A 115,343-nucleotide genomic window follows, 5' to 3' on the forward strand; every position below is an offset into this window, starting at 1 on the left:
CTCGCGGTCTTGAAGCAGTCGATGGTGTGGTCGAGCCACTCGCCCGAGCGCGACCCGCCACCCCGCAGCCGGGCGAGCTGCCCGTCGGAGGAGTCCAGCACGTAGCCCGCGGCCAGCAGCACCGCGACCAGGATCCCGGTCCACCAGCGCGGCTCGACCAGCGCGAGCACGGCCAGCCCGGCCGCCGAGAGCGTCGCGCTCACCGCCGTCACCTGGTTGGGGCTCGCACCGAGGGTGTGCGCGGCCGCGGCGACGACCCGGCCGGCGGGCCGGTTGACGAGCCGCGAGTAGGCCGCGGTGTTGAGCGACGGCTTCTGCGCCCGAGCCAGCGCGTCCAGATGTGCACGGAACCCGCTGGGGGCGCGTTCGGCGCCGGTGGCGGCCATGCTCGATCCTGCTTTGCTCAAACGTGGGGGAAGGACATCGGGACCCTAGATGACCCTCGCTCGCTCCGGGTCGCCGCGGCCGCCCGCTCCCCAGATCTGGGTAGGACTTTCTCAGGACCTTCGGCCCGGGCCCTCGGCGTGGCATACCGTTGCCCATCATGCGTTTGTTGGTCGCCCACCCGTCGCCGGACGTCTACGGCTCCGATCTTCAGCTGGTCGAGACGGTGCGTGGGCTGCACCAGGCGGGACAGCGGGTCACCGTCGTCGTACCCGCGCACGGACCGCTCCTCCCGCTGCTCGAGGCCGCCGGCGCCCGCGTCGAGGTGATGACGTTCCCGGTGCTGCGCAAGGCCTACCTCAGCCCCACCGGCTTGCTCCGGCTCGCCGCGGCGCTGACGGTCTTCTGGGTCCGCGCGGCGCGGCTGTGGCGACGGGCCCGGCCGAGCCGCCTGCTGGTCAACACCGTGACGATCCCGTGGTGGATCGTCGTCGCGCGCGTGGCCCGCGTCCCGGTGGTCTGCCACGTGCACGAGGCCGAGGACGACCAGCCCCGGCCGGTACGCCTCGCCCTGACCGCTCCGCTCCTGCTGGCCACCCGCGTGGTGGCCAACTCGAAGGCGTCGCGCGATGTTCTCGTGCGCACGGTGAAGGCCCTGGCGCGGCGTACGACCGTGGTCTACAACGGGGTGCCGGGTCCGGAGTCCGTGGCGGCGGCCCGCACCCGGACCCCGGAGGGATCGCTGAGGCTGGTGCTGGTCGGTCGGCTCTCCCCGCGCAAGGGGACCGACGTGGCCCTCGAGGCGCTCGCCGAGGTGCGCCGGCGGGGGATCGACGCACGGCTGCGGGTATGCGGGTCGGTGTTCGCGGGCTATGAGTGGTTCGAGCAGGAGCTCCGCGACCGCGCCGCCGCCGCCGACCTGGCCGGCAGCGTCGACTTCCTGGGCTACGTCGCCGAGCCCGCGGTCGAGTTCGAGCAGGCCGACGTCGTGCTGGTGCCCTCGCGCGTCGAGCCGTTCGGCAACGTCGCGGTCGAGGCGCTGCTCGCCGAGCGGCCGCTGATCGCGAGCCGCGTGCAGGGCCTGGCCGAGATCGTGACCGACACCGAGACCGGTCTCCTGGTGACCCCCGGCGACGCGCACGACCTCGCCGACGCGATCCAGCGGCTCGCCGCCGACCCGGCCCTCGCCGCCGACCTCGCCTCCGCCGGGCGGAAGGACGCCGAGGAGCGCTTCGGTGCCGAGCGCTACCGCGACGAGATCGCCGCCGAGGTCCTCGGGTGAGCGTTGACGAGGACGTCGAGCACAACCGGCTCGGCAGGAGAGCCGCCCGCGGCGGGATGGTGGTGCTCGGCGGCCAGGGCGTACGCATCCTGGTCCAGGTCGCCTCGGTCGCGGTGCTCTCGCGGCTGCTCACGCCGCGCGACTACGGCCTGGTCGCGATGGTGCTGGCGGTCGTCGCGGTCGCCGAGATCTTCCGTGACTTCGGGCTCTCCACCGCCGCGGTCCAGGCCAAGACGCTCAGTCGGGCGCAGCAGTCGAACCTGTGGTGGCTCAACACCGCCCTCGGTCTCGGCCTCGCGCTAGCCGCCGTCGCGGCCGCCCCACTCATCGCCGCCCTCTACGACGAGCCAGCCCTGACCGCCCTGACCGCCGCGATGGCGGGGATGTTCGTCCTCAACGGCATGGCCGCGCAGTATCGCGCGGACCTCACCCGTCGACTGCTCTTCACCCGGCTGGCCGTCGCCTCCTGCCTGGCGCCGCTGCTGGCCCTGGCGGTCGCGGCGTATGCAGCGGCCAACGGTGCCGGCTACTGGGCCCTCGCCGTCCAGCAGCTCGTGCAGGCCGCGGTCGGCCTGGTGGCCGCCGGCGTGTTCGCCGGCTGGCTGCCCGGCCGTCCGCGCCGCGGCGTCGAGATGAGTGGATTCCTGCGTTTCGGCTGGTCGCTGGCGGGTACGCAGCTGATCAACTACGCCGCCAGCAACGTCGACTCGGTCCTCATCGGCACCCGCCTGGGTGCCCACGAGCTGGGCACCTACAACCGCGCCTGGCAGCTGCTGATGAACCCGCTGGTCCAGCTGCGCGGCCCCACCACGACGGTCGCGCTGCCGGTGCTGAGCCGGATCCGCGACAACCCGGCGCTGACCCAGCGGTTCGTGCAGCGCGGCCAGGTCGCGCTCGGCTACAGCCTGGGCGCCGGGCTCGGCCTGCTCGCCGGCGCGGCAGCACCGGTCTGCGCCCTCTTCCTCGGCCCGGGCTGGGACGTCGCCGGCATCTTCGCCCTGCTCGCCTGCGCGGGCCTGTTCCAGACGCTCGCCTACGTCGGCTACTGGGTCTATCTCGCCCACGGCCTGACCACCGAGCTGCGCCACTACACCCTGGTCGCGTCGGCCCTGAAGGTCCTCTGCGTGCTCGTCGGAGTGCGCTACGGGGTCACCGGCGTCGCGGTCGGCTACGCGGCCGCCCACCTGCTGGAGTGGCCGCTGTCGCTGTGGTGGATCTCCCGACGCACCCGGCTCCGGGTCGGCCCGCTCTACCTCGGTGCCGCGCGCATCCTGCTGGTCGCCGGGGCGGTCGCCGCGGCGGCGTACGCCACCGCCCAGGCCCTCCACGGGCAGCCTCCCGGGGTGACGGTGCCGGTCTGCGTGGTGGCGGGAGCCGCGGCGTACGCGCTCCTTCTGCTCGTCCCGCCGATCCGCCACGACGTGATGTCGCTGGTGGTGACGGTGCGCGGCGCGATCGGTCCCCGCCTGCCCGGGTCGGGCTTCAGCCGCGGCTGAGCGCCACCGGGCGTCCGCTGTCGTCCCAGACGTTGCCGGAGTGGGTGACCTTCGTGGTCGACGGGTGGATGATCGCGCAGCCGTCGATCCGCTGGTCGCTGAGGAAGCGGTTGTCGCGGATCACCAGGCCGTCGACCGGGCCTCGGCCCTTCTCGGCGATGTTGACGGTGCAGCCGCCCCCGCCGAGGAGGTTGTCGCGGATCGTGACCCCGTTGACGTCACTGATGCTCTGGGTGATCTGCACGCCGGCGTTGTAGGCGCCGGTGAAGCGGTTGCCAGCGATGGTGATGTTGCCGCCACCGATGATCTGGATCGAGTCGTCGTGGGAGGCACCGTCCTGGTACGGGTCGTTCTCGAAGTGGTAGTTGTCGTGAAACCAGTTGTCACGGACCGTCACGTTGCTGCCGGTGATGTGGACCTGGTCGGTGACGTGGTGGATCTCGGAGCTCTGGAGCGTGAAGTCGTGGCCGACCACGCCGTTGACACCCGGCGCGGCGTTCTCGGCCAGCACCTCGACGTTGCTGACCAGCATCCCCGCGCCGCTGTCGTTGTTGTTGGAGATCCCGGCGGTCTCCGAGCCGGTCGGCACGATCACCCGGGTGTTGCGGATCGTCACGTTCGGCGCTTCGACGTTGATCCGGCCGTGCACCTCCAGGCCGTCGACCACCTTCCCCGCCGTCCGGATGACCAGGTCGCCACGGTGGACACGCAGCTTCTTCTTCGGAGGTATGCCGGTGTCGCCCGACCCCGGGTGGTCCTGTGCCGGCGGCGAGGCCAGCGGATCCGCCTCGACCGGCTCGGACGAGCCCGGGCGGTCCCCGGAGCGGTTCGGCTCCGCCGCCTCGGTCGACCGCTTCTTCGGGGCCGCCGACGGGCTGGGGATGCGCGTGGAGGAGGCGGAGGGGGAGACCGACGCAGACGGGGAGAGGGTCACCGGCCCGCCGAAGTCGTCGGGCGGCAGCTCGCCGTAGTTCCTCTCGGCACGCGGCGCGCGATCCTCGGGGGAACCTGCGGTCAACGCGTAGGTCGAACCCAGCGCGACCGCGGTGACGACCGCGGAGATGCCGAGGAGGATCGTGGACGGGACAGCCAAAGACGTACGCCTTCCTGTGGACTGTGCAGCCTGACGTAGCGCGAGTCTGCACTCTCCGCTCACGGTATGCGAGCGCTGGACGCCAGCGTGAACAGACATACCTGATCCAGGGGATAGGCGGAGATGACCGGTGCGCGGCTTCCGCGCTCGAACGCGTTCTCTGACCGCGTCAGGCCGCGGCACGGACTGCCACAGAATGGTAACGGAAAGCGAATTCACCAGATGGGGTGATGCCCTAGGGGGTTAGCGTCTGCTTCCGCTGAACCGGCTCGGGACCGGAGAAGCAGATGTTCGCTGTCCGATCGCCACTTGGAGGCTTCCGGAATGTCCCGGGTTCTCGGTTTCGTCTTGTCGTCTTTCCATCGCACAACTGCTGGCACATTGGTGCTGGCGCTGGTTGCCGGGCTGTTCGCCCTGGTGGCGGCCCTCGCGCCGACATCGGCTCAGGCGAGTCCCAAGTCGCCGCGGGGCCTGGCCGCGGACTCGATCGCGCAGGCGATGGCGCTCGCGGCCAAGTCTGGCGAACCTGCCACGGTCGACTCGTTGACGACCGAGAACACGGTGGTGACGGCGACGCCCGAAGGACCGCTGCGGGCGGTGGTGTCGTTGGAGCCCGTGAGGGTTCGCGAGGGCGGCGATGTCGATGGCGACTGGGTCGACATCGACACCGACCTTGTTGATGGCTCCGATGGGATGTTGAAGGCGGCATCGGTCAACGGCGCAGTCGTCGTGTCTGATGGGGGCTCGAAGGGGTCGGTTGTTGCGTCGTACACCCCGTTCCAGACACCGGGCTCTGAGCGCGATGCTGCGGCGTACGAGTTGCTCGCGCCCTTTGACCTTCCGAAGCCGTCGGTGGATGGCTCAACCGCCACTTATGTCGACGTGATCCCCGGCGTCGACATGGTCGTCGAGGCGAAGTCAGCCGGATTCTCGTACTTCTTTGTGGTGAACACCCGTGCGGCGGCGCAATCGCCGAAGTTGGCCGAGCTGCGGATTCCGTTGCGACTGAATGGTTTGAGGCCGAAGGCGTCGGCTGGTGGCACGGCGTTTGTAGACGCTGATGGTCGTCGGCTGGTGTGGTCGGGCACGCCGATGATGTGGGATGCGGCTGGTGGTGAGGTCGCGCCAGAGTCGGGCGAGGAGGCCATGGATGGTCCGGCTCCGTCTGATCAGGTCGCTGTGTTCGATGCGGTGGCGTCGGCCACCGAGATGGTCCTCAAGCCGAACATGTCGTTGCTGGCCTCGAAGGAAACTACGTTGCCGGTGGTCATCGACCCGGCTTCGTCCCAGCCGACACGGAATGGGTGGACCGCTGTGTGGTCCAACTACCCTACGAAGTCGTTCTGGCAGACCGAGCATTCCCTAGGAGCCGGGTATGAGGGTTGGGAGCAGAACAAAAAGGTCCGCTCCTATTTCCGTTTCCCGATCACTTCCGCGCTGAAGGGAACCCGTGTCCTGTCGGCAGCGATGAACGTGAAGCAGGTCCACGCGGCGCAGTGCGCGGAGCACCCGACCGATGTGTACCGCACAGATCCGATCGGCACCGCGACGACGTGGGATCGGCAGCCTGCACGTGGTGCACTGCAGGACACACGGTATTCCTATGCCGGGTGTGGGTCCGGTTCGAACTGGGTCGGCTGGAACGTGAAGTACGGGATGCAGAACATCGCGGACCAGGGCGTTTCGTCGGGCACGTTCATGATTCGGGGGAGGGACGAGTCGAACAAGTACGCGTGGAAGCAGTTCGACGATGACGGCGCACACCTCGAGATCAGCTATATGCCGTATCCGAACACGTCCACGAACTACCTGAAGGACTCTTCGGGATCCGTGGCGTGTGGCAGCTCGACAGATCCGGCGATCGTGACCTCGACCGACATCCAGTTGGGTGCGAAGGTGTCGATCCGGTCGGCTACTGACAAGCTGTACGGAGCATTCCGAATCGAGAACACCAGCACTGGCGGCACGGCATCTCAGGTCGCTTCCACGGGTAAGGAATCGGGCGAGATCTCGTGGGTTGCGAGGACGGTGTCGAACGGGAACAAGTACCGGATCTACTCGCGTGCCCGGGTCTACTTGAATTCCGCGAAGTCGTCGTACCTGGAGTCGAAGTCGACGGCCGGATGGTGTTACTTCAGGGTGGATACCTCGGCGCCGAAAGCACCGACTCTGACGAGCAGCAACTTCCCTGAGTGCGCCGCTGAGGCGGCACCATCCACGTGTCCGCATACCGGCACTCGTGTGGGGGGCACGGGCACGTTCACGGTCGATGCGCCCGATTCTGATGTTGTGAAGTACCAGTGGTGGGTCGTCGGGCCGGCATCGGGTGAGCCGACGTCCAAGACGACGGTCACCACCACAGGCGGTGCCGCGAAGACGTTCTCGTTTACGCCGAAGAAGACGGGCTTGCGAAAGATCCAGGCCCAGGCGTTTGATGAGGCTGGCTTTGGTGGCGCGGCGAGAACGTATGAGTTCTACGTCGCAGCGAATGCGCCGGTAGCGGACTGGACCTTCGACAACGAGGCTGCGCGCGGAGCGAACACGGGTCGTGATCCATCGACCGGGACGTTGGCGTTGGGTGGCGCGACGATCAGCAATCTGGGCCGCGCCGATGACGGACTCAGGTTCGCTGGTGGCGCGCCGGCGACGACGACGGTCACTGGTGTGAGCACCACGCAGGACTTCTCGGTTGCAGCGTGGGTTCGCGTGTCGACGTCCGAGTCAGCGACGCTGGTTGCGGGCAAGTCCGCAACAGGGGACGCGTTCGAACTCGGCTTCGACTCCGGTTCACGGAAGTGGGTGGCGGGCCGGCGCGGCAGCACCGAGACGCGGTACGCGTCCTCGAGCGCAGTCGCGGATGTCGGCCAATGGGCACATCTGGCGGCGACCTATCAGGCTTCGACGAAGACCGTGACTCTGTACGTCAACGGAGTGAAGAACGGCACGGTCGTATATACAACAGCCGCAGAGGCTGTCACCGGCTGGCAGTTGGGCTGCGGTAACTCGGCGCTCTCCGCGCCTGGGTGCGCGAACGGGATGGTGGACCAGGTCGGGATCTGGGATATCGCGATCAGCGCCCCCGATGTGGAGGCGCGGCTCAAGCTCGATTCCGAGACGCGTGAGCAGACTTCGACCGCAGCGGACTGGGACATGGCCGCTGACACCTCAGCTTCAGGCGTGATCACGGACCGTTCCTTCGGGGCCAAGCTCTCGGTTTCTGGCGCGGGATCCTCCTATCTGGCTGGTGCGCTCGATGGTGCCGTGACGGTTCCGGCCTTGACATTGCCTGGTGAGCCAGGACAGCAGGTCAAGATGTCCTGGTCGCCGGTGGCGTCCTCGACGTCGTTCACCGTGGGCGCGTTGGTGCGGATCCCCGATCCCAGTCATGCGGCTGTGATCGCTCAGCAGGCGAGTGCGAATACTGCGGCCTGGACGCTGGGATATCGACCAACTGACGACGGAGTCATGCAGTTCTACTTCCGGATGGCTGCCTCTGATTCGGCTTCGGCTGGCGTATCCGAGGTCAGGTTGAACGTAGACTCGCTCAATGACTTCAACTCGGTGACCGGGGTCTACGACGCGACGAACAACGTCATCAAGCTCTATCTCAACGGTCAGGCGTTTGCCGATGATGACGGCAGCGAATTCTCGCCGCGAGCCGAGGATGCGTTCACGACTCCGTGGCAGGCCCGGGGTGCGTTCAGCCTCGGGAACGGCACCGTCAATCAGTCCTTGGGAGGAACCCAGGCACCGTTCGAGGGTGATATCGCCCGGATCAAGCTGTTCGCCGGTGCACTGACTGCCGATGCTATCGAGAAGGGCGAGGATGGAGTCACGCCTCCCTTTGAGGCCCCGGTCATCCCGCCGCTCGATACCGCGAAGGTCCTCGATGTCGACTTCGCTGACGGTGTGATCAACGAGCGAGTTGCAGGCTTGGCAGCACGGATCTCGGGGGCGCCGGGCTTCGGCGCCGACGGGACGGTGTCCGCCGCGGGACCGACTGGTGTGATGCAGGTTGATGGTGTCAGTGACGCGATCTCTTTCGCGGTTGACCCCTGGGCGCAGATGACTACCGGGTTCACGCTGGAGTGCGTCTTCAAGATCGAGACGTCCCTGCCAGTCTCCAGCGAGCGGGACCTCTGCTCGAACAAGGAAACTGGCGGGTTCGGGATCTATGCCCAGGGCTCCGAACTGCGCACCAGTGCCTATATCGGTGGCGCTTACCAGATCGTGTCCACGCCTGCAGAGTCCGACCGCTGGTATCACGCCCTGTCAGTGTGGGACGGCACGACCTTGGCGTTCTATGTCAACGGGGTCCGGGTCGGAGAGACGGCTGCGGGGGGTGCCCTGGGCGCGCCGGCCACGACGGCTAGAAGCTTCGTGATCGGCGGCGACTCCGCCCCCAACAACGCTGTTCAGTTCCCGTCCCCACCGGCTTCCTTTGCGCACGTGGCGGTGTACTCACGGGGTGTGTCGGCGTCGGAGGCGACCACGATGGCTGCGAGCTGGAAGACTCCGCCTCCGGCTGATGCGGTGGTGGCTCCGCTCGAGGCGACCAAGAAGCTCGACGTCGACTTTGCTGGAAGCGTTCCGAACGAACGCGCTCAGTCACTAGAGCCAAGGACCTCGGGCTCCCCTGCCTACTGGACTGATGAGACGATCTCTTCCGAGGGACCGACGCAGGTGATGCGGGTTGATGGTGTCGATGATGCGGTTTCCTTCGCGGATGACCCGTGGCCTGCTCTGGCGGGTGGGTTCACCTTTGAGTGTGTCTTCCGGATCGAGACGACGTTGCCGGTCAGCAGTCAGCGTGACTTGTGCTCGAGCAAGGAGAACGGTGGGTTCGCGATCTCTCTCGAGGGCTCTGAGATCCGCGCGGCGGCGCATATTGGTGGCGCGTATCGCAGGGCGGCGGCGCCGGCGGATGCTCCGGCTGTTTCGAATCGCTGGTATCACGTGGCTTCGGTGTGGGACGGCACCACGCTGGCGCTGTATATCAATGGGACCAGGGTCTCGGAGACCGCAGCGACGGGACCGTTGACACCGCCTTCCGAGGTGGCGCGGAAGATCATGATCGGTGGCGACCCGGGTGCTACGGGAGGGGTTTCCTTCCCTGCGCCGCCGTCCTCGTTTGCTCACGCAGGTTTGTATGCGCGTGCTGCTTCGGCTACCGAGGTCGCTGAGCTTGCGGGGAAGTGGGCGACGCCGGATGCTCCGGTCGTTCCTCCGCTCGAGACCACGGTGAAGCTTGATGTCGACTTCGCTGGCGATACGCCGAACGAGCACGCTCAGGGTCTATCGGCTCAGGTCTGGGGTGCGCCCACGTATTGGACCGATGACCAGGTTGCGGTTGGTGGTCCGACGCGGGTGATGCGGGTAGATGGTGTCGATGATGCGGTTTCCTTCGCGGATGACCCGTGGCCTGCACTGACGGGCGGATTCACTTTCGAGTGTGTCTTCCGGATTGAGACGACCTTGCCGGTGGCCAGCGAGCGTGACCTGTGCTCGAGCAAAGAGTCCGGAGGGTTCGCGATCTATGTCGAAGGCTCGGAGATCCGCACGAAGGCGCATATCGGTAACAACTATCGAGTGGCCTCGACTCCAACGGACGTGCAGGTCGCCTCGAACCAGTGGTACCACGTCGCATCCGTCTGGGATGGCACCAACTTGGCGTTGTACATCAACGGCACCCGGGTTGCCGAGACTGCGGCCGCAGGCCCATTGCAGGCACCGGTCGAGGTCGCGCGGCACATCATGATCGGTGGAGACTCCGGCTCAAGCCCAGGTGTCCACTCCCCGGCGCCACCGTCGTCATTCGCTCACACAGGTGTGTATGCGCGTGCTGCCTCGGCAACTGAGGTCGCGAAGATCGCGGGGAAGTGGCACACTCCGGACACTCCGGTCATTCCTCCGCTCGAGACCACGATGAAGCTCGATGTTGACTTCGCGGGTGATGCCCCGAATGAGCATGCCCAAGATCTGCCGGCTCGGGTCTGGGGTGTGCCCTCGTATTGGACCGATGACCAGGTTGCTTCGGGTGGCCCGGCGCGGGTGATGCGAGTCGACGGTGTCGATGACGGGGTCTCCTTCGACGATGACCCATGGCCTGACCTAGCGGGCGGATTCACGTTCGAATGTGTCTTTCGCATCGAATCCACTCTGCCGGTGGCCAGCGAGCGTGATCTGTGCTCGAGTAAGGAAGCTGGTGGTTTCGCGATCTATGTCGACGGATCCGATCTCCGCGCAAAGGCGCATATCGGTGGCACTTATCGTGTGGTCTCTACCCCAGCGGATGCTCCCGCTGTCTCGAACCGCTGGTATCACATCGCGGCGGTGTGGGACGGCACCACGCTGATTCTTTATGTCAACGGAACCCGAGTCGCGGAGACCCCGGCGGCTGGCTCGTTGACGCCACCGGTCGAGGCCGCACGGAGGATCATGATTGGCGGTGACTCCGGCCTCAGCGATGGTGTCCACTTTCCCGCGCCGCCGTCTTCCTTCGCCCACGTCGCCGTCTACGCCCGTGGAGCAACCGCGCAGGAAGCAGCAGAAATGGCAGAGAGATGGAACACCACCTCTCCAGCCGCGCCAAACCAGGAAGGCACCGGCTAACCCGGACTGCGCTGGGTCTCTCGCGGTGGTTCTTCGTCCTCGTGACCAGGAAGCACCACGAGACCCAGCCCTGAAACCAGTCCGGATTGCGTTCGCGCACCACCTCGCTTCCTCTTTTCTGCTCGCCCTGGCTTGATCTCGGAAGGACCCCACACATGACACTCAGCAACAGTTCTAGCGGTAGTCAGCCAGCAACCCAACGACCAGGGATCAGTCGCCGCGTGGGCGACTTGCTGACGCGCCGTCTCGGTCGCGGCAAGACATGGCGGCGTGGTGGTGTCGGCCTCGCGATCACGGGCCTCGCCGCAAGCCTGTGCGTCACGTTGACCCTGCCTGCGGCTGCGGTCCCGGCAGGATTCGACAAGCCGAGGCAAGAGGAAACCAAGCCGGTCAAGGTCACCGACCACCAGCCGGCAAAGATCGCCCGTCTGACCAAGAAGCAACAAGCAGACATCGATCGCGCCAAGGCCGCCGGGAAAGAGAAGGCCACCTGGCCGGCAGAGGGATCCGCCAAGCTCACCGCTCCGGCCGCAATGGCCTCCGGCAACGCCACCAATTCCGTCTCAGCAGACCTGGGCCCGGTGGACGTCTCCGCTGGACCTGAGTGGACCGACCTGGAAACCGAGGTTGTCGGTCACGCCGAGTCAATGAAGGCAGGGACCGATGGCGTAGCGGTTCGCCTCGCCCCTACGACGACTCAACAGCAGGACGCCCAGGCAGTCGCCGCATCTGCGGACAAGGCGAACAAGAAGTCGAGGAAGGTTGCTCCGGTTGAGGTGCGGTTGGACTACACCTCGATCGAGGCCGCCCACGGCGCCGACTGGGCCGGCCGTGTCTCCCCGAGGCTCTATCCCGAGTGTGTGCTGACCACCCCGGAGAAGCAGGCCTGCCAGGACTTCACCACCCTCGACACCGATCGCGACACCACGAACAAGTCCATCACCGCAGACGTCCCGCAGACCGACCTCGCCGACGCTGGAGTGGTGCTCTTCGCGGCGACGAGTGCATCATCCACCGGCACTGGTGACTTCGGCGCGACCCCGCTCGCGGCGTCCTCGTCCTGGTCGGTCGGAGGTTCATCGGGTGGGTTCTCTTGGTCTCACCCGTTCACGTTGACGGCACCTGCAGCAGGGTCGGCTCCTTCGCTGGCGGTGGAGTACTCCTCCCAGACGGTTGATGGGATGACGTCGACCACCAACAACCAGTCCTCGGTGCTGGGGGAGGGCTTCGACCTGTCCCAGGCCTTCATCGAGCGCTCCTACCAGGTGTGCGACACGGACGGCCGCGACGGCAAGGCCGACATGTGTTGGAAGAGCGACAACGCCACCCTCGCCATGGCAGGCGCCGGTGGGGAGTTAGTCAAGGCTGGCGACGGCACGTGGAGGCTCGCCAACGATGACGGCACTCGGGTCCGGCGCATTGCGACCGCTGCGGACTCCACGAACACGCGGGTGGAGAGCAACGCCACGTTGGCCGCGGCAAACCCCGACAACAACAACGAATACTGGGAAGTCACGCGCCCCGACGGCACTCGGCTCTACTTCGGTCGCTCCCGGGTTCCTGGTCAAACCGAGCCGACGAACTCGGTGTGGACGACGCCGGTCTACGGCAACAACGATGGTGAGCCCTGCTATGACGCCTCGACGGGCTCCGAGAGCTTCTGTGCGAAGCAGGCTTGGCGGTGGAACCTCGACTACGTCGTCGACACCTCCGGCAACGGCACCGCCTACCGGTACGCCGAAGACATCAACCACTACCGCCGCAACAACACGACTCCGACCGAGTACACCCGAGGCGGGCGCCTGATCCAGGTCGACTACGGCCTCCGCAACGGCGCCGACGGCGGCACTACCAACGACACGCCGCCTTACCGAGTTGCCGTCAACTACGCCACCCGCTGCCTTGCGGCAACCGGGTGTGAGACCTACACGAAGTCGAACTGGCCCGACACCCCCTTTGACCAGCTCTGCGCTGCTGGCGAGGAGTGCACCGGGAAGGTGTCGCCCACGTACTTCACGCGCCACCGGTTGAACACCGTCACCGCACAGACTCGCGTCGGGGGCGCCTACACGCCGGTGGATGAGTGGGCATTCGACTACACCTGGGTCAACCCCGACAACCAGCAGGAAAGCGTGCTGTGGCTGAGCAAGATCACCCGCACCGGCAAGGCAGGCGACGGGGCTGACATCACGCTCCCGTCGACAACGTTCAGTTGGTCCAATCACGACAACCGTGTCAACACCGCGGGTGACGGGATCTCCCCGCTCACCCGTTATCGACTGCAGGGCATCACCACGGAGACCGGCGCCCACACCTCGGTGTTCTACAGCGACCCAAACTGCACCCCAGGTGATCTCCCCGCAGCAGCCGAGTCGAACACCCGGCGTTGCTACCCGGTGAAGTGGACGCCTGAAGGCGTGACCCAGGAGCGCACCGACTGGTTCCACAAGTACGTCGTGACTCAGGTCGACCAGATCGACCGCACCGGCGACGGCGACCCGATCACCACCTTCTACGACTACGAAGGTGGGGCCGCTTGGGCCTACAACGACTCCCGGCTCGTCCCGGAGAAGTACCGCACCTGGTCACAGTGGCGGGGTTACAAGACAGTCCGGACCACGACAGGCGACCCGGACATCACGGCCACCCGAACCCAATCGCTCGCAACGTATTTCCAAGGTATGGATGGCGACCGCGCCAACGCTGATGGGGGTACCAAGAACGTCACAGTCTCCGACTCCACAGGCGCCTCCCATGCCGACAACAACCACCTGGCCGGGACCGCCCTCGAGACCAAGACGCTGACTGGCCCTGGCGGCACGGTTCACACGAGCACGATCAACCAGCCCTGGGTCCATGTCACTGCCGGCAGCGGCCTGAACTCGGCTGCTTTCACGGGCACGGAAACGACCCTGACGAAGCAGGCGTCATCGGCTGGGGGTTACCGCACTCGTCAGATCGACTACAGTCACGACACCACCACCGGTGTCGTCACCCGAGTCTCTGACCTCGGCGATACCGCCGTCTCGACCGATCAGACCTGCACTGCGACCGAGTACGTCGGCACCAGAACCATCGACGCGGCTTGGATGGTCGGATTTGCGTCTCGCCAGGTCACTTCCAAGGGTGCCTGTGGTGCGACTGCTCTGGACCCATCCGAGACGAACACGATCTCTCACACCCGCACCCGCTACGACGGGGGCACCCAAGGTCAGGCCCCTACTAAGGGCCTGCCGACCGAGACCGACCGTGTGAAATCGTTCAACACCACTCCGGCCCCGGTCTTCCAGACCACCGCGACCAGCACCTTCGACGAGTACGGACGTCAAGTCAGCGTGAAGGTTCCAGCTGGCAACGGCTCGACCAGCACCGACACTACTGTCTACACCCACACCGCTGACGGCACGCTTGCGAGCGTCGCGCAGACGCAGGATTCGACCGGGAAGGCGTTCAAGACAACCACGTCCTACGAGCCCGAGCGTTCGATGGCGCTGAAGATCACCGACCCGAACAGCAAGAACACCTCCGCTGGCTACGACGCCCTCGGGCGGACGGTCTCGTTGTGGAAGACCAACCGGTCCGCCTCTGCCACGCCGTCGGTGAAGTACAGCTACAAGATCAGCCCCACCGAACCGATCGCGGTCACCACCAGCACGTTGAACCGGCTCGGGGACGGCTACCGGGTCAGCACCGAGATCTACGACTCTCTCCTCCGCCCTCGCCAGACCCAGACCGCGTCACCCGGCGGTCGCTTGATCACCGGCGTCCTCTACGACGCACTTGGCAACGCCGATCGGTCCTATGACCGCCTCTTCACCACCGGCGCGCCCACCGACACCATGGCCGACGTCCTCCTTGGGACAGCCTCACACTCAGTCAAGACCAGCTTCGACGGCCTTGCCCGGCCGACCAAGGTGACCGAATACAGCCACACGGACGAGCTCTGGTCCACCAACCTCACCTACGCCGGTGCAGACAAGGCAACTGTCGACCCGCCTCAAGGGGCGCCCTCGACGACCGGATACACCGATATCCGAGGTCAGCAGATCAAGCACGTCGAGCACGGCTCCACCGATGCCCGGGACCTGACCACTACCTACGACTTTGACCTGGCCGGTCAGATGGTTGCCATGCACTCACCCGCGGGCGAGTTCGAGTGGGACTACGACCTCAGGGGCCGCAAGATCACCCAGACCGATCCCGAGGCCGGCACCACCAGGTTCACCTACACCGAGAACGACCTCGTCGCCTCGACCACCGACGCTCGCGGCAGAGCAACCTCTACGGTCTACGACCAGCTCAACCGGTCCACCGCCCACTACGACGGCACCACCGCCGACGCGACGAAGATGCTGACGTCGTGGACCTACGACACCCCGATGAAGGGCCTCCCGAGCTCGACCAGTCGCTATGTGGGTGGCCAGAGCGGCGCGAAGTTCACTCACACCATCGCGGGTTACAACACCGCCTACAACGTCTCGTCCGAAAATTTCACGATCACCGGCGCCGCCACCGGCGACGAGGCCCTCACGAGCCTTGACAACGGACTCCCCGCATCACTGGTGCATCAGGTCCAGTACAACGTCGACCAGTCGGTCTCGATCGATTACACCCCTGGCGTCACCGTCGGCACCACCAGCGTGCTCGCCAAGGAGAACGTCGACTACACCTACGACGACCTCGGCAACCCGATCACGATGGGTGGCACGAACTGGATCGTCCAGGACATCGACTACGACGGATGGAACCAGCCTTCGGTCGTTCACCTCGGCCAGGGCCCTGCCCAGTCGCTCTACCTGTCCAACGACTACCAGGAAGCCACTGGTCGGCTGACCCGAACGCTCGCAACCACGAGCCTGTCCGAAACCGTCGTCTCGGACCATCATTACACCTACGACGCGGCCGGTAACCCTCTCAAGGACGAAGACCGCGCCAACGGGGATGCTCAGTGCTACACCTATGACGACCACCAGCGGCTCAGCGCGGCGTGGACGCCTGCTGACGCGAACTGTGGGACCGACGCTGCCACGGCGCTGCTCGGAGGCCCCTCGCCCTACCGGCAGTCGTGGACCTACACGAACAGCGGTCTGCGCAAGACCCAGACCAGCTACCTGCCTGCGGTGGGGACGACCACTCCGGCCAGTGAGGTGACCGACACCTACAGCTACCCGGCAGCAAGATCTGCGCACGCGAATTTCGCGACCGAGGTCACCCGCACCAACACCGCCACCGGCGAGGCGATCGAAACCAGTTCCTACGGCGTCGACGATGCGGGCAACACGGTGACGCGCCCCGGCGCTGCTGCCGGGACCACCCAGGATCTGACGTGGAACAGCGAAGGCGATCTCGCCTCCCTCACGGTCAAGGGTGAGGGCGCGGACAAGGCGACGACGTACGTCTACGGAGCCGACGGCACCCTGCTGGTCAAGGACTCGCCCTCGGAGAAGAGCCTGATGGTCTTCGGGCTCGAGATCACGGTCGACAAGACAGCCAGTCCGTGGGTCTCTTCGGCAGCGCGTCACTACGACACCCCGGTCGGACAGGTTGCAGTTCGTCACAGCGACGGGAGCCTGGACTTCCAGATTCCCGACGCTCACGGCACTGCTCAGACCAGTCTCGACGCCGCCAGCCTGACCGCGACGCGGCGCTACCAGACCCCGTACGGTGAGGACCGAGCCACGATCACCGGTGCTAGCCCGGATGAGGAGACCGACGCCTGGCCGACCAGTCGTGGGTTCTTGAATATGCAGGTCGACGATGACACCGGGTTGACCTCGGTCGGCGCGCGGCAGTACGACGCCAGCATCGGCCGCTTCATCTCGGTCGATCCGCTGCTGGATACCGATGACGCGTCCCAGGCGTTGGGGTACGTGTACGCGAATAACAACCCGTTGACATGGTCCGACCCGACCGGGCTTGCGCCTCGGTGTGCATCAGATGCCGGCGGTGGGGCTGGGTCGTGTGGGTACGACGGAACCCAGGTCACCTGGTACGACAGCGATGACGACGGCGATTATCACAACACTCCAGGAACCGCAGGCCGAGACACCGACCCGGATGGCGCGAAAGGCACCAAGGGTGGGACTAAGAACGTCGCCGGCGAGCAGACAGGCCCGACCCGCGAAGAGTTGGAAGCTGCCGAAGAAGCACAGGCGACCCTGAACCGTTCCGTCGGAGAGGTCGCGCTCAAGGTCGGCTGGGAGGTCCTGAAGGACTTCATCGGCTACAACGACCTGGTCTCGTGTCTAGACAAGGACTACAAGGCCTGTGTCGGTCTGGTGCTCGGGAGTATCCCGTGGGGCAAGGCTTTCAAGGCTGGTAAGGCGCTCTACAAGATCGGGAAGGCCGCTGCCGAATTCATCGGTGAGCAGAAGGCTGCCCGCAAACTCCTGGCAACTTTCAAGAAGAAGCAGACATCATGCGCTTGGGGTGGGCCGAGAAGTTTCGCCGGAGACACATTGGTGTTGATGGCGGACGGGACCAAGAAGCCAATCAGCGAGATCAGACCAGGTGATTGGGTTTGGGCAGCCGATCCTGCTAGCGGCGCCTCCGGTCGGCGCCAAGTGCTATTCGCGTGGCGTCATGCCGACGACTTGCATCCTTTGGTAGTTGGTGGCAAGCGGATCGTAACGACCGAAGACCATCCGTTCTGGTCCGTGACCGATCGGGCGTGGGAGCGAGCCGACGAACTCTCCGTGGGCGAGCGGGTTCTCACAGCAGCAGGGCGCACTCGCGCCGTCACGACTGCCGTCACTAGTGACGGTTGGGTTGGTTGGGCATACAACCTTACGGTCGATGATCTCCACACCTACCACGTCGGCGAAGCCGCAGTCCTCGTGCACAACGCTCGTGGGGGTGGACAACGTCCCGATCCCGCCGCAACGGGCCCGCACACAACGTTTGTGCGGCACGGTGGGACGGGACAGATCAAGAAGTACGCTGAATGGGCACCTCAGTCGAACCCACGAAATCCTGCGCCGTTCGAACTGGTCAAGCGGTTCGATCTCGAAGGGCCCGCACACCGCAACTCGGATGGGTCTATTATCGAAACTCCTCATATCAATGCGCCGAACGGAGGAGATGCACGTGTCCCCGAAGATTGGGAGAAGCCGCTCGGATGCCCGTGATGAGTCGGCCGGCTTCAGATTCATAATCGGATGGTACGCCGATCAATGCGACGGTGAATGGGAGCACGAGTTCGGCGTCAAGATCGAGACCATCGACAATCCGGGGTGGAGCGTGACGATTGATCTCGTCGACACCGAGGCGCACGGTTCCTTGCTCGAATTCTCCACAATGGAACTGCCGGGTAGGGGGTGGATTGGCGCGATGAGCGATGGAGAGCGATTCATTGCATCGGGCAGCCCAGGGGCCGCTTCCGAAATCGATCAAGCCTTCGAAGATTTCATCGCTGGACGGGCTTTGCCCTCGGTTCTTGGACACGGTGGTTGATCGCGCTGTGGATGGCAGCGATGCGGCATAGCTGGTCTCATAGTCCTTCGGGACGGGAAACGGGACCGGAGTGGCGTTGCATGGGTCGTAGCGGGTGAGCCACTTGAAGACTTGGCGTCGGCAGGAGAGCGCGTCGGCCAGGTGGTCGGGGCTGACCCTGGGTCTTGCACGCGGAAAGTCGGTGGGTGGCAAGAAGTCACCAATTCTGAGGAACGAAGCCACGACTGGTGAGCGGATCACGGCGGGCGTACGCGACACTCGCGTGTCGCGGCCGAAGTGGCCGCCTTGTGCAGGGATGGATGATGACGCGGATTCACGAGTGGCGTCTGCTGGCGGCCGGGGCGGTCGCAGCTGTTCTCGGGGTGAGCAGCCTGGTCATGTCGGGAGGGGCGACGGCGGACACGGCTCCGGTCGACCCGGAGCTGCCGGAGACGGTCTCGGCCGACGTACTTCCGACGGTGCAGATCGACGGGGTCGCCTGGAAGCAGGTGATCGTCGGCGACACCGTCTACGTCGGGGGCAGCTTCACCTCCGCGCGTCCGGCTGGTGCCGCGGCCGGCACCGACGAGACGCCGCGGTCGAACCTGCTGGCCTACCGGCTCTCCACCGGTGAGCTGATCGGCAGCTTCGCGCCGACGCTCAACGGCCAGGTCAAGGACATGGCGCTCTCGCCCGACAAGTCCCTGCTCTACCTCGCCGGCAGCTTCACCCAAGTCAACGGCGTCAACCGCTACCGCGGCGCGGCGATCAACCTGGCCACCGGCGCCCTCACGAGCTTCCGGCCGATCTTCAACTCCGCCACCTATGCCGTCGCGGCGACCGCCGACGCCGTCTTCTACGGCGGCGCGTTCACGTCCGCCGACAACACGGCGCGCACGAAGGTCGCCGCGGTCCGGCCGAACGACACCGGCACCCAGCTGCTGTCCATGAACCCGACGGTCTCCAACGGGTCGGTGCAGGACCTGGTGGTCTCGCCCGACGGCGCCGACATCGTGATCGGCGGCAACTTCACCCGCGTCAACGGCCTCTCCAACCCCGGCTACGGCCTGGCCCGGATCAAGGTCGCCACCGGCGCCTCGATGTCGCTGCCGGTCAACTCCGAGGTCCGCAACGGTGGCACCAACTCCGCGATCCTCTCCCTGGAGACCGACGGCACCAGCTTCTACGGCACCGGCTACCACTACGGCAGCGGCGGCAACGTCGAAGGCTCCTTCAAGGCCGACTGGGCAGCGGGCAAGCTGACCTGGCTCGAGGACTGCCACGGTGACACCTACGCGGTCTGGCCGACGGCCGAGGCCGTCTACCAGGCCAGCCACAAGCACTACTGCGGCAACTCCGGTGGCTTCCCGGAGACCAGCCCGCGCAGCTTCCAGCACTCCACGGCGGTCACCCAGGGCGTACGCGGCACCAACACCCGCGACATCTACGGCTACCCCGACCACCCCGGCACCCCGCGCCCGGAGTTCCTGGAGTGGTACCCGAAGTGGACCCCCGGCACCTTCACCGGCGCCAACCAGGCGCCCTGGACGGTGACGGCCAACGACGACTACGTCGTCTACGGGGGCGAGTTCCTCAAGGTCAACGGCGTCGCCCAGCAGGGGCTGGTGCGCTTCGCAGTCAAGACGATCGCGCCCAACGCCGTCGGTCCGGATCTGTCCGGTGCCCAGTTCGGGCTCACCGCGACCTCGCCGGCCGACGGCGAGGTGCGGCTGACCTGGCCCGGCAACGCCGACAAGGACAACGCGACCGTGACCTACAAGGTCTACCGGGGCTCGACCGCCTCCGCCCCGATCCACACGAAGGCCGTCACCGCGGCGTTCTGGAAGCAGACCACGCAGAGTTTCCTCGACACGCAGGCGCCGCCGGGCACCAGCCAGAGCTACCGGGTCGTCGCCGAGGACGCCTTCGGCAACCAGTCGCCCACCGAGTGGATCACCGTCGACGTCGCCGGCGAGCCGGTGCCTCCCGCCGAGGGCATCGTCGCCGCCGACAGCTTCGAGCGGGCCGAGTCCAGCGGCTGGGGCACCGCCGACACCGGCGGCGCCTGGACCCGCAGCACCGGCACCGTGGGCAACTTCTCGGTCTCCGAGGGCCGCGGCTGGCACGCCGTCACCGCCGGCGGGACCACGGAGTCGCGGCTCGGCGAGATCTCGGCGACCGATGTCGACGCCACCGTCAGCGTCGGGGTCTCCCGGCTCCCCGACGCGGGCTACGTCTGGTCGATCCTCGGCGCCCGGGTCTCCGGCACCGACCACTACGCCTCGCGGCTCCGGTTCAACCCGGACGGCACCGTCGGCCTCCATCTCGTCCGCAGCGGCACCCCGGTCGTCGGCGCCAACGCCGTCCCCGGCCTCAGCGTCGCACCCGGTGACCGGCTGAAAGTCCGTCTCCAGGTCACCGGCGCCGCGCCGGCGACCGTGCGCACCAAGGTGTGGCCGGCCGGCTCCGCGGAGCCGTCGGGCTGGACGTACGAGCTCTCCGACTCGACCGCGGCCAACCAGGTCGCCGGCGGAGTGATGCTGCGCGGCTTCGGCTCCTCGACGATCGGCACCACGCCGGTCCGGGTCGGCTACGACGATCTGAAGGTGATCGAGCCGTAAGCCTCGCTCCGCACGTACCCGATCTTGGGGAGTAGGCGTGCGGATCCCCCCCGCGGGCGTCGGACATGGGCTTGAATGCAACGTCTTTGAACAGATGTCTTTGTCCGACCCCGCCCGCGGAAGATCCCCCATGCTCAGTCAAGTCCCGCGTTCGAGGATGTACGTCGCGGCGGCTGTCGCTGCCGTCGTCCTCGTGAGCGTCGCGGTCGTGCTCATCGTGCGCAGCTCCTCCGGCCCGGCCACCGCCGGGTCGGACTCGACGGTGGCCGCCGCACCTTCTCCGACGGCGACCCCGTCGCAGAAGGAGTCCTCCTCGTCCTCCGACTCGGACGACGAAGACGCGGAAGGATCGTCGGACGGCGACCGCGCCCTCGGGCTGAAGGCCGTCGCGACCACCTCCCCGGGCGTGACCGCCCGGCTGGCCCGGATCGACTCCGTCCAGGCCACCGCGAGCCTGCCCGGTGAGATCGGCGGTCCGGCGCTCGCGATCACCGTGAAGGTGAAGAACCAGACCGGGAAGAAGGTCGACCTGGCGCTCGGTGTGGTCAACGCCTACTACGGTCCGGAGCGCACCCCGGCGGTGAGCGTCGCCTCCGACGGCGAGGTGCCGTTCCCGGCCTCGGTCGCCGACGGTGAGTCGGCCAAGGGCGTCTACATCTTCCAGATCCCCGAGCAAGCCCGTCCCGTACGCGTCGAGCTCGATCTGGGCAACGGCGCCGACGTGGTGGTCTTCAAGGGCCGACCCCAGCGATAACCCTCCCCCACGATGAGAGATGTGATGAAGCCGATCCTGGCTGTGCTGGTGCTCGTGGCAACGAGCCTGACCCTGGCGACCTCCGCGACCTCCGCCTCCGCGGACACCGCGCCGACCGACACCGACCTCCCCACGACGGTCGCCGCCGACGTACTTCCCACCGTGCAGATCGACGGCGTCGCCTGGAAGCAGGTGATCGTCGGTGACATCGTCTACGTGGGCGGCAGCTTCACCTCCGCCCGCCCGGCGGGTGCCGCGGCCGGCACCAGCGAGACGGCCCGGTCCAACATGCTGGCCTACCGGCTCTCGACCGGGAAGCTGATCACCACCTTCGCGCCGAAGTTCAACGGCCAGGTCAAGGACCTGGCGCTCTCGCCCGACAAGAAGCTGCTCTACGTCGCGGGCGGCTTCACCCAGGTCGACGGTGTCAACCGCTACCGGGGCGCCGCGATCGACCTCGCGACCGGCAAGGCGACGAGCTTCCGGCCGATCTTCAACTCGACCACCAACGCGGTCGCGGCCACCTCCAGCGCGGTCTTCTACGGCGGCGTGTTCACCTCCGCCGACAACACGGCGCGGACGAAGGTGGCCGCGGTCAAGCCCAGCGACACCGGCACCGGCCTGCTGCCGATGAACCCGAAGGTCGCCGGCGGCAACGTCAACGACATCGTGGTCTCCTCCGACGGCACCAAGATCGTGATCGGCGGGGCGTTCACCAGCGTCAACGGCTCCTCGAAGCCGGGCTACGGCCTGGCCCGGCTCGAGGTCTCCTCGGGCAGCTCGCTGGCGCTGCCGGTCAACGACGAGGTCCGCAACGGCGGCACCGAGGCGGCGATCCTCTCGCTCGAGTCCGACGGCACCAGCTTCTACGGCACCGGCTACGACTACGGCAGCGGCGGCAACTCCGAAGGTACGTTCAAGGCCGACTGGGCCACCGGCAAGCTGACCTGGCTCGAGGACTGCCACGGCGACACCTACGGCGTCTGGCCGACCACGGACGTCGTCTACCACGCCAGCCACAAGCACGGCTGCGACACCTCCGGTGGCTTCCCGGAGACCAAGCCGCGGGCCTGGTACCACTCGACTGCCACCACCCAGGACGTACGCGGCACCAACGTCGCCGATGACAAGTACGGCTACCCCGACCACCCCGGCACCCCGCGACCGGAGTTCCTGGAGTGGTATCCCAAGTGGACCAACGGCACCTACACCAGCGCCAAGCAGTCGACCTGGACCGTGACCGCCAACGCCAGCTACGTCCTGTACGGCGGTGAGTTCCTCAAGGTCAACGGTGTCGCGCAGCAGGGTCTGGTGCGGTTCGCCGTCAAGGACGTCGCTCCCAACAAGGTCGGTCCGACGCTGAAGGGCGCGAAGTGGACGCTGACCGGCTCCTCGCCGTCGGCGGGCAAGGCCACCCTGAAGTGGCCCGGCAACCCCGACAAGGACAACGCGACGGTGACCTACAAGCTCTACCGCGGCTCGATCGACTCCACGCCGATCAAGACCGTGAAGGTCTCGGCCCCGTTCTGGAAGCACACCGCGATGACCTTCACCGACACCGGCCGCACCAGCGGCTCGGCGCAGAAGTACAAGGTCGAGGCCGTCGACCCGCTCGGCAACATCTCTCGGTCCGACTGGGTCACGGTCACCATCAAGTGATCTGGGTCTGCATGCTCACCTATCGGCGCCCCGAGGGGTTGGCCGAGGCGATCGGCATGCTCCGAGCCCAGCTCGATCAGGTACCTGACGCTGGGCTGCTCATCGTCGACAACGACGAGCAGCCCAGCGCTGCCTCCGCGGTGGCGGAGGCGGCGGCGGGGGACGTACGCGTCCGGTATGTGCACGAGCCGGCCCCTGGCATCGCCGCCGCCCGCAACCGGGCGCTGGACGAGGCCGGGCCCGAGGCGGTCGTGGTCTTCATCGACGACGACGAACAGCCCTCGGAGAAGTGGCTGGCGACGCTGCTCGCGTGCCGGGAGGAGACCGGCGCTGCGGCCGTGGCCGGACGGGTGGTCTCCCACTTCGTCGTGGAGCCGGACCCATGGACCACAGCGACCGGCGTCTTCCAGCGGCCGCGGTATTCCACGGGAGACCTGGTGACCGCCGCCGCGACCAACAACCTTCTCCTCGACATGGCCCAGGTAGGCGCGCTCCGATTCGACCTCGGCTTCGGCCTCTCCGGGGGCTCCGACACCGTCTTCACCCGCGCTCTCGTTGCCGCCGGACGAAGAATCGTGTGGTGCGATGAGGCGACGGTCTACGATCTGGTCCCCGCCGACCGCGCGACCCGAGACTGGGTGCTCGCTCGTGCCTCTCGCGTTGGCAACTCCGACTCACGGGTGCAGGTCTATCTCGCCCCGCCCGGCAGACGCGGCTTGACGCGAGTCCGGGAAACGATGCGTGGTGTCGCTCGGGTCGTGTGGGGAGGAGTGCGCCTGCTTCTAGGGCGTCTGAGCGGATCCGTTGCCCACGATGCCCGAGGGACTCGGTTGGTGGTCCGCGGGGTCGGCATGGTTCGCGGTGCCTGGGGGTCACATGTCAGCGAGTACCTCCGCGGGTAGCTCTCTTGGTCATTGACCCTTGGGTACGTCGCTGATCACATACTTCTGCTTTGCACCGGTGTAGGGGAGCGAGTCGACGTACTCGATCGTGATGGGAACCTCGTTGTCGATGCGATTCCGCAGGATGTCGACGTTCCGCTCCACATGAGATCGGGCGTCCGGGATCTGCCCCTCCACCACGCGGACGGTGACCGAGTAGTCCGCGTGCTGGTGGACCTGCATCTGGCGCACGGCCTCCGGAACATCGCTGAACATCGCCATGATCCGGTGGCCGAGCGTGCGGCCGCTCGGCGTGTAGAGCAGGTCCGTGACGCGACCCTCTGGCTGAGCCATGAGCGGAAGGCTGATGCCGCATGGACAGGGCCGATCGAGCAGCCTGCCTCGATCACCGATCCGATAGCGGATGATCGGGAACACCCGGTTACTGAGATCGGTGAGGACGAGCTCACCTGTCTCGCCTGCGGGAAGCACCTGCCCGTGCTCATCGACGACCTCGATGAGCCGGGCGTCGGCGAAGACGTGTAGCCCGTTGCGCTCGCTGCACTCGCCTGCCATCCAGCCGAGTTCTGAGCCTCGATACTCGTCGTGCACAGGTACGCCGAAGACCGACTCGAGGCGAGCACGGGAGGTGGGATCCAACGGGCCGGCAGTGGTCGCGATCGCGCGCAGCGATGGCAGCCGCAGACCCTCGGCTTCGACGAAGTCAGCGAAGGCGACGGTCGACCCCACGTACCCCTCGAGCAGCGCTGGCCGTGTCTTCACGAGCTCGGCATGGAACTGTCGCATCGACTCCGAGCTCATCAGGCCAGCGTCTGCGTAACGCTGCCTCGAGGGCCACCACGCGAGGTCGTTCTTGAGCGTGTCGAAGCGGCCAAAACCCCACCGGGCAATCCTCGCGAGGTTGTCCCAGGGCTGAACGCCCCACCAGGTGTACATGCGCCAAGCAAGTGCCAGCGTCGGCACCCGGGCGTCATGCTTCGCCTGGAGAGGCTCGCCGGTGCTTCCGCCGGTGAGCGCAGGGCGCGAGTTCCGAGGCGTGGCCTCGGACGAGGTGACGGCGTCGGCGTGCTCTTTGAGCATCCTTCTGTTCAGCAGCGGCAGTCGGGCCCAGTCGTCCGGCGTCAGTGCTCGACTCGGGTCGATGCCAGCGTCGGCGAAGTGCTTGGCATAGAAGGCCGTCTGGCTCCGGGCGAACTCGGCGATCGCAACGGCCCTGGTGCGCTGCAGTTCGGCGAGTGCTGCTGGTTCGAGCTCCTGATTGCGCAGCAACTCCCTGTAGAGGCGGCCCGAGTCGCGCCGGACGGTGTGCAGCTTCAGGTTGAAGGAGGTCTCGGACAGAGTCATGACGGCGTCCTCGGGGCTAGGTTCTCGGGAGGGAGGAGAGTGGCCGGTCGCGAACTGCGCTTGGCGGTCCAGCGTGCGATCGGGAAGTCGAAGATGCCGCGGACGCGGCCGGTGATCTGCCTGTCGAGAGCCAGCGCGAGCAGGATCGCGATGAATGACAGCAGCGGCACCGCCACCAGCCCGGTTCCCGGCGGCCAGACGATGTTGCGCCCGGTGAGCACGGCCGCGGTGGCGGTGATCGGGAAGGCGTGGACGACGTAGATCGGCAGCGTGCGGGTGCCGAGGTGGCGTACGAAGCCGAGAGCCGGGACCTGGGAGATCATCACCCCTAGCCCGCAGCCGGCGGCGACCGCGAGCAGGCCCAGCATCGGCCGCACGAAGATGATCCGGTCGTCGGAGACGTAGAGGAAGAACCCCAAGAGCAGGGCGTACGTCACCCCCGCCCCGATCACGTGAGCTGCGCGCATCCTCGGGACGACCGAGCGCACCGCGGGGGCCGCGCGGGAGGCCAGCACGAAGAAGAACCAGTAGCGGAACGTCTTGTCCCAGGGGACGTCGCCGGTGGAGACCAGCCCGGCGGCGAAGACCGCGGAGACGGTCAGCGCGGTCCCGACTACAAGCCATGCGGGGAGCCGGCGGGTCAGCCATGCGGCGAGCGTGAACAGGCACAGCGAGTAGAGGAACCAGAGGTAGACGTTGGGCTCGACCAGCACCCGGGCGACCGCCGCGACTCCACCCGGTGGTGAGTGTGGCAGGAGCGTGCGGAAGGCGCCGAGCAGCAGGCACCACAGCAGGTAGAGGTAGATCAGGTTCAGGCACCGGGTGCGCAGCACCTCCCGCAGCGGGCGGGCGAGCAGCGAGGGCGCGAGGAGGCCGGAGAGGAAGAAGAACAGCGGCATCCGGAACGTGTCGAGGGTGTAGGCCAATCGAGACCAGGGGCCGGCGAGGCCGACCAGGTCGAGGTTGATCACGGCGTGGAAGAGCACCACCAGGATGATCGCCAGGCCGCGTGCGGAGTCGATCCAGGCCTCACGCACGCTGCGGACCTCCGGCGAGGTAGCGGCGGCGGGCGCGCTGGCCACGACGGCCGTGCCGCCGCGATGGTCTCGGCGGTGGCTTCCGCGTCGGTGGGGCCGTGACGGCCTCCTTGCGCGGCAACAGGAACACCCCGAGCGCCAGTACGAGCGGCGGCAGCGAGCTGATGATCGGGCCGAAGAAGAGGTTCCAGCCCAGCTGCAGGGCGAGGAAGATCCCGAGCGCGGCGCCGGTACGGTGGGCCATGCTGCGGCCCAGATAGCTGGTGGCGAGCCAGAGCAGCCAACCAGCGAGGACCAGCCCGGCGAGACCGAACCAGATCCACAGGTCGCCGATGAGCGAGTGGACCTCGATCCGGGTGCCGAACATGTAGTGCTCGACGTAGCCGTTGTCGGGGTCGTACCCCAGGCGGGACATGCCCTGCTTGGCCGCCTGCATGTCGCTCGGTGTGGCCATGGTGCCGGCGCCGTAGCCGAACGGCTCGTGGATCATCAGGGCCACGGTGGCCCCGATCTCGGGCCGGCCGCCGAGGATGAGTGAGCCGGCGGTCTGGGTCTGCTCGACGGTGCGCTCCTGGGCCGAGGCGCCGAGATAGCCGTCCAGGGCGGCCTCCTCGAGCGACTTGTAGATGCCCAGCCCGAGAGCGCCGACCAACACCACGGAGAGCACCGCGGAGGTGGTCCGCTTCGCCGTCCTCGGCCGGTGCTGCCAGATCAGCAGCACCGCGGTCATGAGCAGGAACGCGCTCATCGACCTGGCCCCGGACAGCGCCCCGACCACGCTGAGCGTCCCGATCACGACAAGCTCGGCCAAGAGCTGTTTCCGGGGCCGCCGCTTGATCAGCTGGCACGCCCCCAGGAGCAGCATCGTCGCCGGGATCGAGAACCCGAACCGCCACGGTTCTTCGGCGAACTGCGGCCTCAACGTCACGGTCAAGAACGAGCCGACGGCGTAGAGGCACACCACGGCCCCCGGCGACAGCACCCGCTGCGCCCACAACAACGCTCCCACGCACAGCACCGCCGAGATCACCGGCAGCAGCTCGGTCAGCAACCCTGCCTCGGTCGGCGGATGCGTCGCCGAGCGCCACGTCGACAGCGCCAGCGTGGAGACGAGACAGGCAAGAAGAAGTACGCCACCCAGGATCACACCGCGATAGCGGCGAGCCTCCCGGATCCAGATCGGTGCCAGAGCCGCGCCGATCAGTCCGCCGGCGGTCAGCCCGCTGACCAGGGTGTAGTTCGTCCCGGCCAGGACCGCCGCCGCCCCGGCCAGCAGCCCGGTCAGCACCTCCCAGCCGGTGCGGTCGGCGCGTACGTTCCGCTTCGCAGACTCTGCGCGGACCGCCGTCACGACGGCCATGCTCAGGCTCCGGCAGCGGGGTGGTGGTGCTGCCGTGCCGGGGGACGTACGAGACCGGCGAGGAGGCGGGCGAACCAGCCCTGCTCCGGCTGGCCATAGTAGGTGTGCGCGGCGGTGTCGCGGACCTGGTTGGCGACGATGCCGAGGCAGCGGGCGTCGACGGTCTCGAGGCTGTCGATGGCCTCCAGCACCTGCGGGCGGTGGATCGTACGGCAGTTGGCGACCACCAGCGCACCGTCGGTGAGCCGGGACAGGATCGCGCCATCGGCCACCGGGAGCAGCGGCGGCGAGTCGAGGATGACCACGTCGTAGCTCGCGAGCGCCTCCGCGAGCAGGTCGGCCATCCGCGGCGAGCCGATCAGCTGCGCGGGGTTGGGCGGGATCTCCCCCATGGTGAGCACGTGCAGGTTGGCATCGCCCCAGACCTGGACGACGTCGTCGAGCTCGGCCTTCCCGATCAGCACCGTCGTCAGCCCGGCCGCACCCTCCAGGCCGCAGTAGTCGGCGACGGCGGGGCGGCGCATGTCGGCGTCGACCAGCAGTACGCGCTGGCCCTGCTCCGCGATCGCCAGGGCGAGGTTGATCGAGGTGGTCGACTTGCCCTCGCCACCGATCGAGGAGGTCACGACGATCGAGCGGACCGGCGAGGAGGCGTCGAGGAACTGCAGGTTGGTCTGCAGCCTGCGGTAGGCCTCGGCGGCGACGTTGTGCGGGTCGATGGCGGTCACCGCGCCACGTGAGCGCCGGCCGCGGCGCCGAGGGATCGCCCCCAGGAGCCCGACGTCGGTGAGCTGCTCGAGCTCGGCAGCGGTCCTGACCCGGGTGTCGAGGAGCGCGCGAACCACGGCGATCGCGACGCCGAGCCCGAAGCCGCCGGCGAAACCGACCAGAGCGGCCAGTCGCGTACGCGGTGCGAACGCCTCCTGCGGCGGGTCGGCACGGGCGACCACGGTGACCTCGACCGCGGACTTCTTGTTGGAGCTGGGGGAGAGGTTGGTGATCGTGGTGGTGAGCTCGTCGGCGACCGAGTTGGCGAGGTCGGAGGCGCCGGTGCTCGTGGTGGCCACCGCGTCGATCTCGATGATCACGGTGTCGAGCGGGTTCTCCGCGGTGATCTCCTCGGCCAGCGCCTTGGGCGTGGTGTCGAGGTCGAGGTCGTAGATGACCTGGTCGAGCACCACCGGCATCGTGGCCAGCTTGGCGTAGGACTGGACGATGTCCTGGGTGAACGTCGAGCCCTGGACCAGCTCCTGGGTCGTCGCGCCACGCGCGATCGAGACGAAGACGGTGCTCTGGGCGCGGTACTGCGGCGGGCTCGCGTGCGCCTGCGCGAAGGCCGCGCCGGCGCCGATGATGGCGAGCACCGCGACGATGTACCAGCGCTTTCGCAGGGCAGCGACATAGTCGCGCAGGTCCAACAGGTCACTCCGTCCGATGTTTGTGCCAGGCTGCTCGTCCGTGGCTCATCCGCCGTCAGGGCAGGTCCACGGGGCCATCGCACATCCTCACCCGGATGAGGGGATGACGGGCCGGGTGTTCGGTCCGTTCCCCCAAATGGGGGATTGATCTGCCATCGGTTTCGGAAGCCGCACGTCGACTGCGTAATGTTTGTCTGTCACGTTCGGGGGGTTGGCCGCGTGGATGTGAGGTCCCGCGATCGAGAATCGTCAGGCAACTGTTCGAAGGTAGGCAGGGATGGACACCGCGACGATCCTGGTCGTCTGCAGCGGGAACGTACGACGTTCGCCGGCGATCGAGGCGATGCTGCGTGAGGGCGTCGGCCAGATCGGTGGGCTCGCCCGCCACGGCATCACGGTGATCTCGGCCGGCAGCGAGGCGCTCGAGGGCTACGACATGGACCCGATGATCGCCTCCGAGGTCGCCCTCGCCGGGGTCCGGCTGACCAGGCACCAGGCCTACCCGCTCGACGTCGACGACATCGAGAGCGCCGACCTGATCATCACCGCCGAACGCTCCCACCGCAGCGAGGTCGCCCGGCTGGTGCCCGCCGCGGTCAAGCGCACCTTCACGCTGGTCGAGATCGCCGCGCTCGGAGAGCTGCTCGGGCGCACGGCCCTGGGCGGCCCCGCGGGTTCGGAGGCGGATGCGGCCACCCGGGTGCGTACGCTCGTCCAGCTCGCGCCGCTGGAGAGAGCCCGACGCCGGGTCCGGCGGCCGGCCGACGACGACCTCCTCGACCTGCGGAAGCGGTCCCCGCGCGAGGCCCGGCGGCTGGTGACCGAGGCCCGCGGCCACGTCGAGGCGCTGCTGCACGTGCTCGAGCCGAGCCTGTCGCTGGTCGCCAAGCCCCAGCGCCCCGCCCCCGCCGTCCCCGCGCCGGCAGCCCCTGCCGACGCCACCCAGCCCCGGTCTACGCACTCCACCCGGTCGGCGGGTTGACCGCGGTTGGTTGACTGCGGCCGGTTTGCTGTGCTCCATTTGAGGGCAAGTTAGGGTTGCCTATATGAGTCGTCCCGCGAAGCCTGAGACCATCCTCGTCGTCACCGCCACCGAGCGGCTGAGCCCGACGATGATCCGGGTGAGCTTCCGCTCCGAGGACCTGAGCGCCTTCTCCTCGAGCGTCTTCACCGACCGCTACGTGAAGCTCGTCTTCCCGCAGGACGACGGCGAGGTCGTCCGGACCTACACCGCTGTGAACCCCTCGGTCGAGGACGGCACCCTCGACATCGACTTCGTCGTCCACGGCACCGAGGGGTACGCCGGCCCCTGGGCCGCCGCGGCCCGGCCCGGCGACACCCTGGCGGCTCGCGGCCCCGGCGGAGCCTACGCGCCCGATCCCGAGGCCGACTGGCACCTGATCGCCGGTGACGAGACCGCCCTGCCCGCCATCCGCGCAGCGCTGGCCGCCCTGCCCGCCGACGCCCGCGGCTACGCCGTCATCGACGTCCCGGCACTCGGCCACGAGCAGCACCTCGACCACCCCGAGGGCATCGAGGTGACCTGGCTGGTCACCGGCGGCCACACCCACCACGCCGCCGAGGACGCCGAGGGTCATGAGCAGCCCCTGGTCACCGCCATCCGCGACCTGAAGTGGCTCGACGGCCGCGTCCACGTCTTCGTCCACGGCGAGGCCGCGGTCACCATGCACGGCATCCGCCCCTACCTCCTCAAGGAGCGTGGCGTCCCGAAGGCCGACGTCTCCATCTCCGGCTACTGGCGCCGCGGCCGCACCGAGGAGACCTTCCGTGAGTGGAAGCGCGAGCTCGCCGAGGCCGAGTCCGCCTGACCCGACCAGCGGTGCCGGGCGTCAGGTGCCGTTCTCGCTGAAGTGCTGGTAGTCCTTGAGCGAGTTCCAGTCGCCGCCCCACTCCCAGCCGATGTCGGCGAAGGCCTGGACGACCACGTCGCCGCGGTGGATCATCCCGGGCGCCTGGCGGGACCGGTCCAGGTACCAGCGGGCGAGCTCGGGGATGACGCGGTCGCCCTTGACGTACGGGTTCTGGAAGGTGTTGAGGTCGATCGCCAGGCCGTAGGCGTGCTGGGAGAACGAGGTCTGGCCGACCGAGGGGCGGCAGACGAAGCCGCCGGTGCCGTTGCCGTCGCCGGTCGGTGGCGCGTCCAGGGCGGCCTTCGTGGTGATGTCCATCTGCTCGAGCGGGAACCTCGCCTCGTAGAGCTTCCGGAAGACGCCGACGACGTCCTCGGCGACGCGGGCGTTGATCAGCATCTCGCCGGTGTGGCGGGCGCCGTCGAAGCCCCAGAACGTCATCCGCACCCAGGCCAGCTCCTGGCGCGAGACCGGGCACCCCGGCACCCACGTCGAGCGCGCGATCACCTCGTCCGGGGCGACGTCGACCTCGGCGGCGAAGCCGTCGCCGGGAAGCATCGGCAGCATGTCCGGCAGCGTCCACGCCCGGTTGCGCAGCTCCGGCGGCGTCGGCCCGGCGATCCCGTATCCCTCCGCGTCCTCCTTCAGCACTCGGGTCCCGAGCCACGGCGGCGGCACCGACCCGGGCTTCGGGGCGACCGGAGAAGATGAGGGTACGTCGCTGGGTGACGGCTCCGCCGACGCCGACGGTGAGGCGCTGACCGTCGGGCTCGGCGAGGACTCCGGCTCTGCGCCGCACCCGCTCAGCGCCAGCCCGAGGACGACCAGCCCGGCAACGGCCGACCCCGCGGCGTACGTCCTCTTCACCCCCTCAACGTAGCCGAACCCGCTTGACTTCGAGTGCACTCCAACCCGGACACTGGAGTCATGACGACGCAGGCGCACAGCACCGGGCTCAGCACCGGACTCAGCATCGCCGAGGTGGCCGAGCGGACCGGCCTGACCGCGCACACGCTGCGCTACTACGAGCGCGACGGGCTGATGCTCGGGGTCGGCCGCAACGGCTCGGGCCACCGTGCCTACACCGAGGGCGACCTCGGCTGGATCACGCTGATCACCCGGCTGCGCTCGACCGGGATGCCGATCCGGGAGATCCGCCGCTACGCCGAGATGGTCCGCGACGGCACCGGCAACGAGGAGGCGCGCCTCGCCCTGCTGCGCGCGCACCGCGACCGGGTGCGCGCGCAGCTGGCGGAGACGGCCGCCCATCTGGACGCGATCGAGTTCAAGGTCGCCTACTACGCGGCGGCCGTGGGCGAGACGGACCCCGATGCCGAGCTCATCGCCCAGCAGCGTCGAGCCGAGCCCTCTGCTCCTCGCTGAGCTCCAGGTCCACCGCCGCCAGGCTCTCGTCGAGCTGGGCGACGGACGAGGCTCCGACCAGCGGGATGACGGGGAGGGCGTCACCGAGCATCCAGGCGAGCACGACCTGGTTGCGGGTCGCGCCGGTCTCGGCGGCGACCTCGTCGAGCACCGCGAGCCGCGCGGTCGTCCCGGGGTGGTCGTAGGCGGGATCGAGCGACTTCGCAGGATTCGTGTAGGCGCCGGTGAGCAGCGGCGTGTAGGCCACCAGCGTCAGCCCCGGCGTCGCCCGCAGGTAGGCGAGGAGCGAGGCGTCGGCCACGCCGATCTCGCCGTCGACGGAGAGCCGCGGGTCGGGGATGTCCGTCCGCGGACGCAGGTAGGTGTGGTGATACTGCAGCACGCTCGGCCGGGCCTCCTCCGGGTTGGCCGCCCGCGCCCGCTCGACCTGCCAGGACCAGTGGTTGCTCAGCCCGAACTGGCCGATGACACCATCCTTGACGAGGGCGGCGAAGCCGGCGGCGTACTCCTCCAGCGGCACGCCGTTCATGTCGGGCACGTGCGCGTAGTAGAGATCGAGGTGCTCGACGCCGAGGCGTTCGCGGGAGCGGTCGGCCTGCTCGCGTACGTTGGCCGGAGCCAGGCCCTCCCACCGACGCGTGCGCTGGTTGGCCCACCCGTTCTCGACGGGCTCGACGACGTCGGTGGGGCGGGCGCCGACCTTGGTGGCGATGACCAGCTCGTCGCCGATCCCACGGTCGCGGCGCCACCGGCCGAGCACGGTCTCGCTCTCGCCGCCCTGGGTGCCGTTGGCCCAGTAGGCGTAGTTGTTGGAGGTGTCGACGAAGGTGCCGCCGGCCTCGACGAAGCGGTCGAGGATCGCGTACGACGTCTCGACGTCCGTGTCCGTCCCGAACCGCATCACGCCGAGCGCGAGCTTGCTGACGCGCCGTGACCCGGCGCCTGATCCGATGGTCGTGTATCTCATGCGATCCACGCTCGGGCCTCGCGCGCGCTCGAAGTCAAACGTCTTTACACACGTCTCCTAGACTGGAGGCAGCACCCCCTGTCTTCCCGGCCGGGGGCTCTCGTGCTTGCCTGCCCTTTGGAGTCACCCGTGATCCTCGCCCCTCTCGCCGATCTCGTCCTGCGCGATCCCGCCCTGAGCGAGGTGATGGCGGAGGCCAAGGGTGGCCGGATGCTGGCGCTCGACGTCACCGGCCCGGAGGCACTGCGCCCGTTCGTGGTCACCGGTCTCGTACGCCAGGAGCGCACCGTCCTCGCGGTCACCGCGACCTCGCGTGAGGCCGAGGACCTGGTCAACGACCTGACCGACCTGCTGCCGCCCGACTCGGTCGCCTACTACCCGAGCTGGGAGACGCTGCCGCACGAGCGCCTCTCCCCGCGCAGCGACACCGTCGGACGCCGGCTCGCCGTTCTCCGGCGGCTGCGCCACCCCGACGCCGACGGCGCCCACGGTCCGCTGAAGGTGGTCGTCGCCCCGGTCCGCAGCGTGCTCCAGCCACAGGTCAAGGGCCTCGGCGACCTGGAGCCCGTGGAGCTGATCAAGGGCCAGGAGGCGAGCCTCGACGACGTCGTCCAGAAGCTCGCCGATGCTGCCTACGCCCGCGTCGACCTGGTCGAGAAGCGCGGCGAGTTCGCGGTCCGGGGCGGCATCGTCGACGTCTTCCCGCCGACCGAGGAGCACCCGGTCCGCGTGGAGTTCTGGGGCGACGAGGTCGACTCGATCCGCCACTTCGCGGTCGCCGACCAGCGGGCCATCCCGGCCGAGCACGGCGGCGAGACCGAGCGCCTCTGGGCCCCGCCGTGTCGCGAGCTCCTGCTCACCCCGGAGGTCAGGGACCGGGCCCGCAGGCTCGGTGAGGAGCACCCCACCCTGATCGAGCTCACCGACAAGATCGCCGCCGGGATCGCGGTCGACGGCATGGAGTCGCTGGCGCCCGCGCTCGTCGACGACATGGAGCTGCTGATCGACCTGATCCCCGAGGACAGCCACATCCTGCTGCTCGACCCCGAGCGGATCCGCAGCCGCGCCCACGACCTGGTCGCCACCGCCGAGGAGTTCCTCGGCGCCTCCTGGGCCGCCGCAGCCAGCGGGGGAGTCGCCCCGATCGACCTCTCCGCGGCCTCCTACCGCGACCTCGCCGACGTACGCGCCCACGCCATCTCCCAGGGCAAGCCGTGGTGGTCGGTCAGCCCGTTCGGCCTCGACGACGACGCGGACCTCGCCGACCCGGACGTGGTCGGCGTCCCCGCCCGCAAGATCGACTGGCAGCGCGCCAAGGCCTACCGCGGCGACACCGCCGCGGCGCTGGCCGACATCGAGCGGTGGCGCGACGACAGCTACCGCGTGGTCGTCGTCCAGCCGGCCCACGGCACGGCGCAGCGTACGGTCGAGGCGCTGGGGGAGCGCGACATCCAGGCTCGCCTGGCAGAGGGTGACGAGGAGACCGCCAAGCCGGTCCACAAGACCGTCACCGTCATCCACGCCCGCCTGACCCACGGCTTCCTCGACGAGGCCAGCCAGCTGGTCGTGCTCACCGGCGAGGACATCTCGGGCCAGAAGTCCTCGACGCGCGACATGGTGAAGATGCCGGCGCGGCGCAAGAAGCAGATCGACCCGCTCGAGCTCAAGCCCGGCGACTACGTCGTCCACGAGCAGCACGGCGTCGGCCAGTTCATCGAGATGAAGCAGCGTGAGGTGCAGGGCGCGACCCGCGAATACCTCGTCCTGGAGTACGGCGCCTCCAAGCGCGGCGGGCCGCCCGACCGGCTCTACGTCCCGGCCGACGCGCTCGACCAGGTCACCCGCTACGTCGGTGGCGAGCAGCCGAGCCTCGACCGGCTCGGCGGCGCCGACTGGCAGAAGCGCAAGGCCCGTGCCCGCAAGGCGGTCCGCGAGATCGCCGCCGAGCTGATCAAGCTCTATGCCGCGCGGCAGGCGACCAAGGGCTTCCAGTTCGGCCCCGACAACCCCTGGCAGCGCGAGCTCGAGGACGCGTTCCCGTTCCAGGAGACCGCCGACCAGCTCGCGGTCATCGACGAGGTCAAGCAGGACATGATGCGACCGGTGCCGATGGACCGGCTGGTCTGCGGTGACGTCGGCTACGGCAAGACCGAGATCGCGGTGCGGGCCGCGTTCAAGGCGGTCCAGGACGGCAAGCAGGTCGCCGTGCTGGTGCCGACGACCCTGCTGGTCTCCCAGCATCTGTCGACCTTCATGGAGCGGATGTCGGGCTTCCCGGTCAACGTACGCGGGCTGTCCCGCTTCCAGACCGACAAGGAGGCGGCCGAGGTCATGGCCGGCCTCGCCGACGGCACCATCGACATCGTGGTCGGCACCCACCGCCTGTTCAACAAGGACATCCGGTTCAAGGACCTCGGCATGATCATCGTCGACGAGGAGCAGCGCTTCGGCGTCGAGCACAAGGAGGCGATGAAGCGCCTGCGCACCTCCGTCGACTTCCTGTCCATGTCCGCGACCCCGATCCCGCGCACCCTGGAGATGTCGATCACCGGCATCCGGGAGATGTCCACGATCACCACGCCGCCCGAGGAGCGACACCCGGTCCTGACGTACGTCGGGGCCTACGAGGACCGCCAGATCGTCGCCGCGGTGCGCCGTGAGCTGCTCCGCGAGGGGCAGGTCTTCTACATCCACAACCGGGTCAACTCGATCGAGAAGGCGGCCGCGCGGATCCGCGAGCTGGTGCCCGAGGCGCGGGTCGCGGTGGCCCACGGCCAGATGAACGAGAAGCAGCTCGAGCAGGTGATGGTCGACTTCTGGGAGAAGGAGTTCGACGTGCTGGTGTGCACCACCCTGGTCGAGTCGGGCCTGGACGTCTCCAACGCCAACACGATGATCATCGAGCGCGCGGACACGCTGGGACTGTCCCAGCTCCACCAGCTGCGTGGCCGGGTCGGCCGCTCCCGCGAGCGCGCCTACGCCTACTTCCTCTACCCCGGCGAGAAGCCGCTCACCGAGACCGCCCACGAGCGCCTGGCCACCCTCGCGCAGCACTCCGACCTCGGTGGCGGCATGGCGATCGCGATGAAGGACCTCGAGATCCGTGGCGCCGGCAACCTGCTCGGTGGCGAGCAGTCCGGCCACATCGCCGACGTCGGCTTCGACCTCTACGTCCGTCTGGTCGGCGAGGCCGTCGCCGAGTTCAAGGCCGGCCCCGACGGTGCCGCCGAGGAGCTCAACGAGGTACGCATCGAGCTCCCCGTCGACGCCCACCTGCCCCACGACTACATCCCCTCGGAGCGGTTGCGGCTGGAGATCTACAAGCGCCTGGCCGAGGTCCGCACCGACGAGGACGTCGAGTCGGTCGCCGCCGAGCTCCTCGACCGCTACGGCAAGCCGCCAGCCGAGGTCTCCTCCCTGCTCCAGGTCGCCCGCTTCCGCGCCCGCGCCCGGCAGGCCGGCGTCTCCGAGGTCACCCTGGCCGGCAAGAACGTACGCTTCCACCCGGTCTCGCTGCCCGACTCCCGGGTCGTCCGGCTCAATCGGATGTACCCGAAGTCCCTGGTCAAGCCGCAGCTGGAGACCATCATGGTCCCGCGCCCGGTCTCCTCCGGCTTCCCCGCCAAGCCCCTCGACGGCCCCGACCTCCTCGACTGGGCGAGGGTCGTCATCGACGCCATCATCGACCCGCTCACCTGACCCACCCGCCGCCGAGTCGGCTCGTCCTGACCACATTCCTCGCCGAGTCGGCGGGGTTCGGCGGTTTCATATCCACAAAATGGAGGTTATTATCCATTTTGTGAGAAGCCAGGCTCCGGTGCTCGCGCCTCTGTTCCGCTCGGAGGCGCAGGCGCTGCTGCTCTCGGAGCTGTTGCTCCCGGCCGAGGAGATGAGCATGACCGACCTCGCCGAGCGGGCCGGGCTGCCCTATCCGACGGTCCACCGCGAGGTCGCGCGGCTGCTCGACGCGGGTCTGCTCGTCGACCGCCGTGTGGGCCGGACCCGGCTGGTGAGGGGCAACGAGCAGAGCCCGTTGCTCGCGCCGACGCGAGAGATCCTGCTGACGGTGACCGGGCCGGTGGTGCTGCTCCGGGAGGCGCTCGAGGACATCGACGGGATCGAGCGGGCCTTCCTCTTCGGCTCGTTCGCCGCCCGCGCGAAGGGCGAGCCCGGGCCGCCGCCGAACGACATCGACCTGATGGTGATCGGGACGCCCGACGCACCGGCCGTCTACCGGATCTGCCGGGAGGTATCCGACAGCGTCGGACGCATCGTCAACCCGACGATCATGAGCCCGGAGGAGGCCGAGGAGCAGACCGGGTTCCTCGAGGAGGTCCGGGCCAACCCGGTGATCGAGATCTATGGAGGAGGACCGGATGGCCCTGCCGCTGACGCCGGTGCAGCAGAAGGCAGTTGACGCACTCGTACGCTCCGGCGCCCTGCGCGCCGTGCGGCCCGACGAGAAGAAGGCCCGGGCCTTCCTCGCCGGCGCGGAGTCGGCCCTCGCCGACGTACCCAACGTCACCCGGACCGAGAACCGCTACAACCTCGCCTACAAGGCCGCCCACGACGTCGGCGAGGCCGTGCTCGCCGGCTACGGCTACAAGACGACGTACGGCGCCGGTGGTCATGTGAAGGTCGGCAGGTTCCTGGCCGCCGTCTTCGACACCCCGCCGGCGCGCGACGCGGCCGCTCACTACGACGTGATGCGCCTGGACCGCAACGCCAACAACTACCTCGGCAAGCCGGTGACCATCGCCGCTGCCGACGAGGCCGCCAAGGCCGCGCGGACGCTCTATGAGGCCGCCCTGGAGCGGCTCGCGCCCTAAGGGCTGGACCGGCCCGCAAGAATGAGCGTGTGACCGGCGAGCCAGAGGTGCGCTACGCGCAGACCAGCGACGACATCGCGATCGCGTATCAGGTCGTCGGGAGCGGGCCGGTGACGATCTGGATGCCCTCGCTCAGCAACATCAGGGCGCAGTGGCGGGTGCCCGCGCTACGGCTGGCCTATGAGCGGCTGAGCCAGGACCTCACCCTCGTGCTCTACGACGGCCGCGGCACCGGCTCCTCCGATCGTCGCGTCGGCGACCTCGGCCTCGACGCGCACCTGCGCGACCTGGAGGCGGTCATCGAGGCGGTCGGCGCGGACCGGATCAACCTGCTCGGCTACTACCACGCGGTGGCGGCAGCCGTGGCGTACGCAGCGGCCAACCCGCAACGCGTCGACCGGATGCTCCTCTTCGGAGGAGCGGCGCGGATGCGCGAAGCGATGAGCCCTGCCCAGACGCAGGCGCTGCTGTCGCTGGTCGAGCAGGACTGGGACCTCTTCGCCGATGCGGCCGCGACCGCCTGGCTGGGGTGGGGGTCGGGCGAGAACGCCGGCCGCGTCGCCGAGGCGTTCCGCACCGCCGCGACGCCCGCGGTCGCCCGCGACTGGTTCGCGCAGGCCGCCCGGCTGGACGTCAGCGAGCTGCTCGACCAGGTCGTCGCGCCGACGCTCGTGCTGCACCGGCAGGCAGCGAGCCAGATCCCGGTCGAGGTCTCGCGGCGCCTCGCCGACGGCGTCCGCAACGGGACGCTGGTCGAGCTCGAGGGCAGTACGCCGACGCTGTTCGTCGAGGGCGGCGCCCAGGATCTCGCCCTGGCGAGCCGCTGGTTCCTGACCGGCGAGGTGCACCGCGGGCCCGCGCCCACCCCTGGGCGGGCGACGGCACTGACCACGCGCGAGCACGACGTGCTGCGGCTGATCGCCACGGGACGTACGAACGCCTCGATCGCGCGAGACCTCGGCATCACCGAGCACACCGTCGAACGGCACGCCGCCAACCTCTACCGCAAGCTCGGCGTACGCAGCCGGGCCGAGGCCACCGCCTGGGCCATCCGCAACGGGGCCGACTGACGGGAACCCGTCAGTTCCGCTGCGCATCTTCCGGGAAGCGGTGACCCCGTGGATCCCGGGACAGTGGAGCCATGACGACGATCACCCCGAGCAACGACTCCTGGCGGATGGCGAAGGCGACCGCCCCGATGATGCGGACCCTGGCCGGACGGCGCCTGTTCCCGCTCTGGGCCGTGGTGCACCACCGCGGCCGCAAGACCGGACGCGAGCTGAGCCTCCCGGTCGCGCTGCTGCACACCGAGGACGAGTTCGTGATCACTCTCCCGTGGGGTGCCGGCACCAACTGGGTCCGCAACGTGCTGGCGGCCGGCGAGTGCACGATCACCTGGAAGGGTCGCGACCACGCCGCCACCCAGCCGCGGATCCTCGACCGCGACGAGGCGCGCCCGTACTACGACGGCTTCTCCTGGTGGATGGTCGAGAAGGCGTTCAAGGCCGACAGCTTCCTCCTCCTGCATCGCTGAGCGTCCACTCTGCGGCGCCGTCGCTCCGTGCCGTACGCCTGTGTCTGGCAGGATCGACGCATGACGATGGAGGCTTTCGGCGAGCAGTCCTTCCCTGAGGAGCCCTTCGGCAACGAGTGGGACACCGAGCCCGGGTGGCTCTCCGAGGAGGAGCTGGGCGAGACCCGCGGGCGCGTGCCCATCCTCTACGTGGAGGCGGTCCCGGTGCGTGTCGATCCCGACGGCCGGGTCACCGAGGTCGGACTGTTGCTGCGCGGGTCGCCCACGACCGGAACGATCACCCGGTCGCTGGTCTCCGGCCGGGTGCTGCACGGTGAGCGGATCCGGGACGCACTCATGCGCAACCTGGAGAAGGACCTCGGCCCGGTCGCGTTCCCGACCCTGCCGCTGACCACGGTGCCGGTGACCGTCGCCGAATACTTCCCGTGGCCCGGCGAGCGCTACCAGGACCCGCGCCAGCACGCGGTCTCGCTGGTCTACGTCATCCCCGTGACCGGCGAGTGCGAGCCGCGCCAGGACGCCCTGGAGCTGTCCTGGATGACCCCGGCCGAGGCCGCCTCCGACGCCGTCGTCGGCGACATGGAAGGCGGCCGCGGGGCGCTGCTGCGGCAGTGCCTGAGCGCGTTCGGGGCGCTGGATTGAGCCCAGCCGACGACGAGGGCAGGACGTACGCCTCGGGGGAGGGGCTCGTCGAGTTCCTCGACCTGATGCGGCTGATGCGTGAGCGGTGCGTGTGGAAGTCGTCGCAGACCCACGCGTCGTTGGCGAAGTACCTGCGCGAGGAGTCCGACGAGGTGCTCGAGGCCATCGACGAGGCCGACCCCGAGCACCTCAAGGAGGAACTCGGCGACCTGCTCCTCCAGGTCTACTTCCACGCCGCCATCGCGGAGGAGGCCGGCGAGTTCACCATGGACGACGTCATCGCCGGCCTCACCGCCAAGATGAAGCGCCGCAACCCGCACGTCTTCGGCCCCGAGGCCGCCTCCGGCCGCCGCTACACCCTCGAAGAGGTCGAGAAGCTCTGGTCGGCCGCCAAGGCCGCCGAGCGCACCCGCCCCGCCGACTAGTCTCTCCCGCCGCCCGAGCCGTCACCTAGGTCGGCCGAGCCGTCAGGTGCGTCGGCCGACACCTCACCTCGCTGCCATCTCGGCCGACGCGAGCGACGCCTCGGCTCGCATACATGACTTCTCGGTCGAGGCGTCAGGTACGTCGGTCGAGCCGTCAGGTACGTCGGTCGAGCCGTCAGGTACGTCGGTCGAGCCGTCAGGTACGTCCGTCGAGGCGTCGCCTGCGTCGTTCGAGGCGTCACGTACGTCGGTCGACACGTCACTTACGTCGGCCGACACGTCACGCACGTCGGCCGACACGTCACTTACGTCGGCCGACACGTCACCTCGCTGCCGTCTCGGCCGACGGGAGCGACGTCTCGACCACCGGGAGCGACGCCTCGGCCGACGTACGTGACTTCTCGGCCGACCGGGGTGACCTTTCGCGGAGCCAAGGGGATGAGCATGGCCGCGAGAGCGGCGCCCAGGGCGACGAGGGTGAGGAAGCCGAAGCCGTTGATGTAACCCTGCTCGGTCGGGTAGCCCGACGGCAGGGTGTGCGCGGTGACCACGGAGGTCATGACCGCGGATCCGATGGTGCCGCCGACGGTGCGGATGTTGGCGTTCATCCCGGTGGCCACGCCGGTGTGCTCCGGGGGCACCGCGGCCACGACCGCGTTGGCGAGGTTGGCGAAGACCAGGCCCGTGCCGAAGCCGGAGAGCCCGGTGGCGATGCACATCTGCCACGGCTCGTCGTGGACGAAGGCGACCATCGCCAGGGAGACCGCGGTGAGCAGCCCGCCGATGACCAGGATGCGGCGCATCCCGATGAGCTCGGCGAGCCGGGCGCTGACGAGTCCGCACAGGAACGAGGTGATGGCTGTCGGGAGCATCAGGTAGCCGGCCACGGTGACCGACGCGCCGAAGCCGTAGCCGGCCGAGGCCGGGGTCTGGGTCAGCTGCGGGATGAAGCCGAAGGAGGCGTACATCGCGATGCCGATCAGCAGGGCGACCAGGTTGGCGGTCCATACGCCGCGGCGTCCCATCAGACGCAGGTCGACCAGTGGCTGACGTACGGTCCACTCGACCCGGATCCAGATGGCCAGGAGGACGGCGGCAGCACCCAGCAGGCCGATGGTCGCCGGCGAGGTCCAGCCCCACGACGGCGCCCGGCTGACACCGAGCAGGAGCGCGACCAGCCAGCCGGCGAGGAGTACGGCAGGAAACAGCGGGATCGGCTCACCGGTGATCACCGGGGACTCGGGCACCATCCGCAGCGCGGCGACCGCGGCTCCCGCCGCGACGAGCGCGGGCAGCAGGAAGAGCGCCCGGAAGCCAAGCGTCGCGGCGACGGGACCAGCCAGTACGATCCCGGCCGCGAAGCCCATCGAGAGCAGGGACGAGGTCACCGCGATCGCACCGGCGACGCGTTCCTTGGGCAGCTCGTCGCGCAGGATCGCGAAGGCCAGCGGCAGGGTGCCGCCACCCAGTCCCTGGAGGACCCGCGCGCCGATCATGACCTCGATGCTGGGGGCCGCCGCGGCGAGGAGGGCGCCGGCGGTGAGGGCGGCCAGGCTCCACACGTACATCCGGCGCTTGCCGAAGGAGTCGCCCATCCTGCCGATGATCGGGGTCGCGACCGAGGCCGAGAGCAGGAACGCGGTCAGGATCCAGGACGCTGTCGCCTGGTCGGTCTCCAGCTCGGTCTGGATCAGCGGCATCGTCGGCACGGAGACCGACTGCAGCAAGGAGTAGGAGCAGACGCCGATGGCGACGATGGCGAAGGTCAGGCGTGGTCTGGTGCGGGTCGATGGCATCGGAGCAAAGTTTAGCTTGGCTAACTGTATTCTCTGAACCATTTCAGCCAGTGACGACAGCCACGTGGTCGATGAAAACAGAGGCGCTCGCCTGCCATGACGGCAGGCGAGCGCCTCCTACGAGCGGTTCAGCGGGTCAGGCCCACTTCACGGCGGCCTCGGTCTCCACGCGGGGGAGCCGGTCGAACCACGGGTTCTCGCCCGGGTGGCCGATGTTGACGATCATCTTGGTGGTCCAGTCGCCCTCGGGGAAGAACTCCTTGTCGACGCCCGCGGTGTCGTAGCCCGCGATCGGGCCGGCGGCGAGCCCCGCCGCACGGACGGCGAGGATGAAGGCACCGGCCTGCAGGCCGGCGGACCAGCCGCCGGCGCCGTGGCGGGCGGCCTCGTCGGCGTCGAAGTAGTCCTTCATCTCCGGACGGATCGGAAAGACGTTCGGGATCTCCTGGTGCCAGTTGTTGTCGTAGGCGACGATCGCGGTCGCCGGAGCGGCCTTGGTCTTCTCGACGTTGCCCTCGGCGATGTGCGGGAGCAGGCGCTCCTTGCCCTCGGCGGTGCGCACGAACACGACGCGCAGCGGCTGGGTGTTGGCCATCGTCGGAGTCCAGCGGGTGAGCTCCCAGATGTCGGCGAGCTCGTCGTCGGTGACGGGGGTGTCGGCGAAGGTGTTGGACGTGCGCGCACCGGTGAAGACGATCTGGCGGCCGCGGGTGTCCAGCTTCTCGAGGTTGGTCGTCTCGAGGGCAGTGGTCTCGGTCATGTCGCTCTGAACTCCGTGGTTACTAGGATTATTCCGGTTGCTTCGAAAATAGTAGTTCCTCGGTATTCAGGCAAGTCCTGTACGCTGGTGGCATGCCCGCGACGAAGCCCGCACACGATCCGCAGGTGTGCAATGCCGCGCTGGTGCGGGCCTTCGACTTCCTCGGCAAGCGCTGGAACGGCGTGATCCTCGGCAGCCTGACCCAGGGCCCCCTCGGCTTCGCCGAGCTCAAGCGGGCCGTGGCCGGGATCAGCGACTCGATGCTCTCCGAGCGCCTCAGCGAGCTGGCCGGCCTCGGCCTGCTGGCCCGCGAGGTCGACCCCGGCCCGCCGGTCGCGGTCCGCTACGCGCTCACCGGATCCGGTGCCGCGCTCGCGCCGACCCTCGGCGCTCTCACCGAGTGGGCAGGCACCCACCTGCCGGCCGGCGACTGCTCCGAGGACTGACCGGTCCACGAACGACACCGGCCCGCCACCGGACGGTGACGGGCCGACCTGAAGGCGTTCCTCAGCGCTTGAAGGCCTTGCCGAGGTCGAGGAAGACCGTCTCGCCGGTGGCGTCGTCGAGGCCGTCGTTGTCGGTCACCGCGTAGGCGTGCCCGTCGGCCCCGATCGTGAAGCCCTCGAGCTTCTCCTGGGTCCATCCGTGGGTGCTCTGCAGCGCGGGCAGCAGGTCGTACGCCAGGCGCTTGCGCAGCGGGGTCACCGGAGCGAGCCCGGTGGTGCCGTGACGAGGGACGTCGACGGTGTAGACCCGCTTGATCGCGGCGGTGGTGCCGTTCTGCTTGTCGCGCTCGACGACGGCAAGGGTGTCCTCGTCGACCGCGGTGATCTCGGAGAGGCCGAGCCAGTCACCGGCCACCGAGGTCGTGCCGAGGCCGTAGCCGAACCACTCCCACGCTCCCGTGGCCGGGGTGTAGCGGCCGATCCGAGCGGTCGAGGCGCCGTCCACACCGGGCTTCTTCGCGGTCGAGTCGGCCCACAGCGGGCGCTGGAGCGCGACGTACACCTTCTCGCTGCGGCCCTTGCCGGTCACCGTGACGCCCTCGAAGCCCCACTTGCCGACCTTCTCGGCGATCTCCGCGGGCAACGGGACGGTCTCGGCGATCCGGCCGTCGCGGTCGAGGCGGAGCAGGGAGTTCTCGGCCCCGGTCGCGCCCTCGTTCGCCACCCAGAAGCCACCGCCACGGCGGGCGGCCAGGCCCTCGATGTCCAACCCCTCGACCACCTCGCCGGAGGTGTCGGTGACCTCGAGGACGTCGCGGATCACGGCCGGGGAGCGGCGTACGTCCAGGGTGTAGATGCGGCCGGTGGCGTAGGCCGCGTCGCTGGCGGCGTAGAGCCTGTCACGCTCGCCCGGGACCTTCGAGAGCGCACCGAGCGCACCCCAGCCGATCGGCTTGCCGTTTTGGGAGCCGGACTCCACGGACGGGAAGGACGACGACGTCCGCCCGAACCCGTAGAGCGAGACCGAGGCCCGCACCAAGTCCTCGGCAGAGTCCTCCTCCGAGGAGATCGCCAGCAGGTTGCGCGACGGGATCGGCAGCAGTCCCTCCGGCCCGTTCGTCGCCGGCAGCACCTGCTTGAACTTCGGGGAAGAGGGCGTACGCATGTCGTAGACGGCCACGAAGTTGCTGCGCTCGGAGCCCACGAAGGCGTACGGGACGCCGCCGAAGGTCTCGAAGGCCAGCCCCTCGGGCTCCGCGCCCTTCTTGGCGGCGCGGTCGTCGTTGTGCAGACCGTACTTCGTGGCGAGGTCCTCGAAGGAGGAGCCGGCGTCCCACACGACCTCTCCGGTCGCGGCGCGGAAGACGGTCCAGCCGCGGCTGCCACCCTTCCAGTCGCCCTCGTTGGCGGTCGCGACGAGACCATGGCCGACCCATTGGATCGCGTCGGGCTCGCGGGGGACGTCGATGGTGTCGACCGGGTCGAAGACCCCGTTCTTGCTCGTGTCCACTCCGGAGACGACCGCGTTCCCGGCGCTCCACGCGGTCTCGACGGTCGCGGACGGAAGGTCGATGATCGCGACGCCGTTGTTCTCCTGCAGGCTCAGCGCGAGCTGGTTGTCGGCGTTGATGTCGACGTACTCCGGCTCCGCGTCCTCCGGCGTGTCCAGCCCGTCGAGCAACGACGCGGGCAGCGCCACGTCGGTGATCGACCACTCGGCCGGCTCACCGTCGAGACCGACGATCTTGACCGATCCGGCCGGTGCCTGGGGGAGGTCGCCCTCCTCGCCGCCGGCGGGGGTGACGGCCTCGTTGCGCTGGTTCTCCATCGCGATCGCGGCGTACGTCCCGTCCGGGCTGACCGCGATCGAGTCGGGCTGTCCGCCCAGATCGTAGGAGGCGACCTCGTCGTGCGGCGCGGCCAGCGAGATCACGTCGATCCGCCCGGCGCGGGTGCCGACGGCAGGCTCCTCGTCCTCCCACTCGGTGTCCTCGAGACCCGGGTAGGTCGAGTCGTCGACGACGACGAGCGCGTAGTCGCCCACGATCGAGACCGAGGTGGGGGAGCCACCCTTGCCGCCGGAGACGTCATGGCTGCCGAGACCCTCGGGCGCGGAGGGGTCGGTGATGTCCAGGAAGCCGATCCGGCCGCCGGCCGCGTCGGTGTAGGCCAGCGTCTTCCCGTCCTCGGAGACCGCGGAGATCTCGGCGACGGTCGCATCGGCCGCGTCGACCCCGGCGGGTACGTTCTGGAAGACCGGATAGGTCGCGAGCCGGCTGAACTCGCCGTGCCGGTCGGGACCGGCGACGGCGGTGCCGCCGAGGACGGTCACCATCGAGACGCCCAGGCCCCCGATGGCCAGGACGCCGATACCGGCCGGCGTGAGTCGGTTGTGCAGGAGTTGCATGTCGGGGTTCCTCTCGGAAAATCATTACCGGGACGAACGATCTCGGCGGCACTCCGCGCCGAGGCGTCACGTACGTTGCGACCGGCCGACTCCTGGGTGAACACCAGGGGGTCCGCACACCCCTACTGTCCGGTTAACGTTCCAATCGCCAGCCCCATCCGGCGGAGTAATAGGCTGACGGGCGACACCCCGTCCCTGAGACCCAGGAGTAGTTCAGTGGCATCGATCGACGCCGTAGGCGCCCGCGAGATCCTCGATTCGCGAGGCAACCCGACTGTGGAAGTTGAGGTCGTCCTCGACGACGGCACCTTCGCCCGCGCCCAGGTTCCCAGTGGTGCCTCGACCGGAGCCTTCGAGGCCGTCGAGCTGCGCGACGGTGGCGAGCGCTACGGCGGCAAGGGTGTGCAGAACGCCGTGACCGCCGTCGTGGAGACCCTCGCGCCCGCGATCGAGGGTTTCGACGCCGACGACCAGCGCGCCATCGACCAGGCGATGATCGAGGCCGACGCGACCCCCAACAAGGCCAAGGCCGGCGCCAACGCCATCCTCGGCGTCTCGCTCGCGGTGGCGAAGGCCGCCGCCGACTCGGCGGGCCTCTCCCTGTTCCGCTACGTCGGCGGCCCCAACGCCCACGTCCTCCCGGTGCCGATGCTCAACATCCTCAACGGTGGCTCCCACGCGGACTCCAACGTGGACATCCAGGAGTTCATGATCGCGCCGATCGGCGCGCCGACCTTCGCCGAGGCGCTGCGCACCGGCGCCGAGGTCTACCACGCGCTGAAGTCGGTGCTGAAGGAGAAGGGCCTGGCCACCGGGCTGGGTGACGAGGGTGGCTTCGCGCCCAACCTCGAGTCCAACCGTGCCGCCCTCGACCTGATCGCCGAGGCGATCGGCAAGGCCGGCTACGAGCTCGGCAAGGACGTCGTCCTCGCGCTCGACGTCGCCGCCTCGGAGTTCTACGAGGACGGCGCCTACCTCTTCGAGGGTGCGAAGAAGACCGCCGAGGAGATGACCGCCTACTACGCGGAGCTCGTCGCCGCCTACCCGATCGTCTCCATCGAGGACCCCCTCGACGAGGAGGACTGGGACGGCTGGAAGGCGATCACCGACGCCATCGGCGACAAGACCCAGCTCGTCGGCGACGACCTGTTCGTCACCAACGTCGAGCGCCTCGCCCGAGGCATCGAGGGCGGCCAGGGCAACGCGCTGCTGGTCAAGGTCAACCAGATCGGCACGCTCACCGAGACGCTCGACGCCGTCGACATGGCTCACCGGGCCGGCTTCAAGACGATGATGTCCCACCGCTCCGGCGAGACCGAGGACACCACCATCGCCGACCTCGCCGTCGCCGTCGGCTCCGGCCAGATCAAGACCGGCGCCCCGGCCCGGTCCGAGCGCGTCGCGAAGTACAACCAGCTCCTCCGCATCGAGGACGAGCTCGGCGAGGCCGCCCGCTACGCCGGCGCCTCCGCCTTCCCGCGCTACCAGGCCTGAGCCAGCGCCGAGTCAGCGCCGAGCCAGCGCCGAGTCGGCGCATCTTGACACGTTTCCCTGCCGAGTCGGCGCGTCATGACGCGCCGACTCGGCGAGGTTTGACCTCAGGGTGCGCCGACTCGCTGGTCTCGGATGGGAGGATGAGCGACGTGGCAGCGCAGGGACCCGGTCAGAGCAAGCGTGTTCAACGATCCCGCGGCCCGCAGGGGCCGGGGCGACGGCCGCGTGCCCCGCTCCCGGTCCGGCCGGCGTCGATGAGCGGCATCGGCGGCATCGGCGGCATCGACGCACTGCGCAAGCGGCTGCGTCGCCCCAAGCTCACCGGCCGGGCGATGATGATCATCGTCGTGGCAGCGGTGATGGTGATCTCCTACGCCTCCTCGCTGCGCGCCTACCTCGAGCAGCGCCACGACATCAACGCCCTCCAGACCGAGATCGCCGAGCGCAAGCAGCACATCAAGCAGCTCGAGGAGCAGACCCGTCGCTGGGAGGACCCCGCCTACGTCCAGCAGCAGGCCCGGGAGCGGTTCGGGTTCGTGATGCCGGGGGAGACGGCGTACGTCGCCCTCGACGAGAACGGCGAGCGGATCCAGACCGAGCCGGAGCTGACCGACCCCGGCAAGGTGGGCAGTGCGGAGCAGCCGAAGGCGTGGTGGGACGATGCGTGGGGTTCCGTGCTGCTGGCCGGTGACCCACCGGAGCAGACAGGAGACGGGCCGGAGTCGGAGATCGACCCGCCCAAGCAGAAGAAGGACTGAGACATGGCGATCGATCCCAAGGACGTGGCCGCGATCACGGCACAGCTGGGACGCGAGCCACGGGGGATCCACGAGATCGGGCACCGCTGCCCGTGCTCGCTGCCCGATGTGGTGACCACCGAGCCGCGGCTGCCCAACGGCACGCCGTTCCCGACGACCTTCTACCTCACCTGCCCGCGTGCCGCCTCGAAGATCGGCACCCTCGAGGGCACCCACGTGATGAAGGACATGGAGGCGCGGCTGGCCACCGACGAGGAGCTCGCCGCCGCCTACGCCAAGGCCCATGAGGCCTATCTCGAGGCGCGTTACGAGCTCGGCGACCCGCCCGAGATCCACGGCATCTCCGCAGGTGGGATGCCCAACCGGGTCAAGTGCCTGCACGTTCTCGCCGGTCAGGCGCTCGCCCAGGGCCCCGGCGTCAACCCGCTCGGCGACGAGGTGCTCGAGCGCCTCGGCGAGTGGTGGAAGACCGGCCCGTGCGTGGATCTCGAGCTCGAGGACGAGGAGCAGTGACCCGGTGACCAAGGTCGCCGCCATCGACTGCGGGACCAACACGATCAAGCTGCTGATCGCGACGGTCACCGCCGACGGCCTGACCGAGGACGTACGCGAGGCCCGCATGGTCCGCCTCGGCCAGGACATCGACCGCACCGGTGTGTTCGCGGAGGAGGCCCTGCAGCGCGCCTTCGTCGCCATCGACGAGTACGCGGCGCTGATCCGCGAGCACGGTGTCGAGAAGGTGCGCTTCGTGGCCACCTCGGCCACCCGGGACGCCGCCAACGCGGAGACCTTCATCGACGGCGTACGCGCTCGTCTGGGGGTCACGCCGGAGGTCGTCACCGGGGCGGAGGAGGCGGCGCTCTCCTTCGGTGGCGCGGTCCGCAACCTGCGCGGCACCCCGGAGCCGCCGGTGCTGGTGATCGACATCGGTGGCGGGTCCACCGAGCTGATCCTCGGCGACGGCCCGGTCCCCAGCGTCGGCGAGGCCGACAGCATGGACATCGGGTCGGTGCGTCTTCATGAGCGTCACCTGCGCTCCGACCCGCCCACGCGGGAGGAGATCGAGGCCTGCGTACGCGACATCGACGCCCACCTCGACGACTGCCCCGTCGACCCGGCCACCGCCGGCACCGTGGTCGCCGTCGGCGGCACGATGATCCAGCTGGCCATGGGGCTGCTCGAGCTGGCTGCGTACGACCGCACCGCCACCGATCACGCCGAGGTCGCCCCCGACGACGTCCACCGGCTCGTCGACCGCCTGCTGGCGATGACCGTCGACGAGCGGCTGGCGCTGCCCTGGATGCACCCCGGCCGGGCCGACGTGATCGCCGCCGGCGGGGTGATCCTCAGCCGCATCCTGAAGCGCTCGCGGGCCGAGTCCCTGCTCGTCTCCGAGTCCGACATCCTCGACGGAATTGCCTGGTCCGTTAGAGACTAGGCATGTCGGGGGACTTGATCTTGTGTTTGACGCCTAGGTTTGGGTTCACCGGCGTACCCATCAAACAGAACCAAAGCTGTCTCTCGGAAGGTCAAGAAGTGAAAAAGCTCATCCTGCTTGCCATCGCCGCCGCTGGTGTCGGCGTGCTGGTCAAGAACAAGTCTGAGCAGCTGAAGGCCGGCGCCAACAAGGTCACCAGCGACCCGCGCGTCCAGTCGGCCCTCGCGACCGCCTCGGAGAAGGCGGCGCCCATCAAGGAGAAGGCTGCTCCCTATGCCGAGGCCGCCATGGCCAAGGCCGGTCCCTACGCCGCCACGGTGAAGGAGAAGGCCGGTCCCTACGCGGAGCAGGCCAAGGAGAAGGTCTCGGCCGCGGCCGGTGCCGCCTCCGAGAAGCTGCACCGCAACGGCTCCACCCCGGAGTCCACCACGGAGTCCACCCCGGAGGCCCCGGAGTCGCCCACTGACTCGTCCTCGAGCAGCGAGTACGGCGGCTACCCGCCGGCTCCGCCGGCCCCGCCGACGCCGTCCGCACCGCAGGCCGGAGTCACCGGTGACCCGCTCACCGACCCGATCGCCCCGGCCGACCCGTACGCCGCCGAGGTGCCGCCGCCCCCGCCGGCCGACCCCGACAAGGCGTCCTACGACGACCTGGGTGGCGGCGACACCGCGGTCAAGCCCACCTCGGAGGGCACGCCCGAGTTCGCTCCCGAGCCGGTCGACTCTCCCGAGGAGGAGAAGGACAAGTGGTTCCGCGGCTGAGCTGCGGCTAGACCTGATCTGTCATAGCGGGGCCATCTGCGTCACCCGCGGTCCGCCATCGGCGGGCCGCGGGTGACAATGGTTCGGTGACCATCCACGCCATCACCGTCCTGGGACACGACCGCCCGGGGATCATCGCCGACACCACCGCCCGCCTGGCCGGACTCGGACTCAACCTCGAGGACTCGACGATGACCCGGCTCCGCGGACACTTCGCGATGACGCTGCTCTGCGCGGGAGGGGCGACCACGGAGGAGATCCGCGCCGACCTCGAGCCGATCGCGGCCGACGGCACCCTGACGGTCACCGTCTACGAGCTCCCCGAGGAGCAGGCTCCGGCCGGCGCCGGTCAGCTCTTCGTGCTCTCCGTCCATGGCGGTGACCGCCCGGGCATCGTCTCCACGGTGACCGCCGAGATCGCCGCCGTCGGCGGCAACATCACCGATCTGACCACCCGTCTCTCCGGGGACCTCTATGTCGTCGTCGCCGAGCTCGAGCTGCCGGCGGACGCTGACGTCGCCGTGCTCGAGGCGTCGATCAAGCGGGTCACCTTGGAGCTCGGCGTCGACGCCACCCTGCGGCCGATCGAGGCCGACGACCTGTGACGATCAATGAACGGGTGCTGGCCTGGACCGAGGATGATCTGGGCGTCGAGGGCAAGGTCCTCGAGGTCGTACGCGCCCCCGCCCACGTCCTCTCCGTCCCCGGCAAGGACGTCGACCCGACGGCTCCCGAGACGATCCAGCTCGCCGCCGACCTGATCGCCACCATGCGGGTCTCGCCCGGCTGCGTCGGCCTGGCCGCCGACCAGGTCGGCGTCTCGGCCCGGGTCTTCTGCGTCGACGTCTCCACCCATGTCAAGACGAAGACCCACCACGGGACGTACGTCCTGTGCAATGCGGAGGTCGTCGAGGCCAGCCGCAACGAGAAGGCCCGCGAGGGCTGCATGTCCGTCCCCGATCTGACCGGTGACGTGAAGCGGGCCTCCCGGCTGACCGTACGCGGCCAGCTCCCGGTCACCGGCGAGACCGTCGAGATCGTCACCGACGCCTTCGAGGCGCGTTGTCTGCAGCACGAGATCGACCACACCAACGGCCTGCTCTTCATCGACCGCGTCGCGGGCGCGCACGCGCTGCATCAGCGCCAGACGTACTTATGACGCTAAGGTCTGGCTGTTCGCCCCGGTGTCCCAACTGGCAGAGGATGACGACTTAAACTCGTCCAGATGTGGGTTCGAGTCCCACCCGGGGCACCCCACCACTTGCCGCCGGAAGGGTGCTCCCGCGGTGCGGCGGCTCGACCCCGCGCCTACTCGTACGTCTCCGGCACCTGCTCGGAGGCGACTCCGCGAAGAGTGATCCCGGCGCCGATCGCGGCGAGGACCAGAACGGACGCGCCGAGGGTCGCCGCGAGGGCGAAGCCATCGGTGTAGGCGTCGAACGCCTGGCGAAGGAGTGGTTCCGCGATCGCCCGGGGAAGCTCCTGGGCGGCAGAGACCGCTGCGCCGATCGTGTCCGCCGCCCGTATGCCCGCATCCCCTGCGCCGGGCACCGGGGTCGCGGCCATGGCGTTGCGGTAGCTGGTGCCGGCGAGGGTGCCGAGGACGGCGATGCCGAGGGCTCCGCCGAACTCGCTGCTGGTCTCGGCGAGCGCGGACGCGGCCCCGGCTCGCTCCGGCGGAGCGGTCGTGAGCACGAGCGAGGTGACGATCGTGGCTGTCATGCCGACGCCGAGCGTCAGGGTGGTGTACGCAGCGATCAGGGCGCCGACGGAGGAGCCCGGATTCACCAGGCTGATCGCGGCGAATCCGACCGCGGAGATCAGGAGCCCGATCGTGACGAGCGTCCCGGGACGGATGGTGCGGGCGAGCATCGAGGCGATCGCGACGCCGATGAAGCTGCCGGCCACGGTCGGCAGCATCCAGAGCGCGGCCGTGAGCGGGGTGAGGCCGAGGACGGTCTGCATGAAGGTCACCGCGAGCAGGCCCATGCCGGCAGTCGCGAAGACGACGATCGCGTTGGCGACGATGGATCCGCTGAACGCCGGGCGGGCGAACAGGTGGATGTCGATCATCGGGTGCGCCGCGGTTCGCTGCCGGAGGACGAAAGCTCCCGCGAAGGCGACGCCGATCACCAGTGCAGCGACGGAGCCCCCTGCCGCTCCGCTCTCGGCGATCTTCTTCACGCCGTAGATGACCGGGAGGACCGCCGCGAGCGAGAGCGCGGAGCCGAGCAGGTCGAACGGGCCCGGGTCAGGATCGCGCGACTCGCTGATGATGATCGGGGCGGCGATGAGCAGCAGGATCATCACGGGCACATTGATGAGGAACACCGATCCCCAGTGGAAGTGCTCCAGCAGGAATCCGCCGACGATCGGCCCGACGGCGATGCCTCCGGTGAAGGCACCCGTCCAGATGCCGACGGCCGTGCGGCGCTGGTCCTCGTCGAGAAACATGCCCCGGATGAGCGACAGCGTCGACGGGGCGAGGGTCGCGCCACCGAGGCCGAGGAGCGCACGGGCGGCGATGAGCATCTCGGCGCTGGAGGCGAAGGCTGCGAGCACCGACGCCGTGCCGAACGCGACGGCGCCGATCATGAGCAGTCGCCGCCGCCCGATGCGGTCGCCGAGGCTGCCCATGGTGATGAGCAGCCCGGCCATCATGAAGCCGTAGATGTCCATGATCCACAGGTGCTGGCTGGCGGTGGGTGCGAGGTCGGCGCTGATCCAGGGCGAGGCCATGAACAGCACCGACAGGTCCATCGAGGCGAGCAGGGCTGGGAGCACCAGCACGGTCATGCCGAGCCAGTCACGCGCTGCTGCGCGAGGGGGAGATGTGATCGTCATGCCCGAAATGTACATACGTCTAATACATACGTACAAGACGTACGTACGAATCAACGACTAGGGTGAGGCTCATGGGTCAGCGTCAGGATCTCCTCGCCGGGGCGAAGCAGTGCATCGCCGAGAAGGGCTACTCGCGCACCACCGCGCGAGACATCACCGCCGCCTCGGGCGCGAACCTCGCGGCCATCGGGTATCACTTCGGCTCGAAGGAGGCGCTGCTCAACGCAGCCATCCTGGAGTCCTTCGACGAGTGGGGCACCGCGATCGATCAGGCCGAGGTGGCCTCCGCGAGCGGAGACCCGATCGACCGGCTGGAGAGCTTCCTCACCGGCTTTCTGACGGGATCGGCGCAGCATCGCGCCACGATCGTGGCGAGCGTGCAGGCCTTCGCCGAGGCCGAGTTCGTGCCGGAGGTGCGCGAGCAGCTCGCCGAGACGTACGAGGACGCGCGGCGCAGCGTCGCGGCGATGCTGCTCGGCGTCGATCCGGACAGCGTCGACGAGGCCGGGCGGCAGCTGGGTTCGCTCGTGCTGGCGATCATCAACGGCACTGCGCTGCAGTGGCTCATCGACCCGGCAGCGACGTCCTCGGCGGCCGGGCTCACGGCCGCGCTCAGGTCTCTGGTCCGGTCGCACTGACCCGGGCTTCGTACGTGTGTCCGATGCCTCCTCGCCGATTGTTCCAGGCCGGGAACGAGTTCAGAGGCTCCGTCGTTCATTGAGGTATAGCGTGCCTACACTGGCACCACGACACGGCGCCGACCGGCGCTCGTCAGGCCTTTCGAGGAGAGACCAAACCATGCAGAGCAACAACCCGGTGTTCCGTAGGGCAGAGGGCTTCGGGCAGCCGTCGCACAACGCCTACGGCAACGCGACCTACGGCGGCAACGGCGCTTCGTACGCCGGCTACGGGCAGGACCCGAGCCAGTGGTCGACGGGCGGCCCGCAGGCTCCGACCACGGGCGCCCCCATGACGATCGACTCGGTGGTGCAGAAGACCGCGGTCTCGGTCGGACTCACTGTCCTCGCGGCCATCGCCACCTGGATGCTGACCCCGGACATCACCTCGGGCGCCAACCTCGGGCCGTTGTACGCCGCGACCGCGATCGGCTCGATCGGCGGCCTGATCCTCGGTCTCGTCAACAGCTTCAAGCGAGTGGTCAGCCCCGGTCTGGTCCTCGCCTATGCCGTGCTCCAGGGGATGCTGCTCGGCGGCATCAGCAAGACCTTCGACGCCATGTTCGGCGGCGGCATCGTCGTGCAGGCCGTGCTCGGCACGTTCGCGGCGTTCGCGGGTGTCCTGGCGGCGTACAAGTTCTTCGACATCAAGGTCGGCAACAAGTTCCGGACCTTCATGATGGCCGCTGGCTTCGGCTTCCTCGGCCTCGTCCTTCTCGAGGTCGTCCTCGGCATCTTCGGTGCGGGCATCGGGCTGTTCGGGATGGGTGCGATGGGCTTGGTGTTCTCCATCGCCGGCCTGGCATTCGGTGTCCTCAGCCTGATCCTCGACTTCGACTTCGTCGAGCAGGGCGTCGCCAACCAGCTCGAGGAGCGGGAGTCGTGGCGTGCCGCGTTCGCGCTGACCGCGAGCCTGGTGATGATCTACTTCTACCTGCTCCGCATCCTCGCGATCCTGCAGCAGGACTGATCGACCAACAGGACCGCCCCGCTCCGACTGGAGCGGGGCGGTCCTTCTTTTCGCTGGTCGACACCGGCTCGCCGGGCTCGACCAGCGGTGACTATCGGGCGGGCTGCGACTCGGCGACCGGGGGAGTCTCGGCGGGGCGCTCGCCGCGGCGGGGCTCGCGCTGCTCGTTCTCGAAGGAACGGGCACGGGCCCAGTTGCGGCCGACGCGGCCACGGGGGCGCGGGGCCGGGTCGATCTCGGTTCCTGGCCGGATGACGGCGCGGAGGGAGGCGGCCGCGAGCGGCATCACCTGCTTGCCGTTGTAGGTCTCCAGGATGGCGTTCTCGTCGCCGACGAGGCCGAGCACCGAGAGCGTCGGCGGCACCAGCACCTCGCCGAGGGCGTGGTAGCCGGCGGCGGAGGGGTGGAACTGGTCGGCGCCGAACCAGAACGCCGGGGTGGCCTTGAAGGCCGGGCCGAGGACGTCGCCCAGCGACACCGTGTGGCCACCGGCGCGGATGACGTGGAAGATCTGGCCGGCGGCGATCCGGATCGACCAGGCCCGCATGATCGACCGCAGCGGCGGCAGGATCGGGGTGGCGGTGCTGAGGTCGGGGACGGTGCCGACGAGCACCCGCACCCCCGCGTCCTGGAGCCGGATGACGGCCTGGGCGAGGTGGCTCACCGCGACCCGGGGGCGCACCCGGCGGATCACGTCGTTGGAGCCGACCAGGATGACCGCGATGTCGGCGTCGGCGGCGATCGCCTTCTCGACCTGCGGGTGCAGGTCGGAGGACTTCGCGCCGATCTCGGAGAGGTCGTGCAGGCGCACCGGCCGGTGTGCCTTCTCGGAGACGCCGGAGGCGAGGACGGCGCCGGGGGTGTCCTCGACCTCGGTCATCCCGTAGCCCGCCGCGCTCGAGTCACCGAGCAGCGCGATGTTGATCGGTCGACCTGGGTGACGTGCTCCGTACCACCCGGTCGGGGAGGGGGCCACCGGCATCTTCACCTGATGGGTCGCCCGCACGGCGAGGGCCGCTTCCGCGACGAGGACCCCGGCGAACGCGGCCGTCGCGGCAAGGACACCCCCGCCGGCGTACGCGGTCTTGCGCGCCAGACTCTTCTTCGCCACGGGGACCACTCTAAAGTCTTTGCCCTCATACCGGGCACTCAGTATCGGGATATAGGGGATCTCACCTAGTGGACATACGCTGTGGCCATGGAGTACGTGGACTCGCTTCTCGACCTTATCGGCAACACTCCGCTCGTGCGGCTGGGGCGTGCACTGGACGGCGCCGGGGCCGCTGAGCCCGGCCAGGGGCCGCTGGTTCTGGCCAAGGTGGAATACCTCAACCCCGGCGGATCCGTGAAGGACCGCATCGCCACCCGGATGATCGAGGCGGCCGAGGCCTCGGGCGAGCTCAAGCCCGGTGGCACCATCGTCGAGCCCACCTCCGGCAACACCGGTGTCGGCCTTGCGATGGTCGCCCAGCAGAAGGGCTACAAGTGCATCTTCGTCTGCCCCGACAAGGTCAGCGAGGACAAGCGCAACGTGCTGAAGGCCTACGGCGCCGAGGTCGTCGTCGCGCCCACGGCCGTGCCGCCGGAGCACCCTGACTCCTACTACAACGTCTCCGACCGGCTCGCCTCGCAGCCCGGTGCCTGGAAGCCGAACCAGTACGCCAACCCCAACAACCCGCGCTCCCATTACGAGGAGACCGGCCCCGAGATCTGGCGCCAGACCGAGGGGAAGATCACCCACTTCGTGGCCGGCGTCGGCACCGGCGGCACGATCTCCGGGATCGGCCGCTACCTCAAGGAGCAGAACCCCGACGTCCAGGTGATCGGCGCCGACCCCGCCGGGAGCGTCTACTCCGGCGGCACCGGGCGGCCCTACCTGGTCGAGGGTGTCGGTGAGGACTTCTGGCCGGAGACGTACGACCGCGACGTCGCCGACCGGATCATCGAGGTCTCCGACGCCGACTCCTTCGCCTACACCCGCCGGCTCGCCCGCGAGGAACAGCTGCTCGTCGGCGGCAGCGCCGGCATGGCTGCGTACGCCGCCAAGCAGCTCGCCGAGGAGCTGGCCGGCACGCCGGAGGGCCAGAACGCCGTGATCGTCGTGCTGCTGCCCGACTCCGGGCGCGGCTACCTGACCAAGGTGTTCAACGACGAGTGGCTGGCACAGTACGGCTTCGCGACCGGCGAGGCGGGCAAGCAGACCGTCGGCGACGTGCTGCGCGGCAAGTCCGGCCGGCTGCCCGACCTGGTCCACACCCACCCCGGCGAGACGATCGCCGAGGCGGTCCACATCCTGCAGGAGTACGGCGTCTCGCAGATGCCTGTCGTGCGCGCCGAGCCGCCGATCGTGGCCGCCGAGGTCGCGGGCTCGGTCTCGGAGCGGACCCTGCTGGAGGCGCTGTTCACCGGCAAGGCGAAGCTCACCGACTCCGTCGAGGAGCACATGTCCCCGCCGCTGCCCTCGATCGGCTCCGGCGCCGACGCGCACGACGCGGCCCACACCCTGGGCTCCTCCGACGCGCTGCTGGTCCACGAGGACGGCAAGCCCGTCGGTGTCCTCACCCGCCAGGACCTGCTCTTCTTCCTCACCAGCTCCTGAGATCGCCGCCACCCTCCCCTGGCCGGGGAGGGTGGCGTACGCCATGATGCGTGGTCATGATCGCGTACCCCCACACCCGCCGAAGCGGAGCCCGAGGCGGTCGGTATCGCCGCTCGGCCCTCGCCGCGGCCATCCTGATCACGCCGTTCTCGCTGACCGCCTGCGGTGGTGGCGAGGGCAGCGGTGGCGGCGGCGATCGCCCGAGCGTCGCTGACATCGAGGGTCAGATCACCCAGAGCAGCGGCGACCAGGTGAGCGAGAAGCAGGCGACCTGCCTGGCGAAGACCTACTACGACTCGGACCTCTCCGACGAGGCGGTACGCCTTCTGGTCGAGGCCGAGGACGTCTCCAAGATCAGCCCGCAGGATCTCTCGGAGGCCGACCAGAAGGCCAGCAAGGAGCTCTACGAGCCGCTGGTGAAGTGCCTGACGCCGGCTGAGTAGTCACCGTTCGGCGCCGGCCGCAGCCAGGTGTCGGCCACCCGGGCGAGGTCCTCACGTCCGGAGACCCCGGTCTTGCGGCTGATGTTGTGCAGGTGGGTCTCGACGGTGCGGGTGCTCATCTCCAGGTCGGCGGCCAGCGACGCGGTGGTGGGGCCCTCCGGAAGCAGCCGGAGCACCTCGCTCTCCCGCCCGGAGAGCCCGATGTGGACTGCCGCGCGCCGGAACAAGCCGGCCCGGTTGCCGGAGATCTCCGAGCGCTCCCAGGCGGTGTCGAGCGTTTCGGCGGCGCCGGCCAGATCACCGGCCTCGCGCTGGAGGATCGCCAGCGAGATCGCCGCCCGGGTCACGAACACGAGGGCGCCGGCGTCGGCGAGCTTCACGATCGCCTCGCGGAGGCCGTCGATGTCGCCGGCCGCGGTGGTCGCCGCGTACGCCCCCATGCCCTGCAGCAGCGGGCTCTCGGTGCCGGTCGCGAGACTCGCGGCGCGGGTGATGTGCTTGTTCTCGTTGGCGCCGCGCTCGACCGCCTCGACGGCGAGGAAGATGCCGCCGGTGACGTAGCCGGCGTCGAGCCGCTGGCCGACGAGCTCGCACAGCTCCTTGAGGCTCGGCATCCGGCCGCTGGCAGGTGCCATGATGCTGGCCACCATCCCGGGCCACGGCCCGAAGGCCACCTTCGCACCGCCTATCTGGGAGGCGAGGCTGCGGGCGTACTCCGGGCGGCCCTGCGCCATCGCGATCTCGGCGCCGAGGGTCAGGATGCCGGTGTGGGCGACGTCGCGGTAGGCCGCGACGCTCGAGGAGGAGAGGCTCTGGAACGCCGCCTGGCTCGCCTCGGTCAGCCGGCCGGCGATGCTCAGACCGAGCACGCAGAGATAGGCGTGAGCCTGGATGAGCATGGCGCTCGAGCTCTGGTTGGCCGCCTCGAGCTGCTCGCGGGCGAAGTCGATGCCGCGTTCGAGGTCACCACCGAGCATGTCGGCGAGCCCGATGAGGAAGGCGTGCAGCCCGGCGGGTTGCGGGTTCTGAGGATGCTGGCTCTCCAGCAGGTTGCGCGCCTGCTCGACCATCCCGGCGGCCAGGAGGCGTTCGGCGGCGACGACCCCGAGCATCTCGGGGCCGACCGTGTCGCGCGGGTCGGGCTCGACCGTGGGCACCTCCGGGACGTACTCCGTCTGGAACTGCAGATGGGCGCGGGAGGCCTCGAGCGTCGCGGCGAAGGTGGGCAGGCGCCTCAGCCCGTCGTCGAGCACGGCCTTGGCGGCGTCGAGGTCGCCCAGCTCGACCGCCTTCCAGGTGGCGAACCAGGCCAGCATCCAGGCCGACTCCTGGGCGTCGGTCAACGGCGTACGCCGTTCGACCTCCTCGATCTGGTCACGGGGCGCGGCCGTGTTGCGGAGCGCGACCAGCAGCGGCAGCGCCGTCTCGGCCGAGGGCAGCTCGGTCCAGGAGCGGCGCGCGCGGGCGACCTCGTCGGCCATCTGGCGCAGCGAGCGCTGGTGGAGCAGCGCGGCATCGGCGCCGCGGGGCCGGTGGTTGGCGTAGTCGAGGAGCGGCTGCTCGGCGGCGAGGTGGTTGCGGGCGATCACCAGGCCGAACGCCGAGCCCTCGGTGATCAGGTAGTCGCCGATGAGCGGCGGGTAGAGGCCCACGACGCCGCTGCCCGGGCCGTCCTCGCTGTGCCGCGCCAGGCCGTGGGCAAAGAGCGCGTCGAGCACGTTGCGCTCGAGCATCTTCTCGGCCTCGTCCAGCGGCACCGGGCCTGTCACCGCGAGCGCGGTCGCGCCGTCCCACGCGCCCTGGTCGAGCCCGGCGACCAGCGGCTCGACGGCCGAGGCCAGCTCAGGAGCCCAGCCCGTACGCCGCGGCAGCCGCCACAGCCCGTCGAGCTGCTCCAGCACCCCTGCCCGCGGCCCGACGGTGGCGATGGCCCGGACCAGGCCGAGGAGTCCGCCGGTCGCCATCGCGATCCGGGCCAGGGAGCCGGCCTCCACCGGGCCGCCGAGGATCGTGCGGCAGACCTCGTGCACCTCGTCGACCTCGAGTGCGGGGGAGCGCACCTGGACCGAAGGGGCGATGCCGAGCATCAGCGTGTTCTCTGCGACGGGGTGCTGGTGGCGGCTGCTGGTCACGGCCAGGAGACGTCGTTGGCGATGGATGTTGCGGAGCGCTCCGACCGAGTAGGTGTCGAGCGCGTCGGCGTCGTCGACCACCAGGACGGTGCCGTTGCCGAGCTGCTTGCTCAGCGCCGTGGTCATCTCCCCGACGGTCCGACGAGGACCGGTGGGCGTCGCGCTGCCGATGCCCGCGGCGGTCAGTGCGGCGAACGGCTCGTTCTGCCAGGCGCGGTGGCCGCTGATCTGGAGCACGGATCGGCCTTCGTCCTCGAGCCGGCCGGCGACCAGGGAGCAGAGCTCGCTGCGGCCGGATCCGCGGGGCCCCACCAGATGGACGCTCAGGCCCGCGCCGACGTAGTCGATGACCTCGTCGACGACCCTCGCGAGGACACCTTCGCGATCCGACATGCTCACCCCCCACCTCAAGGTACATCCAAATGCATACCGGATTTTCTGTGGGGACGCTGTATCGCCCGCGTATTAGGTCAACTGATACGCAGGTTACCTGTTTACAGTACGTAAACAGTCCGTCCGAGACCGCAACGTCTGGGCGCAGATGGTGAGATAGTGATCTCACGGGCTGAGGTTCTCCTCGGCCTGCACCACTGAGTGACACCAGGCTGCCGCATCAGCTCCCCCATCTGTATGCGGCCCTGGTGGCACCAGGACCAAAGAGCCCGGCCGTCCCGGACTCGAGGTCGCGATCATCCCCCCGCGGTCGTGACCTCGAGCCCAGGGCGGCCGGTTTCGTTGTGCCCGCAATCGGTCGAGGTGCGGTGGCTCACAAGAAACGTACCCCCTGCGGAGGGGGTGCTGAGGTGCGTGCGGCAGCAGTGTCATAGTGGCTGACGTGGACAGCGTCCTGGAGTTAGCCAGGTGGCAGTTCGGCATCGTGACCGTCTACCACTTCCTGTTCGTCCCGCTCACGGTGGGACTCACCATGCTCGTCGCCGTGCTGGAGACGATCTGGCTGCGTACGAAGAACCCTGAGTGGCTGCGGCTGACGAAGTTCTTCGCGAAGCTCTTCCTGATCAACTTCGCGCTCGGTGTGGTCACCGGGATCGTGCAGGAGTTCCAGTTCGGGATGACCTGGTCGGACTACTCCCGCTTCGTGGGGGACGTCTTCGGGGCGCCGCTGGCGATCGAGGCCCTGCTGGCCTTCTTCCTGGAGTCGACCTTCCTCGGCCTGTGGATCTTCGGCTGGGACAAGCTGCCGCGGGCATTGCACAACGCATGCATGTGGATCGTCCACCTCGGCACCCTGGCGTCGTCGTGGTTCATCCTGGCGGCCAACTCCTGGATGCAGCACCCGGTCGGCTACAAGTTCAACGAGGTCACCGGCCGCGCCGAGCTCACCGACTTCTGGGCGGTGATGTTCAACAAGGTGCAGCTGGGCACGTTCCCGCACGTCATCCTCGCCGCCTACCTGACCTCGGCCGCGTTCATGATCGGCATCCTGGGCTGGCTCTACCTGCGCCGGCCCGGCGAGAACAACGCCGACCGCCCGATGCACCGGCGCGGGATGGTGCTGGCGGCCTGGATCATGGTCTTCTCCGGCATCGGAGTCGCGGTCTCGGGTGACATCCAGGGCAAGATCATGACCGAGGTGCAGCCGATGAAGATGGCGGCCGCGGAGGCGCTGTGGGAGACCTCGGACTCGTGCGCGCCGTTCTCGATCCTGACCATCGGCACCCGCGACGGGAAGCACGAGAAGTGGGCCCTCGAGGTCCCCTGCGTGCTCTCCTTCCTCGGCACCGGCACCTTCGACGGCAAGGTCGAGGGCATCTACGACCTGCAGGAGAAGTACCGCGAGACGTACGGGTCGACGCCGGGCGCGACCTACTACTCACCCGGCGACTACACCCCCAACATCCCGGTCACCTACTGGACCTTCCGCTGGATGATGGGTCTGGGTGTCGTCGGGAGCCTGATCGGGCTGGCGGTCCTGTGGCTGACCCGCCGGGGGCGTACGCCTTCGGGGTTGGTCGGGCGCTTCCTGCCCGCCCTGGCGATCTCGGCGCCGGTGATGGTGCTGCTGGGCAACTCGATGGGCTGGATCTTCACCGAGATGGGTCGCCAACCGTGGGTGGTCTTCGGGGTGCTGACCACGGCCAACGGTGTCTCGCCCGGGGTCGTGCCCTGGGAGGTGTGGATGTCGCTGATCGGGTTCACGCTGCTGTACGCCGTGCTCGCGGTGGTCGAGGTCGGGCTGCTCGTCAAGTACGTGAAGAAGGGGCCGGACCCGTTCGTCGAGCCACCTTCACCGTCCCTGCGCGGCTCCGAATCGGATGCCGACGAGCCGATGAACTTCGCGTACTGAGGAGCGACTGATGGAACTCACGACTGTCTGGTTCTGCCTCATCGCGGTGCTGTGGATCGGCTACTTCGTCCTGGAGGGCTTCGACTTCGGCGTCGGGATGCTGCTGCCGGTGCTGGCCCGTGACGACCGCGAGCGGCGCGTCATGATCAACACGATCGGCCCGGTATGGGACGGCAACGAGGTCTGGCTGCTGACCGCGGGTGGCGCGACGTTCGCGGCCTTCCCGGAGTGGTACGCCACCTTGTTCTCCGGCTTCTACCTGCCGCTGTTCCTCATCCTGATCGCGCTCATCGTGCGTGGCGTCGCCTTCGAGTACCGCCACCAGCGGCCCTCGGTCACCTGGGCCGGCTGGTGGGACCGCGCGGTGATCTTCGGGTCCTACGTGCCGGCGTTCCTGTGGGGTGTGGCCTTCGCCAACATCGTGCGCGGGGTGCCGATCGACGCCGACTTCGAGTTCACCGGCACGGTGCTGACGCTGCTCAACCCGTACGGCCTCCTCGGCGGGCTCGTCACGCTGTCGCTGTTCGTGACCCACGGTGCGCTGTTCATCGCGCTCAAGACCGACGGCGAGATCCGCGGCCGGGCTCGCGCGCTGGCGCTCAAGGTCGGGGCCGTCGCGGCGGTGCTCGCCGTGGTGTTCCTGATCTGGACGCAGGCGCTGACCGGCAACCTCGGGACCGCGGTCATCTTCGTCCTCGCGGCGGCCGCGCTCGTGGGCGGGCTGGCGGCTGCGTACGCCGGTCGTGAGGGGCGCGCCTTCGCCGGCACCTTCCTCGCGATCGGGCTGGCCGTGGCCGGGCTCTTCGTCGGGCTCTTCCCCGACGTGATGCCCTCGAGCACCGACGTCGCGAACTCGCTGACCACGACGAACGCCGCGGCGACGCCCTACACGCTGAAGCTGATGACCATCGTCGCGGCGGTGTTCACGCCGATCGTGGTCGGCTACCAGGCCTGGACGTACTGGATCTTCCGCAAGCGGATCTCGATCCATCACATCCCCGCCGCCCATTGAGATGCGACCGAACGACCCGCGACTGCGAGCCCAGCTGTCGGTAGCCCGGCGGCCGCTGGCCGTCGTGGTGGCGGTCGGCGTGCTGGGCGCGGTGCTGCTGATCGCGCAGACGTACGCCGTCACCGGCCTGCTCATCTCCGCGATCCGCGGCACCGGGTCGGTGAGCGGCTGGGCCCTGGCGGTCGTGGCCGTCTTCGCCGGGCGCGCCGTGGTCGGGGTGGTCTCCGACGTGGCCGGGGCCCGGGCGGCAGGGGTCGTCGGGGCGGACCTGCGGCGCCGGGTGGTCGGCGCGATCCTGCGTGGCCGGGCGGGCCGCTCGGGCTCGTTGTCGGCCCTGGCCACCCGCGGCGTCTCGGCCGCCGAGCCCTATCTGACGCGCTACGTACCGGCGCTGGTGCTGGCGTGCGTGCTGCCCGTCATGGTGCTCGCGGTGATCGCCTGGACCGACCCGCTCAGCGGCCTCATCGTCGGCCTCACGCTGCCGCTGATCCCGATCTTCGGGGTGCTGGTCGGCCTGGCCACGCGGGACCAGGCCGCCGGCCAGTGGCGGGCGATGTCGGCGCTGGCCGGCCACTTCCTCGACGTGATGAAGGGTCTGCCGACCCTAATCGCCTTCGGTCGAGCTCGGGCGCAGTCGCGGGTCATCGCCACGATCACCGACCGCTACCGCCGCCGCACCCTCGAGACCCTGAAGATCGCGTTCGCCTCCTCGGCCGTGCTCGAGCTCGTCGCCACCATCTCCGTCGCCCTGGTGGCGGTCATCATCGGGGTCCGGCTCGCCGCCGGCTCCGTCGACCTGCAGACGGCTCTCGTGGTCCTGCTGCTCGCTCCCGAGGCCTACTGGCCGCTGCGTCGTGTCGGCACCGAGTTCCACGCCGCCGCCGAGGGTACGGCCACGCTCGAGGCCACCGCCGACCTCTCCCGAGACGTCACCCCCGTCGGCCGAGACGTCACGGGCGTCGGTCGAGACGGCACCGACTGCCAACTCGATCGACGGGAGCGACGTCTCGGCATCTCTCTTCGGGAGGTCGGAGTGACTTACCCGGATCGGGAGCGGCCGGCATTGGCGCCGGTGTCGGCGACGATCCCGGAGCTGGGGATCACCGCGATCGTGGGCCCGAGCGGCTGCGGGAAGTCGACGTTGCTGGCGACGATCGCAGGCCTGCAGGAGACGTACGAAGGTGCCGTGGAGCTCGAGGGGCAGACGCCGGCGGCGGGCGATGAGTGGAGGCAGCGGTTCAGCTATCTTCCTCAGCGTCCGGTGTTCGTCAGCGGGACGATCGCCGACAACCTACGGCTGGGGTCGCCGCGGGCGACCGAGAGCGACCTGTGGCAGGTGCTGAAGCGGGTCGCGCTGGCCGACCGGATCGCCGACCTCCCCGGCGGTCTCGGCGCCGACCTGGCCGAGGACGGCCGCTCCCTCTCGGCCGGTGAACGAGCCCGGCTGGCCCTGGCCCGCGTCGTACTCTCCGATCGCCCCTGGGTCCTCCTCGACGAGCCGACCGCCCATCTCGATCCCGATACCGAGCGGATCATCGCCGACACCGTCACCGACCTCGCCCGCGATCGCGCCGTCGTCCTCGTCGCCCACCGTCCGGCGCTCATCGACATCGCCGACCAAGTCATCACCCTCTCTGCCGAGGCGTCACCCGCGTCGGCCGAGGCGTCGCTCCGGTCGGGCGAGACGTCACCTGCGTCGGCCGAGGCGTCGCTCCGGTCGGTCGAGACGGCATCCGTTGACATCTCGGCCGACGTACCTGACGCTTCGGCCGACGTACCTGACGCTTCGCCCGACGTACCTGACGCTTCGCCCGGCGGGGCTGACGCTTCGGCCGACGGGGCTGACGCTTCGCCCGGCGGGGCTGACGCTTCGCCCGGCGGGGCTGACGCTTCGGCCGACGGGGCTGACGCCTCGCCCGACGGGGCTGACGCTTCGGCACGGGTGGCGTTGTGGGGCTCGGCGGTGGTCGGCGGGCTGAGCTGGGCGTCGGGGGTGGCGCTGACGGCGCTGGCGGGATGGCTGATCATCAAGGCGTCCTACCACCCGGTGATCATGACGCTGGTGGCGGCGATGGTGGGGGTGCGTACGTTCGGGATCGCGCGTCCGGTGCTGCGCTACCTGGAGCGGTTGTGGTCGCACGACAGTGCGCTGCGGCTGCTGGCCAGGCGGCGGGTGGAGATCTACGACGCGCTGGTGCCGCTGGTGCCGGGCGCGCTCCCGGGCAGAAGGGGAGACGTGCTGGCCAGCGTCGTGGACGACGTCGACGCGGTGCTCGACCAGGAGCTGCGGGTGCGGCTGCCGATCCGGGATTACGCCGTCGTGGCCGCTCTCGCGGTCGCGGCGACCGCGCTCATCGACCCGGTCGCCGCCGCCTTCACCACGGCCACGGTGCTGGCGGCGGGCGCCGCCTTCGGGATCGCGTACGCCGGTGCAGCACGCGCCGAGCGCATCTCGGTCACGGTGCGCGCGACGGTGTCCGAGCAGGTGGTCGAGGCGACCCAGACGGCGACCGAGCGCCGGATGTGGCAGGCGGGCGAGCCGGTGCTGACGGCCCTCGACGGCCTCGCCCGCACCGCCACCAGAGCGACCACGACCGCGGCGGCCGCCTCGTCCGCGGCCAAGGCCGTCGTGCTGATCACCGCCGGCGCGGCGGTCGCCGCGACCGCCGCCTACACCACCGTCGGCGACGGCCCGATGCTCGCGCTCCTCACCCTGATCCCGCTGGCACTCGCCGAACCGGCGGCGACGCTCGCCGACGCCGGCGCGGCTCGCGCCCGTACCCGTGCCGCACGGCGGCGTCTCGACGATCTCACCGGGCGCCGCCCGGCGGTCGTCGCCCCCGAGCACCCGGAGCAGCCCACCGACGACACCACGATCACGATCACCGGCGTCACCGCCCACCCCGGTGGCCACGGCGTGGAGCTGCCCGACCTGCATGTCGAGCCGGGCGCGCGGATTGGCATCGTCGGACCCTCCGGCTCCGGGAAGAGCACGCTGGCCGCGCTGCTGCTGCGCTTCCTGGACCCGGACACCGGCACGATCACGCTCGGCGGCCGGTCGACCCGTGACCTGGACCCACAGGACGTACGCAGGATCGTGGGTCTGGTCGACGACGACCCGCACGTCTTCTCCTCCAGCCTCGTCGAGAACGTCCGTCTCGCGCGGCCCGGAGCCACCGACGACGAGGTGGAGCAGGCCATCCGGCGCGCCCACCTCGGCGACTGGCTCGACGCCCTCCCCGCCGGGATGTTGACCAGGCTCGGCGACGGCGCCGCGGAGGTCTCCGGAGGGGAACGGGCCAGGCTGGCGGTGGCGAGGTCGCTGCTGGCCGGGCACAAGGTCCTGGTTCTGGATGAACCTTTGGCTCATCTGGACACCGCGACCGCCGCGTCGCTGGCGCGTGAGGTGCTCGCGCGGGAGGATGGCTCGACAGCTGGCGCAGAGTCGGGCACGGAGCCCGGCGCCGAGCCTGGTCCGCATGGCGGCACGAAAACCGTACTGTGGATGACTCACACATCGACCGGACTGGGGCTGACCGATACCGTGGTCTCCCTTCAACGAATGGGGGAAGTGAGACGGTGTTGACCGAGACGAGGACGATCCGGGTCTACCTGCTCGACGACCATGAGGTCGTGCGCCAAGGGTTGACGACGCTGCTCGACAGTCATGACGACATCGCCGTCGTCGGCCAGGGTGGCACCGCCGCCCAGGCGCGCGAGGACATCGACCGTATCCAGCCGGACGTGTGCGTGCTCGACGCCCGCCTGCCCGACGGCTCGGGCATCGAGGTGTGCCGTGAGGTCCGTGCGGCCTACCCCGACATGCTCGCGCTCATCCTGACCTCCTATGACGATGACGAGGCGCTCTTCTCGGCGATCATGGCCGGGGCGAAGGGGTACGTCCTCAAGGACATCCGCGGCAACGACCTGGTCGAGGCGATCCGCACCGTCTCCGGCGGCGGCTCGCTGCTCGACCCGCTGATGACCGCGAAGGTCATGGAGAAGATGCGCAACCCCGATGGCGAGTCGCCGCAGGTGCAGGCGCTCACGCCCCAGGAGAAGCGCCTGCTCGCGCTCATCGGCGAGGGCCTGACCAACCGTGAGATCGCCGGCCGGATGTTCCTGGCCGAGAAGACGGTGAAGAACTACGTCTCCAGCATCCTGGCCAAGCTCGGCGTGCAGCGGCGCACCCAGGCGGCCTTGATGGCCAAGGAGCTCCTCCAGCCCCGCCGGGGCCAGTAGGAAGCCAGGAAGACCTCAGACCCCAGCGGTGATCGGCACCTGCCAGACGAGCTCGGTGCCGCTGGGGGAGCGGGGGCCGATCTCGAGCTGTCCGCCGAGCTGGACCGCGCGACAGCGGGCGTTCTTCAGCCCGCTCTCCTCGGCCTCCTCGGGGACACCGCCGCCGTCGTCGCGTACGACCAGCTTGACCTCGTCGTCCTGAAGGGTCAGCTCGATCTGGGCGCTGTGGGCCTGGGCGTGCCGGGCGAGGTTGGAGACCGCCTCGCGCAGGACCGGCAGCAGGTGGTTGCGGACCGAGTCGGGCACCGCGGTGTCGACCGGTCCGGTGATCTTGATCTCCGGGGTGAAGTCCATGACGCCTGCGTACTCACGGACGACCTCGCGCACCTGTGCGCGCAGCGAGGAGGCGTCGTGGTTGCTGAGGTCGAAGATGGAGCCGCGTACGTCCTTGATGGTCTGGTCCAGCGCGTCGACCTGCTCCGAGAGCCGCTTGGGCAGGTCCTCGACCCGCTGCGGGTTGCGGCCCAGGGTCTCGAGCTGGAGCCCGATCGCGAAGAGCCGCTGGATGACCACGTCGTGCAGGTCGCGGGCGATCCGGTCACGGTCGGTGATGACGGCGAGGTCGGCGCGGTCCTCGACCGCGCGCAGGCGGTCCAGGGCGAGGGCGGCCTGGCCGGCGAAGCCGAAGAAGAGCTCGCGCTCGTGCTCGTCGTGGGCGGCGCCGGCGTTGTCGTAGATCGCCAGCAGCGCGCCGCGGCCGGCGAGCGAGGAGCGCACCGGAGCGACCACGACGTAGAGCCCGTCGACCTCGAGGTCGAGCGGCTCGACGATGCGACGGTCGATCAGGAGCGGGACCTTCTCGGTCACAGCCCGGACCCGCTCCTCCTGGCCGGGCGCGGCGGCGAGGCCGGAGACGAGACCGTGCTCGATGCGGGTGCCGGCACCGACGCCGATCGCGCGCATCAGCGGCAGCGCGGTCTCGCACATCCGCTCGAGCGCGACCAGGTGGTCCAGCGGCGGGGTCAGGGCGCGGCTGAGCGCGGCGCTCGCCTCGAGCCACCTGCGGCGCTGCTCGCTGAGCTCGAGCTCGCGCACCTTGTCGATCTGGGCGCCGGCGGCGCGGGCCAGGGCGACGACGAGCTGCTCGTCGTGGCTGGTGAAGTCGGCACCACCGACCTTCTCGGACAGGAGCAGGTGGCCGAAGTCGCGGTCGTCGATGCGTAGCGGCACCTCGATGAACTTGCGCTTGCCGGGGTCGCCCGTGCGCAGCGCGTGGCTGCCGCCGTCGGGCGTACGGGGCGTGAGCATTCGGAGCGCCTCGGGGGCGGTGATGCCCCGGGGCCGTGTCGTCGATGCCGGCTCGGCGTCCAGATCGACGTCCGCATCCACCTCGGCATCCACATCGACATCGAGGCGGGCCCGGCGGCCACGGCTCCTGCCCACGACCTGCAGCGTCGGCTCCTGCTGGTGGCCGTAGGTGATCAGGTCCTGCAGGTCACCGTCGAGGCCGAGAACGCCGAGGGCGCCGTAGCTCGCGCCGGTCAGCTCGCAGGCGGAGCGGGTGATTCTCTCGAGCATGGCACTCAGGTCGAGCTCGCTCGACATCGCGATGACCGCGTCCAAGAGCGAGCGCGCCGATGGCTCGAGACCGGTCAGGTCCTCGGTCGCGTCAGTGGTCACCTGTCAGAGTCTGACGTGCCAGACCCGGTCGCGTCCACATATCGGCAACAGTTTCTCCACTGTCTGCCCCAAACTCACGCGAATGCTTGCGTTTGGTCATTGACTCGCGATCTCGCCGTCCACATAGAGCCACCGCCCGCCACGCACCTCGAACCGGCTGTGCTCGGCGAGCACCCCGTCGCCCGACGGTGCCTGGTAGGACGCCCGGAACGCCACCCAGCCGTGGGTGTCGTCATCGAGCCCGGAGCCTTCGATCTCCAGCCCGGTCCACGTCAGCCGAGAGTCGGGGGCGGCCACGCCCAGGTCGTCGGGACGGGTGCCCGGGTGCCAGGTGCGGAAGATGTAGTCCCAGTCGCCGAGGGCGTACGCCGCGTAGCGACTGCGCATCAGCTCCTCCGGGGTCTCGGCCAGGGCGCCGCCGCGGTGCAGCCGGTGGCAGCACAGCGCATAGCGTCGCCCGCTGCCGCACGGGCACGCCTGGGTGAGGGGTGAATCGGTGGCGGTGCGGCCGAAGGGGGACATGCGCCCATTGTGTACCGCAAAGGACGCATTCTCCTCGTAGGCCCGGAGCGCCCCGTCTATGGTGTGGGGGTGGCTCTCAGGCGCAGACGGCTCGGGACGGCGGGGGTGCATCGGTGACGGATGTGAACATCTGTCTGCTGGGCCCTCTGATCGTCACGCGCGCGGGCGAGCCCGTGGAGGTCCCGGGGCGGCGCCCGCGTACGTTGCTGTCGTTGCTCGCCCTGGAGGCCGGCACGCCCGTCTCCGCAGACCTGCTCGCCGACCGGATCTGGGGCGAGGAGCTGCCGGACAACCCACGTGGCAGCCTCCACACCTACATCGGGCGGCTGCGTCGCGTGCTCGGCAAGGAGGTCGTACGCCGCGCCGCCGGCGGCTACATCCTCGACCTGCCGCGCTCCTCGGTGGACGCGCTCACCTTCATCGACCTGCTCGACGCGGCCGAGGGGCCGGAGACCTACGACCGGCTCGAGGAGGCGATCGCGCTGTGGCGTGCCGAGCCGTTCGACGAGCCGTCCGGGGACTCGCTGGCCGAGCGCACCCGCCCGTGGCTGGTCGACCGCTACCTCGCCGCGCTGGAGCATCGCGCCGAGCTCGACATCGCCGCGGGCCGGGCCGCGAAGGCGGTCGCCGACGTGCGCCGCGTGGTGGGCGACCATCCGTTGCGCGAGTCGCTGTGGGTGGTGCTCCTGGACGCGCTGGACGCCGCGGGACGCACCGCCGAGGCGCTGGAGGCCTATGAGGAGGTCCGGGCGCGGCTGGCCGACGAGCTCGGGGCCGACCCCGGCGCGGAGCTGCGCGCGACGTTCACCCGGCTGCTGACCGGCTCCTCGCCGGTCCCGGAGGTCTCCCGGGGCCAGCCGACCGTGCCCGCGCAGCGCGTCTCGGAGGAGGACCTGGTCCCGAGACAGCTGCCGGCCGACATCCCCAGCTTCTCCGGTCGTGAGGCCGAGCTGCGGCTGCTCGACGCGGTGACCGTCTCCCACGACGCCGGCTGGCCGAGCGTGGTCGCCGTGCACGGCATCGGGGCGGTGGGCAAGACGGCGTTCGCGGTGCACTGGGCTCGTGCCCGCACCGAGCACTTCCCCGACGGTCAGCTCTTCATCGACCTGCGCGGCTTCGGGCCGGGCGAGCCGCTCTCGCACGCTCAGGCGCTCACGACGCTGCTGATCGGGCTCGGCGTCGACGCCGCCTCGCTGCCGGCCGAGGTGGACGCGGCATCGGCCCTGCTGCGTACGACCCTCGCGCAGCGACGCATGCTCGTCGTGCTCGACAACGCTCGTGACTCCGCCCAGGTGCGGCCCCTGCTGCCGGGTGGCGACTCGCTGGTGCTGGTGACCAGCCGGAGCCAGCTGCGCGGACTGGCCACCCGGGAGGGCGCTCGCCGGCTCGCGCTGGACACGCTCGCCCCGGCGGAGTCGGCGGCCTTCCTGAGGCAGCGGCTCATCGACCGCACGGCCGACGAGGCGGACGTACGCGCCCTGGCGGAAAGGTGCGGGCATCTGCCGCTCGCTCTCGCCGTCGCGGCCGAGCGCTGCAGCCGCTACCCCGACCTGCCGCTGACCGACCTGGTCGCCCAGCTCGACGGAGAGACGAGCCGGCTGGCGGCGCTGGAGGCGCCGCTCGACCCCATCTCCGACCTGCGCGCGGTCTTCTCCTGGTCCTACGACTCCCTCGACGAGGAGTCGCGGCGTGCCTTCCGCCTCCTCGGCCTCCGCCCGGGTCACGAGATCGGGATGCCCGCTATGGCGGCGCTCTTCGCGGTCGACATCGCCACCGCCCGGCGCCTGGTCGACAAGCTGGTCGACGCCAACCTCGTCCGTGAGCACCGCCCCGGACGCTTCGTGCTCCACGACCTGATCCGCGACTACGCCCTGGAGATGGGCTCCGAGGAGGAGTCCGGCGAGGCGCTGCTGCGGTTGGTCAGCTGGTACACGCACTCGCTGGTCGCGGCCTCCGAGGCCGACGGCCGGTCCTTCCGGCTGATGAGCCTCGATCCGGTCGTCGAGGGGGTGACGCCGCTGAGCTTCGCGACCTCGCAGCAGGCCCGCGCCTGGGGTGACCGGGAGTGGCTGACCATGGGCAGCGCCGTACGTCTCGCCGTGCGTGCGGGGCTGCTGGGCCCCGCCTACCAGCTGGTCAACAAGATGTTCAGCCTCTCGATGCGGCACCCACCCGCCGAGACCGTTCCCCTGCAGGAGCTCGGTCTCGACGCGGCCCTTCGCGCCGGTGAGCTGGTCGATGCGGCCTACCTCCGCAACCAGGCCGGGATCAGCCGGGCCCGGGTCGGCGACCTGACCCGGGCGATCTCGGAGTTCCGGGGCGCCGCTGCGGTCTTCCGCGAGGCCGGGACCGCGGCCGGTCTGGAGATGGCGCTGTCCAACTGCGGCCAGGCGCTGAGCATGATCGGCTCCCTCGACGAGGCCGTAGCGGTGCTCGAGGAGGCGTACGCCGTCGCGGATGCGGCCGGGATGGACGACCGTGCTCGCGCCAGCCTGATCGGGCTGGCCGAGGTCTATGTCCGGATGGAGCGCTACGAGAACGCCGCGCGGCTGGTCGAGGAGGAGATCGGTTTCGGTCCGGTCGACGTCGACTCCTCCGCCTCGCCGCGGATGACGCTGGTCGACGCCCTGATCGGCCTGGGGCGCTTCACCGAGGCCGAGACCCACCTGCGGCTGGAGCTGACCCAACGGCTCGAGGAGCGCAACCGGTGGGGTGAGGCCAACGTCCTCGTACGCCGCGCGGTGATCGAGCGCGAGACCGACCGCGTCCCGCAGGCTCGGGCGACGCTCCACGAGGTGGTGGCGATCCTGGACGAGGTGGGGGAACTCGACCGCACCGCGCTGACCAGGGAGCGGGTCGAGGATCTGCTCGCCAGCGTCGGGTCCTCGACATCCGCGGATCGGGACGTCGACGCCGAGACCGCCCAGGGGTTGGGCGGCGGCGTAGCGTTGCGTCCGTGACTGCCGCACCCACGATCAGCACCCTCGGCCAGCTTCGCGCGAGCGGCCATGTGTTCAAGTCGCTCCGCGAGGAGATCCGCGACAACCTGCTGGCGAAGCTGGCAGCGGGCGAGGACCCCTGGCCCGGGCTGCACGGGCTGGAGGACACCGTCATCCCCCAGCTCGAGCGCGCGCTGATCGCCGGGCACGACGTCGTCCTGCTCGGCGAGCGTGGTCAGGGCAAGACCAGGCTGCTGCGTACGTTGGTGGGGCTGCTCGACGAGTGGACCCCGGTCATCGAGGGTTCCGAGCTCGGCGAGCACCCCTACGAGCCCGTCAGCGTGGGCTCCCAGCGGCTGGCGGCGACGGCCGGCGAGGCGCTGCCGATCGCGTGGAAGCACCGCTCCGAGCGCTACTCGGAGAAGCTGGCCACCCCCGACACGTCCGTGGCCGACCTGATCGGCGACGTCGACCCGATGAAGGTCGCCGAGGGACGCTCGCTGGGCGACCCGGAGACGATCCACTTCGGCCTGATCCCGCGCTCCCACCGCGGCATCGTCGCGATCAACGAGCTGCCCGACCTCGCCGAGCGGATCCAGGTCGCGATGCTCAACGTGATGGAGGAGCGCGACATCCAGATCCGCGGCTACGTGCTGCGGCTGCCTCTGGACCTCCTGGTGGTGGCCTCCGCGAACCCGGAGGACTACACCAACCGCGGCCGGATCATCACCCCGCTGAAGGACCGTTTCGGCGCCGAGATCCGCACCCACTACCCGCGCGAGCTCGCCGCGGAGATGGCGGTGATCCGGCAGGAGGCCGCTCTGGTCGCCGACGTACCCGACCATCTCCTCGAGATCCTCGCCGTCTTCACCCGCCACCTGCGTGCATCCACCGCGGTCGATCAGCGATCCGGCGTCTCGGCGCGCTTCTCGATCGCCGGCGCGGAGACCGTCGCCGCCGCGGCGCTGCACCGCGCCACCGTGGCAGGGGAGCCCGATGCGGTCGCCCGCCTCGTCGACCTGGAGACGGCCGTCGAGGTGCTCTCCGGCAAGATCGAGTTCGAGTCCGGCGAGGAGGGCCGCGAGGCCGAGATCCTCACCCATCTGCTGCGTACGGCCATCGCCGAGACCGTCCGCAAGTCCTTCCGCGGCCTCGACTTCGCGCTGCTCGTCGACGCCATCGAGGACGGCCGCATGGTCACCACCGGCACCAAGGTCGCGGCCGGCGACTTCCTGGCCGGCCTCCCCGTCCTGGGCGAGTCCGACCTCTACGACCAGATCGGCGACCGCGTCTACGAGTCCACCGGCGGCCCCAAGAACGACGGCCAGCTAGCCAGTGCGGTGGAGCTCGCCCTGGAAGGCCTCTTCCTGGCCAGGAAGATCGGCAAAGACACAGCCGACGGAGAGACGATCTATGGCTGAGCCGGGAGGCATCGGCAGGGGGTAACACGTCGTTCGTAGGACTACTCGCCCTATCAGAACGACCGGATAGACCTACGAACAGCGTGTTACAGGCGTGAAGGAGCACCGACCATGAGCCGCTACAAGAAGTACGCCGGGGGTGACCCGCTCGCGCCACCGGTCGACATCGCCGAGGCGCTGGATGCGATCGGCGAGGACGTGATGTCCGGCTACTCGCCCGAGCGGGCGATGCGGGAGTTCCTGCGGCGCGGGGGACAGGACCAGCGCGGCCTGGACGACCTCGCCCGCCAGGTGGCCGAGAGGCGTCGTGAGCTGCTGCAGCGCCACAACCTCGACGGCACACTCGAGCAGGTGCGCGAGCTGCTGGACAAGGCGGTCCTGGAGGAGCGCAAGCAGCTGGCCCGCGACGTCACCATGGACGACGGCGACCGCGCGTTCCGGGAGATGCAGATCGACAACCTCTCGCCGAACACCGCCGCCGCGGTCAGCGAGCTCTCCTCCTACGACTGGACCTCCCGCGAGGCCCGCGAGGCCTACGAGGAGATCAAGGACCTGCTCGGCCGCGAGCTCCTCGACCAGCGGTTCAAGGGGATGAAGCAGGCCCTCGAAGGGGCCACCGACGAGGACCGCGAGGCGATCGCGGAGATGCTCGGTGACCTCAACCAGCTGCTCGAGAAGCACAACCGAGGGGAGGACACCCCCGAGGACTTCGAGGAGTTCATGGCCAAGCACGGCCAGCACTTCCCCGAGAACCCGCAGAACATCGACGAGCTGCTCGACGCGCTCGCGCAGCGCTCCGCGGCGGCGCAGCGGATGCTCAACTCGATGTCGGCCGAGCAGCGACGCGAGCTGATGGAGCTCTCGGCGCAGGCGTTCGGTTCGCCGGCGCTGATGCAGCAGATGGCCCAGCTCGACGCCAACCTGCAGGCGGCGCGACCCGGCGAGGACTGGTACGGCTCCGAGGAGTTCGGCGGCGGCGAGGGGCTCGGTCTCGGTGACGGCACCGGGGTGCTGCAGGACATCGCCGAGCTCGATCAGCTCTCCGAGCAGCTCCAGCAGTCCTACGCCGGCTCGCGGCTCGACGACATCGACCTCGACGCTCTCTCCCGGCAGCTCGGTGACCAGGCCGCGGTCGACGCGCGCACCCTGCAGGAGCTCGAGCAGGCGCTACGCGACTCCGGCCAGCTCGAGCGCGGCTCCGACGGCGACCTCCGGCTGACCCCGAAGGCGATGCGCCAGCTCGGCAAGGCCCTGCTCCGCGACGTCGCGCAGCGGCTCTCCGGACGGCAGGGCGAACGCGACCTCCAGCGCGCCGGGGCGGCGGGCGACCTCTCCGGCTCCTCACGGCCCTGGGCCTTCGGCGACACCGAGCCCTGGGACGTACCTCGGACGATCACGAACGCCGTCATCCGCGAAGTGGGCGAGGGCCGCCGCGGCCCCGGGGTCCGCCTGACCGTCGACGACATCGAGGTGCAGGAGACGGAGGCGCGTACGCAGGCGGCGGTCGCCCTTCTGGTCGACACCAGCTTCTCGATGGCGATGGATGGCCGTTGGGTGCCGATGAAGCGCACCGCGCTGGCCCTGCACACCCTGATCAAGAGCCGTTTCCGCAACGACGACCTGCAGCTGATCTCGTTCGGGCGCTACGCCCAGACGATGGAGATCGAGAAGCTGACCGCCCTGGATGCGATCTGGGACAAGGGCACCAACCTGCACCACGCGCTGCTGCTCGCCAACCGGCACTTCCGCAAGCACCCCGGCGCCCAGCCGGTGCTCCTCATCGTGACCGACGGCGAGCCCACCGCCCACCTGGAGCCGGGCGGCGACGTGTGGTTCTCCTACCCGCCGCACCCGGTGACGATCGCGCGGTCCGTCGAGGAGCTGGAGAACTCCCGTCGCCTCGGCGCCCAGACGACCTTCTTCCGCCTCGGCGACGACCCCGGCCTGGCCCGCTTCATCGACTCCATGGCCCGTCGCGTCGAGGGCCGCGTCGTCGCGCCCGAGCTCGACGACCTCGGTGCCGCCGTGGTCGGGTCCTATCTGGGCGACAGGACGGCGCGGCGTACGTCGAACTCCTACGGCGGCTATCCCGATGCGTTCGGGGGCCGCGGCTGGTGGGCCGGCTGAGCCTGGGGCGGATGCTTACCGAGTTAACTCGGTGAGCATCCGGCCGCGTAACCTGCGCTCGTGCCCGAGGAGACGCTGAACGTACTTGCCCTTCTCGCGATCGCGGCCCTGGCCGCCGGCTATGTGGACGCGGTGGTCGGCGGGGGTGGGCTGATCCAGCTGCCGGCGCTGCTGCTGTTCATGCCCGGCGCCGCGCCGGTGCAGATCCTGGCGACCAACAAGCTGGCCTCGATCTTCGGCACCTCGATCAGCGCCGCGACCTACTACCGGCGGGTGGGGCCGGACCCGAAGACGTTCATCCCGCTCATGATCCTCGCGTTCGCGGGCTCCGCGCTGGGCGCGGGGGTGGCGTCGTACCTTCCCGAGGCCGTCTTCGAGCCCATCGTCCTGATCGCGCTGATCCTGGTCGGGGCGTGGGTGCTCTTCAAGCCGTCCTTGGGCGAGGCGACCGAGCTGAGGTACGACGGCCACCGGCACCTGATCGGCGCGATGGTGGTCGGGTTCGCGGTCGGCTTCTACGACGGTGCCCTCGGTCCCGGGACCGGCAGCTTCCTGGTGATCGGGCTCGTCGGCCTCCTCGGCTACTCCTTCCTGGAGGCGAGTGCGAAGGCGAAGATGGCCAACGTCGCCACCAACCTCGCCGCCCTGGTGGTCTTCATCCCGCAGGGCGCGGTGCTGTGGAAGACCGGCCTGGTGATGGGTGTGTGCAACCTGGTCGGCGGCTACCTCGGGGCGCGGACGGCGGTGGCGAAGGGAGCCGGGTTCGTACGTGTCTTCTTCATCGTCGTGGTCGCCGGATTCATCATCCGCATCGGCGGCAGCGTGCTGGGGCTGTGGTGACATGAGCTCCGGGGTGAGCCGCTACCTGACCATCGCTCGCGACGGCGCCGCCGAGATCGAGGAGAAGCGGTCCCGGTTCCTGTGCACGCTCACCCGGGTCGAGCAGGAGGCCGATGCGCGGGCGGTGGTCGAGCGGCTGCGCAAGCAGCACTGGGACGCCCGCCACACCTGCTCCGCCTTCAGGATCGGTCCGCCGCCGCAGCCGGTCGAGCGCTCCAACGACGACGGCGAGCCGGCCGGCACCGCCGGGGCGCCGATGCTCGAGGTGCTCCGTGGCGCCGGGGTCTCGGACACGGTCGCCGTGGTGACCCGCTGGTTCGGCGGAACGCTCCTCGGCGCGGGTGGCCTCGTCCGGGCCTACTCCGACGCCGTCCGCACCGCGCTGGAGGAGGTCGGCACGCTGCGGCGGGAGCTGGTCCGGGAGTATCGGATCCAGGTCTCGTACGACGCCGCCGGCCGCCTCGAGACCGACCTACGATCCGCCGGGGTGGCCGTCCTCGAGACCACCTACGGCAGTGCTGTGACGCTGCGGATCGGGGCTCCGCCGGCCGAGGAGAAACGCCTCCAAGCGCTCGTCGCAGAACTCACCGCAGGCACGTCCGCGCTGGTCCCCGGCACGGACCAGTGGGTCGACGTCTCGTGACGTTTGGGAGAATGGCCGGGTGAGCGACCATAGCGAGACGCCCGTGGAACTCCCTGCCGGATGGACGGCGAAGGTCCCTGACCTCGACGATCTCCCCGCCCTGCTGAGGCTTCGGGCGGCCGACAAGACGCCGTTCGAGGGCTCCGGAAAGGTCGATGCCGACGCCATCACCGGCGAGATCGCCGGGCCCGCCTCCTGGACCCGTCAGCAGATCGTCGCGCTCGACCCTGACGGCGACATCCGCGCCTGGGCCATCGCTCACGACCGCGCCGCCGGCCGCACGCTCGTCTACCTCTACGTCGACCGCACCATCGCCCAGGCCGCCGAGGTCGCCGCCGGGCTCTATGCCTGGCTCGAGGACCAGACCCGCGCGATGGCCGAGCTGCGCGGCATCACCGAGTCCCACCTCGACGCCAGCCCGTTCGCCGACGACACCGTGCAGCGTGAGTGGCTGGCCGCGGCGGGGTTCACCAACAAGCGCACCTGGCTGCACATGAGCCGGCCGGTCCTGCCCGACGAGACGGTGCCCCCGCTGCGCGAGGGTGTGACCATCCGCCCGGTCGAGACCCACGAGAACGGGATGCCGGTCGCGGCCGACCTGCAGACCGTCCACCAGACCCTGGAGGAGTCCTTCCAGGACCACTTCAACTCCTACCGGGAGAGCTTCCCGGAGTTCGTGCAGCGCCTCCGCGAGGACCCCGGCCACCGCTGGGACCACTGGTGGCTCGCCTACGTCGACACACCTGAGGGTGAGCTGCCGGCCGGCTCGCTGGTCGCCTCGGTGCTGCCCGCCAACGCGGCCGGGGTCGAGGGGACGTACGTCGAGTACATCGGCGTCAACCGCAACGCCCGCGTCCGCGGGGTGGCCAAGGGGCTGCTCTACACGGTCATCGGCGACGCGATCGAGCGCGGCCGTGACCGGGTCTCGCTCGAGGTCGACGCCGACAGCCCCACCGGAGCCGACGGGCTCTACAAGTCGATGGGCTGGGTGACCGACTACGTCACCGAGTCCTGGCACAAGGACGTCACGGTCTAGCCCGTGGCGTCTAGGCGCCGACGTCGGGGAGTTTGAGGTCCAGCGTCGGCGTCTCGGTACCGCCGTCGACCTCGAGCAGCTTCCCGGTGACGAACTGTCCGGCCCGAGAGGTCAGATAGACCACCGCGGCGGCGATGTCCTCGGCCTCCCCGATCCGTCCGAGCGGCGTCTTCGCCTCGATCTCGCCGCGCATGGTGTCGTCGCCCGCCACGAACTCGAGGGCGCTGGTACGCACCGAGCCGACGAAGATGCCGTTGACCCGGATCCGTGGCGCCAGGTCGGTCGCGGCCAGCCGCGTCCAGTGCGCCAGCGCCGCCTTCGCGGTGCCGTAGGCCAGATAGCCCCTCCCCGCAGTACGTCCCATCATCGAGCTGATCGACACCACCGACTGCTGCCCGTCCGGGCTCTTCAGCAGGTACGGCACCGCCGCCCGCGTCAGCGCGTGGGCCGTGGTCACGTTGAAGTGGAAGGCCTCCTCGAGATAGCCCTCGTCGGTGTCGAGGAACGTGTTCGGGATCGTCCCTCCCACGTTGTTGACCACGATGTCGAGACGCCCGAACTCCTCGTACGCCTGCTCCGCCAGCCCCGCTGTCGCAGCCGTGTCGGCCAAGTCGGCCGGCACCACCAGCGCCCGCCGGCCCGCAGCCTCGACCTTCTCGGCGACCGCTCGAAGCTGCTTCTCGGTGCGTGAGGCGATCACCACGTCCGCCCCGGCCTCGGCCAGCGCCACCGCGGTCGCCGCCCCGATCCCGCGCCCCGCCCCCGTCACCACAGCCACGTGATCGGTCAGTCTGAACCGTTCGAGAATGCTCATCTGTTTCCTCCATGTCGAGACGTCAGGCCGGTCGGCCGAGACGTCGTTTGCGCTGGCCGAGACGTCAGCGGCGTCGGCCGAGGCGTCTGGGTGGTCGGCCGAGGCGTCAGCGGCGTCGGCCGAGGCGTCTGGGCAGTCGGCCGAGGCGTCGTTCCGGTCGTCCGAGGCGTCGCTCCGGTCGGCCGAGGCGTCACTTGCGTCGGCCGAGATGACTTATGTGACGTGTCGGCCGACGGGGTTGACGTGTCGATCGACGTACGTGCCGTATCGATCGACCGGACTGACCTCTCGACCGAGCGGGGTGACGTGTCGAGCGACCGGGGTGACTTCTCGATCGACGGGGGTGACGTGTCGACCGACGTACGTGACGTCTCGGCCGACTGGGGTGACGTGTCGACCGACTGGGGTGACCTTTCGGCCGCCCGGGGTGACGTCTCGGCCGCCCGGGGTGACGTCTCGGCCGACGTAGGTGACGGCTCGCTCATCGGGGGATGAGGCCGCGGCCGGTGATCAGGGGGAGGTCGAGGGGGCTGACCAGGCCGGGGGCGGCGGCTACGACGGCGGGGATGGCGTTGACCAGGCGCTGGGCGGTGACGATCATCCCGGAGACGTTGTGGTCGCCGTGCTCGCCGTGGTGGCTGAACTCGACGGTCATCGACGGTTCGCCGGTGATCTCGATGCGGTAGCAGCCGTCGCCCGTCGCCGGCACCGGCCAGTCGGGGTCGGAGGCCGCGTCGGTGCGGGTGACGTGCTCGAGGGTGATGCGGGGGACTCCGCCGACGCTGCCGGTGACGGTGAAACGTACGGAGCCCTGGGTGCCCTCGGCGATGTCGACCGAGACGGTCTTGGTGTCCTTGACCGCAGGACGCCGCTCGACGTGCTCGACGAGCGGCTCGTCGAGGGTCACCCCGAGACCGGCGGCGAGGACCCGGACGACGGGGCCCCAGGCGGTGCTCAGCACACCCGGCTCCCACAGGAACGGCTTGTCCTCCAGCGAGCCGCCGAAGCCGAAGAGGTCCTTCATCACGACGGGCTGGTAGTACGTCGAGTAGTCGGCGATCTCGCTGACTCGGACATGGTCGATCCGCTGGGACAGCGACGTCATCGCGAGCGGCAGGACGTCGTTGGCGAAGCCCGGGTCGATGCCGTTGACGTGCAGCGACGCACCGCCCGCCCGCCCGGCATCGTCGATCCCGGCGATCATCTCGTCCGGCAGCGTGCCCTGCGGGTGGACCAGGATCACCGGACCGGACGAGACGACGTTGACCCCGTCCCGGATCAGCCCAGTCAGATCCTCGATCGCCTCGAACACCCGGTCGTCGGTCATCGCCGCGTGGACGACGCAGTCCGGGGCGAGCGCGAGCAGCTCGTCGCGCGACGTGGTCGCCGCCACCCCGAGCGTACGTCCGAGCCCGGCCAGCTCCCCGGCGTCCCGACCCGCCTTCTCCGGCGTCGACGTCCAGACACCGACCAGCTCCAGGTCGGGATGGGCATCGATTCCCGCGATGGCATGACGTCCCACCGTCCCGGTGGACCAGACGACGACTCGGAGCGGCTTCTGCGGATCGGTTCGGGGCATGCCCCACAATCTAGAACGTGTTTCAGTTCAGGGAAACCGTTTCAGCGATCGAACTCGTGCCGGATACCGTCTGCCACGTGCAGATCCGCGAAGCGACGGCCGAGGACTGGCCGCAGATCTACCCGTTCTGGTCCGAGATCGTGGCGGCGGGGGAGACCTACGCCTATCCCGAGGGCCTCACCTCCGAAGAGGCCAGGGACCTGTGGATGTACGACCACGTCGTCGTCGCGGTCGAGGGCGAGGGCGACAACGAGGAGATCCTGGGCAGCGCCAAGATGGGCCCCAACCGCCCGGGCCGCGGCAGCCACATCGGCACCGCCTCGTTCATGGTCTCGCCGAACGCCCGCGGCAAGGGCGTGGGCCGCGCCCTGGGCGACTACTGCGTGAGCTGGCACCGTGAGCAGGGCTTCCACGGCATCCAGTTCAACGCCGTCGTGGAGACCAACACCACCGCCGTACGCCTGTGGCAGGCGCTCGGCTTCCAGATCATCGGGACCGCCCCGGACGCCTTCGACTCGACGTCGCACGGCCGGGTCGGCCTCCACGTGATGTATCTGCCGCTGACCTGACCCGACCTCAGGCGGGGAAGGCGATCCCCGTGTTCGCGTGGCAGCGGTAGCCGTTGGGCACGCGATCGAGGTACTGCTGGTGGGCCGGCTCGGCGGCGTAGAAGGTCGGGACCTCGCGGATCTCGGTGGTGATCTCGCCGTAGCCCCGCCGGGCGATCTCGTCGCCGTAGATCTTGGTCAGCTCCTCAGCGGTCTCCCGCTGCGCGTCGGAGACGTAGTAGAGCGCCGAGCGGTACTGCGTACCGACGTCGTTGCCCTGCCGCATCCCCTGCGTCGGGTCGTGCACCTCGAAGAACTTCTTGACGAGGTCGGCATAGGAGACCACGGTGGGGTCGAAGACCACCCGGACCGCCTCGGTGTGGTTGGTCTGACCGCTGCAGACCTCCTCGTAGGTCGGGTTGGCCGTCGTGCCGCCCTGGTACCCGACGGCGGTCGAGTAGACCCCCGGCGTCTGCCAGAAGATCTCCTCGGCACCCCAGAAACAGCCGAGACCGAAGTACGCCACCTCGGACCCCTCCGGAGCGGTCCCGTCCGAAGCGGAGGCGAGCAGGGGAGTGCCCAGGACGCGGTGCTTGGCGGGCAGGTCGAAGAGCGCCTGGTCGCGCCCGGCGAGCGTGCGGTCCTCGGGGAAGAGCTGTGTGGGTCGACCGAACATGAGTGACCTCCAGAAAGTCAGGGTTGCTACCAGTCTCCAACACAGTTCGACGCGCGAACGTTCCCGGATGGCCCGGGCGACGAGATCGGACGTAGGCTCGGACCGTGAGCGAGCAGCAGCACCTCGGCAAGGCCGGATTCGAGACCAAGGCGATCCACGCGGGCTACGAGCCCGACCCGACGACGGGTGCGGTGATCCCGCCGATCTACGCCACCACGACCTACAAGCAGGACGGCGTCGGCGGCCTGCGCAACGGCTATGAGTACAGCCGCTCCGCCAACCCGACGCGCACCGCGCTCGAGGGCGCCCTGGCGGCGGTCGAGGAGGGCGAGAAGGGGTTCGCCTTCGCCTCCGGCCTGGCCGCCGAGGACACCCTGATCCGCAGCCTGATGCGGCCCGGTGACCACATGGTCATCCCCGACGACGCCTACGGCGGCACCCACCGGCTGATCGACAAGGTCGAGAGCCAGTGGGGGATCGCGCACACGCCGGCCCAGGTCGCCGACGTCGACGCGGTCGCCGCCGCGATCCAGCCGGGCAAGACCAAGGTGGTCTGGGTCGAGACGCCGACCAACCCGCTGCTCAACATCGCCGACATCTCCGCGCTGGCCACGGTCGCCCACGAGGCCGGCGCCCGGCTGGTCGTGGACAACACCTTCGCCAGCCCCTACCTGCAGCAGCCGCTCACCCTCGGCGCCGACGTCGTGGTGCACTCCACGACGAAGTACGTCGGTGGCCACTCCGACGTCGTCGGTGGTGCCGTGGTCGTCCGTGACCTCGAGATCGCCGAGAAGATCGGCTACCTGCAGAACGCGGCCGGTGCGATCGCCGACCCGTTCGGTGCCTGGCTGACGCTGCGCGGCCTCAAGACCCTGGCCGTACGCATGGACCGCCACTGCGACAACGCCGAGCGCGTCGCCGACTTCCTGACCTCGCACCCGAAGGTCGGCGAGGTGATCTACCCCGGCCTGGAGACCCACCCCGGTCACACGGTCGCGCAGAAGCAGATGAAGCGCTTCGGCGGCATGATCTCCTTCCGGGTCGAGGGCGGCGAGGCCGCTGCGCTCGCGGTGTGCGAGCGCACCAAGATCTTCACGCTGGGCGAGTCGCTCGGCGGCGTCGAGAGCCTGATCGAGCACCCGGGGCGGATGACCCACGCGTCGGTCGCGGGCACCGACCTCGAGGTGCCGGCCGACCTGGTGCGGCTCTCCGTCGGGATCGAGTACGCCGAGGACCTGGTCGCGGACCTCGAGCAGGCCCTTGACCAGAGCTGAGGCGCCACAGACCGCCGTCTGCGTCGACTTCGGCTCCACCTGGACCAAGGCACTCCACGTCGACCTCGTCGCCGGCGAGGTCCTCGGCTCCGCGAGCGCACCGACGTCGCTGCACGAGGTGATGGACGCCTACGACGCCTGCCTGGCGGCCCTCGCCGAGCAGGACACCCGGGCGGCCGGCGCCGAGATCCTCGCCTGCTCCTCGGCCGGCGGTGGGCTCCGGATCGCCGTGGTCGGCAACGAGGAGCTGGTGACCGCCGAGGCCGGGCGGCGGGTGGCGCTGTCCAGCGGAGGCAAGGTGGTCGCGGTGGTCGCGACCGCAGGCCGTGAGGCCGAGAGCGACCTGGGGACCACGCTGAGCCTCACCACCCCGGACCTGGTGCTGCTGACCGGCGGCACCGACGGGGGCAACCGGGACGCCATCGTCTCCGCCGCCCGCGACCTGGCCGCGGCCGGCTGGCGCGGGCCGGTGGTCGTCGCGGGCAACCGTGAGGCGAACCCGGAGATCGATGAGATCCTGGCCGATGTTCCCCACGTGACCTGCGACAACGTCGTCCCCAAGATCGGCGTGCTCGCGCCCGAGAGCGCCCGTGCGGCGGTCCGGGAGATGTTCCTCGAGCACGTGATCGGCGGCAAGAACCTCAGCAGCCGGGCCGACTTCCGGCGGATCGTCCAGGGGGCGACCCCCGATGTCGTGCTCCAGGGGGTCGAGACGCTGGCCGAGGTGCTCGGCGAGGACGTGGTCGTCGTCGACGTCGGCGGTGCCACGACCGACGTGCACAGCGTGGTCCGCCCCGACCCCGAGGCCGAGCACGTCCGCGAGGAGGTCGTCGCCGTCACCCCGGTGACCCGCACCGTCGAGGGCGATCTGGGCATGCGCTGGTCGGCGACCACGACGCTCGCCGCGGCCGACCACTCCGACCCGAGCCTCGCCGAGTCGGATCTCTCCGGCGAGGTCGAGCATCGGCGCAACCACCCCGGCTGGCTGCCGCGCACCGAGCAGGACAAGGACATCGACGAGCTCCTGGCGAGGATCGCGATCTCCACGGCCCTGCAGCGGCACGCGGGCCGGTCCCGGGTCGTCCTGTCCCCGAGCGGCAAGGTGATCGAGCGCACCGGCACCGACCTGCGCCGGGTCGGCGTGGTGATCGGCTCCGGTGGCGTACTCAGGCACGGTCGCGCAGGCATCGAGGCGCGGGTGATGCGCTGGTCGGCGCGCGGGGGATGGCAGCTCCCGGAGGGGCCGCTGCGGGCGGTGGACAGCGACTACGTGCTCGCCGCGGTGGGCCTGCTCGCGCGTTCGCACCCCGCGACGGCACGGCACCTTGCGACCCACCTCGCACCCTCCCGGTAGCCTCTGTCAGGTGACCGATCAGGGGGATGCACCCGGGGGCGAGAAGTCGACCGCGAGGGATGGCTTCGAGCGGATGACAGGCGCGTTCAGACGCAACCGTGAGGCGCGTGAGGCCCAGCGTCACGCCCAGGAGGATGCCGACGCGCGGGAGTCCGCCGAGGTGGCCAAGGAGGCTGCCGCGGAGGCCCGCGAGTCGGCGGAGAACTTCGCGCTGCGCCTCGTCAACCAGTTCGAGCGCCTGCGCGAGGAGCGGCAGGAGCAGCTGGCCGCGCCCGAGCCGTTGACCGCGCCCAAGGCGGTGAGCCGCACCGACGTCCCCTACGGAGTCGAGCTCTCCGCGCAGTGGGCCTGGCGGTTCCTGGTGATCGTCGCCGCTGGCTACCTCATCGTCCGCGCTCTCGGCTTCCTCAGCATCGTCGTGGTCCCGGTGGTGATCGCGCTGCTGATCGCCGCGCTCGTCTCCCCGATCGTCAACGGCCTGGCCCGGATAGGCCTGAAGCGGAGCGTCTCGGCCCTCTTCGTCGTGCTCGGCGTGCTCGTCGCCGTCATCGCCATGCTGAGCTTCGCCGGCACCCAGGTCGCCAACGGCTTCAACGACCTGGCCGGGCAGACCGTCAAGGCGCTCGACGAGATCCGCGACTGGCTGATCAACGGGCCGTTCAACGCGAGCGAGACCCAGATCGACACCTGGCTCAACACGGTGCAGACCACCTTGGAGGACTGGGCGGCGGCGTACGCCTCCAACCCGTTCTCCCGGGTCAGCGAGGTCGGTGGGGTCGCCCTCGACGTCTTCGCCGGCCTGTTCATCGTGCTCTTCTCCACCTACTTCTTCTGCGCCGAGGGCGAGCGGATCTGGGGCTGGCTGGTCCGGCTCGCGCCGCGGGCCGCCCGCAGCCGGATGGACAGCTCGGGCCGGGTCGCCTGGGTCTCGCTGACCCAGTTCACCCGGGCCACGGTCATCGTGGCCGCGGTCGACGCGGTCGGCATCATGATCATCGCCGCGGCCCTGCAGGTCCCGTTCGTGGTGGCGATCGGCGTGCTCGTCTTCCTGAGCTCGTTCGTACCCCTGATCGGGGCGACGGTCGCCGGCGCGGTCGCCGTGCTCGTCGCGCTCGTCTCCCAGGGCCCGGTGACGGCGCTGCTGATGCTCGGCGGCGTGATCCTGGTCCAGCAGCTCGAGGCTCACGGCCTGCAGCCGTTCCTGCTGGGCCGCTGGGTCCGGGTCCACCCGCTCGGCGTCATCCTGGCGGTCGCGACCGGCATCGTGCTCGGTGGCGTGGCCGGTGCGCTGGTCGCGGTGCCGCTGGTGGCCGCGCTCAATGCGGTGGTCAACCATCTGACCGCCACCGCCCCGGCCCAGGCACCGACATCGCCGCCACCCCCGGTGCCGGCCGGCGGCCCGACCTCCCCACCCCCGCCGAGCCCAGGAGCAGGCAGTGCCTGAGATGCATGGTCAGCCGACGACCGGTCAGCCGACGTACGAGGACATCGTCGAGGCCCGCGAGCTGCTGCGCGACCACATCACCGAGACGCCCGTCCAGGGAGCCCGCTGGCTCACCGACATGATCGGCGACACGGTCATCCTCAAGTGCGAGAACCTGCAGCGGACGGGCTCCTTCAAGGCCCGCGGAGCCTTCGTACGCATCGCCCGGCTCTCCGAGGAGCAGCGCCGCAACGGCGTGGTGGCCGCCAGCGCGGGCAACCACGCCCAGGGGGTCGCGCTGGCGGCGACCACCCTCGGCATCCCGTCCACGGTGTTCATGCCCGAGGGTGCCCCGATCCCGAAGGAGAAGGCCACCCGCGCCTACGGCGCGGAGGTGATCTTCGAGGGGCAGTACGTCGACCAGTGCCTCGAGGCCGCGATGGCCTTCGCCGAGCGCACCGGCGCCGTGATGATCCACCCCTTCGACCACCCCGACGTCGTCGCCGGCCAGGGCACGATCGGGCTCGAGATCCTCGAACAGGCGCCCGACGTGAAGACGGTCGTCATCCCGCTCGGCGGTGGTGGCCTGCTCGCCGGGGCGGCGCTCGCGATCAAGGCGAAGCACCCCGACGTGAAGGTGGTCGGCGTGCAGGCCGAGACGGCCGCCGCCTACCCGGTCTCGCTGCGCGAGGGCCGCCCGATCCGGCTCGACAAGATGCCGACGATGGCCGACGGCATCGCGGTGGGGCTGCCGGGGGAGACCAACTTCCCGATGATCCAGACCTATGTCGACGAGATCCGCACCGTCTCGGAGGAGGCGATCTCGAGCGCGCTGCTGGCGCTGGCCGAGCGGGCCAAGCTGGTCGTCGAGCCGGCCGGCGCCGTCGGCGTCGCCGCCCTGATGGAGGCGCCCGAGGCGTTCGAGGGACCGGTCGTGGTCGTGCTCTCGGGCGGCAACATCGACCCGCTCCTGCTCGGCAAGGTGATCCAGCACGGCATGACGCTGGCCGGGCGCTACCTGCCGGTCGCGGTGACGATCCCCGACCAGCCCGGTGCGCTGGCCACCTTGCTGTCGGTGATCGGCGACACCGGAGCCAACGTCATGGAGGTGGTGCACTCGCGCACCAACCCCGGGCTACGGCTCGCCGAGGTCGGCGTGCAGCTCCAGCTGGAGACCCGGGGCCAGAACCACGCCGAGCGAGTGCTCGAACAGCTGCGCAGCAAGGGATATCCGGTGACCACGCCCTGAGGGCGTGCCCCGACGTTCCGGGGAACGGTCCCGCGGTCAGATTGCGCAACGTTTCGGTCGCGAACTGTCTTCGGGTGTGGTTGCCTTGTTAAACTGAACCTTCTGACAATCTCCCGCAGAACGTTCAGCTGGGTGAAACACGCCCGCACAGCAGGGAGAAAAGGCGCCGGTGAATGGGGGTTGACCGGCGCCCCTTACCTATTCACTACCCATCAGGAGTAACTCGCTATGACTCAGTCGACCGAGACCACGGCTGCCACTATCTGGCTCAGCAAGGGTGCATTCGACAAGCTCACCGCGGAGTTGGAATACCTGAAGGGCCCCCGACGCCAGGAGATCCTTGCCGAGATCAGCTCCGCCCGCGACGAAGGTGACCTCAAGGAGAACGGCGGCTACCACGCCGCCCGCGAGGAGCAGGGCAAGCTCGAGGGTCAGATCCAGCAGCTCGAGGCACTGCTGCGCAAGGCCGACACCACCGTCCCCGAGGACGACGGTGTCGTCTCGGTCGGCAAGCTGGTCACCTTCAAGTTCGAGGGTGATGACGACGACGAGGCCGAGACCCGCCTCATCGCCTCGATCGAGATGAAGGACTACGCGGGCGGCGTCGAGATCTCCTCGGCCGCCTCGCCCATCGGCGCGGCCCTCATCGGCGCCAGCGTCGGTGACACCGTGACCTACGAGGGTCCTCGCGGGCCGCTCAAGGTCGAGATCCTGAAGACCGAGGTCTTCACCGGCTGATCCGCGTGCGGGTGCGCTGCACGGTCACTCGACCGTGCAGTCACCCCACTCGACCCGCAGCGCCCGGCGCTCGGTCGGGATGGTGATGGTCTGGCGCCCCTCGGTGGCGGTGAACTCGAGGTGGCCGACCTTCTCCTCCCGGTCGTCCTCGGCCTCGACGCTGCAGACGGGCTTCGCATCCTTGTCGTGGAGGCGTACGACGAAGGTCACCTCGACCTCGTTCTCGCTGACCGCCTCCCACTTCTCCAGCCCGGAGGAGACCTCGGGGTGCAGGGCCAGCCACAGCGCCCAGCCGAACCAGCCGATGATCGCGACCAGGGCGAGGGCCAGCCCGATGATGAGTACGCCCGGGCGACGGCGCGGGCCGCGGCCGTAGCGGGCCGCGATGCGGGAATCTTCGGCTGAGGGCGTGCTCACGGAGACATGGTCCCATCCCGCCGAAGCAGACCGCACATCCGTCCTGCCGCACTACCACCAAAGTTGTCCGCGGACTGGGAGCGGGTAACCGATCCGTGAGACGCGGCGTGGTTAGGATTGAACTCATGCCAGAGCAGCCCCAGCAGGCGTTCCGCCTGATGCACGTGCACGCGCACCCCGACGACGAGTCGAGCAAGGGCGCGGGAACCACCGCGAAGTACGTCGCCGAAGGCGTCGACGTCCATGTCGCGACGTGTACGGGCGGCGAGCGGGGCGACATCCTCAACCCGAAGATGGAGCGCCCCGGGATCCTGGAGAACATCCACGAGATCCGCCGCGAGGAGATGCACCGCGCCCGCGACATCCTCGGCATCAAGCAGGACTGGCTCGGCTTCGTCGACTCCGGCTGGGTCGAGGAGTTCATGCAGGTCAAGGACATGGCGGCCAAGGACTGGTCGCTGCTCCCCGAGGGCTCCTTCGGCCGGATGCCGCTCGAGGTGACCACGCGCCGGCTCGTCGAGATCATTCGCTCGTTCCGGCCGCACGTGGTCACGACGTACGACGAGCGAGGGGGCTACCCGCACCCGGACCACATCATGTGCCACCGGGTCTCGGTGGAGGCGTTCCGGGCGGCGGGCGACCCCGACCTGTTCCCGGACGCGGGCGAGCCGTGGCAGCCGCTGAAGCTCTACTACAGCCACACCTTCAACTACCCGCGCACGCTCGCCCTGCACGAGGCGATGAAGGGCCACGGGCTCAGCTCGCCGTACGAGGAGCGCCTCCAGGACTGGAAGCCGGAGCCGGGGTGGGACGAGCGGGTCACCACGAAGGTGGAGTGTGCGGAGTTCTTCGGCGTGCGCGACCAGGCCCTGCTCGCCCATGCCACCCAGATCGACCCCGACGGCCCCTGGTTCGCGGTGCCCCGGGAGATCGAGAAGGAGGCGTGGCCGACCGAGGACTTCGAGCTGGTGACCTCCTACGTGCCGGTGCCCGAGGCGGAGAAGGGCGTCGAGACCGATCTGTTCGCCGGTCTCGAGGTCTCCACCGCCGACGACGAGGGCAAGGCCGCCGTCGGTCGCGAGATCAGCTTCGGCAAGGTCATCACCGCCTGAGCGCTCCGGAGATCGCGCGGGCAGGGCCAGGTGCTGCGTACTGCGGCGCCCCTGCCCGTGTGATCTCTCAGGCACAGGTGAGACAATGTCGGTATGTCCGGCCTCCCGATGACGACGCAGACGCTGCACACCTCTCAGCCCGCTCCTGAGCCCACCCCGCCGCAGGACGAGGACGTGGTCGCGGGCTGGACCGCCTTCGGCATCTTCATCGCGCTCTGCGTCGCCGTCGCGGTGATCGCCTGGAGCATGCTGCGCCAGTTCAAGAAGGTGGAGAAGGCCAAGGTCGAGGGCGTCTTCGGCGAGGAGGCCCAGGCCGAGGCGATCGCCCAGCAGGCCGCCAAGGACGAGATCAAGAAGCTGAAGCGCTAGCTTCTCGCGGCCGGCGACGCCGCACGAGCCACCACCCGACGGCACCGACCAGCGCGATCGCGCCGAGGGTGCCGCCGATCTGGAGCAGCGCGCTGAGCCCGGTTGCCGCGGCCCGGGACTCCTCGAGGGACCAGCCGTGGGAGCGGGTGGTCCCTGCGTACGCCGCCTTCTGGCCGTTCGGACCCGAGGCCAGCGTCTGGTACGCCGGGTGCAGGTCGGTCATCATGTCGATCTCGATCGGCGTGGCCGAGGCCGGTGACGGGCAGTCGAAGGTGACCGTGGTGCCGTCGGCGATGAGATCGTCGGCCGCCGTCACCGAGCCCTCGCAGCCCTTGATCCGGATGTGGTCGAGCACGTAGTCGGCGTAGGCCTGCGACCGCGCCAGCGCCTTCTCGTCGCCGGGCTCGTAGAGGACGACGCCGTCGAGCGTCATCCGGTCGGGCGGCAGCGCGCCGACCTGCACCGCGAGGTAGGCGATGTCGTCGGTCGCGCCGAACCGCCAGGTCACCTCGGGGGCTCCGGCGCTGCCGGCGATCCGAGCGGTCTGCGGGGCCCCGAACGGGTGGGCCGATGCGGGCACGGCCGCGGTGGCCGCCAGCACGAGGCCGGCGACCACCGCGAGTGCCCGGAGGACACGCGCCACTAGCGCTGCTTGACCGTCAGCGTGAGGCCGGTCGTGGCCGGCTCGTGCTTCTCGTCGCCCGGGTAGACGACCTGCACCTGGTGGCGGCCCGGCGGCGGCAGCACGTCGACGTCGCACTCGGCGACCCCGCGCCGGACACGGGCCTCGCACAGGACGTCCTCGCCGATGAGGAACTGCGCCGTGCCGGTCGCGCTGCGCGGCGCGAGCGACGTACGCAGCGTCAGATCCCGTCCGAATCGGACCGTGACGTCCTTGGCGGTGAGCGTGACCGGGGTCAGGTCCGGGACGTCGGCCTTCTCGACGACGACCGCCCGCGAGGCGACGGCCTGGTTGCCGTTGGTGTCGGTGACCGAATAGGTCAGCGGGTAGGCGCCCGGCGTGTTCACATCGACGCTGCCGGAGACCTGGATGCTGCCCGCCAGGTCACCGTCGGTGTTGTCGGTCGCGCTGACCCCGGCCAGCGGGTCGAACTCCTCGCCGACCTGGAGGGTCGTCGAGGCCGGGACCGTCAGCACCGGCGGGGTGACGTCGGTGCCGGCCGCGGTGGCCAGGAAGACGCCGCCGAACTGGTCGATCGAGCCGAGCGTCTGGGCCGCGCCGGTGCGGGAGGTCGAGGTCCAGGCGTACACCTCGCCCTCGCTCAGCCCGCTCCACTCCACCGTCGCCGGCCAACCCGAACGCGCGGTGTCGGTGCCGATCACGGTGTCGGTCGGGGTGACCACCGTCAGCGCGTCGGTCGTGAAGGACGTACGCCGGGTGGAGAGGTCCACCGGGAGCGTCAGGTTGTCCTCGGCCCCGTTGTAGCGGTGGCGGTCGTCGTACTCCGTCGCTCCGAAGTCGTCCAGGTGCGGGGAGTAGGTGTCGATCGACATCTCCGCGCGCTCGGTGTCGAACTGCAGCAGGCGCAGGTAGGAGGCGCCGAACTGCAGCAGGTCGGTCGACTTGTGGTCCACCGTCCCGTCACCGTTGAGGTCGATGTTCCCGGAGGCGTCGACGGCGTCGGGGAAGAGCTCTCCGGCCGTCACCTTGTAGAACTGGTAGTCGGCCAGCAGCTCCACCACGTTGTGGGAGACCGTCGCGCCGATGCCTCGCTTGAGGTTCGTACCGACGCCGTGCTCGTGGCCGGCGAGGACCAGGAACACGTTGGGGTTGGCCTCCACGACCTGGTCGTAGAGCCGGGAGCCGTCGGTGGAGAACTTCGCGCCGCGACCGTCGGGAGCCGTGGACGGGGCGAGGTAGGCGTGGGTGCTCAGGATGCCGTTGCGGTCGGGGAAGCGGGAGAAGACCTCGCTCGCCCAGGCCGCCTCCTCCTCGGTGACCCCGTAGGAGAGGCCGACCGCGACGAAGTCGAGCCCGCCGGCGGAGAAGAGCACGTAGTTGTTCTGGTTGTCGGTGCCCGGCGCGACCACGTTGCCGGAGGCGTCGGTCTCCTCGTCCCAGGCGTGGTACGACGCCCCCTCGGGCCATGCCTGCGCCGCGTCGTAGTAGCGCGACGGGCTGAAGTAGCGGCTGAAGCGCGACTGCGACCCGGTCTCGTTGCCGCCCTGGTTGTCGTGGTTGCCCGCGACGACCTGGTTGACCACACCGGCCTCGTCGAGGGTCGCCTGCGCATCCGAGGTGAACTCGAACTCGCGGGTGACCTGCTCGTCGAGCCCCGGATAGAGCAGCTTGCCGTCGGCGCCGGTGGCCAGCGGGTCCTTGGTGTCGTTCTCGGTCACGTCACCGGTGTGCGAGGTGAACGCGATCTTGCGCTGGTCGGCGTTGTCTCGGATCCACTCGGTCTCGGCGCGGTAGGCCCGCTGCCACACCGCCTGCTCCTCGACCAGCTGCACGTCCGAGGGCTCCTCGATCCCGTTGAAGTTCTCGTACGTCCCTCCGGCCGCGCCCTCGGCGATGTACTGGGTGTCGGTGAAGTGGGCGAAGGAGAAGTCGTAGTCGTCGGGGTTCTCGAAGTGGTCCTTGTCGTCGGCGGCCGAGTCGTCGCGCGGCGAGAGGTCGTCGGCGAACGGGTCGATACCGGTCACCAGGACGTGGACCACGCCGTCGTCGACGTGGGCGGCGAGCGCCCGGCCCTGCAGGGTGGTGTCGCCGTCGGCGATGCCGCGTCCGGAGGCCAGCTCGTCCCACCGGCTCTCGACGGTGTTCCACACCCGCAGCGAGACCGAGCGGGCCGGGTCGGCCGTGCCGGTCCAGACCACGTGGCGACGGGAGTCGGAGGCCGGGACGGTGACGTCGTAGCGCTGGAACGGGATCAGCTTGCTCGAGGCGCTGTCGGTGGTCTGCCCGTCCGGCTTCTGGCTCCCGCTGATCGTCTCCGGGGAGGAGTAGTCGAACTCGAGGGCGCTCGGGAGCACCGGCACGACCCCCTGGAAGCCGCCGTCGGCGACCGAGGCGGAGGCCGCCTTGAAGGTGGTGGTCACGTCGGAGCCGTTGGGGCTGTTGGCGATCGCGGAGAGCGTCACCTTGCCCTTGCCCTGACCGGTGTCGGTGCCGCCTCCGGTCGGGATCGCGTCGGAGGTGAACGTCGAGGTGTGCGCGACCGGTCGGCCGAAGACGTCCTTGGCGGTGATCTCGATGGTGTGCTCGCCGGCGGCGAGGCCGGCACCGATCTCCTGACCGGGCTGGATCGGGTCGCCGTCGAGCGTGTAGGCCCAGCCGGAGGCGTTGCCCTGGTTGGTGATGTCGACGGCGAACTCGGTCGGCGTGGTGAGGTGCGAACCGGCCGCGGGGGTGGTGCCGTCGACGACCACCCCGGCGTCGCGTACGTCACCGAGCGCTGCCACGTTCAGGGCGTCGGCCTGGTCGGCGGTGAGCACGTCGGTGTAGATGCGGGCGTTGCGTACGGTGACCGGCGACCAGAACTGGTTGACCGAGTCGGCACCGACGTAGAAGGAGTTGAGGGCGCTGCCGCCGGGGCGGGTCAGCGGGGCGGGCGCCGCGATCGAGGCGGCCAGCGCGCCGTCGACGTAGAGCCGGGCGGTCGAGCCGTCCCAGGTGCCCACGGCGTGGTACCAGCGGCCGGTCTCGATCTCCACCTGCGCGTTGCGGTAGGCCCCGCCGGCGTGGACGGCGAAGGTCAGCTTGCCGCTGTAGACGACGATCGAGTAGCCGCCGCCCTCCTTCTCCGAGCAGATCGAGTGCTCGGTCCCGTTGGGGTAGGTCCCGTTGTCCTTGAAGGTGCACTCGATGGAGACCTGCTCGTCGATCAGGTCCCACGCCGAGGAGCCCATCGCATAGGCGTACGCGTCGTTGGAGCCGTCGAACGAGGCGACCTTGGCCTTCAGCGCGGTGTCGTCGGAGATGACCGGCTCGCCGACCGTGGTCACGGCGCGGCCCGTGTCGTCGGCCGGGGTGCCGTCGTCGAAGTCGACGTCGAGCACGTCGGCGGCCGGCACCGGGGGAGCGGTGTCGTAGGCGCCGGCCAGGGCGGCGGCCTCGGCGTCGGTCACCGCGCGGGCGAAGATCGAGGCGCCGGCGAACGAGGCCGGCGGGGCCGGCTGGCCGATGCCGGTGGGAGCCGAGTCGGCCCCGACCACGAAGCGGCGCGAGGTCGCGGCCGGTGCCTGCAGCGCGCCGGTGGCGGCGGTCGAGCCGGCCTTGGTGCCGTTGACGTACAGGCTCAGGCTCTGGCCGTCCCAGACCGAGAGCACGTGATACCAGCGATGGGCCGTGATCGGGGTCAACACCGACTTGTAGCCGCCGCCGATGTGGGCCATCGTGCCCAGGTTGGAGCCGGTCACGTAGACCGAGTAGCCGCCCGCCTCCTTGTTGGAGCAGAGGTCCTTCTCGTTGGTCGTGGGCAGCGTGGCCTCGACCCGGAAGACGCACTCGATGGTGAAGCCCTGTTGCAGGCCGGCCCACGGGTCGTGCTCGACGGAGACCGCGTCGTCGGTGCCGTCGACGGTCATGATGTCGGTCGGCGCCTCGGCGAGGGTGTCGTCGGTGCCGTAGGTCGGTGCGCCCCAGGTGCGCGGCTCGAGCGACCGGGCGCGCTCGTGCGGGGTGCCGTCCGCGAAGTCGATGTCGAGGACGTCGGCCGTGGGGGCGTCGACGGTCGCCAGTGCGGCCGGCGGCGGCCCGGTCAGGGGTGCCCCGACCGCGGTGTAGGTGGCGGCGCTTGCGGAGGTGACGGCGTCGCCGGGCAGGGCGGCGATGATGCCGCCGGCGAGGGCCAGGCCCGCGGCCACGGCGACCAGCCGCGTACGTCCGGGTCTGGCGAAGATGGCGCTCGGTGCTGCGAACACGATGCTCCTTGGGTCATGCGGCGTGAGACGTGCGGCAGCGCCCGAGGTGCCGAACAGCCGAGCACCCGTGCCCGGCCAGTCGATGAGGATCCTGAGACCTGGTGAACGCGGCCGAGCGGCGCTGTCGACGCCCGTCTGTCGGGCTGGTAAACGTTTGCCGCAGCCGTATCCGGTGAGGAAACTCTGTGCCATCGTTTGCGTCTGACATGGACGACTTCCTGATGGGCGACTGGTTCGGAGCGGCCGCGCTGGTCGAGCGGGTGCAGGGCTACCTGGACGAGCCCGGCATCGCCGCGGCCGCCTTCGTGCTCGCCTTCGCCGCCGGCGCCGCGCACGCGATCGCGCCGGGCCACGGCAAGACGCTGGCCGCGGCCTATCTGATCGGCGCGGAGGGTCGCGTGCGCGATGCGGCCTGGCTCGGCGGTTCGGTGGCGGTGATGCACACGTTCTCGGTGCTGGTCATCGCGGTGGCGTGGGCGTTCTTCTCGCTCTCGGATCTCGTACGCCTGGAGAACCTCACCGCGGGGCTGCAGATCGTCGCCGGGGTGCTGGTCGTCGGCACCGGGCTCTGGCTGCTGCGCCGGCACTGGCGCGCCGCCCGCTCGGGGACCGGGCACGGGCACTCCCACGGGCATTCCCATGAGCACGGCCACGGACATGGGCACCGTCACCCCGAAGGCGTACGCCGCCCCGGCATCGTCCTGCTCGGCATCTCCGGCGGCCTGACCCCGTCGCCGGGCGCCTTCCTGGTCCTGGTGACCGGTCTCTTCGCCGGCCGCTCGGCCTTCGCGCTGCTCCTGGTGGTCACCTTCGGCCTGGGCATGGCCACGATCCTGTTCGGCGTGGGCCTGCTGGCCCTGGCCGGCAACAACCTCGTCGTCCGCGTCGCCGAGTCGAAGACCTACCTCCAGGTCGCGGCGAAGGTCACCCCGATCCTGGCCGCGCTCGGCGTCACCGTTCTCGGCGCCGGCCTCACCGTCGTCGGGGTCGGCTCACTCGGCTGAGATCAGAGCGTCGGGGCGATCGAGGGCAGCAGGTCCTGGAACGTACGCCCGTTGCCGATCTCGCCGAGCGCGGTCATCGCCCAGCCGCCGGCGTGGCGGCTGACCTTCGCCATGATCTCCGCGGTGTGCGGCCCGGTCTGGCTCAGGTCGAAGCGGGCGATCTCGGTATGGGTGTTCTCGTCGACGAGACGGCAGAACGCGTTCTGGATCTGGGCGAAGCTCTGCCCGGTGAAGGAGTTGATCGTGAAGACGATCTGGGCGACCTCGGGAGACACCCGGTCGAGGTGGAGGATGATCGACTCGTCGTCGCCCTCACCCGCGCCGGTGCGGTTGTCGCCGGTGTGGACGACGGCGCCGTCCCTCGACTTCAACTGCCGGAACCAGGCCTGGTCGACGTGGGAGCCGGCCGCGTCGTAGAGGATCGCGGAGGCGTCCATGTCGACGTCGGCCCCGCGGAACCCGCCGAAGAGGCCCTGTCTGACCGCGTCCCAACCGAGCGCGATCCGTACGTGCGTCATGCTGCTGCCGTCACCTGTGGTGAGCGAGACCGACTGTCCCTTGGCGAGCGAGACGGACAAGTGATCCTCCGATGGCTGGACCGACGAGCGGGCACAGCCACCTTAGTCAATCGTGACCGTCACCGGTTCCGTTCCGCTCGCCTCGACCAGGATCCGGTGGTGCTCGGCCTCGCCGACGACCCGGCCGCCCTCCACGGCGATGTCCGCCCCGGAGGGGTAGTGGAGCGGGCTGACGAAGATCTCGGTCGGCTCCGTGATGTCCGGGTTCGGCTCGTAGGTGTAGCTGAACGCGCCGGTGGCGGGGTCGAAGGAGAGGTCGACGGGAGTGCCGGCCGTGGCCTGCGGATAGGTGCGGACCAGCGTACGCAGCTTCTCGGACTTCACCGTCGAGAGATCGGCGTCGTCGGCGAACATGCCCTGGGCGCCGTCGGCGGTGGTCGGGTCGTCCCAGTGCTTGTAGGCCCAGTGCATCCAGGAGGTGAAGTGGTCGTCGGCGGAGGCGGTGTCGATGGCCAGCAGCTCGGTGTTGTCGGTCGCGCCGAACTCCGACATCAGGTTGGTCGCGCCCATCGTCTCGGCCTGCTCGAGCGCCTTGGTGTTGTGGGTCTCGTCGTAGTCCTTGCAGCCGCTGACCCCGACCGGGATGCCCTGGGAGTCGAGGTAGCCGAAGGGGCAGTAGCTGTGCCAGGAGTAGCCGACCTGGTCGTCGTTGGCCGGCCCGAAGCTGGAGTTGGGCACCTGGTTGGCGAGCAGCTGCGACTCGTACCAGACGATGCCGTCGGGATCGGACTCGCGGATCGCCGCCGTCGCCCGCTCGTACGCCGGCTGGAACTCGTCCCGGTAGGAGCTCTTGCACCCGGTGATCGGGCAGGAGAGCCACTCCCGGCCCGCCCACGGCTCGTTGATGAGGTCGTAGCCCATCGAGTAGGGCTGGTCGCCCCACCGCTGCGCGACCGCGCTCCAGGCCGCGGCCCAGCCGTCCTGCACGCCGTCCTTGTTCGCCCAGAAGTTGTCGTAGACGGTGGCCAGCTCGGGGGTGAGGTAGGTCGCCGGGAAGGACAGCTTGATCGGCGGGTGCAGGTGGTAGGGCGCCGGCCGCTTCGCCGCCCAGTCGGGCACGCCCTCGCCGCCGTAGGTCTCGTGCCACATGTCCTGGTGGAAGTCGTACTGCATCCAGATGCCCTCGTCGGCGAGCAGGTCGATCACCCGCTGCCAGTCGTCGAGGTAGTCCTCGTCGACCTGCCCGGGAGCGTCCGGGGTCACGCCCGCCCACAGGGTGCCGATCCGGGCGCCGTTGAACCCGTGCTCCGCCAGCCATTCCGCGTCGGCCGCGGTGAAGCCCTCGGGGGAGTCGGGCGGGACGTACGGATCGTGCTTCCAGACCAGGTTCTGCCCGTGCACCAGCACGGTCCGGCCGTACTGGTCGACCAGCCAGCGTCCCTCCCGGGACAGCCGTGGGGTCTCCTCGGCCGGGTCGGCGCCGGCGGGCCCGACCGGGCTCAGCAGAGAGGTTCCGAACGCGAGCACAGCCGCCGCGGCGGCAACGATGGCGAAGCTTCCCGAGCGAGTCGACATGTGCGGAACCTAGTGCTCTTCATCACGTTCGGCAAGAACACGTTCTCATTCAGGACGGCGAGACGGGCGTAGCGGCCGTTCGGACGAGATCCGCAGTGGACAGGGGCAGCCTCTCTGCGGTTGAGTCAGATGAGGAGCATTGGGGGAGAATGTCACCTGTGAGAGACGAAGCGAGCGGCTGGTCGGGCACCTGGGTGGCCGAACGTCTGGGCGTGCGCCTACGGACGACCGACGCGCCGAGCGGGATGATGCTCACCGACCTGGTCGGTCTGGCGGTGCGACGCAACCCCCGACGCGCGCAGCTCCTCGTCTCCTCCGTCCTCGGCAAGCACGTCCCGACCGACCCGCGGCTCGTGACCGACGCCGGGCTGCGTCTGGGGGCCAAGGCGCGCGCCGCGGTGACCGGTGACGCGGTGGTCCTCGGCTACGCCGAGACTGCCACCGCGCTCGGCCATCTCGTCGCCGACGCCCTCGGCGCGCCCTACCTGCACTCCACCCGCCGGGTCGTCGACGGCATCGAGTCCGTCGCCGACTTCTACGAGGAGCACTCGCACGCGACCGCCCATCGGCTGCTCCCCGCCGACCCCGCCTTCCTCGCCCGCGCGCAGACGCTGGTGCTGGTCGACGACGAGGTCATCACCGGCAAGACCGTCGTCAACACCATCCGGGCGCTGCACAAGAAGTTCCCGCACAAGCACTACGTCGTGGCCGCGCTCGTCGACCTGCGCTCGGAGGACGACCGAGGCCGGATGGAGCGCTCGATCAAGCGGCTGCGCGCGACCCTGGACGTGGTCTCCCTCGCGAGCGGCGAGATCGAGCTGCCCGAGGATCTCGCCGACCACGGCAACCAGCTCATCGACAACGTCGAGAGCCTCCGCCAGCTGGCCGGCGTCGAGCCGAGCCGGCGTCCGCGTGGCGAGGTCGTCCAGGTCGTCGCCACCTGGCCCCGCGCCGTCCCGGAGGGCGGCCGCCATGGCTTCACGACCAGCTCCTCCGGCTCCTACGAGTCGGCCGTCACGGTGACCGCCGCGGCCGTCGCCGGCCGCATCCCCGACGGCCCGGTGCACGTCCTCGGCACCGAGGAGCTGATGTACGCACCGCTGCGGATCGCCTCCGCCCTGGCGGACCGGCGTGCGGCCGAGGGACGCCGTCACGAGATCACCTTCTCGACGACCACCCGGTCGCCGGTGCTCGACGTCGACGACCCGGGCTACGCGATCCGCACCGCGATCACCTTCCCGTCCCATGACGCGCCTGCCGACGGCGACGGGCCGCGCTTCGCCTACAACCTGCGGGAGGGTGCCTTCGAGACGATCGTCCTGGTCGTCGACGAGCCGGCAGACACCCCCGCGCTGCACGAGGAGGGCGGCCTGGTCGACCAGCTCGCCCGGATCGCGCCGCGGGTCGTGGTCGTGACCATCCCGGCGTACGCCCCGGAGCCGCGCCACGACCAGCCGGCCCGGCAGCTGCCTGATCCGCTCCGCGGGCCGGCCTTCGGTTCCTACGACCGCGACGACGTCGCCTGGCTCCTCAAGGACCTGTCCGAGGACGCCGCGAAGGCGCCGGCCGAGCATGCGGAGGCACAGCGCGAGCTCTTCGACGAAGCCCTGACCGCATCGGCCCAGCGGGTCGCGTACGCCATCGGCCTGGTCACCGAGCAGGTGCTGGCCCGGCGTGGGCAGGATGCCGTGCTGGTCTCCCTGGTGCGTTCCGGCACCCCGATCGGGGTCCTGATGCGGCGCTGGGCGCAGCGCGTGCACGGGATCGACCTGCCGCACTACGCGATCTCGATGATCCACGGGCGTGGCATCGACCAGACCGCGCTCGCCTATCTGGCCGCGCATCACGACCCCGCCCGGGTGATGTTCGTCGACGGGTGGACCGGCACGGGTGCGATCGCCCGGGAGCTGGCGGCCTCGGTCGAGAAGGCCAACTCGACGCTCGACGCCCATCTGGCCTCGCCGTTCTCCCCGGAGCTCGCGGTCCTCGCCGACCCGGGCCGGAGCGTCGCTGTCTACGGCACCCGCGAGGACTACCTGATCCCGTCGGCCTGTCTCGGCTCGACCGTCTCGGGCCTCGTCTCGCGCCCCGTCATCGACGACGACCGGGTCGGCCCCAACGACTTCCACGGCGCCGTGTTCCATGCTGATCTGGCCGCGGCCGATGTGTCCAAGAAGTTCATCGACACCGTCGCGGCCCGCTTCCCGATCGTGCGCACCAAGGTGATGCTCGACCTCGGTGCCCATCTCGGCGGTGACCACACGCCCACCTGGGTGGGCTGGGACGCGGTCGAGGAGGTGGCCGAGAAGTTCGCCGATGGCGACGTCAGCCTGGTCCGGGCCGGTGTCGACGAGACCGTCCGGCTGCTGCTGCACGGCGAGCCGGCCAAGATCCTGGTCGACCCGGCGCGCGACGCCGACCTGGCCTCCGTCAAGAAGCTGGCCGAGGCGCGCGAGGTGCCGCTGGAGCGGATCTCCGGCCTGCCCTACTCCTGCATCGGCCTCGTCCGCCCCTGATGCCGGCGCGCCAGCCGCAGGACCTGGTCGTCGTCGGGAGCATCAACGTCGACCTGACGGCGCTCGTCGAGCGGCTGCCCGTGGCGGGTGAGACCGTCGGGGGCGGTCGGCTCCGCCGTGACGTCGGCGGGAAGGGCGCCAACCAGGCCGTCGCGGCGAGCCGGCTCGGGGCGCGGGTCCGGATGGTCGGTGCGGTCGGCTCCGACGCAGACGGCGCCTGGGCGGTCGAGACGATCCGGGCCGCCGGCGTCGATGTGGGGGACATCGGGACGGTCGACGCACCGACCGGGACTGCCCTGATCGCCGTCGACGAGGCGGGGGAGAACCAGATCGTGGTCTGCGGCGGCGCCAATGCGCTGGTCGACGGCGGTGGGATCGCTGTCGGGACCGGGGAGGCGGTGCTGATGCAGCTCGAGCTGTCCCTGGAGGTGGTCCAGGCCGTGGCCGAGCGGGCGCCGGGCTTCTTCGCGCTCAACGCGGCCCCGGCGCAGCCGCTCCCCGCCGACCTCGTCGAGCGGGTCGACCTGTTCATCGTCAACGAGACCGAGTACGCCGCCATGCCCGAGCTGCGCGCGGCCCGGCGGGTCGCGGTGACCTACGGAGCCGCAGGTGCGGTCATGATCGCCGGGGGCACCGAGACCGCTCGCGTCCCCGCCGCCGAGGTCGTGACCGTGGTCAACACCGTCGGCGCCGGCGACGCCTTCTCCGCCGCCCTCACCCTCGCGATCCTGGCCGGTGCCCCGGACGAGCAGGCCCTGCGTACCGCCTGCCGGGTCGGCGCCGCCGCCGTCGCACACCCCAGCGCCCAGCCGCCGCTGGACCCGCTGGAGGTCTACGCGGTGGCAGCAGCGGGCGGATGTTCACCGAGGTAACTCGGTGAGCATTCAGCCCAGCTCCTTGCGGAAGAAGTGGGTGGCGTGGGGGTTGTCGTTGTAGCGGTCGATGCGCTCGTAGCCGGCTCGCTCGTACATGCCGATCGCCTCGCTGAGGACGTCGCGGGTGTCCAGGCGTACGACCCGGTGGCCGAGCCGTAGCGCCTCGGCCTCGAGGTGGCGCAGCAGGCGTGAGCCGAGGCCGGCGCCGCGCCAGGCGGGGTCGACCCACATCCGCTTGATCTCGGCGGTGCCGTCGAACTCGCGCACCGCGCCGGAGGCGACCGGGGCGCCGTCGCTGGCGGCGACGAAGAAGGTGCCGTGGGGTGGCCGCAGCGACGGGTCGTCGCCGAAGCCCTCGTCACCGACGGTGAACCCGAACCGTTCGCCGATCTCGGCGAAGTAGTGGCCCATGGCCTCCTGGGCCATCGGGTCGCGTGGGTCGACCGGCTCGAGGGTGATGGTGGCGGCGCGCACCAGCAGGTCGGCCGTCGCCAGGGCCTCGTTGAGGCGGTCGCGCTGCCGCTGCGTCAGCGGGTCGAGCAGCAGGTGGGCGCGCTCCTCGGAGCGCTGCTCGAGGTCGTCCCACTGCTTGACGCCGTCATCGGTGAGCACCACCAGCCGGCGCCGACCGTCGGTCGGGTCCTGGTCCATCGTGACGTACCCCTTGCCTTCCAGGGTCCGCAGCATCCGGCTGACGTAGCCGGAGTCGAGGCCGCCGAGGCGGGTCCGCAGGTCCTGAACGGTGCGGGCGCCGAGGCCGATCTCGTAGAGGATGCGAGCGGTCCCGTAGGGGAGGCCGCTGCCGAGGAAGGAGTCCTCGAGCGCTCCTACGCGACGGACGTAGCTCATGTTGAACTTGCGCATCACCGAGGTGTCCACTGTCATATACCTGACTTTAGTCAGATATCTTCGGGAATCCAAGAGTGGGAGATAAGCGGTTGTCCCTGCTCCTGCCGTGGGGCGAGAGTGTGGATGGCAGAAGCCCGACGAGAGAAAGGCATCCATGACACCCGAACGGACGGGCCGCATCACCGAGCTCCCCGTGCCGGGCAGTGGCCCGTACGCCATCACCGCCGGCCCCGACGGCGCGCTGTGGTTCACGCTGGTGGCCAGCGGCGAAATCGGCCGCCTGGTCCCTGGCGAGCCTCCCGCGACGTTCTCGCTGGCAGCCGACTCCGGCCCGACGATCATCGCTCCCGGGTCCGACGGGGCGTTGTGGTTCACCGAGTTTCGCGCCCACAAGATCGGCCGGATCACGGTCGACGGCACGGTGACCGAGCACGCACTACGGGAGTGCGGGCCCTACGGGATCGCTGCCGGCCCCGACGGAGCGTTGTGGTTCACCGAGACCTCGACGGACGGCATCGGGCGCATCGCCACCGACGGGACCGTCACCGAGTTCCCCCTCCCGATCGCCGAGGCGTTCCCCTCCGCCATCGTGGCGGGCCCGGACGAGGCGCTGTGGTTCACGATGAACCGGGCCAACGCGATCGGCAGGATCGACCTGAGCGGCGACGTCACCGTGCACGAGCTGCCCACGCCCGACGCGGCACCGGTCGGGATCACGCTCGGACCCGACGGCGCGCTGTGGTTCGTCGAGATCGCGGCGGGCCAGATCGGCCGCATCACCGTCGAGGGGAAGATCGACGAGCACCCGTTGCCCGACCGTGGTTCGCGGCCGCATGCCATCGTCGCGGGCGCCGATGAGCTGTGGTTCTCCGAGTGGGGCGGCAACCGCGTCGGGTCGATCAGCACGACCGGCACGATCGAGTCCATGGCGCTGCCCACCCCGAACTCCGAGCCCCACGGTCTCGCCCTCGGATCCGACGGAGCGCTCTGGATCGCCCTCGAGCACGGCGCGCTGGCCCGCCTGCCGGTCAGGAAATGACGAACGGCCCGTCCTCTCGGACGGGCCGTTCTTCTGGGGTGAGCGACGGGGCTTGAATTATCGACTCATCCCCAGGTCAGAAGCGTTTAGCGAGGTCAGGGGCACATTCGGTACCTGTGCTTACCCGTCCATACCCGGCAATACCCGGCCATAGGTGCAAATGTGCACATTCGCCGGAAGTCTCTCCTGGGCTGGTCCGTAGGGTGGCGACCATGACTCTCGATGCGAAGTACGTACAGGTCACCGTCGCGGCGGCCGACCAGGAGACGCTCGCCGGGCTCGCGCGTGGCGCCCTCGCGGCGAAGCTGGCGGCTGGCGCCCATGTCGTCGGGCCTGTGTCGTCGTTCTTCTGGCACCTCGGCGAGCAGGGCGAGGGCGAGGAGTGGCACCTGGTGCTGAAGACCACAGGGCAGCGGTACCCCGAGCTCGAGGCGCACCTCATCGCCGAGCACCCCTGGGACAACCCCGAGGTGTCGGCAGTGGCGATCGCCGGCGGCTCGGCGGCCTACCTGGACTGGATCGACCGCACCGTTAGCTGATCGCGCTGACCCGGGCGTGGCGACGCTCGACGAGGTCAGCAACCTCGGGCAGCCGCTCGTGCGGCTGGAGCCGGCGGAGCACGGTGTCGATGTGCTGCAGCGGTCGGACGGAGGCGACGCCGGTCGCGAGCTCCACGGCCCGCGAGGTCACCGCGGCGCCCTGCTCGACTTCGCCGGCGTCCAGGTAGGCGTGCGCCAGCCACGACAGGTACATCGCTTTGTCGCGGGCGTGCGTGTCGTCATAGCGCGCGAGCACGCCCTCGAGCGTGGGGACGGCGCGCAGTGGCCGGCGGAGCATCGTCCAGCAGCGGCCGGCCATGATCTCCAGCTCGTTGTCGTCGACCCAGAAGACCCAGTCGGGGTCCTCCTGGTCGCCCTCGAGCTGGTACGCCGCGGTGGCCGCCTCCAGTGCGGCCTCGGTCTCCCTGGCCTGGCCGGCGACCGCGTGAGTCCATGCCATGCGCTGCAGCAGTAGGGTCTCGGTCCGCGGGGTCGCGTCCTGCTTCGCGGTTTCGTACGACTGGGTTGCCAGGTCGACGCGCGGCCGGTCGGTCGAGATGTGCTGGTAGGCAAGGAACGAGAAGGCGTTGCCCGCCAGGACGGTGTCGTCGGCCTCGTTGGCGGCGGCCAGGCTGGCCGTGTAGTGCCCGTGCGCCTCGGTGTGCATGCCGGCATCGAACGCGGCCCAGCCAGCGAGCTGCTCCTGCTCGGCGACGACGCTGGTCAGCGCCTGGCGTACGTCGCCGGTGCAGTTGCTCGTGCGCACGAACTTCGTCGTCTTCGCGGCCTCGGCGGCGTACAGGCCGTAGGTGTCCGCTCCGCCGATGAAGTCGTCGAGCCTTCGCAGTCGCGCTGTGCGTGCGAGCAGCGAGCTCACCTCAGAGTCACCCACCCGGCCGCGCCGGTCGCCCGCCGGCGACAGCATCGTGCTGCTCGTGGCCGCCGCAGTGCCGACGCCCAGGGCCTTGAGCATGGTACGGCGATCGACGTCGCTCATACTCGCCTGCGGCGGCGCTCCGTCGTGCACCGCAGTCTCTCCTACGGCGGCCGCGAACCGAGATCGCGCGGACGGGGGTGCCTGCTCGAGCGCGGTGTCGAGGATGGCCTGCATGTGTGGTCGCGGTTCGCGATCGGCTCCGGCCTGCTCCCACTTCGAGACCGTGCGCGCCGGGACACCGAGGAGGCCAGCGAAGTCGCGGACACTGAGGCGCAGCGCGACCTTACGCAGTAGGCGGGCCTCGGCCCCCGTCCAAGTATCCACCTACCGCATTGAACCAGTTTCGCTCAGAAATGGGCAGCGTAAGGGCGACGGAAGGGCGACAGCAGGCCGTTACGCGGCACGTCGCGGCTGAGGGAGCCTCGAAGGAGACCCCGGCATCAGGTCCCAAGTCACTGGTGTCGGGGTCGCTCCAGCAGCCCCTCCGACGACGGTGAAGCGATGGACACGGCGAGATATACGGCACCCCGGCCCGGGCGGCCGAGACACATCCCGGCCAGCTCGACCCGGCCGCCGCGCGAGCAGATCCTCGACGCAGCCGCCCGCCTATTCACCGGCCAGGGCTTCGCAGCGACATCGACGCGCGAGATCGCCGACGCGGTCGGGATCCGGCAGGCGTCGCTCTACTACCACTTCGCCGGGAAGGACGACATCCTCGGCGAGCTCCTGGAGAAGACTGTTCGGCCCACGCTCGACAGCCTCGACGAGCTCGCCCGGGTCGCGACGCCCGAAGCGCGGCTCTACACGCTGGCGCTCCGCGATGCCCAGGTGCTCGCCGAGCTGCCCCACAACATCGGGACCCTGCCGACCCACCCCGACGTCGTCGCCAGGGCTGACGTGTGCCGGGAGTACGAGATCGCCCGGCTGGGGCTCCGGCGTGCGTACGGTGCGCTCGGGGTCGCGTGTGCCTCCGACTCCGTCAACGGCTCGATCGGGCAGGAGCTGCTCGGCGGGATCATCATCCAGCAGGTCGAGGGCGTGGTCAGTGCGCGCGCGGCCGGCGACCCCGGCGACGTCGTCCCGGCCATGGAGCTGTACGCCATTGCCGCGACCGTCCTGCGCATCTGCGGTGTCCCCGACGACCGCGCCGAGGCCGCCGCTCGAACATGTGTTCTATGATCATGGAGTGGAGAGCTGGCACGAGACCGAGCCCCGCGCCGTCTGGATCCTGCGACGCGGCGTGACCCCTCTCCCGGCCTGGCCCGGCATCCTCATCGGCTGGAAGCAGCTCGAGGACAAGCCGCCCGGCCTCGGCTCATGGAAGGGCCTCGTGTCGTTCACGCGGAGGCGTGGCGCGTTCCCGGAACTCGGGTGGTTCTATGCCGGGGACCTGCGCAAGGTCGCCGAGGATGCCCCGATCTGTGGCGGCGGAGAGTACCCCGGGGCGGGACCGTGGTCCCTCAAGTAGGCCGTATCGAGATACCCCCAATGGGGGATATCTCGACGGGTCCGTCACACGGGCCTTGCTCGCCGCTGATTCGCTGGGCGACGATCGCTGACAAGGAGGACGTGATGACCGACCAGACCCGGGCACAGTGGCCGCCGCCACCCCCGCCGCCGGCGCGACCCAAGCCGTTCCACGAGACGACCCTGGGCGCGATCGTCATCGCGCTCGCCATCGTGGCGGCGATCTTTGTCGCCGCCTACGTCTGGTACGTCAACTCCGGAGACGACGACTCTGCGACGGTCGTCTGCAATGGCGACAGCAGCTCGGTGACCTGCACCCGCTACTAGTTGGTCAGGACCGTCCAGCCCTTTGCCTGGAGGCTGGCCTTGGCCGTGAGGCCTGCGCCGGTCGGGGCGGCGGGGACGCCGCTCGAGGCGATGCCGGTGTCGAGTTGGATGAAGCCGGTGGCCGGACCGTTCTCGTCGAGCTCGATGAGGATGCCGTTCACCGCCTCCTCGGTCCAGGGGTTTCCATAGGACTGGAACGAGCGCATGGTGGCCGGCATGTTGGCGAAGTCGATCGACTCCTGGTCGGTGTTCCAATCCCATCTCTCTTCGAGCGCCGGCTGCTTGGACAGCGGGATGTGGTTGACGATGATCTGGTCACGCACGCAGTAGTGGTACTCCTGCGCCATGATCCCTGTGATCGGCTCGAGCGTGAGCGTCCCGCCAGGGTGGCGGGTGGCTGCGCAGCGGACGTCCTTGACCGTGTCGGAGATCGGGTTCATGTCGAGGTACGACAGCTGGCACGACTCCAGGCACAGACGGATGATGCTGTTGCAGCCCGTGAGGTCGACCGTCTCGATCTCGGCGTGGAAGCACTCGATGAACTCGAGGTCCGCCATGCCCGAGAAGTCGACCGTCTTCAGCACCGAGTTGGCCGCCATGAACGACGTCAGCCCGGTCAGCAGCGACAGGTTCTGGATGGCCACCACCGGCTGGGGGGCCCAGTCGTAGGTGGGGCCAGGGCCGTACGTGCCCGGGTCGTCCAGGTGCGAGAAGCCCAGGTTGAGGATCCCGACCTGGTCGAAGGCTGGGGCTCCGCCGTCGACGACGTAGAGGCGCATCTGGCGCTCGGTGTAGACCCCGAAGTCGATGACCGGCTTCGACCCTGACGCGAACACCTTGCCGTCCTCGAGCGTCCACAGGCACTGCGCGGTCGAGCCGGGCACGAGCTCCACCCATGGCCGGAACGACGGCGCTTCCAGGTCGAAGCCGACGTACGACCCGGTCATTGTGGGCTGGTAGACCCACTCGCTGCCGGCGTACCCCTTGGTGACGATCTGGTTGCCGATCCGGAGGTTGCCGGGCTGTTCTCCGGAGAACCAGTCACCGGAGGCGAGGGGCGGAGGGAGTGGGTCGGTGCCGACGGCGACCTCGGCGACGGTGAGCGTGCCGGTGGTGGCGCCGGAGCCGTAGAAGAACAGCTGGTCGGGCTCGAACGTCATGTCGGTCTCGGCGACCTTGAGCCAGGACCGTCCGTTGTCGTCCTCGGAGAACATCAGCACCAGGCGGTCGTCGTCGGTCCGGTCGATCCGCATGTAGCGGGGCGCGGTGATGGTGTCGAGGCTGATGTCCTTGGCGGACTCGGGGCGGATGACCACGTCGGAGAGCGGGTCGGCCGGCGCCCAGGTCTCCCAGCAGGGGAACCCGGCGTAGTTGAACGCGACCTGGGTCCACTCTGTGGTGCCGCGGCCGATGCCGAACCGGGCTGTTCGGAACGTCACTCCGCCCGGGGTCCAGATGCACTTCCACGCGATCGACCGCCACCCGTCAGGGAGGTCGCGGTAGACGACGTTCTGTGCCGGGGTCTGGGCCGTGCTCGTGACGGCGAGTCCGACGCCGGCGGAGGAGTAGCTGTTGGCTCCGGTCGAGGTGCCCTCGAAGGACCAGCCGTCGTCCTCGAGCTCAGCCTGGTTGCCGTACGCGGCCATGTCCCAGGTGCCTGCTGACCCGGTCAGCGTCGGCGGGGCCACGGCGACGGTGCACTCGACGTCGATGCCGTAGTTGTGCGGCGTGCTGCTTCCGGTCGGCGCCGTGAGTGTGGTCGCGACGTTGAAGCCACCCGCGTTCGCGGGGAACGTCAGGCCGTTGGAGTTGCGTACGCCGGAGTGCATGCCGCTGGCGAGAGAGAACCAGGTGCCGTCGGGGATCTTGACCACGGCCATGTAAGTCTGCCCGATGGTCAGTGCGACAGGGGCGGGCAGCTCCACGCGGTTCCATCCACGGGTCACCGTGACACCGGTGGTGGACTCCAAGATGGTCCCGCTCGAGTTGGCGATGCCGACGTCGACGTTGGTCATGGGAGTGCCAGACCCGGGCGTGCTCCTCGAGCCCCAGTGGAACCAGACCGCGACGGCCGAGGCGGCCACGGTGGGCGAGAAGCGGACGCCGAAGTTGTAGGGCTGCCCCGGGTCGCCGGAGACGGTGAGGATGGACGTCTCGGAGAACAGGCGCGCCTTCATCAGACGATCCAGTACAGGGTCGCAGGGTCCTTGGTCGGGAGGGCGTCGTACTCCGCCTGGGTGATCTTCTCGATGATGTCGATGCCCGTGCCGACCACGCCGCCCAGGTCGGCAGCGGTCTTGTTGCCCGCCATGGCCGTCGTGCCGGTGGTGCCGATCGCGAGGTCGGAGGTGCCGGCTCCGATCGCGGCGCGGGCGATCTCAGCCGTCGCCCCGACGGCCATGGCGGCCGGCTTCCCTGTGACGTCGTCCCAGCTGGGCTCGTAGGTGTCCGGGAGCGCGCCGACGTCGGCGGCGTCCAGGACCACTGCCCCGGTCTGGGTGTTGACCGAGGTGACCGCACCCCCTCCGCCGCCAGCGGCGGAGATGGTGAGCTGCCCGGTGGTGTCGTTGTAGGCGAGGGAGACGTTGGCTCCGGCAACCAGCAGCGCGGCGACGCGGTCGTCGATGGCCTCGGAGAGCCCCGAGACCTTGCTGGCGTCGAGGGTCTGCCAGGTGGCGGCGCCGTCGGTGCTCGAGGTCTTGATGAGGATCTGGCCGGTGGTGCCACCGGCGGGGAGGCCGGTGCCGGTGCCGGATGGCGGGTTGATCCACTCGGTGTCGTAGCTCGTGCCCGATGCCTTGGCGAGGATCTGCCCGTCGGCGCCGCCGGCGGGGATGCCCTGGACGAGGAGCGCGCCGTTCGACTGCTGCACAGGGTTGATCGTCGGCAGGTCGATCGTGCCGCCCTCGGGGACGGAGATGTAGAACTGGAGCGGGTTCAGGCCCAGGCCCGGGAACGTGTAGACCACCCGATAGGTGAAGTCGGTCGGGTTCAGCTCCGGGTCGTTGCTCGCGGGCACCGTCATGGAGAGGTTCCCGTCGGCGTCCAGAGTGTGCTCGTAGAACGCCTTGAGGAAGACGACGCTTGGCGGCGTCGCGGTGGCGTCGATGAGCTGCCGGACCGACGGGTGGAGGGCGACCTTCCATGTCGTCAGGTCGACGCCGGGGATGGCGTCCTCGGAGAAGTTGCCGACGACGGTACCGGTGCCGACGTTGCTGGGCAGAGGCATGGGACGCTCCTAGTTGGTCAGTCAACTGGTGACGGGGTGGTCTGAACCGATGGCGAGGAGTGACGCGCCACGCGAGCGGGGGCGGTTCGCGTGGCGCGCCACGAGGGGGAGTGCGCCGTCAGGCGCGGGACTGGCGCCGAGCGTTGACCGCGGCCGCGTTGGCGCGGTTGGCGGTCCTCAGTTCCTCGAGGAGCTCGGCGCTGCCGGCGAGTGCGGCCTTCAGCTCGGCTGCAGCTGCCGCGACGTCCGCAGAGGTGATCCCGCCGAGCGGATCGGACTTGAGCCACGGCTTGATCCAGCCGCGTTCCTCGGCGAAGTTCCATGCCTTGGTGATCACCCCGGACCAGACCACGAGCGCGGCGACCACGCCGGCGAGCCCGCCGGTCGTGAGGTCGGCGGGGAGCAGGGGCACGATGATCGGGATGTAGGTCGCAGCGGCCACGAGCAGCTGCACGAGCGTGCGGAGGGTGCGCTTGGTCGACTCGGTCATCGTCAGGCCCCCACTCGCAGGAACGGGGCCCAGTAGCCCTCGAGGGGCTGCCCGGTCTCCTCGTCGACCATCATCGAGCGGCTGCACGACCAGAACGTGTCGTTGCCGTCGAGGAGCACCTGGCCGTTGACTGAGCCGCCTGGCGCCGACGCCCAGACTCGGGTGATGACCATCGGGTAGACGTCTCCGGCGGAGACGCTGTTGCCGGCGTGGCACTGTGCCCCGGTGTTCTGCTGGGCGAGGCCGGAGGCGTTCAGGTCGGCGCGACGCTTGTTGATGGACTCCGCGTCGTACGACGTGAGCTTGTAGGCCACGATGCGGCCCAGGGTCGGGATCATGATGTTGCCTTCCTTCGGTGAGTGTTCTGCTCAGATCTCGAAGTCGAAGATCTTGAAGTCGTGCGTGTCCGAGCCCTGGCGATCCAGGTTTGCGGAACCGACCTTCTTGGCTCCCTTGATCACGACCATGTCGGGCGCCTTGCCGTCGACCACAGCGCCAGCGGGACCCGCGACCCGGTCCATGACCGTGGCGAACTCCTCGTTGTAGTCCCCGCCGGCGATGGCAGGGTTCGAGGATGCCTTGAGCCAGGCGGCGACCTCTGCGTTGAATTCCGCCACGGCGTCGCGGCCGAACGGTCCGTGGACGTCGAGGAGGTCCAGGTCCTTGCCCTCCACCGAGATCGTGACGGCAAGGGGGGCGCGAGGGTCGTGCATGGCCCCGACCTTGGGGCCCTTCCACGTCTCAGACAGCTCGAGGAGCTCGCGGAACCCCGCCGCCACATCGTTGCGGACGAGCACCGTGTTGCTCGACGTCTCGATGATGTGGTCCTCGTGCAGCCGCTTCGGGCGGAACTGGATGGCGCGGTAGCCAGGGATGCTCCACTTGCCGTACATCTGGGCGGTCTCCTGGAGCAGCACCGCGTGCGGCCGGTGCTTGGAGAGGAGCGCCGAGTAGGTCCGGTTGACCTCGGAGACAGCGCGCTTCACGTAGGTGTTGTGGATCGCGATTCGGGCCTTGACCTTGGCCGGGGGCTTCGGTGCCGGGACCTTGAACCGGTAGAGGATCTGGAGGCCGTCGGGCCCGAGGGACTCCGCGTCCGGGGTGGTTGCGTAGCCGGTGCCGACCTTGTGCTTGCGCTCGAAGGCGGCCATGGCGTCGACGGTTCTCCGTCCGGCGAACCCGTCCACGGCAAGGTTGGTCCCGGCCTTGGCGTTGAGGGCGTTCTGCACCGCCGCTACGCCGTGGTAGCGCTTCAGAACGCCGTCACGGTGGCCAGCTCCCTTCTGGAACTCGTGCTGGACGAGCACCAGGTCGGAGGTGACCTTGGGGTTCCACTCCCAGGTCGGCTTGGCCTCGTCGAGCCAGCGGCTCGTGTCCGACCAGGCGGACTGAACCTCTCGCAGGCTGACGTGGACGTGGCCGTAGTGGCCGTTCGAGCCGGTGTAGCGGCGCGCGGCCCAGCCGTGAGTCCGGGAGTAGATGATCCCGTTCGAGATCACATACCAGACGCGCGAGTCGCCGACGGCGGCCTTGATGATCTCCTTGCGGAGGTCCGAGTCTGGGTCGTTGTCGTCGATGTCGAAGTCGACGGCGCGCACGACGCCGGACCACTTGCCCGGCGCCGACCACAGCGGGTTGTGGCTGGAGACCCGTGCGGCGTGGCTCGTGTCCCCGATCCAGCCGTCGCTGGACTTGTCCCGGCGCGGCCAGCGCGCGTTGACCTCCTTGCGGAAGGCGACGAGCGAGGGGGCGAGGAAGTACGACATCAGCGCTCCACCTCGCCCTCTTCGTAGATGTCCTCTTCGGGCAGGTCCTCACCGGCGAGGTCGTCAGGGTTGACGTCGTCCTCGGCGATGGCGGCCACCTCGGGGAGCTGCTCGGTCATGGGTTCCTCCGGGGATGCTCGGGATGCAGCTCGACCCCCGGCCGCATCCCATCGGCACGGGGGTCGAGATCGTGAGGGAGGGTCTACTTGCCCTCGGGGCCGAGGACGTGATCCATCAGCCGGTTCACCATGGTGTCGGTGTCGCGCGTGTGCTCCTCGCGCCATGCCTCGAGCGATGCCACGCGCTTCTCCTGATTGCTCTCGCTGATCTTCGATTCGAGGCTGGAGACGCGTGCCTGGATGGACGGCACGGCGGGCTCGATGACGGCGCCGGAGTAGTCGAGCACCTCGGGCTTGCCGAGGACCCCCTCGCCAATGACGTCGAGGCGTTTGAACAGGCGATGGAGCGCGAGCACGCCGCCGACGATGGTCAGCACGGCGGCGACGGCCGCGCTGATCCAGAGCAGGTTCTGGATGTATTCGGGCATGGGCAGGTCCTCTCGGGTGGGACCCCGCCGGATCACGACGGGGTCGTGGTGATCAGGGAGCGGTTGCAACCCATCGAGCGGTGACGAACGATCCGACCGACCCTCCGGACCAGTTGGAGACCACCCATTCGAAGCCGTCCGGAGTCACGGAGATGATCGCTGCGTTGACTCGCGACGAGACGGGGGTGATGGTCACGTCCGGGGCGGCCCCGAAGGGCGACGGGAAGGTCACGGTCCCGCTCGCTGTGGCGCCGTTGGCCAGGTTGCCATAGGTGACGACCCCGCGGCGCTTGGTCGTCGCGGGCCGGCCGTCCCACTTCTTCTTCGTCACTCCAGGTCACCTCCCTGGGCGGCGACGATGGACTCGAGGTCGAGGTCGGGGGCATCGACCGGCGTGCACTCGATGGTCTCCTCGTCGGAGTTCCACTTCGATGCACCGAGGACGAGCGACGGTCCGACGATGGAGAAGTCGGCGCCGATCTGATCGACGATGACGACCCTGTGGCTGGCGCGTACGACGGAGAGGTGGGGCGCCCCGATGATCTGGTCGCGCGTGAGGATGAATGGCCCGTACGTGGAGGAGCCGGCCGTGGCCGAGAGGATCCTGTCGCAGCGTGCGGTGACCTGGCTCGACGTGAGTGGGCCTGCGTCGAGGAAGCTCACGGTCAGGACGGGACGCCCGCTACCGCGGATCGTGGTGAAGGCCTTGCCGGTGGTGTCCGCCCACCGGGCGATCACCGACCCAACGGCGCGCTGCTTCGACTCGACCGGCGAGGGGACGTTGACCAGGAAGTGCGTGGCCGTGGTCGGGTCCGCGTACGCGACGACCGCCCTGAGCTCATCGATGCCCCATCGCTTTCCGGAGCCGGCCGCCCACTCGTCGAGCAAGGCGCCGACCACGTTGACCTCGGCGGTCGCGTCCCCGGTCGCGTCGGATGCCGAGTAGGGGGATGAGGAGATGGAGGCGGGCCGGATCCAGCTGACCCATCCCGCCGAGATCGCCTTGTCGATCGCTGCGTTGGGGATCGTCGTCGTCATCCCAGAGGCGTTCAGCGCGGGGGCCTGGTCGCCCTGGCGGTAGAGGCCGGTGGCGACGAACTCGCCGGTCTCCCAGTCGAGCTCGGCGAGCTCGCCGGTCCATCGCGGCCCGGCCACGACGAGGTCGACCGGTGCGCCGTTGACCAGCGAGGGGTGACGGTGCGTGAGCCTGGGGTCGATCTTCCCGGTGAGCTCGTGGCATCCGCCCGGCCACCGGTCCTCGACGACGAGGTCTCCCCAGGGGCCGAGCGAGGAGAGCCAGACGTCACCGATCCTGGCCTCGGCGCCCTGCATCAGGTCGTCCCGTCGCCGTCGAGCTGGGCAGCGAACATGTCCCATCTCGGGTAGTACGACGCACTCACCTCGAGGTCGGGGGTGCCGGCGTCGCAGATCGCGAAGACGTCGCACCCGACGACCGGGTCGAGCCGGTGATTTCCCCACACCTGCACGCCACGATCCAGAGACCTGACTGAGCCGAAGGAGCCCTCGACGATGTAGCGCTGCCGCGGCCGGGATGGGGAGGCCGCCTGAACGGTCACGTTGGGATAGGTCGGCGACATGAGCGTCACGTGCGACAGCGATCCGTTGACCAGATCGAACAGCCACGCCTCGTCGATGACCCAGGTCCCACCACTGGCCCAGATCTTGAGGCCCTCGATGGCTTCGGGGTCGTTGTCGGTGCCGACGGTCGGGAGTCGGAGGGTGCCGAGCTGCAGGAACCGCGTCATCGAGTTGCCGGTTGCGACGACCTTGCCGGTCGTAGTCGCGGACTCGCCGTAGTAGCCGCCGCCATCGGGGCTGGTCTGCTGGGTGACCGAGAACGTGTAGGCGGCTCCGCTGGTGAGGCCGGA

94 protein-coding genes and 1 tRNA gene (2 of these 95 cut by a window edge) are annotated in these 115,343 nt (G+C 69.6%); 59 read left to right on the forward strand and 36 right to left on the reverse strand.

Translation table 11 applies throughout. The features are described 5' to 3' along the window. Positions 1 to 386: the 5' portion of a CDP-alcohol phosphatidyltransferase family protein gene (locus tag ACZ6WN_RS24370; RefSeq protein WP_465868374.1), read on the reverse strand. 370 nt of this gene lie to the left of the window's left edge; 386 of the gene's 756 nt are visible here — the first part of the coding sequence; it begins with the start codon at positions 384 to 386; its stop codon lies beyond the left edge, outside the window. Between the two features lie 158 nt (positions 387 to 544). Between ACZ6WN_RS24370 and ACZ6WN_RS24375 the strand changes: the two genes are divergently transcribed. Then, on the forward strand, positions 545 to 1,666 hold the full coding sequence (locus ACZ6WN_RS24375) for a glycosyltransferase family 4 protein (RefSeq protein WP_465868376.1): 1,122 nt from the start codon (positions 545 to 547) through the stop codon (positions 1,664 to 1,666). After that, positions 1,663 to 3,162 (forward strand): lipopolysaccharide biosynthesis protein, encoded by a 1,500-nt coding sequence (locus ACZ6WN_RS24380; RefSeq protein WP_465868378.1) that lies wholly within the window; start codon positions 1,663 to 1,665, stop codon positions 3,160 to 3,162. Before ACZ6WN_RS24375 ends, ACZ6WN_RS24380 begins: the two co-directional genes overlap by 4 nt. Here ACZ6WN_RS24380 and ACZ6WN_RS24385 read toward each other — a convergent pair. Beyond that, a complete protein-coding gene (locus tag ACZ6WN_RS24385) occupies positions 3,149 to 4,255 on the reverse strand; it encodes a right-handed parallel beta-helix repeat-containing protein (RefSeq protein ID WP_465868380.1) in 1,107 nt (368 codons plus the stop codon). The genes ACZ6WN_RS24380 and ACZ6WN_RS24385 overlap by 14 nt on opposite strands. Before the next feature lie 324 nt (positions 4,256 to 4,579). Here ACZ6WN_RS24385 and ACZ6WN_RS24390 point away from each other — a divergent pair, with 324 nt between their 5' ends. From ACZ6WN_RS24390 to ACZ6WN_RS24420, 7 genes are all read left to right on the forward strand, one after another. Next, positions 4,580 to 10,867, forward strand: coding sequence for a LamG-like jellyroll fold domain-containing protein (locus ACZ6WN_RS24390; protein ID WP_465868381.1), 6,288 nt, complete (start codon positions 4,580 to 4,582; stop codon positions 10,865 to 10,867). A gap of 221 nt (positions 10,868 to 11,088) precedes the next feature. After that, positions 11,089 to 17,994: a polymorphic toxin-type HINT domain-containing protein gene (locus tag ACZ6WN_RS24395; protein ID WP_465868383.1), complete on the forward strand. Its 6,906-nt coding sequence runs from the start codon at positions 11,089 to 11,091 to the stop codon at positions 17,992 to 17,994. After that, positions 17,954 to 18,319, forward strand: a complete 366-nt coding sequence (locus ACZ6WN_RS24400; protein WP_465868384.1) for an Imm53 family immunity protein — start codon at positions 17,954 to 17,956, stop codon at positions 18,317 to 18,319. The genes ACZ6WN_RS24395 and ACZ6WN_RS24400 overlap by 41 nt, the downstream gene beginning before the upstream one ends. A 302-nt stretch (positions 18,320 to 18,621) precedes the next feature. Then, positions 18,622 to 20,919: a hypothetical protein gene (locus tag ACZ6WN_RS24405; RefSeq protein WP_465868386.1), complete on the forward strand. Its 2,298-nt coding sequence runs from the start codon at positions 18,622 to 18,624 to the stop codon at positions 20,917 to 20,919. Between the two features lie 130 nt (positions 20,920 to 21,049). Further along, entirely contained in the window at positions 21,050 to 21,673 is a 624-nt protein-coding gene (locus tag ACZ6WN_RS24410; protein WP_465868388.1) for a hypothetical protein, read from the forward strand. A gap of 12 nt (positions 21,674 to 21,685) precedes the next feature. Then, the gene (locus ACZ6WN_RS24415) at positions 21,686 to 23,332 is read left to right on the forward strand and encodes a hypothetical protein (protein WP_465868390.1); all 1,647 of its coding nucleotides are present in this window, start codon (positions 21,686 to 21,688) and stop codon (positions 23,330 to 23,332) included. A gap of 11 nt (positions 23,333 to 23,343) precedes the next feature. Continuing rightward, on the forward strand, positions 23,344 to 24,234 hold the full coding sequence (locus ACZ6WN_RS24420) for a glycosyltransferase family 2 protein (protein WP_465868392.1): 891 nt from the start codon (positions 23,344 to 23,346) through the stop codon (positions 24,232 to 24,234). Between the two features lie 9 nt (positions 24,235 to 24,243). Here ACZ6WN_RS24420 and ACZ6WN_RS24425 read toward each other — a convergent pair whose 3' ends face one another. From ACZ6WN_RS24425 to ACZ6WN_RS24440, 4 genes are read right to left on the reverse strand one after another with little or no spacing between them, the layout of a single operon-like run. Further along, the gene (locus ACZ6WN_RS24425) at positions 24,244 to 25,578 is read right to left on the reverse strand and encodes a phenylacetate--CoA ligase family protein (RefSeq protein ID WP_465868393.1); all 1,335 of its coding nucleotides are present in this window, start codon (positions 25,576 to 25,578) and stop codon (positions 24,244 to 24,246) included. Then, positions 25,575 to 26,615 carry an acyltransferase family protein gene (locus tag ACZ6WN_RS24430; RefSeq protein ID WP_465868395.1) on the reverse strand — a complete coding sequence of 347 codons (1,041 nt, stop codon included), beginning with the start codon at positions 26,613 to 26,615 and terminating at the stop codon, positions 25,575 to 25,577. The genes ACZ6WN_RS24425 and ACZ6WN_RS24430 overlap by 4 nt, the downstream gene beginning before the upstream one ends. Further along, the gene (locus ACZ6WN_RS24435; protein WP_465868397.1) at positions 26,608 to 27,975 is read right to left on the reverse strand and encodes a hypothetical protein; all 1,368 of its coding nucleotides are present in this window, start codon (positions 27,973 to 27,975) and stop codon (positions 26,608 to 26,610) included. Before ACZ6WN_RS24435 ends, ACZ6WN_RS24430 begins: the two co-directional genes overlap by 8 nt. Before the next feature lie 2 nt (positions 27,976 to 27,977). After that, complete coding sequence (locus ACZ6WN_RS24440; RefSeq protein WP_465868399.1) at positions 27,978 to 29,393, reverse strand: tyrosine-protein kinase domain-containing protein; 1,416 nt, start codon at positions 29,391 to 29,393, stop codon at positions 27,978 to 27,980. Positions 29,394 to 29,670: 277 nt separating this feature from the next. Between ACZ6WN_RS24440 and ACZ6WN_RS24445 the strand changes: the two genes are divergently transcribed. Together ACZ6WN_RS24445 and ACZ6WN_RS24450 are read left to right on the forward strand one after the other, a co-directional pair. Next, entirely contained in the window at positions 29,671 to 30,375 is a 705-nt protein-coding gene (locus ACZ6WN_RS24445) for an arsenate reductase/protein-tyrosine-phosphatase family protein (RefSeq protein WP_465868401.1), read from the forward strand. Positions 30,376 to 30,439: 64 nt separating this feature from the next. Next, a complete protein-coding gene (locus tag ACZ6WN_RS24450; protein WP_465868403.1) occupies positions 30,440 to 31,222 on the forward strand; it encodes a siderophore-interacting protein in 783 nt (260 codons plus the stop codon). A gap of 21 nt (positions 31,223 to 31,243) precedes the next feature. Here the strand turns inward: ACZ6WN_RS24450 and ACZ6WN_RS24455 are convergent, their stop codons facing one another. After that, on the reverse strand, positions 31,244 to 32,131 hold the full coding sequence (locus tag ACZ6WN_RS24455; RefSeq protein ID WP_465868405.1) for a M15 family metallopeptidase: 888 nt from the start codon (positions 32,129 to 32,131) through the stop codon (positions 31,244 to 31,246). Between the two features lie 60 nt (positions 32,132 to 32,191). On the opposite strand from ACZ6WN_RS24455, the gene ACZ6WN_RS24460 reads away from it, so the two are divergent. Further along, the gene (locus ACZ6WN_RS24460) at positions 32,192 to 32,647 is read left to right on the forward strand and encodes a MerR family transcriptional regulator (RefSeq protein ID WP_465868407.1); all 456 of its coding nucleotides are present in this window, start codon (positions 32,192 to 32,194) and stop codon (positions 32,645 to 32,647) included. Here the strand turns inward: ACZ6WN_RS24460 and ACZ6WN_RS24465 are convergent. Beyond that, on the reverse strand, positions 32,604 to 33,614 hold the full coding sequence (locus tag ACZ6WN_RS24465) for an aldo/keto reductase (protein WP_465868409.1): 1,011 nt from the start codon (positions 33,612 to 33,614) through the stop codon (positions 32,604 to 32,606). The two genes, ACZ6WN_RS24460 and ACZ6WN_RS24465, sit on opposite strands and share 44 nt — an antisense overlap. 186 nt (positions 33,615 to 33,800) lie before the next feature. Between ACZ6WN_RS24465 and mfd the strand changes: the two genes are divergently transcribed. The 7 genes from mfd (at position 33,801) to ACZ6WN_RS24500 (ending at position 41,044) form a co-directional block, all read left to right on the forward strand. After that, complete coding sequence (gene mfd / locus ACZ6WN_RS24470; RefSeq protein ID WP_465868810.1) at positions 33,801 to 37,313, forward strand: transcription-repair coupling factor; 3,513 nt, start codon at positions 33,801 to 33,803, stop codon at positions 37,311 to 37,313. A 100-nt stretch (positions 37,314 to 37,413) separates the two neighbouring features. Then, positions 37,414 to 38,031 carry a MarR family transcriptional regulator gene (locus tag ACZ6WN_RS24475; protein ID WP_465868410.1) on the forward strand — a complete coding sequence of 206 codons (618 nt, stop codon included), beginning with the start codon at positions 37,414 to 37,416 and terminating at the stop codon, positions 38,029 to 38,031. After that, positions 37,991 to 38,443 (forward strand): hypothetical protein, encoded by a 453-nt coding sequence (locus ACZ6WN_RS24480; protein ID WP_465868411.1) that lies wholly within the window; start codon positions 37,991 to 37,993, stop codon positions 38,441 to 38,443. The genes ACZ6WN_RS24475 and ACZ6WN_RS24480 overlap by 41 nt, the downstream gene beginning before the upstream one ends. Before the next feature lie 29 nt (positions 38,444 to 38,472). Next, the gene (locus ACZ6WN_RS24485; protein ID WP_465868412.1) at positions 38,473 to 39,513 is read left to right on the forward strand and encodes an alpha/beta fold hydrolase; all 1,041 of its coding nucleotides are present in this window, start codon (positions 38,473 to 38,475) and stop codon (positions 39,511 to 39,513) included. Positions 39,514 to 39,584: 71 nt separating this feature from the next. Then, a complete protein-coding gene (locus tag ACZ6WN_RS24490; RefSeq protein WP_465868413.1) occupies positions 39,585 to 39,977 on the forward strand; it encodes a PNPOx family protein in 393 nt (130 codons plus the stop codon). A gap of 60 nt (positions 39,978 to 40,037) precedes the next feature. After that, on the forward strand, positions 40,038 to 40,619 hold the full coding sequence (locus ACZ6WN_RS24495; protein WP_141803230.1) for an NUDIX hydrolase family protein: 582 nt from the start codon (positions 40,038 to 40,040) through the stop codon (positions 40,617 to 40,619). Then, positions 40,616 to 41,044 carry a MazG nucleotide pyrophosphohydrolase domain-containing protein gene (locus ACZ6WN_RS24500; protein WP_465868415.1) on the forward strand — a complete coding sequence of 143 codons (429 nt, stop codon included), beginning with the start codon at positions 40,616 to 40,618 and terminating at the stop codon, positions 41,042 to 41,044. The genes ACZ6WN_RS24495 and ACZ6WN_RS24500 overlap by 4 nt, the downstream gene beginning before the upstream one ends. 63 nt (positions 41,045 to 41,107) lie before the next feature. Here ACZ6WN_RS24500 and ACZ6WN_RS24505 read toward each other — a convergent pair whose 3' ends face one another. The 3 genes from ACZ6WN_RS24505 to ACZ6WN_RS24515 form a co-directional block, all read right to left on the reverse strand. Further along, entirely contained in the window at positions 41,108 to 41,365 is a 258-nt protein-coding gene (locus tag ACZ6WN_RS24505; RefSeq protein WP_465868416.1) for a hypothetical protein, read from the reverse strand. After that, entirely contained in the window at positions 41,350 to 42,840 is a 1,491-nt protein-coding gene (locus tag ACZ6WN_RS24510) for an MFS transporter (protein ID WP_465868418.1), read from the reverse strand. The genes ACZ6WN_RS24505 and ACZ6WN_RS24510 overlap by 16 nt, the downstream gene beginning before the upstream one ends. A gap of 136 nt (positions 42,841 to 42,976) precedes the next feature. Further along, on the reverse strand, positions 42,977 to 43,600 hold the full coding sequence (locus ACZ6WN_RS24515) for a malonic semialdehyde reductase (RefSeq protein ID WP_465868419.1): 624 nt from the start codon (positions 43,598 to 43,600) through the stop codon (positions 42,977 to 42,979). A 92-nt stretch (positions 43,601 to 43,692) separates the two neighbouring features. Between ACZ6WN_RS24515 and ACZ6WN_RS24520 the strand changes: the two genes are divergently transcribed. Next, positions 43,693 to 44,046 carry a winged helix-turn-helix transcriptional regulator gene (locus ACZ6WN_RS24520; protein ID WP_196875275.1) on the forward strand — a complete coding sequence of 118 codons (354 nt, stop codon included), beginning with the start codon at positions 43,693 to 43,695 and terminating at the stop codon, positions 44,044 to 44,046. 61 nt (positions 44,047 to 44,107) lie between these two features. Here ACZ6WN_RS24520 and ACZ6WN_RS24525 read toward each other — a convergent pair whose 3' ends face one another. Next, entirely contained in the window at positions 44,108 to 46,453 is a 2,346-nt protein-coding gene (locus ACZ6WN_RS24525; protein WP_465868421.1) for an esterase-like activity of phytase family protein, read from the reverse strand. Positions 46,454 to 46,669: 216 nt separating this feature from the next. Between ACZ6WN_RS24525 and eno the strand changes: the two genes are divergently transcribed. From eno to ACZ6WN_RS24565, 8 genes are all read left to right on the forward strand, one after another. Then, on the forward strand, positions 46,670 to 47,947 hold the full coding sequence (eno, locus tag ACZ6WN_RS24530) for a phosphopyruvate hydratase (RefSeq protein ID WP_091050554.1): 1,278 nt from the start codon (positions 46,670 to 46,672) through the stop codon (positions 47,945 to 47,947). Positions 47,948 to 48,096: 149 nt separating this feature from the next. Then, complete coding sequence (locus ACZ6WN_RS24535; protein ID WP_465868423.1) at positions 48,097 to 48,705, forward strand: FtsB family cell division protein; 609 nt, start codon at positions 48,097 to 48,099, stop codon at positions 48,703 to 48,705. A 3-nt stretch (positions 48,706 to 48,708) separates the two neighbouring features. After that, positions 48,709 to 49,218, forward strand: coding sequence for a DUF501 domain-containing protein (locus ACZ6WN_RS24540; RefSeq protein ID WP_465868424.1), 510 nt, complete (start codon positions 48,709 to 48,711; stop codon positions 49,216 to 49,218). A gap of 4 nt (positions 49,219 to 49,222) precedes the next feature. Continuing rightward, positions 49,223 to 50,143 (forward strand): Ppx/GppA phosphatase family protein, encoded by a 921-nt coding sequence (locus ACZ6WN_RS24545; protein WP_465868426.1) that lies wholly within the window; start codon positions 49,223 to 49,225, stop codon positions 50,141 to 50,143. Between the two features lie 98 nt (positions 50,144 to 50,241). Continuing rightward, entirely contained in the window at positions 50,242 to 50,904 is a 663-nt protein-coding gene (locus tag ACZ6WN_RS24550; RefSeq protein ID WP_465868428.1) for a hypothetical protein, read from the forward strand. Positions 50,905 to 50,990: 86 nt separating this feature from the next. Then, positions 50,991 to 51,509 carry a glycine cleavage system transcriptional repressor gene (locus ACZ6WN_RS24555; protein ID WP_465868429.1) on the forward strand — a complete coding sequence of 173 codons (519 nt, stop codon included), beginning with the start codon at positions 50,991 to 50,993 and terminating at the stop codon, positions 51,507 to 51,509. Then, positions 51,506 to 52,063 (forward strand): peptide deformylase, encoded by a 558-nt coding sequence (gene def / locus ACZ6WN_RS24560; protein WP_465868431.1) that lies wholly within the window; start codon positions 51,506 to 51,508, stop codon positions 52,061 to 52,063. Before ACZ6WN_RS24555 ends, def begins: the two co-directional genes overlap by 4 nt. Positions 52,064 to 52,082: 19 nt before the next feature. Further along, positions 52,083 to 52,156: transfer RNA gene (locus ACZ6WN_RS24565), tRNA-Leu, on the forward strand. 56 nt (positions 52,157 to 52,212) lie between these two features. On the opposite strand, the gene ACZ6WN_RS24570 is transcribed toward ACZ6WN_RS24565, so the two are convergent. Beyond that, positions 52,213 to 53,748 carry an MFS transporter gene (locus tag ACZ6WN_RS24570; protein WP_465868432.1) on the reverse strand — a complete coding sequence of 512 codons (1,536 nt, stop codon included), beginning with the start codon at positions 53,746 to 53,748 and terminating at the stop codon, positions 52,213 to 52,215. A 71-nt stretch (positions 53,749 to 53,819) separates the two neighbouring features. Here ACZ6WN_RS24570 and ACZ6WN_RS24575 point away from each other — a divergent pair, with 71 nt between their 5' ends. Together ACZ6WN_RS24575 and ACZ6WN_RS24580 are read left to right on the forward strand one after the other, a co-directional pair. Beyond that, the gene (locus ACZ6WN_RS24575) at positions 53,820 to 54,386 is read left to right on the forward strand and encodes a TetR/AcrR family transcriptional regulator (protein WP_465868434.1); all 567 of its coding nucleotides are present in this window, start codon (positions 53,820 to 53,822) and stop codon (positions 54,384 to 54,386) included. A gap of 160 nt (positions 54,387 to 54,546) precedes the next feature. After that, on the forward strand, positions 54,547 to 55,395 hold the full coding sequence (locus ACZ6WN_RS24580; protein WP_465868436.1) for a Bax inhibitor-1/YccA family protein: 849 nt from the start codon (positions 54,547 to 54,549) through the stop codon (positions 55,393 to 55,395). A gap of 91 nt (positions 55,396 to 55,486) precedes the next feature. Here the strand turns inward: ACZ6WN_RS24580 and ACZ6WN_RS24585 are convergent, their stop codons facing one another. Continuing rightward, positions 55,487 to 56,506, reverse strand: a complete 1,020-nt coding sequence (locus ACZ6WN_RS24585) for an SGNH/GDSL hydrolase family protein (RefSeq protein WP_465868438.1) — start codon at positions 56,504 to 56,506, stop codon at positions 55,487 to 55,489. An 87-nt stretch (positions 56,507 to 56,593) separates the two neighbouring features. Between ACZ6WN_RS24585 and ACZ6WN_RS24590 the strand changes: the two genes are divergently transcribed. Both ACZ6WN_RS24590 and ACZ6WN_RS24595 read left to right on the forward strand, forming a co-directional pair. Further along, complete coding sequence (locus tag ACZ6WN_RS24590; protein ID WP_465868440.1) at positions 56,594 to 57,994, forward strand: cystathionine beta-synthase; 1,401 nt, start codon at positions 56,594 to 56,596, stop codon at positions 57,992 to 57,994. A 56-nt stretch (positions 57,995 to 58,050) separates the two neighbouring features. Further along, positions 58,051 to 58,437, forward strand: coding sequence for a hypothetical protein (locus ACZ6WN_RS24595; protein WP_465868441.1), 387 nt, complete (start codon positions 58,051 to 58,053; stop codon positions 58,435 to 58,437). Here the strand turns inward: ACZ6WN_RS24595 and ACZ6WN_RS24600 are convergent. Beyond that, positions 58,398 to 60,962 carry a LuxR C-terminal-related transcriptional regulator gene (locus ACZ6WN_RS24600; protein WP_465868443.1) on the reverse strand — a complete coding sequence of 855 codons (2,565 nt, stop codon included), beginning with the start codon at positions 60,960 to 60,962 and terminating at the stop codon, positions 58,398 to 58,400. The genes ACZ6WN_RS24595 and ACZ6WN_RS24600 overlap by 40 nt on opposite strands. A gap of 442 nt (positions 60,963 to 61,404) precedes the next feature. Between ACZ6WN_RS24600 and ACZ6WN_RS24605 the strand changes: the two genes are divergently transcribed. The 4 genes from ACZ6WN_RS24605 to ACZ6WN_RS24620 are packed head-to-tail and all read left to right on the forward strand — an operon-like array spanning position 61,405 to position 68,128. Continuing rightward, positions 61,405 to 62,874, forward strand: coding sequence for a cytochrome ubiquinol oxidase subunit I (locus ACZ6WN_RS24605; protein WP_465868445.1), 1,470 nt, complete (start codon positions 61,405 to 61,407; stop codon positions 62,872 to 62,874). A gap of 10 nt (positions 62,875 to 62,884) precedes the next feature. Beyond that, positions 62,885 to 63,886 carry a cytochrome d ubiquinol oxidase subunit II gene (gene cydB, locus ACZ6WN_RS24610; protein ID WP_465868447.1) on the forward strand — a complete coding sequence of 334 codons (1,002 nt, stop codon included), beginning with the start codon at positions 62,885 to 62,887 and terminating at the stop codon, positions 63,884 to 63,886. 1 nt (position 63,887) lies between these two features. Continuing rightward, positions 63,888 to 67,472, forward strand: coding sequence for a thiol reductant ABC exporter subunit CydD (gene cydD / locus ACZ6WN_RS24615; RefSeq protein ID WP_465868448.1), 3,585 nt, complete (start codon positions 63,888 to 63,890; stop codon positions 67,470 to 67,472). Continuing rightward, on the forward strand, positions 67,466 to 68,128 hold the full coding sequence (locus tag ACZ6WN_RS24620; protein ID WP_465868450.1) for a response regulator: 663 nt from the start codon (positions 67,466 to 67,468) through the stop codon (positions 68,126 to 68,128). Before cydD ends, ACZ6WN_RS24620 begins: the two co-directional genes overlap by 7 nt. Before the next feature lie 15 nt (positions 68,129 to 68,143). Here the strand turns inward: ACZ6WN_RS24620 and ACZ6WN_RS24625 are convergent, their stop codons facing one another. Further along, positions 68,144 to 69,808: a sensor histidine kinase gene (locus ACZ6WN_RS24625; RefSeq protein ID WP_465868451.1), complete on the reverse strand. Its 1,665-nt coding sequence runs from the start codon at positions 69,806 to 69,808 to the stop codon at positions 68,144 to 68,146. Positions 69,809 to 69,904: 96 nt separating this feature from the next. Then, positions 69,905 to 70,330, reverse strand: coding sequence for a YchJ family protein (locus tag ACZ6WN_RS24630; protein WP_465868452.1), 426 nt, complete (start codon positions 70,328 to 70,330; stop codon positions 69,905 to 69,907). 113 nt (positions 70,331 to 70,443) lie between these two features. Here ACZ6WN_RS24630 and ACZ6WN_RS24635 point away from each other — a divergent pair, with 113 nt between their 5' ends. The 6 genes from ACZ6WN_RS24635 (at position 70,444) to ACZ6WN_RS24660 (ending at position 79,336) form a co-directional block, all read left to right on the forward strand. Then, positions 70,444 to 73,290: an AfsR/SARP family transcriptional regulator gene (locus ACZ6WN_RS24635; RefSeq protein WP_465868454.1), complete on the forward strand. Its 2,847-nt coding sequence runs from the start codon at positions 70,444 to 70,446 to the stop codon at positions 73,288 to 73,290. After that, positions 73,287 to 74,690 (forward strand): magnesium chelatase, encoded by a 1,404-nt coding sequence (locus ACZ6WN_RS24640; RefSeq protein WP_465868456.1) that lies wholly within the window; start codon positions 73,287 to 73,289, stop codon positions 74,688 to 74,690. Before ACZ6WN_RS24635 ends, ACZ6WN_RS24640 begins: the two co-directional genes overlap by 4 nt. A gap of 111 nt (positions 74,691 to 74,801) precedes the next feature. Then, a complete protein-coding gene (locus tag ACZ6WN_RS24645; protein WP_465868458.1) occupies positions 74,802 to 76,817 on the forward strand; it encodes a vWA domain-containing protein in 2,016 nt (671 codons plus the stop codon). Positions 76,818 to 76,877: 60 nt separating this feature from the next. Continuing rightward, on the forward strand, positions 76,878 to 77,657 hold the full coding sequence (locus ACZ6WN_RS24650) for a TSUP family transporter (RefSeq protein WP_465868460.1): 780 nt from the start codon (positions 76,878 to 76,880) through the stop codon (positions 77,655 to 77,657). A 1-nt stretch (position 77,658) separates the two neighbouring features. Continuing rightward, entirely contained in the window at positions 77,659 to 78,300 is a 642-nt protein-coding gene (locus ACZ6WN_RS24655) for a YigZ family protein (RefSeq protein ID WP_465868462.1), read from the forward strand. Positions 78,301 to 78,343: 43 nt separating this feature from the next. Then, a complete protein-coding gene (locus ACZ6WN_RS24660; protein ID WP_465868463.1) occupies positions 78,344 to 79,336 on the forward strand; it encodes a GNAT family N-acetyltransferase in 993 nt (330 codons plus the stop codon). A gap of 10 nt (positions 79,337 to 79,346) precedes the next feature. Here the strand turns inward: ACZ6WN_RS24660 and ACZ6WN_RS24665 are convergent, their stop codons facing one another. Continuing rightward, positions 79,347 to 80,150 (reverse strand): SDR family oxidoreductase, encoded by an 804-nt coding sequence (locus tag ACZ6WN_RS24665; protein ID WP_465868465.1) that lies wholly within the window; start codon positions 80,148 to 80,150, stop codon positions 79,347 to 79,349. A 243-nt stretch (positions 80,151 to 80,393) separates the two neighbouring features. Here ACZ6WN_RS24665 and ACZ6WN_RS24670 point away from each other — a divergent pair, with 243 nt between their 5' ends. Next, complete coding sequence (locus tag ACZ6WN_RS24670; protein WP_465868467.1) at positions 80,394 to 80,645, forward strand: hypothetical protein; 252 nt, start codon at positions 80,394 to 80,396, stop codon at positions 80,643 to 80,645. Here the strand turns inward: ACZ6WN_RS24670 and ACZ6WN_RS24675 are convergent. Next, complete coding sequence (locus tag ACZ6WN_RS24675; RefSeq protein WP_465868469.1) at positions 80,632 to 81,729, reverse strand: NAD(P)H-dependent amine dehydrogenase family protein; 1,098 nt, start codon at positions 81,727 to 81,729, stop codon at positions 80,632 to 80,634. The genes ACZ6WN_RS24670 and ACZ6WN_RS24675 overlap by 14 nt on opposite strands. 77 nt (positions 81,730 to 81,806) lie before the next feature. Between ACZ6WN_RS24675 and ACZ6WN_RS24680 the strand changes: the two genes are divergently transcribed. Next, positions 81,807 to 82,298: a GNAT family N-acetyltransferase gene (locus ACZ6WN_RS24680; protein ID WP_465868471.1), complete on the forward strand. Its 492-nt coding sequence runs from the start codon at positions 81,807 to 81,809 to the stop codon at positions 82,296 to 82,298. Between the two features lie 7 nt (positions 82,299 to 82,305). Here ACZ6WN_RS24680 and msrA read toward each other — a convergent pair whose 3' ends face one another. Then, positions 82,306 to 82,953 carry a peptide-methionine (S)-S-oxide reductase MsrA gene (msrA, locus tag ACZ6WN_RS24685; RefSeq protein WP_465868472.1) on the reverse strand — a complete coding sequence of 216 codons (648 nt, stop codon included), beginning with the start codon at positions 82,951 to 82,953 and terminating at the stop codon, positions 82,306 to 82,308. Between the two features lie 104 nt (positions 82,954 to 83,057). Here msrA and ACZ6WN_RS24690 point away from each other — a divergent pair, with 104 nt between their 5' ends. The 5 genes from ACZ6WN_RS24690 (at position 83,058) to greA (ending at position 88,991) form a co-directional block, all read left to right on the forward strand. Further along, complete coding sequence (locus ACZ6WN_RS24690; RefSeq protein WP_357336711.1) at positions 83,058 to 84,227, forward strand: cystathionine gamma-synthase; 1,170 nt, start codon at positions 83,058 to 83,060, stop codon at positions 84,225 to 84,227. Continuing rightward, on the forward strand, positions 84,214 to 85,581 hold the full coding sequence (locus tag ACZ6WN_RS24695) for a glutamate mutase L (protein WP_465868474.1): 1,368 nt from the start codon (positions 84,214 to 84,216) through the stop codon (positions 85,579 to 85,581). The genes ACZ6WN_RS24690 and ACZ6WN_RS24695 overlap by 14 nt, the downstream gene beginning before the upstream one ends. A gap of 10 nt (positions 85,582 to 85,591) precedes the next feature. After that, entirely contained in the window at positions 85,592 to 87,025 is a 1,434-nt protein-coding gene (locus ACZ6WN_RS24700; RefSeq protein ID WP_465868476.1) for an AI-2E family transporter, read from the forward strand. Position 87,026: 1 nt separating this feature from the next. Continuing rightward, positions 87,027 to 88,253, forward strand: coding sequence for a threonine ammonia-lyase (gene ilvA, locus ACZ6WN_RS24705; protein ID WP_465868811.1), 1,227 nt, complete (start codon positions 87,027 to 87,029; stop codon positions 88,251 to 88,253). A gap of 228 nt (positions 88,254 to 88,481) precedes the next feature. Continuing rightward, positions 88,482 to 88,991 (forward strand): transcription elongation factor GreA, encoded by a 510-nt coding sequence (greA, locus tag ACZ6WN_RS24710; RefSeq protein WP_141792144.1) that lies wholly within the window; start codon positions 88,482 to 88,484, stop codon positions 88,989 to 88,991. A 24-nt stretch (positions 88,992 to 89,015) separates the two neighbouring features. Here greA and ACZ6WN_RS24715 read toward each other — a convergent pair whose 3' ends face one another. After that, positions 89,016 to 89,408, reverse strand: coding sequence for a DUF4307 domain-containing protein (locus tag ACZ6WN_RS24715; RefSeq protein ID WP_465868478.1), 393 nt, complete (start codon positions 89,406 to 89,408; stop codon positions 89,016 to 89,018). Between the two features lie 125 nt (positions 89,409 to 89,533). Here ACZ6WN_RS24715 and mca point away from each other — a divergent pair, with 125 nt between their 5' ends. Next, on the forward strand, positions 89,534 to 90,520 hold the full coding sequence (mca, locus tag ACZ6WN_RS24720; RefSeq protein WP_465868480.1) for a mycothiol conjugate amidase Mca: 987 nt from the start codon (positions 89,534 to 89,536) through the stop codon (positions 90,518 to 90,520). A 93-nt stretch (positions 90,521 to 90,613) separates the two neighbouring features. After that, positions 90,614 to 90,889 carry a hypothetical protein gene (locus ACZ6WN_RS24725; RefSeq protein WP_091050473.1) on the forward strand — a complete coding sequence of 92 codons (276 nt, stop codon included), beginning with the start codon at positions 90,614 to 90,616 and terminating at the stop codon, positions 90,887 to 90,889. On the opposite strand, the gene ACZ6WN_RS24730 is transcribed toward ACZ6WN_RS24725, so the two are convergent. Together ACZ6WN_RS24730 and ACZ6WN_RS24735 are read right to left on the reverse strand one after the other, a co-directional pair. Beyond that, the gene (locus ACZ6WN_RS24730) at positions 90,870 to 91,532 is read right to left on the reverse strand and encodes a hypothetical protein (RefSeq protein ID WP_465868482.1); all 663 of its coding nucleotides are present in this window, start codon (positions 91,530 to 91,532) and stop codon (positions 90,870 to 90,872) included. The genes ACZ6WN_RS24725 and ACZ6WN_RS24730 overlap by 20 nt on opposite strands. Further along, positions 91,532 to 95,776 carry a LamG-like jellyroll fold domain-containing protein gene (locus ACZ6WN_RS24735; protein WP_465868483.1) on the reverse strand — a complete coding sequence of 1,415 codons (4,245 nt, stop codon included), beginning with the start codon at positions 95,774 to 95,776 and terminating at the stop codon, positions 91,532 to 91,534. Before ACZ6WN_RS24735 ends, ACZ6WN_RS24730 begins: the two co-directional genes overlap by 1 nt. A 206-nt stretch (positions 95,777 to 95,982) precedes the next feature. On the opposite strand from ACZ6WN_RS24735, the gene ACZ6WN_RS24740 reads away from it, so the two are divergent. Beyond that, entirely contained in the window at positions 95,983 to 96,780 is a 798-nt protein-coding gene (locus ACZ6WN_RS24740) for a HoxN/HupN/NixA family nickel/cobalt transporter (RefSeq protein WP_465868485.1), read from the forward strand. Positions 96,781 to 96,782: 2 nt separating this feature from the next. Here ACZ6WN_RS24740 and ACZ6WN_RS24745 read toward each other — a convergent pair whose 3' ends face one another. Together ACZ6WN_RS24745 and ACZ6WN_RS24750 are read right to left on the reverse strand one after the other, a co-directional pair. After that, entirely contained in the window at positions 96,783 to 97,358 is a 576-nt protein-coding gene (locus tag ACZ6WN_RS24745) for a TerD family protein (RefSeq protein WP_465868487.1), read from the reverse strand. A gap of 42 nt (positions 97,359 to 97,400) precedes the next feature. Beyond that, positions 97,401 to 98,873, reverse strand: coding sequence for a cellulase family glycosylhydrolase (locus tag ACZ6WN_RS24750; protein WP_465868488.1), 1,473 nt, complete (start codon positions 98,871 to 98,873; stop codon positions 97,401 to 97,403). A gap of 149 nt (positions 98,874 to 99,022) precedes the next feature. On the opposite strand from ACZ6WN_RS24750, the gene ACZ6WN_RS24755 reads away from it, so the two are divergent. Beyond that, on the forward strand, positions 99,023 to 101,389 hold the full coding sequence (locus ACZ6WN_RS24755) for a phosphoribosyltransferase domain-containing protein (RefSeq protein ID WP_465868490.1): 2,367 nt from the start codon (positions 99,023 to 99,025) through the stop codon (positions 101,387 to 101,389). Next, a complete protein-coding gene (locus tag ACZ6WN_RS24760) occupies positions 101,389 to 102,261 on the forward strand; it encodes a ribokinase (RefSeq protein ID WP_465868491.1) in 873 nt (290 codons plus the stop codon). The genes ACZ6WN_RS24755 and ACZ6WN_RS24760 overlap by 1 nt, the downstream gene beginning before the upstream one ends. A 12-nt stretch (positions 102,262 to 102,273) precedes the next feature. Here ACZ6WN_RS24760 and ACZ6WN_RS24765 read toward each other — a convergent pair whose 3' ends face one another. Beyond that, on the reverse strand, positions 102,274 to 103,149 hold the full coding sequence (locus ACZ6WN_RS24765; protein WP_465868493.1) for a bifunctional helix-turn-helix transcriptional regulator/GNAT family N-acetyltransferase: 876 nt from the start codon (positions 103,147 to 103,149) through the stop codon (positions 102,274 to 102,276). A 118-nt stretch (positions 103,150 to 103,267) separates the two neighbouring features. Here ACZ6WN_RS24765 and ACZ6WN_RS24770 point away from each other — a divergent pair, with 118 nt between their 5' ends. Together ACZ6WN_RS24770 and cutA are read left to right on the forward strand one after the other, a co-directional pair. Beyond that, complete coding sequence (locus tag ACZ6WN_RS24770) at positions 103,268 to 104,152, forward strand: Vgb family protein (RefSeq protein ID WP_465868494.1); 885 nt, start codon at positions 103,268 to 103,270, stop codon at positions 104,150 to 104,152. A 212-nt stretch (positions 104,153 to 104,364) separates the two neighbouring features. Continuing rightward, a complete protein-coding gene (gene cutA, locus ACZ6WN_RS24775) occupies positions 104,365 to 104,691 on the forward strand; it encodes a divalent-cation tolerance protein CutA (protein WP_465868496.1) in 327 nt (108 codons plus the stop codon). On the opposite strand, the gene ACZ6WN_RS24780 is transcribed toward cutA, so the two are convergent. After that, entirely contained in the window at positions 104,684 to 105,952 is a 1,269-nt protein-coding gene (locus ACZ6WN_RS24780; protein ID WP_465868498.1) for a helix-turn-helix domain-containing protein, read from the reverse strand. The genes cutA and ACZ6WN_RS24780 overlap by 8 nt on opposite strands. A 177-nt stretch (positions 105,953 to 106,129) precedes the next feature. Here ACZ6WN_RS24780 and ACZ6WN_RS24785 point away from each other — a divergent pair, with 177 nt between their 5' ends. The 3 genes from ACZ6WN_RS24785 to ACZ6WN_RS24795 all read left to right on the forward strand — a co-directional run bounded on the left by ACZ6WN_RS24785 (position 106,130) and on the right by ACZ6WN_RS24795 (position 107,422). After that, positions 106,130 to 106,807 carry a TetR/AcrR family transcriptional regulator gene (locus ACZ6WN_RS24785; RefSeq protein WP_465868499.1) on the forward strand — a complete coding sequence of 226 codons (678 nt, stop codon included), beginning with the start codon at positions 106,130 to 106,132 and terminating at the stop codon, positions 106,805 to 106,807. A gap of 7 nt (positions 106,808 to 106,814) precedes the next feature. Continuing rightward, positions 106,815 to 107,096 (forward strand): hypothetical protein, encoded by a 282-nt coding sequence (locus tag ACZ6WN_RS24790; RefSeq protein ID WP_465868501.1) that lies wholly within the window; start codon positions 106,815 to 106,817, stop codon positions 107,094 to 107,096. 104 nt (positions 107,097 to 107,200) lie between these two features. After that, on the forward strand, positions 107,201 to 107,422 hold the full coding sequence (locus ACZ6WN_RS24795) for a hypothetical protein (RefSeq protein ID WP_465868503.1): 222 nt from the start codon (positions 107,201 to 107,203) through the stop codon (positions 107,420 to 107,422). Here the strand turns inward: ACZ6WN_RS24795 and ACZ6WN_RS24800 are convergent. The 9 genes from ACZ6WN_RS24800 to ACZ6WN_RS24840 all read right to left on the reverse strand — a co-directional run. Next, positions 107,419 to 109,599 (reverse strand): DUF4082 domain-containing protein, encoded by a 2,181-nt coding sequence (locus tag ACZ6WN_RS24800; RefSeq protein ID WP_465868505.1) that lies wholly within the window; start codon positions 109,597 to 109,599, stop codon positions 107,419 to 107,421. The two genes, ACZ6WN_RS24795 and ACZ6WN_RS24800, sit on opposite strands and share 4 nt — an antisense overlap. Beyond that, positions 109,599 to 110,651, reverse strand: coding sequence for a phage upper tail fiber protein (locus tag ACZ6WN_RS24805; RefSeq protein ID WP_465868507.1), 1,053 nt, complete (start codon positions 110,649 to 110,651; stop codon positions 109,599 to 109,601). Before ACZ6WN_RS24805 ends, ACZ6WN_RS24800 begins: the two co-directional genes overlap by 1 nt. Before the next feature lie 118 nt (positions 110,652 to 110,769). Then, positions 110,770 to 111,141, reverse strand: a complete 372-nt coding sequence (locus ACZ6WN_RS24810; protein WP_465868508.1) for a hypothetical protein — start codon at positions 111,139 to 111,141, stop codon at positions 110,770 to 110,772. 2 nt (positions 111,142 to 111,143) lie between these two features. Continuing rightward, positions 111,144 to 111,479: a hypothetical protein gene (locus tag ACZ6WN_RS24815; RefSeq protein ID WP_465868509.1), complete on the reverse strand. Its 336-nt coding sequence runs from the start codon at positions 111,477 to 111,479 to the stop codon at positions 111,144 to 111,146. Positions 111,480 to 111,509: 30 nt separating this feature from the next. Next, positions 111,510 to 112,907 (reverse strand): hypothetical protein, encoded by a 1,398-nt coding sequence (locus ACZ6WN_RS24820; RefSeq protein ID WP_465868511.1) that lies wholly within the window; start codon positions 112,905 to 112,907, stop codon positions 111,510 to 111,512. A gap of 202 nt (positions 112,908 to 113,109) precedes the next feature. Beyond that, positions 113,110 to 113,454, reverse strand: coding sequence for a hypothetical protein (locus ACZ6WN_RS24825; protein ID WP_465868513.1), 345 nt, complete (start codon positions 113,452 to 113,454; stop codon positions 113,110 to 113,112). A 52-nt stretch (positions 113,455 to 113,506) separates the two neighbouring features. Then, positions 113,507 to 113,785 carry an H-type lectin domain-containing protein gene (locus ACZ6WN_RS24830; RefSeq protein WP_465868514.1) on the reverse strand — a complete coding sequence of 93 codons (279 nt, stop codon included), beginning with the start codon at positions 113,783 to 113,785 and terminating at the stop codon, positions 113,507 to 113,509. After that, positions 113,782 to 114,786 (reverse strand): hypothetical protein, encoded by a 1,005-nt coding sequence (locus ACZ6WN_RS24835; RefSeq protein ID WP_465868516.1) that lies wholly within the window; start codon positions 114,784 to 114,786, stop codon positions 113,782 to 113,784. The genes ACZ6WN_RS24830 and ACZ6WN_RS24835 overlap by 4 nt, the downstream gene beginning before the upstream one ends. Then, positions 114,786 to 115,343, reverse strand: the 3' portion of a protein-coding gene (locus ACZ6WN_RS24840) for a hypothetical protein (RefSeq protein ID WP_465868518.1). The gene runs 1,851 nt beyond the window's last position; 558 of the gene's 2,409 nt are visible here — the last part of the coding sequence; its start codon lies off the right edge, out of view; it ends in the stop codon at positions 114,786 to 114,788. Before ACZ6WN_RS24840 ends, ACZ6WN_RS24835 begins: the two co-directional genes overlap by 1 nt.

The organism is Nocardioides sp. NPDC054178 (assembly GCF_055585005.1).

What these genes read in the sequence shown, in the direction of transcription:
- ACZ6WN_RS24375 (WP_465868376.1), top strand. Translation starts at nt 545, where the DNA reads ATGCGTTTGTTGGTCGCCCACCCGTCGCCGGACGTCTACGGCTCCGAT.
- ACZ6WN_RS24390 (WP_465868381.1), top strand. Translation starts at nt 4,580, where the DNA reads ATGTCCCGGGTTCTCGGTTTCGTCTTGTCGTCTTTCCATCGCACAACT.
- ACZ6WN_RS24405 (WP_465868386.1), top strand. Translation starts at nt 18,622, where the DNA reads ATGACGCGGATTCACGAGTGGCGTCTGCTGGCGGCCGGGGCGGTCGCA.
- ACZ6WN_RS24410 (WP_465868388.1), top strand. Translation starts at nt 21,050, where the DNA reads ATGCTCAGTCAAGTCCCGCGTTCGAGGATGTACGTCGCGGCGGCTGTC.
- ACZ6WN_RS24415 (WP_465868390.1), top strand. Translation starts at nt 21,686, where the DNA reads ATGAGAGATGTGATGAAGCCGATCCTGGCTGTGCTGGTGCTCGTGGCA.
- ACZ6WN_RS24420 (WP_465868392.1), top strand. Translation starts at nt 23,344, where the DNA reads ATGCTCACCTATCGGCGCCCCGAGGGGTTGGCCGAGGCGATCGGCATG.
- ACZ6WN_RS24425 (WP_465868393.1), bottom strand. Translation starts at nt 25,578, where the DNA reads ATGACTCTGTCCGAGACCTCCTTCAACCTGAAGCTGCACACCGTCCGG.
- ACZ6WN_RS24435 (WP_465868397.1), bottom strand. Translation starts at nt 27,975, where the DNA reads ATGGCCGTCGTGACGGCGGTCCGCGCAGAGTCTGCGAAGCGGAACGTA.
- ACZ6WN_RS24445 (WP_465868401.1), top strand. Translation starts at nt 29,671, where the DNA reads ATGGACACCGCGACGATCCTGGTCGTCTGCAGCGGGAACGTACGACGT.
- ACZ6WN_RS24450 (WP_465868403.1), top strand. Translation starts at nt 30,440, where the DNA reads ATGAGTCGTCCCGCGAAGCCTGAGACCATCCTCGTCGTCACCGCCACC.
- ACZ6WN_RS24460 (WP_465868407.1), top strand. Translation starts at nt 32,192, where the DNA reads ATGACGACGCAGGCGCACAGCACCGGGCTCAGCACCGGACTCAGCATC.
- ACZ6WN_RS24465 (WP_465868409.1), bottom strand. Translation starts at nt 33,614, where the DNA reads ATGAGATACACGACCATCGGATCAGGCGCCGGGTCACGGCGCGTCAGC.
- mfd (WP_465868810.1), top strand. Translation starts at nt 33,801, where the DNA reads ATGGCGGAGGCCAAGGGTGGCCGGATGCTGGCGCTCGACGTCACCGGC.
- ACZ6WN_RS24480 (WP_465868411.1), top strand. Translation starts at nt 37,991, where the DNA reads ATGGCCCTGCCGCTGACGCCGGTGCAGCAGAAGGCAGTTGACGCACTC.
- ACZ6WN_RS24490 (WP_465868413.1), top strand. Translation starts at nt 39,585, where the DNA reads ATGACGACGATCACCCCGAGCAACGACTCCTGGCGGATGGCGAAGGCG.
- ACZ6WN_RS24495 (WP_141803230.1), top strand. Translation starts at nt 40,038, where the DNA reads ATGACGATGGAGGCTTTCGGCGAGCAGTCCTTCCCTGAGGAGCCCTTC.
- ACZ6WN_RS24510 (WP_465868418.1), bottom strand. Translation starts at nt 42,840, where the DNA reads ATGCCATCGACCCGCACCAGACCACGCCTGACCTTCGCCATCGTCGCC.
- ACZ6WN_RS24515 (WP_465868419.1), bottom strand. Translation starts at nt 43,600, where the DNA reads ATGACCGAGACCACTGCCCTCGAGACGACCAACCTCGAGAAGCTGGAC.
- ACZ6WN_RS24520 (WP_196875275.1), top strand. Translation starts at nt 43,693, where the DNA reads ATGCCCGCGACGAAGCCCGCACACGATCCGCAGGTGTGCAATGCCGCG.
- ACZ6WN_RS24525 (WP_465868421.1), bottom strand. Translation starts at nt 46,453, where the DNA reads ATGCAACTCCTGCACAACCGACTCACGCCGGCCGGTATCGGCGTCCTG.
- ACZ6WN_RS24540 (WP_465868424.1), top strand. Translation starts at nt 48,709, where the DNA reads ATGGCGATCGATCCCAAGGACGTGGCCGCGATCACGGCACAGCTGGGA.
- ACZ6WN_RS24570 (WP_465868432.1), bottom strand. Translation starts at nt 53,748, where the DNA reads ATGACGATCACATCTCCCCCTCGCGCAGCAGCGCGTGACTGGCTCGGC.
- ACZ6WN_RS24575 (WP_465868434.1), top strand. Translation starts at nt 53,820, where the DNA reads ATGGGTCAGCGTCAGGATCTCCTCGCCGGGGCGAAGCAGTGCATCGCC.
- ACZ6WN_RS24580 (WP_465868436.1), top strand. Translation starts at nt 54,547, where the DNA reads ATGCAGAGCAACAACCCGGTGTTCCGTAGGGCAGAGGGCTTCGGGCAG.
- ACZ6WN_RS24590 (WP_465868440.1), top strand. Translation starts at nt 56,594, where the DNA reads ATGGAGTACGTGGACTCGCTTCTCGACCTTATCGGCAACACTCCGCTC.
- ACZ6WN_RS24595 (WP_465868441.1), top strand. Translation starts at nt 58,051, where the DNA reads ATGATCGCGTACCCCCACACCCGCCGAAGCGGAGCCCGAGGCGGTCGG.
- ACZ6WN_RS24600 (WP_465868443.1), bottom strand. Translation starts at nt 60,962, where the DNA reads ATGTCGGATCGCGAAGGTGTCCTCGCGAGGGTCGTCGACGAGGTCATC.
- cydB (WP_465868447.1), top strand. Translation starts at nt 62,885, where the DNA reads ATGGAACTCACGACTGTCTGGTTCTGCCTCATCGCGGTGCTGTGGATC.
- cydD (WP_465868448.1), top strand. Translation starts at nt 63,888, where the DNA reads ATGCGACCGAACGACCCGCGACTGCGAGCCCAGCTGTCGGTAGCCCGG.
- ACZ6WN_RS24630 (WP_465868452.1), bottom strand. Translation starts at nt 70,330, where the DNA reads ATGTCCCCCTTCGGCCGCACCGCCACCGATTCACCCCTCACCCAGGCG.
- ACZ6WN_RS24645 (WP_465868458.1), top strand. Translation starts at nt 74,802, where the DNA reads ATGAGCCGCTACAAGAAGTACGCCGGGGGTGACCCGCTCGCGCCACCG.
- ACZ6WN_RS24655 (WP_465868462.1), top strand. Translation starts at nt 77,659, where the DNA reads ATGAGCTCCGGGGTGAGCCGCTACCTGACCATCGCTCGCGACGGCGCC.
- ACZ6WN_RS24665 (WP_465868465.1), bottom strand. Translation starts at nt 80,150, where the DNA reads ATGAGCATTCTCGAACGGTTCAGACTGACCGATCACGTGGCTGTGGTG.
- ACZ6WN_RS24675 (WP_465868469.1), bottom strand. Translation starts at nt 81,729, where the DNA reads ATGCCCCGAACCGATCCGCAGAAGCCGCTCCGAGTCGTCGTCTGGTCC.
- msrA (WP_465868472.1), bottom strand. Translation starts at nt 82,953, where the DNA reads ATGTTCGGTCGACCCACACAGCTCTTCCCCGAGGACCGCACGCTCGCC.
- ilvA (WP_465868811.1), top strand. Translation starts at nt 87,027, where the DNA reads ATGCATGGTCAGCCGACGACCGGTCAGCCGACGTACGAGGACATCGTC.
- greA (WP_141792144.1), top strand. Translation starts at nt 88,482, where the DNA reads ATGACTCAGTCGACCGAGACCACGGCTGCCACTATCTGGCTCAGCAAG.
- mca (WP_465868480.1), top strand. Translation starts at nt 89,534, where the DNA reads ATGCCAGAGCAGCCCCAGCAGGCGTTCCGCCTGATGCACGTGCACGCG.
- ACZ6WN_RS24725 (WP_091050473.1), top strand. Translation starts at nt 90,614, where the DNA reads ATGTCCGGCCTCCCGATGACGACGCAGACGCTGCACACCTCTCAGCCC.
- ACZ6WN_RS24740 (WP_465868485.1), top strand. Translation starts at nt 95,983, where the DNA reads ATGGACGACTTCCTGATGGGCGACTGGTTCGGAGCGGCCGCGCTGGTC.
- ACZ6WN_RS24750 (WP_465868488.1), bottom strand. Translation starts at nt 98,873, where the DNA reads ATGTCGACTCGCTCGGGAAGCTTCGCCATCGTTGCCGCCGCGGCGGCT.
- ACZ6WN_RS24755 (WP_465868490.1), top strand. Translation starts at nt 99,023, where the DNA reads ATGTCACCTGTGAGAGACGAAGCGAGCGGCTGGTCGGGCACCTGGGTG.
- ACZ6WN_RS24760 (WP_465868491.1), top strand. Translation starts at nt 101,389, where the DNA reads ATGCCGGCGCGCCAGCCGCAGGACCTGGTCGTCGTCGGGAGCATCAAC.
- ACZ6WN_RS24765 (WP_465868493.1), bottom strand. Translation starts at nt 103,149, where the DNA reads ATGACAGTGGACACCTCGGTGATGCGCAAGTTCAACATGAGCTACGTC.
- ACZ6WN_RS24770 (WP_465868494.1), top strand. Translation starts at nt 103,268, where the DNA reads ATGACACCCGAACGGACGGGCCGCATCACCGAGCTCCCCGTGCCGGGC.
- cutA (WP_465868496.1), top strand. Translation starts at nt 104,365, where the DNA reads ATGACTCTCGATGCGAAGTACGTACAGGTCACCGTCGCGGCGGCCGAC.
- ACZ6WN_RS24785 (WP_465868499.1), top strand. Translation starts at nt 106,130, where the DNA reads ATGGACACGGCGAGATATACGGCACCCCGGCCCGGGCGGCCGAGACAC.
- ACZ6WN_RS24795 (WP_465868503.1), top strand. Translation starts at nt 107,201, where the DNA reads ATGACCGACCAGACCCGGGCACAGTGGCCGCCGCCACCCCCGCCGCCG.
- ACZ6WN_RS24800 (WP_465868505.1), bottom strand. Translation starts at nt 109,599, where the DNA reads ATGAAGGCGCGCCTGTTCTCCGAGACGTCCATCCTCACCGTCTCCGGC.
- ACZ6WN_RS24805 (WP_465868507.1), bottom strand. Translation starts at nt 110,651, where the DNA reads ATGCCTCTGCCCAGCAACGTCGGCACCGGTACCGTCGTCGGCAACTTC.
- ACZ6WN_RS24810 (WP_465868508.1), bottom strand. Translation starts at nt 111,141, where the DNA reads ATGACCGAGTCGACCAAGCGCACCCTCCGCACGCTCGTGCAGCTGCTC.
- ACZ6WN_RS24815 (WP_465868509.1), bottom strand. Translation starts at nt 111,479, where the DNA reads ATGATCCCGACCCTGGGCCGCATCGTGGCCTACAAGCTCACGTCGTAC.
- ACZ6WN_RS24820 (WP_465868511.1), bottom strand. Translation starts at nt 112,907, where the DNA reads ATGTCGTACTTCCTCGCCCCCTCGCTCGTCGCCTTCCGCAAGGAGGTC.
- ACZ6WN_RS24825 (WP_465868513.1), bottom strand. Translation starts at nt 113,454, where the DNA reads ATGCCCGAATACATCCAGAACCTGCTCTGGATCAGCGCGGCCGTCGCC.
- ACZ6WN_RS24835 (WP_465868516.1), bottom strand. Translation starts at nt 114,786, where the DNA reads ATGCAGGGCGCCGAGGCCAGGATCGGTGACGTCTGGCTCTCCTCGCTC.